The sequence below is a fragment of the Pseudarthrobacter sp. S6 genome (genome assembly GCF_050156575.1).
GTDB lineage: Bacteria > Actinomycetota > Actinomycetes > Actinomycetales > Micrococcaceae > Arthrobacter.
Window position 1 is genome coordinate 3,639,309 of sequence record NZ_CP189581.1, and the last position, 111,788, is coordinate 3,751,096.

Here is a 111,788-nt window from a genome sequence, read left to right on the forward strand (position 1 = left end):
CCGGGGTGGCGGGCCTGACTCTCGGCGGTGGCATCGGCTGGGTCATGCGCAAGTATGGACTCACGATCGACCAACTGCTGTCTGTAGACGTGGTCACCGCAGACGGCGAACTGGTCAAGGCAAGCGAGAACGAGAACGCCGACCTCTTCTGGGGCGTACGGGGTGGCGGCGGGAACTTCGGCATTGTCACCGACTTCGAATTCCGGCTTGTCCCTGTTGGGCCGTACGTTATGGCCGGGCCGGTCTTTTGGCCGATGGAGGGCGCACCGGAGGTGCTGCGGTTTTACCGCGACTGGATCGCAGACTGCCCAGACGAGCTAATGACGATCGCCGTGCAGCGCAGGGCACCGGCGCTGCCGATCGTGCCGCCCGAGCTGGTGGGCAAGCTCGTCCTTGGGGTTACCGCCTGCTACGCGGGCCCGGTTGAGGAAGGCGAACAGGTCCTGCGGCCGCTCAAGGAATTCGGTTCGCCCGTGCTCGACTTTTGCCGGCCAAAGCCGTTTCTGGAGCATCAGAGGACGTTTGATCCGTCCTTCCCGCACGGCTGGCATTACTACGTCAGGTCCTGTGACGTCGCGGCCCTCAGCGACGACGTCATCGACATCGTGGCCGAGCAAGGCACCCACATCACCTCGCCGGTCACCAGCGTCGCCCTGTGGCAGATGGGCGGCGCAGTGGGGCGGATCGATGATGAAGCCACGGCCTTCAACGGCCGCCAGGCCGGGTTCACGTTCAACATCAACGGCAACAGCAAGACCGCCGATGGCTTTGACGCCGAGCGGCAATGGGCACGTGACTACTGGTCTGCCCTCGCACCCCACCACACCAGCGTCTACGTCAACTTCCTGATGGAAGAGGGCGAGGAACGGGTCAGGCAGGCCTACGGTGCCGCCAAGTACGACCGACTCAAAGCACTCAAGCGGAAGTACGACCCAACCAACTTCTTCAGCCTCAACCAGAACATCAGGCCCGACTGATGCCCTTGCTATTGGATCGGAGAACGTCACGCTCGAAGCCCTGCTGTGCAACTTGGACCTGCGCCACGATTGGCACATCCAATCTTCGGACGGCGGGGCCGGGACGGCAACGGGGCAGCGAGGCTGTGCGTGGGATAGGTCGCCTCGCCCGGGCCGGTTTTCCGGGGCCGCCCGGCCGCGCAAAACACACTGGACTAGCACGCGGCTATGCTGTGCACGGCACCAATTTCCGGGGTGGCCGCACCTACACCCGGGCGGCCGGCGAGTACGTCTGGCGGCCGGACCACGGCAGTATCGTCCGGACCGGTGAACCGGCCTGGACGTTAGCCGCCGTCGGGCCTTCCGCGGGCGAACGTCTGGACCCATTCGGCGGCGGGTGAGTCCGCCGTGCACGGGAGCATTGCACCCTGGCTCGCGTGGTCTGGCGGGTTCACGGCGGGAACGTTCGACGGCGGGACTCGCCCAAGCGGCGCGGCCACGCTCGTGTTCGTGGCCGCGGCGGATTCAACGGACCCGTGGTTCGTCCGCGTGGACGGATACGCCGGTGTTGGCCAGTCGCTGGCCTGGGATGCGCCTGTTATTGCCGAACCCGGCGTCCCCGTTCGCCGCAGCGTGACCGTATTCATCGCCGATGGGATTTTGGGTACCGAAGGCATCGAGACATTGATCAAGACACAAGGGGACAACTCATGAGCCAGACATCAACCGCTGCTACGCCGCCGTCTCAGCTAACCGCAGCCGCGTCCCCTGGGCCGCCGCGCGATGGCCGTGGTGTGCGCCCGGCTGGACCTCATCTTCGGCGAGATCAAAGCGGCCTACGTCCGCCACGGTTTCGGCGCGGAGCAGTGGGAGCAGCACCATCAAGGCGGACCGGCGGGCTATGCCGGACGGGACCCGCGCGTCACCGCGGCAACCACGGACGCCGTGGTGCTCAACCAGCCGTTCACCTGGAACCCGGCGGGACCCGGCGTGAAGATCGAGGACACGGTCCAGCTCACCGAGTCCTGGATAAAGTTCCTGACCGTTGATGACCGTTGATGACCGCTGATGACCGCTGGCCCGCTGCCACCGTCAATGGCTTCCAGCGGCCGGTGACGCTGCAGCTGTAGGGTCCAGCTGTTAGAGAGCACGGAGAAACCGAGACGGACGTTCCGGAATTTCTCCATGCCAGGTGATCGGGCTGGGGGTCTTGTGGATACTGGCTGTCGTGAGCGAGACTCATTGAGCACATGATGAACTGATCGTTTGGATTGCAGGACAAAACCAGCGGGAAGTGGACGCAAGGGCGCGTCCGCGTCTGCTCCGTGGCAACGACGCCGCAGGGGCGGATCCCGCAGACCGGGAGGATTGCTATGGCCGGAATGTTCGAACTGTTCGTTGACGCGGAGTCGTATTTCAGGTTCCGTCTGACTGCGCCGGATGGCACCGTGATGGCAGTGTCCAAGGCTTTTGACAACAAGACCGCAGCTGTTGCCGGTATCGCCGCCGTGCGTGAGTACGCCGGCATGGGGCTGATTGCCGATGTTTCCCCGATGGAAAGGCGGGCCACGCGGCCGGAGGCACGTGATGTTACTGTTCAGGCTCGTGAAGTCCGGCGCATTCCGGCTGCTGACCTTCACTCGCGTTCCAGGGAAATGCATCGGGCCACCGGCGAACCTCGATGGGCCGGCGCAGTTTGACGCTCTCGACTCCGACAACCCGGGGCAGGCCTCCGCGAAGATCGGATCCATTCGTTCCCCCAACTACCGATCCCGGCTCGTAATGTCGTCTCGACCGGTTTTTCCGGAGAGCGGTCTGCGGGCGCGGGGAACGCTGCGAGAGGCCCAACGTTGACGTCGCTTTAGTCGCTGGCGCCTCCGTGGACTTGATCACGCACCGTCCTGGCCTGTGGATCGCAGGTTTTGGTGTCCCGATAGGGGAACCCTCAACGGGCGCCGGTGCGACACCGAGCGATCACAAAACCCGCCACACAGCGTTCAAATCCACAGTTTTAAGGTGGCGTGCCGGGGTCGGATCAGAAACGGTCTTTTTGCACGAAGGTCCCGCCGGCGATATTGAGTGCCAGACATGATCCGGGCATGACTGAATTAGATCTCCTCGTGAAGGCCACCGCTGAGGATCTCGGCGATCCTTACGATTGGAGTGCCCCGGTGGAGTTTCGCGAGTCTCTTGCGCTTTGCGCCCTAAACTCGGCCTATCCCCTCCGCTGTCAGTTTCAGAAGTCACCTGCACGAAATGTAAGAAGTCGTCTGCACCACTTCTGGTTTTTGGGCTCCGTGTGGGACCTTGCGCTGCCAGGGACCCGGCCGGTGTTAGAGATCCGTCAGGCCAACGCCTTCGTCGTCGAGGCAGGGTGAGCGTTTGCCGGCAGGGGTTCCTGTTGAGCGGAGGCAGCTGCATTGAGGTCCTTTAGCCACGGGCAGAGACAGCCACACGAAGCGCTGCATCTTGCTGTATGTCCCAAAATGCAGAACTGCGCGGTCCAGTTTCGGTGCGAGATCATGGCTGACACTTATCGCCAGTGATGTTCCTGCTCCCCGGCTGTCGTTTCCCGAGGGTTTCGTGGATCGGTGGCTGAGTTCACACCAGAGCGGTTTGCGCGGCGGGGTCCGCGAGAAATACAGGCCCTGCTTCCGGCATCCGCCGTCGCCCTGATAGCAATGCAACGTCCCTCCGAACACTGCCGCCATTTCCATGGCCGGGGCCGTGAGAAAAAAATGGCCGTGTCCGGGTATGTCGGCCATGGTCAAGCCAGGTTGTGGGCCCGAAGTCCCAGCTTCTGCAAGGGCTGCGTAATCCACGGGCTTGGGTTGTCGAGGGTTAGCGGGCAATGGTAAGGACCGTTCCGACGTTGCGGATGTTTGCGCGGACGGTGTCCTCGACGGCCCTGTTAATGGCTGCGAGCTCGGCAACGGTCCGGGCAGGATCCATGGGTGCGGTGACTTCAATGTTGAGGCGGTGGCCGCTCCACCGCAACCGGACGGTGGAGGCGGCAGGGGCTACCGGTGCGATGGCGGCTTCTGTGCGTTCCAGTAGGTCCGGGTCCACGCCGTCAAGGAGCCGGCGGCCGATGTCCCGGGCAGTCCCCCACAGAAGGACGAAAATAGTGACCGAGATCAGGATGCCGATAATAGGGTCCGCCAGCGGGAAACCAAGCCAGACGCCGATGACGCCGGCGACGACGGCCAGGGACGTGAAACCGTCGGTCCTGGCGTGAACGCCGTCCGCCACCAGTGCTGCGGACCCGATCTCTTTACCCACCCGGATCCGGTAGATCGCCACGATCTCGTTGCCGGCGAAACCGATGAGGCCGGCCGCTAGAACCCAACCGAGGTTACTCAGCGGCTGCGGCTGGAACAGGCGGATGACCGATTCCACACCAGCCACCACCGCGGAAAGCGCCACCATGGCGACAATGAACAGTCCGGCCAGATCCTCGACCCGGCCGAAACCATACGTGTAGGTCCGTGTTGCCGCCCGGCGGCTCAGGACGAACGCCACCCACAACGGAACGGCAGTCAGGGCATCGGAGAAGTTATGGATAGTGTCCGCCAGCAGGGCCACCGAGCCGCTGAACAGGAAAACGACCAGCTGCAGCAAAGAGGTGACCGCCAGGACGACCAGGGAAATCTTTAGCGCCCGGATTCCCTTGACCGAGGACTCCATCGCCTCATCCACCGAGTCAGCGGCATCATGGCTGTGAGGAACGAATAGCCCGTAGAGGAAGCCCTTCAGCCCTCTGGGGTGCTCATGATCATGCCCGTGCCCGGCCCGGTGATTATGCTCGTCGGCGCTGTGGTCAGGCCCGGCGGTGTCGTGGTCAGGGGTGTGGCTGCCGGCCTGTTTCATGGGTTTCTGGTCTCCGCAGTCGAGTGGTGGTGGCGCGGCGTGCCGCCCAGGGAATGCTCCGCCTGGAAGATTGCATCGGTGACCAACTGACGGGCATGTTCGTTCTCGAGCCGGTAAAACACCCTGGTGCCCTCCTGCCGCGTAGAAACCATTCGGGCCAACCGCATCTTCGCTAGATGCTGCGACACCGCAGACTGCGGTTTTCCCACCGCCTCTGCGAGGTCATTGACCGACATTTCGCCCTCGCGCAGCGCCAGAATCAATCGCACCCGCGTCGCGTCCGCGAGCATTGCAAAAATCTCCACCGCCAGCTCGACGTATCCGCTGTCACCATTCCGCCCACAGGCTTTATCTGCATCCATGCGAATATTATCGCATACGCATCTTCAGGGCTTATCCTCGTCGTACAACGCGGACTGTGGCTTCAGTCCGGACTGAGTTGGTATAGGTGGTACCCACCGTAGGACAGCCCTGGCGCTCCAACAGGATGAGTGGTCTCCCTGCCCTGTCATACGCGGACCGGCTTGAAAGCATGAAGAGCCACGATTTCCACTGAGGCAGTCCGGGAAGCCATCGCCAACGCGCTTCTGCCGTTGTTGGTAATGCTGTACAGCCGGAGGCGAGGCCGGCCTTGGCTTTCGGCAATGTCCGGGTTCTCCCATTGGGCTTCCAGAAGGCCCGCTTCGGTCATCCTCGAATCTTCACCTCGTCTCGTCGCGGAAGATCACGCACTAGCAGTTGCCGTAAGAGAGGAAAGAGGGGCCGGCATCAGCGAATACCGCTGTTCATCGCCTGTTGATCCCACGGCCTTGCACCGCTTTTGGCCTCCGCCATGCCCGACACCTACCGGGGTGCGCATTCTTTGGCTATTCTGTCGCAGAGGAGAATTCGTGGCGGAGATCGTGCTTGCAGGTGGAAAAGGGACGCTGAGCCTATATGTCGGCGGGGCCCTTCATCTGATCTGGGTGCCCGGTTCCATTCTTCAGGCCGAGGACGCTACGGAATCTGTGCTTGCCGTGGAGCTTCTTAGTGCTGGCCGAAAGCTGCCATTGCTGATCGAAATCATCGGCGTCAACCTGACCGTCGAAGCCTGCAACGACTACCGGGACACCCGCTTCGTTTCCTCCGTCGCCATAGTCGGGACAACGAATCTTGACCGGGTCGTTGCCGCTTGGATGCGGCGCGGTCAGCACAATCTCCAGGAGTTTTTCACATCGCGTCCGGCGGCGGTGGCCTGGCTGGAGGGGCTGTCTGCTCCCGACATCGTCCACCAAGTCCCGGCTTGATTCTTCCGGACACTTGCAGGTAGGAGGCTCTAGAGGGCCGGCCACACTGGCGGGGAACTTCCGATGCCGATCTCCTCGGGGACTTTACGGAGGGGCCCCGCGCCTGCGCATTGGTCGCACCCACAAATGGCCTCGACTCCTCACCATGCCCATTCGGGAATCCGCGGAGTGCCTGCTCAACATTACCATCGGCATCAGATAGACCCGCCGATTGACTAGTGAAGAACCGCCAGTCTGAAGTGACAGTCACGGCCTGTTGGATCGGGCCGCTGTTGAATTCCTGCAGCGTTCAAAGGGCGGTTCATTTCCCAGGATGTGGAACGCCGAAGCACGCCCCTTCGAAAAATAGCGGCACACCCCGATTTTGTAATTCTCCGCGGTATTTGGCGCATATTTAGCGGCGCTATTTGATCTCCCGGGGCTGATGGTCACAGTGGGGTCCAGAATGCTGTTCTGGCTTCGAGCACGCAGGCGGGGACGGGCTCGGTGTTGGTTTGACCGGTGCACGGCTACCTGCGGACAGTTTGGCGGTGCACGACCGCGAGAGACGGCTTTTACTTCCTCAGGCAAGTCTTCCGGATGACTTCCCGGATCACGGCTTCCACAAGCTCCGTCAGGCTTCTGCCTCCCCGACCGCCGTCGGAGCGGCCCGGGACCAGCTCCGTCAGCAGACCGGCGCCTTTTCAGCGCCGGCCGATCAAGGTGTAGACCTGCCGTCGCGACAATCCCAGCTCTTCGGCCGCGCTGTCCGCCGCCCCGTGGGTGACCGTGGCCATGGCCGTCAAAGGCGCAATGACCTCGTCCTGCTGGAGTAGGCGCTCCCACCCCTTATCCGACATGCCCAGCAGGCCCCGCTCCAGAAACTGCGGGTCATCCGATGTCATGACGGGCGCTGACGGTGCAGGCGACTTCTAGTACGACAAACGCCTGCCCTGGTGGCAATTTTCGGCGACGAAATTCCCTGCCGGTACACCTGCACCCATTCCGGGTCCGGTGTACGGCGCTTAGCGTGTAGCTTCATCGTGTACTGAACCCACCGGGGCCGCGGCAAGGAAATGGGTGAGTCCATGGCACGTCAAGATCATGGAGTATCGGGCCGAATTCCACCTGGAAGCGACCGAGTAAGAAGGGGCCGGCGATGGCTGGGGGTGGTGCTAACGGTCTCAGGCCGCACCACTCATCGCCGGCCCCCGGTAAACAGGATATGGGGACGCCCGGGGCAGGTAGAAGAGTACTGACTACCTGATTCGACCGTGTACAACTACCCGCCGAGGCGGCCGTACGTGCCGTACCATCCGTGTCCTCGTTGTTCTGGTCCCATGCCACCGCCCGTTGCCGTCGGCGCTCTTACGGGGCGCTCTCACCCCTTCACGGCGTTCTGAGCGGGCGAGATGGGCAAGCAGGCTCCAAGTAAACGCGATCCACATAACCGCCGCAGCGAGCACGATGCAGATCAGGGTCAGAGGATGCATTTAGGTCCTCCAGAGATACCTCCGTTAGGGACGGAACGTAGCCCGCCCGGCTGTTTTGGTCCCACATTCAGGAGGCCTGCTTGAATGATCGCAGGTTCGTCGTCCCTCCGGAAGTGCTCAAATCCAGAGCCCACTGCCGGGTGAGGACGGCGAAGTCCTTGACTCTGGCCTCCCGGCGGATCCTCGCGAATAACTCCACTCTCGACTCCATCACTGCCTTCCACCGTCGGAAAAACCTCTGATGGAATCAACCGTGGGGTGGGCTCAACTGAAACTGCGATTCATCAACCGGCGAGCCGCAAAAGTGGGCTCCAACCAAACTGCAGAAGTGGTTTCCAATCGAACTGCCATAATCGCTGGCGGATTAGCCGCGGCCCATGCAGGTAATTCTGTAATCACAGCACTCAGCTTCTGAGGATTCCTTCCTGTGCGGTCGGAGCTGGCAAAATGAAGGCTGAGTCTCGGTTCGGGGGAAGAGTGAACGATGTTGGAACGAAGCGTGGCCGCGCGTGGGCCCGTGCAGTCGTAGCTGTTGCCGCGGTCTCGCTGCTCACTGGATGCACCGGCGTCAGCATCGGGCAGGCAGAGAGTGGCACGCCGGCAGCAGCGCAGGCCTCGCCGGCACCGGCCACACCTTCCGGCCCTACCGCGACCGTGATCGCGGTGACGCCCGCACCCGGAGCATCACCAATTCCGTCGAAGCCCTCCGTCCCCGCTGGATCAGCCCTCAGCATGGAGGAAATGGACGACGCCCGGCTGGCCATGGATCGATTCCTGGCCACGGCGTGGGACACCATGGAGCCTAAGCGTCTGGGTGATGTGTCCATCGCGGACTGCCTGTATTTCGACAAGGACTACCGGACCAAGACCACCGCGCTCTTCACCGTGGACTGCGCCACACCCCATGAGGGTGAGGTCATGGCCATTTACCAGCACCCGGGATCGGAGTACCACGGCCAGGGCGACCTCGATGGGATCGCCGGCCCGGTCTTTTCGGAGGCCGCCGATGTCATGCGGCAGGCCGGGCAGCTCCCGACCGACGCGCGGCGCGACCTGATGCCGACGGAAGCGGACTGGGAAACCGGGGAGAGGACCAGTATCGGCCTGCTGCTTGGCAACAATAGCTTCGAACTGCTGGAGCGCGGCTACTTCGACCCCGGCCACGCCAAGGTGTACGACGTGCCGGACTACGGACCCGCAGGCCGCCAGATCCCGGCAGGCGGGGCATGAACCGCGCTATTTGAGCGGCAGATGCAGGATGCCCTGCCCGAACCGACGTTGGTGCCGGACAAAGAGCCGGTCCCGGTGAACTCGGTGGGCAACAATGGACCGTAGCTCATCGAGCCCGTCGCTGCCCGATGAGCGTGACAATGGAGAGGCCCGTCCACTCCGTCAGACGGATGGCCTGGGGCCTGGCCATCACAGCGCTCAGTGCCGGATGCATCTGGGCAGCGTCCTTTGTGGCCACCTATCGCTTTCAGGACGCGGACGGGACACGTCTTTTCCTGGTCTTCGGCATGGCCGAACCGTGGATCGCGTTCACCCTGTTCTGTTGGCCCGGCCGGCGGCCATCACCGCCCTGACCCTGCTGGTTACCCCGCTCGTGCGGCTGGTGAAGACGACGTGGGCCCGAAGGGTCCTGGGCCTACTCGTCGTCTCCGCTTCGGCCGCCGCTGGCCTGGTCTGGTTCCTCTTCCGTTCTTCTTCTTGCTCGGCGCCAGGGCTCGCGACTACGTGTTTGTGCGCGCGGCAGACGGACTAACCTACGCGGGCGCTGGGTTGCACGAATCATCATCGCTGGGGTTCTGCCCCTCATGTCGGGAGAACCCCAGTAAAGGTTCAGTTGCCGCAGGAACAGGAGAGCGGTTCCCCGGCCCCGGCAGCGTCTCAAAACGCCGACGGCTCACAGATCCCCATCTGAAGCCGTTCCGACGGGGATAAGACGCAGCTAAGCATACGTCATTGGCATTTGTGACCGCGGGATAAAATCGGCATCCGCGGGCTTGTGAGACGATTTGGACTCATACCTCGGCGGACTCTTCCCCGCCTTCCCCACCAGGAGTCCTGATGCCCGCGTTGCCTGCTATTGACCACCTCGCTCTTACCGTGACCGACGTTGAGGTCAGCGTCGCTTTCTACTCCCGGCTGTGGGATACAGAGCCCACCGGGACAATGCTCGATGGGCCGTTTATCCGACGTAAATTCGATCTCGGTGGAGGGGTGTCACTGGGACTCACAGAGCATCGCGCAGCTTCCGGCGAGGGCCGCTTCAGTGAACGCAATCCGGGCCTGGACCATGTGGGTTTTTCCGTAGCCAGCGCAGCGGAACTCCTCGAATGGGCCGCTCATCTGGATACTATCGGCGTGGTACACAGCGGGCCCATCGACGCCCCGTATGGCACGGCAGTGAACTTCAAAGACCCAGACGGCATCGCACTGGAGTTCTTCTTGCCCAAGTAAGGGCTGCTCACCTCAGACCGTACGGAAATACCCGCCAGCACACGAAACCTCACCGGCCGTCCTGGAATGCTGCGGCTCCTTTTCCAGACTCCCCTGCGGGCGTTACCAATTCTGATAATTCTCATATCCCAAGCGGTACAAGATCCAGCCCCATTTCGTGGACAAGTACCCGAACGCTGGCGGGCCCGAACACTACGCCGCTACTTCGTGAACGCCGATGGCTTCGAACTAGAGCTCGTTGCCACTTCGTAGGAACAACGTCTGCTTCAGAACGCCCGCTCAGCGTTTCGTGAACGGAACAACCCTTCCCTCGGGAACGGCAGCAGGAGGACCGTCTCGCTCCAAGGAAGTGGGACACTACTGCTTTGGAAGCTACTTCGTGAAATGGAGGAGAATCCCAATCCCTGAACAGGTATGCGTTCCTTCGAAACTGGATGCATGCGCGAGTCGCGAAAGCATTTTGGGTCACCATGCTCCCGGGCTTCGAAGCCGGTGCGCTCAGCTAGGGATATGTCGCTCGCGAAGAGTATTAGGAATCATATCGGCTATACACCGAAAAAATGTCTCTTAGCCAGGGCTGCGACGTCGGCACACGGGTGAAGTTCGATCTGTTACGGAAGAACCAGCGCACCGTCCACGCGGCGCGGGATGCCCAGCGGGTTGCTCTCACGCAGTGCCGGGTGCAGGACCGTTTCCGGAGCGTCCTGGTAGGCGACCGGTCGATGGAAGCGGCGGACCGCCGTCGCGCCCACCGAGGTGAACAGGGACGTGGTGTCCGGGTACGGGTCGCCATGCTGCTGCGCCCAGTTCACTGCGACGCCGGTTGGCCAGCCGTCGAACAGGACCCGCCCGGCAAGGCCGGACAGTTGCTCCACGAGGTCTACGATGTCCCCGACCAGTTCCGCGGCGAAGCCGGTGCCATCAGGGATGAAGACCAGGCCGGGCTTGGTGCAGAACTAGCCGGCACCCATGGTGAACGAGGCTGCAAGTCCCGCCGCGAGCTGGGCGGAACGCTCGGCCAGCGCGGCCGCGGTGATGACCACCGGGTTCAGGCTGCCCAGCTCGCCGTAGAACGGAATGGGATCGGGCCGTTAAACCGCGAGGTCAAACAGCGTCCGGCCGAGGGGATGGAGCCGGTGAAGCCCACGGCTTTGATGGCGGGATCCTGCACCAGCGCTGTGCCTACCTCACGGCCTGCCACAAGCGCGAACAGTCCGTCCGGCGCTCCGGCGGAACGCAGGGTTTCGGTGACCACTTCGGCCGTCCGCTCGGACAGCTTCAGGTGGCCCGAGTGGGCCTTGACGATCACCGCGGAGCCAACCGCCAGGGCTGACGCGGTGTCGCCGCCGGCCACGGAAAAGGCGAACGGGAAATTGGAGGCTGAGAAAACGGAAACCGGCCCGATGGGACGCAGGATACGGCGGCGGTCCGGCTTGGGCGGCGTGGCGGACGGGTCGGCGTGGTGAATCACGGCTTCAAGGTAGGAGCCTTCGGTGATCCCACGGGCGAACAGCCGCAGCTGCCCGGATGTCCGGGCTGCCTCGCCGGTCAGCCGGACCGTGCCGAGGCTGGTCTCCGAATCGGCGATCTTCGGCGCGTCGAACGAATGGAAATCGGTTTCCCAGGGCGTTGTATGCTGTCCCACGGGCGCCGATACTCACGGGACCGGGATTTACGAAAGGCAGGGCCATGGCCAGGAAATCGGCAACCGGCAGGATCGGCATTGCCGATGTTGCTGTGAAGGCAGGGGTATCACACGCCACTGTTTCCCGCGTCATGAACGGCAACTTCACCGTGGACCCGGACATCGCGGCCCGGGTGCGGGCGGCCGCCGTCGAGCTCAAATACCAGCCCAATCCCGTGGGACGCAGCCTCGCGCTGGGAAAGACGGACACCATCGGCATTGTGGTGCCGGACCTCGCCAACCCCACCTTCCAGGCGATCCTGCGCGGATTGAGCCGGGCTGCGGCGGAGGATGGCTACCGCGTCCTGATTGCCGATTCCTTCGAGGCCTACAGCGAGGAAGCCATCCTGGCCGGCGAAGCCCGCCGGCGCTGCGATGGCTTGGTGCTCTGTGCCCCGCGCATGAGCGACGCTGAGCTCGAGGAAATCGCACCATCGCTGCACCCGCTGGTCCTGATCAACCGGACCACTGCGGCTGCCGGGATTCCGAGCCTTGTGGTGGACTACGGGCAGGGAGTCCAGGACCTGGCCGAGTATCTGGTGGGCCTCGGCCATACGCGCCTGGCCTTCCTGGCCGGCCCGGCAGGCAGCGCCTCCAATGGCCTCCGGCTCGAGGGCCTCGAGGCATTCAAGGCCAGGCACCCGCAGGTGGATGTCACCATGCTCGACGGTGGCTCGGACTTCGATACCGGCCACGGGGCAGTGGACTCGGTCCTTGCCAGCGGCGCCACGGGCATCCTGGCCTTCAACGACCTCGTGGCCATGGGCCTGATGAGCGGCCTGCACGAACGCGGCGTGGACGTTCCGGGCGACATCTCCGTCACCGGCTTCGACGACATCCCGTTCGCCCGCTACACCACGCCCACCCTGACCACCGCGGCAGTCCCCATTGCCGAGCTCGGCGGCCAGGCCTGGCGTGAACTGCGGGCACTCATCCGCAAGGAAGACCACGACGCCCCGGGCGGCCGGTACCAGCCGCGCCTGGAAATCCGGGCCAGCAGTGGCCGGCCAAGGCGCGCCGTACTGCAGCCCACGGCTGACGCGCACTATTCCTCCGCCGCGGGCCCAACCCCGCCGCCCTCGCGGAAGTAGCCCTCGATGTGGGCAGCCACCAGCGTGGCCGCGTGCGCGCCGTCGTCGTTCCTGATGGCGGCCAGAATGTCGCGGTGCTCTGCCTGCAAGCGCGACGCCGTGGCATCCCAGTCCGGGAGATTGGCCGTAAACCGGGCGGTGTAGCCCTGGATGGATTCGCGCAGCGAGCCCATCATGGCGCTGACCACGGCGTTGCCGGCGGCGTCCGCGAGGGCCAGGTGGAACCGGATATCCAGCGCCAGGAAGTCATCCGCCGTCCGGGCAACGCGCTCGACGGCGTCCATCTCGCCCAGGAGCGTGGCGGCCAGTTCGAGCTCCGGAGCATCGGGCTTTGCCCGGGCGGCCGCCCAGGTCTCCAGCAGGATGCGCGTTTCCACGATGTCGGACACGGGCAGATGCTGGGTGGCGACGTGAAGCCGAAGCGCCGAGCCGAGCGCTGCCGTCGGATCCGAAATCACCACAGTCCCCGCTTCCGGGCCGGAGCCAACCCCGGCGCGGACCACCCCCAAGGCTTCCAGTATCCGGATGGCCTCTCGTACCGAGGTTCTTGACACGGCCAGCTGCTCGGCGAGTGCCCGCTCCGCAGGCAGGCGTCCGCCCACGCTCAGGGCTCCGTCGGAGAGCTGCCGTTCGATCCATGCAAGGACAAGTTGGTGCGTACGCATAAGACCATGCTAGTTGATGTGGTTGGACCACATGGTTTACAGTGTGGTTAGACCACAGCTCGAACCCTGCGCCAGGCCCACCAACGGAGGCAGCCATGACCCACACCATCCAGCCGGACAATCCCGAGGTCACGCCAGCCCCGGATGCCACGGACGTCCCGGTGTTCACCGGCAGCGCGCCGAAGCCGGCCGCGCTTAAGCGCCGGATCCCTAAGTATTCGGACCTGGCCCCGCTGATGCAGTTTAAGAAGCCCGAATTCAGTAAGGAAGCCCGGCTGAAGCGCGCCAGCACCATCTGGGATCTTCGCGACATGGCCAAGCGCCGCACGCCGCAGGCCCCGTTCGACTACACCGACGGCGCCGCCGAGGGCGAGATCACCCTTCGCCGCGCCCGCGAGGCCTTCCTGGACATCGAGTTCCGGCCCGGCATCCTGCGCAACGTCTCCAGCATCGACCTCAGCACCGACATCCTGGGCAAGCCTTCCCGGCTGCCCGTGGGCATCGCCCCCACCGGCTTCACCCGCATGATGCAGTCCGAGGGTGAGTACGCCGGATCGCAGGCTGCAGAAGCCGCCGGCATTCCATACACCCTTTCCACCATGGGCACCGCCTCCATCGAGGACGTTGCAGCCGCCGCCCCGAACGGCCGCAACTGGTTCCAGTTGTACCTGTGGACGGACCGCGACCGGTCGCTGGAGCTGATCGAGCGCGCTGCCAAGGCCGGCAACGACACCCTTATGGTCACAGTGGACACCGCCGTCGCCGGCGCCCGCCTCCGCGACGTCCGCAACGGCATGACCATTCCGCCGGCACTGACCGTCAAGACCGTCCTGGATGCGTCCTACCGCCCGGCCTGGTGGTTCAACTTCCTCACGCACGAGCCGCTGACCTTCGCCTCGCTGTCCCGATACACCGGAACCGTGGCGGATCTCATCAACTCCATGTTCGACCCCACGCTGACGTTCGAGGACCTGGACTGGCTGCGTGAAACCTGGAAGGGCAAGCTCGTGGTCAAGGGCATCCAGACCGTGGAGGACGCCCGCAAGGTGGTGGCCCACGGCGCCGACGGGGTGGTGCTCTCCAACCATGGCGGCCGCCAACTGGACCGCGCCCCCATCCCGTTCCACCTGCTGCCGGGCGTCAAGGAAGCCTTCACCAAGGACAACTCGGACGCGGCCATCATGCTGGACACGGGCATCATGAGCGGCGCGGACATCATTGCGGCCCTGGCCCTGGGCGCCGACTTCACGCTGATCGGCCGCGCCTACCTGTATGGCCTCATGGCCGGCGGCCGGGCGGGCGTGGACCGCACCCTGCAGATCCTCGAGAAGGACATGGCCCGCACCATGGCGCTGCTCGGTGTCAGCAAAATCTCCGAGCTGACCCCGGACCACGTACGCCTGCTCAGATAGTAGCCCCGCCCGTCCGCCCTGAGTTTTTGGCCAGATAATGGCACCAAAAGTCGATATTCCGGCCATTGTCTGGACAAAAACTCAGAGTAGTGGGGCTACTTTTTGCGGCCGAACTTGGGGAGGTTCGGGAGGTTGGCCAGCAGGTCCGCGGCCTTTGTGGCGGCGCGGCCCACCGTGCGGCCGATCTGCTGCGGCACGGTGTCGTCGCTGAGCGGTGCAACGGTGCCGCCCGGAATCACGACGGCGGGACTCAGCTCGGCGCCCGGACGCTCCAGGACGGCAGCGATGGCGGCACTGTCCGGCAGTGCGGTAGCCACGGTTTGCTCGGTGCCGGCTTCCGCCACAGCACGGGGTGACTTGGCGACGGCGGCTGCCGGGCCGACGTCGAACGTCTCCAGCCAGCTGACAATCCCCTCAAGCGGCTTGGGGTTCAGCGCGTAATAGCGCTTCTGGCCCTGCGCCCGCATGCTGACCAGCTGGGCCTCGCGGAGGACTTTCAGGTGCTTGGAAATGGTGGGCTGGCTCGCGGACAGTTCTTCCACCAGCTCGCCCACTGCCTTGTCCCCGGCGCGCAGGGAAACCAAAATGTCACGCCGGGTTGCTTCCGCAATGACGGCAAATACGTCGTCTGTCACCATGACTCCCACCCTAGCGACATATACGCCGTCAGGCATCAACTATTTCGCCTGTGACCGGCCATCGCGGGGTGATTAGATCAGTCGAACCAGGGATCGAGGCCGTGCAGCGGGAAAACGGCCTTGCGGGTGGCCATGACGGTGCGGTCCACGGCATCGTTGGGGTCAAAGCCCACTTCCCAGGACCGCCACCAAAGCTCCACGTCGTCCCCCATCAGGCCCGGGGCGTCCCTGCCGAACTTGTCCGAAACATAGGCGCGCCAATCCTCCGGCACCGGGGTCCGGAGCGCAACGGGACGCCCGGCGGCGATGCCGATCAGGTGGCTCCAGGACCGCGGCACAACGTCGGTAACGCTGTATCCGCCGCCGCCAGTGGCGATCCAGCGGCCCTCGCAGTGCCGGGCAGCGAGATTCCCGACGGCGGTGGCCGCCTCACGCTGGCCGTCCACACTGATGTTCAGGTGGGCCAGCGGGTCAAGGCGGTGCGAGTCGCAGCCGTGCTGGCTGACGATGACGTCCGGCTGGAACGCACCCACGAGCTGCGGCACCACCGCATGGAAAGCCCGCAGCCAGCCGGCATCCCCGGTGCCCGACGGCAGGGCAACGTTGACGGCGCTGCCCTCAGCCTGCGGACCGCCGATCTCGTCCGCGTAGCCGGTCCCGGGGAAAAGTGTGAGTCCGCTTTCATGCAGGGAGATGGTCAGGACCCGGGGATCGTCCCAGAAGATGCTTTCCGTCCCGTCGCCGTGGTGCGCATCAACGTCGATATACGCCACACGGCGGGTGCCGCCGTCGAGCAGTCTCCGGACGGCCAAGGCGGAGTCGTTATAGATGCAGAAACCGCTGGCGCGGTCGCGGGCAGCGTGGTGCATACCTCCGCCGAAGTTCACGGCGTGGAGCGCGGACCCGTCCAGGATGGCGGACGCAGCGGCCAGCGATCCACCGGCAAGCCTTGCGGCGGCGTCGTGCATACCGGCGAAGGCTGGATCGTCGTCGGTGCCCAGCCCGCGGGCTTCATCCGGCGAGGTCGGGTCGTCACTGACCCGGCGGACTGCAGCCACAAACTCAGGCGAGTGTACGGTTTCCAGTTCGGTATCGGACGCAACCTCCGGGGCCTCCACAGACACATGCGCAAAGTCCAGCAGGCCGAGGCTGCTTGCAAGCCTCGCCGTCAGGTCCAGCCGCGCGGGAGCCATCGGGTGGCCCGGGCCGAAATTGTAGGCCGTCATGGCGGAATTCCACACCACCATCGTTGGCGGCGCGGGCTGGCTGAGACCGGGCAGGAATGTCATCAATGACAGGCTACCGGAGGGCGCACCCGGCCCCGGCCCGGCCATAACGCGGGCATTAGTGGTTTACTACTGGAGGAAACAGTTTCAACCGAGGAAAAGCCCCCCATGACGCAACGCCAGTCGAGGCCCCGGAACCCGGCCAGCTGGCACCCGGCCGCACCGGGGCGCGAAGGCCTCTGGATCTTCACCCGCATACGCGACTTCGTTGACGAAATTGCCAACACGTCGCCCGCACGGCTTGCCTTGAGCGCCTTCGGGACGGTCTGCCTGATCTTCACTTTCCTCCTGTCGCTGCCCATCTCCTCCGCCACCGGCATGGCCACTCCGATCCACCAGGCACTGTTCACGGCGGTGTCCGCCGTCTGCGTGACCGGCCTGACCGTTGTTTCAACGGCGGTGCACTGGTCATTTTTCGGCCAGCTGGTCATCCTGATCGGCATCTTTGTGGGCGGATTGGGAACGCTGACGCTCGCCTCCCTGCTGGCCCTCATGGTGAGCAAGAAGCTTGGCGTCCGCGGCAAACTCATTGCCCAGGAGGCCATGAACAACGCCGGCCGGCTCGGCGAAGTGGGTACGCTGCTGCGCATCGTCATCACCACGTCCGTGGTGATCGAAGGTGTCCTGGCGCTTGCCCTAGTCCCCCGGTTCCTGACCCTCGGCGAGCCGTTCTGGCAGGCCGTGTGGCACGGTGTCTTTTACGCCATTTCTTCGTTCAACAACGCCGGATTCACCCCGCATTCAGACGGCATCGTGCCGTATGAGAGCGATCCCTGGATCCTCATCCCGCTGATGCTCGGCGTGTTCCTCGGCAGCCTGGGTTTTCCCGTTGTTATGGTCCTGCAGCAGAACGGGCTCAACTGGAAGAAGTGGAACCTGCACACCAAGCTGACCATCCAGGTATCCTTCATCCTCCTCGCCGCGGGCACCGTGCTGTGGGCGCTGATGGAGTGGGACAACGTGCGGACCATCGCCCACATGGACCTCGGCGACAAGATCACCCATTCGTTGTTTGCGTCCGTCATGACCCGCTCCGGCGGTTTTAACCTGGTGGAGCAGAACCACATGGAATCCACCACCATGCTGCTCACCGACGCCCTGATGTTCGCCGGCGGCGGTTCGGCATCGACGGCGGGCGGCATTAAGGTGACCACAATCGCCGTGATGTTCCTCGCCATCGTCGCGGAGGCCCGCGGCGACTCCGACGTCAAGGTGTACGGCAGGACCATCCCCCAGGGAACCATGCGGGTGGCCATCTCCGTCATCGTGGCCGGCGCCACACTGGTCTCCGTCTCCGCGTTCCTGCTGCTGCAGATCAGCGGCGCATCCCTGGACCGGGTGCTGTTCGAAACCATCTCCGCCTTCGCCACCGTGGGGCTGAGCACCAGCCTCAGCGCCGAGCTGCCGCCGTCGGGCGTTTATGTCCTCACTGCCCTGATGTTCGCGGGCCGTGTGGGCACCGTTACCCTTGCAGCTGGGCTGGCCCTGCGTCAGCGCAGCCAGCTGTACCACTACCCGGAAGAGAGGCCCATCATTGGCTAATTCCTCAGGCGCCCCCAACCGCCCCGCCCACAACGCGCCGGTCCTGGTGATCGGGCTGGGCCGCTTCGGTTCATCCACCGCCGAGCAGCTGGTGAAACAGGGCCGCGAGGTGCTGGCGATCGAACGCGACCCGAGCCTGGTCCAGAAATGGGCACCGCTCCTCACCCACGTGGTGGAGGCCGACGCGACCAACATTGATGCGCTGCGCCAGCTCGGCGCCCAGGAGTTCAGCTCCGCCGTTTGTGGCGTGGGAACGTCCATCGAGTCCTCGGTGCTGATCACCGTGAACCTGGTGGATCTCGGCATCGAGCATCTCTGGGTCAAGGCCATCACACCCTCGCACGGCAAGATCCTCACCAGGATCGGCGCGAACCACGTGATCTACCCCGAGGCCGACGCCGGCGTCCGCGCCGCGCACCTGGTCTCCGGCCGCATGCTGGACTTCATCGAATTCGACGACGACTTCGCCATCGTGAAAATGTATCCGCCCCGTGAAACAGTCGGTTTCACGCTGGATGAGTCAAAGGTGCGCTCCAAGTACGGTGTGACGATCGTGGGCGTGAAGTCGCCCGGTGAGGACTTCACCTACGCCCGCCCTGAAACCAAGGTGTCCGCCCGCGACATGCTGATCGTGTCCGGGCATGTGGACCTGCTGGAACGGTTCGCCGCGCGGCCGTAGTCCCCACCCGCGCCCTAACCTCGCAAGCTCGGCCAGGGAACCCTGCGGTCGTGGCCCCATCCATCCGGTGGGATTAGCCGAGCTGCCGGGTGATCTCTGCGGAGCGGTCCGCTGCGGCGCGGGCGCCGGCGGCGATGATGGACGGAATGCCGCGGTCCTCGAACGTGGCGATGGCCCGTTCGGTGGTGCCGTTGGGGCTCGTCACTCCCTTGCGCAGGGCCGAAGGATCGGCGCCCGGCTCAGCCAGCATAAACCCCGCGCCTGCGACTGTCTCCCGCGCCAGGAGCAACGACAGCTCGGGATCCAGACCCAGTTCGACGCCGGCAGCGGCCATGGCCTCGGCAAGGTAGAACGCGTAGGCGGGACCCGAGCCGCTGATGGCCGACACCGCATCCACCTGCTCCTCCGGCACCTCCACCACGGTGCCTGCGGCCCGCAGGATGTCCTTGACGGTCTGGAGCTGTTCCGGCGTGCAGTTGGTACCGGGTGAAACGGAGACGACGCCGCGGCCCAGCTTCGCAGGGGTGTTCGGCATGGTCCGTATCACCGGTTGTCCGGGAGGCAGTGCCGCTTCGAGTTGCGCCAGCGATACGGCTGCGGCGACGCTGACAACTACGGCCTTCGGGGACAGGGAGCCGCTGATTTCGCGGGCCAGGTCGATGATGCCCACCGGCTTCACACCAAGAATTACGACGGCGGATCCCTTGGCGGCGTCCTTGTTATTGTCCGGTTCCTCTTCGCCAGCGACAGCGGTAATGCCGTGGTGGCGCAACGCCAGCTCCTCGGCGCGTTCGGCACGCCTGACTGTAGCTATGACGTCGGCGGGGTTGGTTCCGGCGGCCAGAAGGCCAGAGAGGATGGCTTCGTTCATGGATCCACAGCCCAGAAAGGCGATTCGGTTACTCATGGTTCCATCATTGCAGTTCGGCTGGGCGGCTGCAGAAATGGAACGAATGGGACAACGCGGGAACCCGCCGAAACTGATTCACAGCGGACTCCCATGTTCGCTGCAGCTTGCACACAACTTCGCCGCTTAATGTAGTTATTACCTCATTGAGGGTGCGAGTGATGCGGCAAGCATGGGGATGTTTGCCCGAGGCGCCGGTGGTTTGCAGCAGGTTTTCCCCCATTTTCCTGCTGCGGACGCCGGCGCTTTCGCGTTAACGCTGTTTCAGGCGGGTGTGGACTCGATCGCCTGACGCGCCGGGGCGGGCCCCACGATATGCGGGGCCGGATCCAGCGGACCGGCAAAGACCAGCTGGTCGAGCCGGCGCAGGATCAGACCTTCACGCAGCGCCCAAGGGCAGATTCTGATCTTTTTGAACTTGAACATTTCCAGGGCGGCCTCGGCAACCAGGGCCCCGGCGAGGAGCTGATGCGCGCGGGCCTCGGACACCCCCGGCAGAAAGAGCCGGTCCTCGGCCTTCATGGCTGAAATGCGCTGCGCCCAGACGCCCAGGTCCGTCGCGTTGAGTGTGCGCTTCACGTAGGGGCCTGCAGCGCTGGGGGCGGCCCCTGCGACCCTGGCGAGCGACCTGAACGTCTTGGAGGTGCCGGCCACAACATTGGCGCGCCCCAGGCCGTCGAACTGCTTCACCGCGGGGGCCAGCGTGGCCCGGATATAACGGCGCAGCTCCTTGACACTCTTGGCGGAAGGCGGGTCTTCGGCCAGCCAGTCGCGAGTCAGGCGGCTGGCGCCCAGCGGGACGGAGGTGGCCACTTCGGGCAACTCGTCCTGGCCGAAGGCCATTTCGAAGGAGCCGCCGCCAATGTCCAGGTTCAGGATGGGCCCGGCACCCCAGCCGTACCAGCGGCGGACGGCGAAGAACGTCATAGAGGCTTCTTCGCTGCCCGTCAGTTCCTGCAGGGTGACAGTGGTTTCGTGCTTGACCCGGGCCAGCACCGCAGCGCCGTTGGTGGCTTCGCGGATGGCGGACGTACAGAAGGCCAGCAGGTCGTCCGCTTTGTGCCTGGCCGCAAACTCCCAGGCTTCAAGGACAAATTCGGTCAGCTCGTGCTGACCGGCGTCCGTGATGTTACCGTCGGCATCGAGGTACTGGACCAGGGATATGGGCCGTTTGTGCGACGCAAAAGGCACCGGACGCGCGCCAGGGTGGGCATCCACCAGGAGAAGGTGGACAGTGTTTGACCCGATATCGAGGACGCCTAGCCGCATCCTGCCATTATTCCCCCGCCCGGGCCCTCACTCACAACCTGCGCAGAAAATGTCAGTTTGCGGAGGCGTCCTCTGGTGCACCGTCCGGGAGTTCATCGGCTCGCTTGAAGTCGCGCTTGATGTTGGCGACGCCCTCCGGGTTGATCTCAAACCCGTATGCAGCGCCGGGGTTGATCACCATGCCCAATTCCTCGCCAATGTTGGCGATAATGGCCGCACCCTGGGTCCCCAGGACGTTCGGGGCAGCCTCAAGGTACTGCTCATCAACCCTGCTGGGGTGCGAGAACACCGCAAGGACGGGCTCGCCGTCGGCGTTCGCCAATACCAGCGGCTCCACCTGGGAATCCTCCCCCTCGATCCCGTCGGTGCTGATGACGTAGACCTCGCTGTTGAGGAAGGACAGGATGACATCCACCGGGCTGCCCTCGGGCTGGCCGCCCTGGGCGAGCTTCTCTTCGAGGTCGTTGAGCGGCGTGAGATCGGCTGTGCCGGGCTGTTCAGTCATGTATCTACTCGACCACGTTGGAGAGCCCGGCGCAATTCCGCCCCTATTTACTTCTTGGCTGGAGCCTTCTTCTTTACCGGAGCCTTGCGGGCCGTGGTGGTGCGTTTGACCGGCCCCTTGGCCCTCTTCTCAGCGAGGAGTTCAACCGCTTGTTCCCGGGTCAGCTCCTCCAGGGACGTGGACCGCGGGACGGTGATGTTGGTGATGCCGTCCGTGATGTACGGCCCGAAGCGGCCTTCCTTCACCACGATGTTCTTCTCGGAAACGGGGTCCGGTCCGAACTCAGCCAGCGGGGCTACCGCGGCACGGGCGCCGCGCTGCTTGGGCTGGGAGTAGATCTCGAGCGCCTGCTCCAGCGTGATGGTGAAGATTTCCTCTTCGGTGCCGATGGAGCGGGAGTCCGTGCCCTTCTTCAGGTACGGGCCGAAGCGGCCGTTCTGCACCGTGATGAGGTTGCCTTCGGCGTCCTCGCCCAGGGCGCGGGGCAAGCTCATCAGCTGCATCGCTTCATCCAGCGTGACGGAGTCCACCGTCATGGACGCAAACAGCGAACCGGTGCGCGGCTTAGCCTTGACAGGCTTTTTCGGCGGCTTCGGCTTGCCGTTTTTGTAGTACTCCACGGGCTGGTTGGCCAGCTGTTCCTCGGTCATCTCGGGGATGACTTCGGTGACGTAGGCGCCGTAGCGGCCGTTCTTCGCCACCACGGTGTGCCCGGTATGCGGGTCAGCGCCGAGGACGCGTTCTTCCGGCGCGGCCGTCTCCATCAGCTCGATGGCCTTGGCCGCGGTGAGCTCGTCCGGTGCCAGGTCCTCCGGGACGTTGGCTCGGGAGTTTTCCACGATTTCGCCGGTCTTCGGATCAACGGTGGCGGCGGAGCTTTCCAGGTACGGACCGAATTTGCCCACCCGCAACGTGATCTCGTCCGTGATGGGAATGGAGTTGATTTCCCGGGCGTCAATGTCGCCCAGGTTGTTCACGATGCTCAGCAGGCCCGGATCGGCGTCTTCACCAAAGTAGAAGTGCTTGAGCCAGGCGGACCCCACAGCCTGGCCGTTGGCGATCTTGTCCAGGTCGCCTTCCATGTCCGCCGTGAATTCGTAGTCCACGTAGTCGGTGAAGTGCTGCTCCAGCAGGCGGATCACCGAGAATGCGATCCAGCTGGGCACCAGGGCAGAGCCCTGTTTCCGGACGTAGCCCCGGTCCTGAATGGTGGAGATGGTGGAGGCGTAGGTCGACGGGCGGCCGATGCCCTTCTTTTCCAACTCGGCGGTCAGCGACGCTTCGGTGAAGCGCGGCGGCGGCGAGGTCTCGTGGCCCACAGCCAGAATGTCCGACGCCGTGAGGGCATCGTCCTTGGCCACGTTCGGCAACCGTCGGGCTTCGTCGGAGTCGTCGTCCCCGCGGCTTTCGTCCTTGCCTTCTTCGTAGGCGGCCAGGAAGCCGGGGAAGGTGATGACCGTACCGGAGGCGGAGAACTCAGCGTCCCGGCCGTCAGTAGCAACGGCACCAAGGCGGATGGTCGCCGTCGAGCCCTTGGCGTCACCCATCTGGGAGGCGACGGTGCGCTTCCAGATCAGCTCGTACAGGCGGAACTCGTCGCCGGAGAGCTGCTTGGCAACCTGCGCCGGCGTGCGGAAGGAGTCACCGGCGGGGCGGATGGCCTCGTGGGCTTCCTGCGCGTTCGCAGCCTTGCTGGTGTAGACGCGGGGCGACGCCGGGATGTACTCCGGGCCGTACAGCTCGGAGGCCTGGCGGCGGGCGGCCGTGACGGCTTCGTCGCTCAACGCCGAAGAGTCGGTTCGCATATAGGTGATGTAGCCGTTTTCGTACAGCCGCTGGGCCACCTGCATGGTGCTCTTGGAGGTGAAGCGCAGCTTGCGGCCGGCCTCCTGCTGCAGCGTGGAGGTGGTGAACGGCGCTGCAGGACGGCGGGTGTACGGCTTGGTGTCCACGGACCGGACCCGGAAGTCCGCATCCTGGAGTCCTGCGGCCAGCGAGGTAGCCAGTTCCTCGTTCAGGTGCGCCGCGTTGCGCGCGGTAAGGACGCCGTCGTCATTAAAGTCCCGGCCCGAAGCCACCTTGGCGCCGTCAACGGAGGCGAGCTTTGCCTTGAACGAAGCGGAACCGGCACCAAACTGGCCCGTGAGGTCCCAGTAGGAAGCCGAGGTGAACGCCATGCGTTCGCGTTCACGGTCCACCACCATGCGCGTGACCACAGACTGCACGCGGCCAGCGGACAGGCCGCGGGCCACCTTGCGCCACAGCACGGGAGAAATCTCGTAACCATAGAGGCGGTCCAGGACACGGCGAGTCTCCTGCGCATCCACCAGTGCCGTATCAACATCGCGCAGGTTGCCCATGGCGCGCTGGATGGCTTCCTTGGTGATTTCACCGAACGTCATCCGGTAGACGGGCACCTTGGGCTTGAGCACTTCCAGCAGGTGCCACGCGATGGCCTCGCCCTCGCGGTCCCCATCGGTTGCGAGATAAAGGGCGTCGGCATCCTTGAGGGCGGCCTTCAGTTCGGTGACCTTTTTCCGTTTGTCCGCAGACACCACGTAATAGGGTTTGAAGTCGTTTTCGATGTCGACGGCGAACTTGCCCACCGAGGTTTTCTTCAGTTCTGCGGGAAGCTCGGACGGCTGCGGCAGGTCTCGGATGTGACCAACGGAGGCCTCTACGATGAAGCCCTCGCCGAGGTACTTGGCGATGGTCTTGCTCTTGGCCGGAGACTCCACAATCACGAGTTTCTTGCCGGTTTTGGCCTTGCTTGGCACGGTGCTCCTACAGAAAAAGGTTGCTCGGGCAGATGAGCCCATACTCGCCTAGTTCACCATATTTTGGACAATCGTGCGCATTCATGTGGAAAACCCGCCGACTCATCCGGCACGTCAAGGACCCCGTTTTGGGGTGTTCCAAAGCGCGCCAAACCGCTATGCGGCAGGCTCGGAGGGAACCAGGAAACCGTCGCTGACCAGGTTCGCGACGTCCTCGAGCAGCCTGGTCCGGAACGCATCGCCGTCGAACCCGTCCTCCCCCACGAGGCTCCCGCCGAGCAGCGCCGCGAGGGCGCCGATGATCTGGCCGACGGAGAGGTCACCGTCGCAGGCGGAGACAAATCCGGCGAGTTCGGTGCTGAGCAGATTGGTCCGGCGCAGAGCGGCACCCTGGCGGAGCAGAATCACGCCCGGGTGCTCGGCGCCGGGACGCTGATGGCGTTCCTCCGTGACGTCGTCCGCCACGAGCAGATGCGCGTCCGCCAGGCTGTTGGCGGCCAGCCAGTCGGAACGCTCGACGGCGGCGCCCAAGTGGGGCCCGATGGGCTGCTCAATGGGGTACGTAATTTCCTCGAACCGGCTGATGGCGGCGGCACTGGATTCCGCCGGCGGCCGGCGCAGCCAGATCATGCCGAAGCCGATCCCCGCCACGTTCCGGGACGCGAAGTCCGCCAGGTACGCGGCATAGGCGTCCCGGTAATGCATGCGGTCGCGGGATTCTGATGCGTCCTGCAGCCATGTTTCGGCGTACTGTTCCGGGCCCACCTGCTCGCGCTGGATGAACCAGGCATCCGCATCCGGACCGATCCAGCCTTTGGGCCGCTCGTGCCACTCGGCCCCGGCGGGAATTTCCCAGTTGCCCAGCAGCTGCGCGGTGCCGCCGGGAGCCAGGGCGCCGGGCAATGCCGCCACGAGCGAGGCCACGATGTCGTCGCCCGGCAGCCCGCCGTCGCGGTAGGTGAACTGCCCGGACGCAGGTTCGCCTACCGTCCGCGGCGTGATGACGAACGGCGGGTTGGACACCACAAGCTCGAATTCCTCACCGGCCACGGGCTCCAGGAGCGACCCCAGCCGAAGGCTGACCCGGTCCGCCAGGTGTTTCGGGTCCACGTGCAGGGCCTCGGCATTCAGGAGCAGGTTGAACCGGGTGAAGGCCAGAGCCCGCTCCGAGATGTCCGTCGCGGTGACGTGCTCGGCATGGTGCAGGAGGTGGAAGGACTGGATACCGCAGCCCGTGCCCAAATCCAGGGCCTTGGCGACGTGGCGCCGGACGGTGGTCTGCACCAGCGTGGTGGATGCCTGACCGATCCCGAGTACGTGATCGTGCCGCAGCACGCCGTCCTGCTGGTGCGCGGCGAGGTCACTTGCCACCCACAACTCGGCGCCGCCGCTGCCGTCCTCATTGGAATCCCAGCCGTACGGCCGCAGATCCGCTCTTGCCTGCAGCAGATCCAGCGCCGGCTGACCGGCGCCGGGCAGATCAGAGGCGGGCACGGGCACAAGCAGCCCCAGCTCGACCAGGCCGTCGGACCGGATTCCCGGCAGGGCGGCGTCGAGCGTTTCCCGCGTTTGCGGTTCCGCCAGGAGCCAGAGACGTACGACGGCGGCGAGCGCCGACGCCGTGTTCTCACCGTTCGCAGGCCCACCTTTCGCCGCATCATTGTAGAGGGCGCTTTCGGTGGCGAGCAAAGCCGGGATGATCTGGTCCCGGTTCAGCGCGCGGTAGGCGGACTCGCCCAGGAGCCCGGCCACGCCGTCGAGCGTGTAGTCCACCCGGCGCAGGTCCGCGGCGAGCGCCGTCAGCAGTTCGGGGCGGTCGCTGCGCGGGGCATCGGGGGTGTTGCCGGCCAGGAAAAGCGTGTAATCAGTCACCGCCCAAGTCTATTGGCGGGCAGGCTTCCCCCTGACGGGCTACAGGTTCTCCGCTGCGAGCGCTGCTTCCACTCCGCCTTCTCGTCGGCGCTCATGCCGCACCACCACGCATCCCCCTTCGCGTAGGCGTCCTTGCCCCAGCGTTCCTCCACCTCGTCCTTGTACTGCGTGTGGTCGAAACTGTTGAACATGTCGTCTGCCATGATTTCGCCACCTCCTTTCACTGCTTCGAGGGTTTGTGTGACCGACGCGATCTGCCGCGCCAGCCTGTCCTGTTCCTGCTTGAGCCATGCCAGATGCCCGGTGAGGGCGTTGGCCGCGTCCGTTTCGTCGTCAAGCACCTGCCTGATTACCGGCAGGCCCAGCCCCAGGCCGCGACGCGTCCTGCTGGTGGTCCCTGCGAGCCGGGCAATGTCCTGGATGGACCAGTCCATGTGTTCCTTCTTCCCGGTCTGTTGGCGGAATAAGTCCGGGGTTGTGATCCGGCTGATGGTTCAACGATAAATATTGACGTAGCGTCTAGGTCAAGGGTCTGAATCACGGAGCACGGGTGGGGCCGGGTAAATTGGCAGCATGGTTCTGTTTCCTTCCTCCCTGCCGCGCGCCCTCTCCGCCGTGGCGGCAGCAGCTGTCCTCCTGGGCGCCTCCGGCTGCGCGCAGCAGCTTTCGGTCGAGAACGCCGACGTGCCGGCCTGGAAGGCCACCGCGATGCCATCGGCCAGCGGCATTGTTGCCGAGGACTCTGGCAGGATTCTCAACGCCCAGCCCATTGATCATGGGGAGACTGTGCCGGCAGGCAAGTACACATTGACACTTGTCTGCGAAGGCGGCGGCAAGGCCTTCCTCGCAGTGCGGTCCGGCGGCAAAGCGCTTGCCGACCTCGGAGCGGCCTGCTACGGCACGCCGGAGTCCCGCAAAATAACTCTGCCGGAATCCGGGCCGTTGGAGCTCAGTGCCTCCAGCGTTGACGCGCCGGTGATCTACGCTTACCAACTGGTAACCGCGGGGTAGTCGCCAGTCAGTCCAGCCCCTGCCCCAAGCAGCAGTCCTTAACCCCCGTGCCTGACCGGCTTTCCCGTCACCTACTCGAGGCTCTGGATTGGCGTCCGGGCCGGGCATAGAGTCGGAGTATGCCCGCAACGCAGGGGGCGCCGCCGCCCCGCAGTGCGGTACGTCGTCCGGGCGCTTGCCCGTCCCGGTCAGTCTCCGTGCGCACCCGGGTGAGGGCCGCCGTCGTACTCTGGACGGCGGGCGCCCTTGTGGCCGGAACTGCGCTCGCCGGATGTGAATACACGTACGACGAAGGGTGGCGTCCCGCCGAGGCCCCGGCGGCGCCGGAGGTGACCGAGCCGGGGCCACCCGCAGACCTGTGGCGGAACGATCCCGTCAGAGAGGCCGAAATGGAGGCCTGGCTGGTTGAGTCCCAAGTGGGGACCGGGCTGCAGGTGGCGCACAGGGAATTCGGCCTGTTGCGGGCCAAAGAAATCCGGACCGGCGCCACAGCGCCTACCGGCTGTCCCGGCTGTGAACTTTGCTGCCTGCCGGATCCAGGCCGGCCCGGCCCCTTCGGCCACGCGCGTTTCAGGCCGCGCAGCCTTCGGGGCAGCGAAGCGTCTCCGGGCTGGCGGCACACTCGGCGCAGTACAGCGTCAGAGTGCGGCAGCTCGGGTTGGAGCAGTTCTCGAACTTGCTGGTGGGAGAGGCGCAGCGGACACACGCACCGATCGTTTTAGCATCCTCGCTGAATTCCAGGTGCATGCGCTTGTCGAACACGTAAAGCGAGCCTTCCCAAAGGCCCTGGTCCTTGAACGTTTCGCCGTAGCGGACGATGCCGCCGTCGAGCTGGTACACCTGCTTGAAACCTCGGTTCACCATCAGGCTGGAGAGCACCTCGCAGCGGATGCCGCCGGTGCAGTAGGTGACCACGGGTTTGTCCTTGAGGGCGTCGTACTTGCCGGAGTCGAGCTCCTTGATGAAGTCGTGGGTAGTGGCCACGTCGGGGACGACCGCGTCCTTGAACTTGCCGATCTGGGCTTCGAAGGCGTTGCGGCCGTCGAAGAACACCACGTCCTCGCCGGCCTGTTTCGTGGCCTCTACCAGTTCGTGCAGTTCTTCGGGCTTGAGGTGGGTGCCGCCGCCCACCACGCCGTGCTCATCCACCTTGAGTTCACCGGGCGCGCCGAAGGAGACGATCTCGTCCCGGACCTTAACGCTCAGCCGCGGGAAGTCTGCCGCGCCGCCGTCGGACCATTTCACGTCGATGCCGTGGAAGCCCTTGTATTCGCGGGTGGTCTTGACGTATTGCTTGACCGCGCTTATCTCGCCGCCCACCGTGGCGTTGATGCCGTCCCTGGAAATGAGGATGCGTCCGGTCAGCCCGAGTTTTTCGCACAGGGCACGCTGCCAGAGCCGCACCGCGTCCGGATCTGCGATGGGGGTAAAGCCGTAAAAGAGCACAATTCGATTCAAAGCCACGTATTTAAGGGTACTGGGTTGCCGGGCACCGGGCCCGCGTGCGGCCGGGGCCATGGTTGGCCCGCTGCGATGGCGGCGCCGCGCCTGTTCAGGGCGCCGCCCACCGCCGCCAGCAGTGCTGCACCACAGACCAGAAGTGGCAGCGGCAAGGTGTTCCTGGACGGATCCATCGTGGCGTGCATGCGTCAGACTTGTCCGGTCACGATTGCATAAGCAAGTCGCATCGGGGCACCCTACCCCTGTTGCTTGTGTCGGGGCTGGAATACTCTCATGACATGAGTCCGGACGCCTTGGTTGAAGACATCACACGCCTTCTTGAAGTCTGGGTAGCTGGCTGGGCCGGCTGCCGCGGTTACCAGACATCAGTTGAGGGCCGCTTCCCCGCTGCACTGCGGGCCGACACCACCGGGGAGTGGGAGTACTTCGCCCATGACCCCTCCGCTGACGAGTTCACTGCCCTGGCTGCGAAGACCGTCGAGGCGCCGGCCAGGGTCCTGAACATCCTCACCAATGACGTTGCCCGCTTCACGGCGCTGGCCCAGCAGAACGGTCTGAACGTCACGTCCGCCTCGCAGGCCATGATGATTGTGGACATGTCCACCCAGGATACGGAAGATCCGTGGCTCTCCGACGATGACCTGAACCTGGTCACCTCCGAACTCGACGGCGTCCACCACGCGGTGGTCCGTTCAGGTGACACGGTGGCGGCGAGCGGCAGGGTTTTTGTGGTGGACGAGACCGCTGTATTCGACAAGATTATAGTCCAACCGACGTTCCAGCGCCGCGGCCTGGGCAGCTTCATCATGAAGGCCCTGGCCGCACAGGCCATCGGACCGGATGTGGAAAGCGGCCTGCTCCTGGCCTCCCTCGACGGACAGAAGCTGTACTCCCACCTGGGCTGGTCCACTGTTTGCCACGTGCTGATGCTCTCCACGTCCGACGAAGGCGCAGACCTTTCCGTGGGGTGATTTTTTCCCGGGTGAAAGAATGTTGGGGTGAACCCCCATGACTCCCTGATTCCAATGCTGGGCCGAGGCCCGGACCCGGAGCAGCTGCGTCATGTCCGCATCATCCCTGCCCGGCAGGCTGTCCACGAACCATGGCCGGAGTGGGCGCACCCGGATCTCGTGGCCGCCTATGGTTCCCTCGGCATCCACGAGCCGTACCGGCACCAGATCCAGGCCGCCAACCTGGCCCACGGCGGCGAGCATGTGGTCATTGCCACCGGCACCGCCTCCGGCAAGTCGCTGGCCTACCAACTGCCGGCGATTGACGCCATCCACCGCTCCGAACTGGGCGTGCTCTCCGAACCGGGAAAGATCCACGACGACGGCGCCGTGACCCTTTATCTCTCGCCCACGAAGGCGCTGGCCGCTGACCAGTTGGCAGCCATCCGTTCGTTGAAACTGCCCACCGTGCGGGCCGAGACCTACGACGGAGACACCGACCCCACGGCCCGCCGATGGATACGGGACCACGCTAATTTCATCCTCGCCAATCCTGACATGCTCCACTTCGGCATCCTGCCCAATCACGCCTGGTGGGCCAGCTTCTTCCGGCGGCTGCGATACGTGATTGTGGATGAGGCCCACAGCTACCGCGGCGTGTTCGGCTCGCATGTGGCCAACCTGATGCGCCGGCTGCGCCGCATCTGCGCGTACTACGGCGCAGGGGCTGCCCATCCCGGTCCGGTGTTCATCGCCGCCTCTGCCACGGCATCGGAGCCGGGCACATCGTTCGGACGCCTAATCGGGGCGCCGGTCCAGGCCGTTGCCGAGGACTGCTCACCGCACGGCTCCACCACGGTAGCTTTCTGGGAACCCGCATTGACCGAGCTCAAGGGCGAGAACGGCGCCAACGAACGACGCACCGCCGTTGCCGAAACGGCGGACTTGCTGGCGAACCTGGTCTCGTCCCGGATCCGGACCATTGCCTTCATTAAGTCCCGCCGCGGTGCGGAAACGATCGCTTCGATCACCAAGCGCCTTCTGGACGAAGTGGATCCCAGCTTGCCGCAACGCGTGGCCGCCTACCGCTCCGGGTACCTTCCAGAAGAACGCCGGGCCCTGGAAAAGGCCCTCCGCTCCGGTGAACTGCTGGGTGTCTCAAGCACGTCCGCCCTCGAACTGGGAATCGACATTTCCGGGCTGGATGCCGTCCTGGTGGCGGGCTGGCCAGGCACCCGGGCGTCGCTGTTCCAACAGATCGGCCGCGCAGGGCGCGCGGGCCAGGATGCCATCGCCGCGTTTGTGGCCAGCGATGATCCGCTCGACACCTACCTGGTGAACCATCCGGAGGCGATTTTCGACGTGTCGGTAGAGGCCACCGTCTTTGACCCGTCCAATCCGTACGTGCTGGGGCCTCATCTCTGCGCCGCTGCCGCGGAGCTTCCGCTGGGCATGGCTGAACTGGGCCTGTTCGGCAGCACAGCAGAGAAGCTGCTGGGCCAGCTTGTGGCGCAGGGGTATCTGCGGCGCCGGCCGGCGGGCTGGTTCTGGACGCACTCCCAGAGCGCTGCGGCCATGGTGAACCTCCGTGCCGACGGCGGCGGGCCGGTGAGTATCGTCGACGCCGACACCGGCTCCCTGCTCGGGACGATGGACTCGCCCCAGACGCACTACCAGGCGCACACGGGGGCCATCTACGTACACCAGGGCGAAAGCTATGTGGTGGAGGAACTGAACGAAGACGACCATTGCGTGGTGGTCCGGCGCACCAACCCCGACTACTACACAACGGCCCGGGACGTGACCCAGATCGAAGTGCTCGACACACTCCGGACTGAGCACTGGGGCGATGTTGCCGTGCACTTCGGCGATGTGAAGGTGACAACGCAGGTGGTTTCCTTTCAGCGCAAGGCCCTGATTTCAAATGAAATCCTGGGTGAGGAGCCGCTGGAGCTGGGCGCCCGGGACCTGTTCACGAAGGCGGTCTGGTTTGTGGTGGAGAACCGTACGCTGACGGGCGCCGGGCTCATCGAGGCGCAGTTCCCGGGGGCCCTGCACGCCGCCGAGCACGCAGCGATCGGCCTCCTGCCTCTGGTGGCTTCCAGCGACCGCTGGGACATCGGCGGGGTGTCCACCGCCATCCACGCTGACACAGGCGTGCCCACCATCTTTGTGTATGACGGACACCCCGGCGGTGCCGGCTTTGCCGAACGCGGCTTCGATAAGGCAAAGGTGTGGCTTTCGGCGACCCGCGACGCCATTAAGGCGTGTGAGTGCGATTCGGGCTGCCCCTCCTGCGTCCAGTCCCCCAAATGCGGGAACAAGAACAATCCGCTGGACAAGGCTGCCGCCGTCACGCTCATCGATGTCCTCCTCAAGGACGCCCGTGAAATGCCTCCCCGCGGTGCCGAAGTCCCTGCCAGCACGGAGCCGTTCAGCACCACATCCGCTCAGGGCGGCGGCCCGGCCCGCGCCTGACCGGTGGCGGCGCCAACCAGAGTCCCTGCATTCAGCTCCGTTTGCACCACGACGGTCTGACCGGCCCCTTCCGTGCAGCTGACGAGTGCTGCAGCATTGCGGGCCGCCACCTCTGCGGCCACCGTGCAGGGGTCGCCGGACGTGATCCCGCGCAGGGCATCGGCCGCGGCAAGGGCGGCGAGGTCCGCCGCCGCCGCTGCCCTGCTGGCCATCACCGCGGACTGCGCGAACAACAGCAGCAGGGCCATCGCCATGATGACAACCAAAGCCAGTCCCGCGGCCAGGACTGTTCCCGAACCGCGGTCCGGGTTGTCCCCGGGCTGCCTCTTCACGACGGCTCCACTTCGGGGGCCCGGATGTGTTCGGTCCGTTCGTCCGCAGACTGTGCCAGCCTGAAAAGGTATCCGTTCATCGTGGCCGGCATTGGCAGTACCAGCGGCTGAAGATCGCCGCTGGCGGCGGGCGTTTCGCCCCGCGTGGTGGCCGTGGCTGTGAGCGTCCAGGGCACTGTTGCCCCCAGGGGTCCGCCCACACCGTCAGCCACCGTGACGCTGAGCCATTCGCCGTCAGCCGCAACGGACGCCGTTGCCGACGTCCCCGCCAACGTCCTGACGATCCCCTGCACCGCGGAAGGGTCCTCACCGCGGGCCAGCGCCCGGGCGCCGGCCCGCGCCGCTTCCTCGAGCCTGAGCTGGGTGACGCCTGCGGAGGCTCCGGCCAAAAGCAGGGCGAGGAGCAACAGTACCGCCGGCAGCGCTACCGCGAACTCCGCCGTTACGGCGCCGCGGGCATTCCCCGGCCCACGGCGGCTGCTCCGGTCATTAGGACGTTGCAGCGCTGCCGGCGACAGAATCACGGCAAGGCCAGCGCCGTGCGGATGAGGTTCAACAGGAATCCGCGTACTTCGTCGCTACGGAGAATGAAGACGAGGAGTCCGGCGAAGCCCACAGCGGCCAGGGTGGCGATGGCGTATTCGGCCGTTGCCATTCCGGCTTCTGAAGCTGAAAGCCTGCCGCGGCGCTCCGACCGCTCGCTGGCACCAGGGTAAAGCTCCACAACGTTGCCAGCGGGCTCCGTGGATTCCTGTCGTTGGCAGGTGCACGCTCCCAATCCCGCATCGGAGCGGGTTCCCGGGTCCCGTGGTGCGGTGCCCGCAGGTGCGGCGCTGGACTCCGGTGCAGGTGCTGCGGAAAGGCTGTTTTCGATGATGGTCATAGTGACATTTCCCTTCTGTGCTCCGGCCGAGTTGCCGGCTGCTTCGACTCTTCCCGGCTGCGGAAGTCTCGGTAAGGGCCAACAACCCGTAAGTGGATAAGCGCGGCTTTGAGCGGATTGTGGAGGACAGGACGGGGTGTGGAGGAATGGACCGTAGCTCAAATCCCGCGCTCAGGACCCGGACGGCACCAGTGCCAGCAGGACCGGAACAACGCCCAGGCAGATGAACGCCGGGAGCGAGCACAGGCCCAGCGGAATGACCAGCTTCACGCCGAGGGAGGCCGCCCGTTTCTCCGCGGCACGGAATCTTTCCCGGCGCAGCCGCGCGGCCTGCGCGTAAAGGATCGCCGACGACGGCGCTCCGGTCAGGGCGGCGAATCCCAATGCGTCACGCAGTTCCAGGATTTCGGGAAGCCGGACTTCGGAACTGCGCCAGGCTGTCTCCCAGTCGGCCCCGATGGCGAGCGCTGACACCACGGGACGCAGCGCCTTGCCGTAGTCCGTCGAGGCCGAGGCAGCGACGAGTTCCAGGGACCGCCCGATGCCTGACCCCGCGTCCAGCATCGCCGCCACGAGCTCAAGCATCATGGCCGAGTCACGCAATCCGTGCAGACGTCCACGTTGTGTGAAGGCTTCATCGGCCCCCGGCGACCCTGCACCCACTTCACCTCGGAGCCCGACCAGCCGCTTCCGGACCCGGCTTGGCTGCGAAAGGGCCAGGCAAGCGGCCGCAGCCAGAACAACTGCCACAGCGAGCCCCGGCACAAGAACCTCCGTCATGGCACACCGGCCCCGGCAGCAGCACCGACCAGGCGGGCAGACCAGATTCTTCCGGCGATGGTGAGGCCCACTCCCGCTGCCAGCGCCGCCAGTCCCAGCGGGGTCCCGATCAGGATGGCCAACGGGTCCACGCCCAACGCTATTCCCAGGCCCAGCCCCATCAGCGGGAGCCACGTCAGGAGACCCACCGTGGCTTTCGGTCCGGCGAGGGCCGTCTGCCGTGCGGCCTCGGCATCGTCTTCCACTTCGAGTTGCGCGGCAAACCGCGCCAGCACATCAGCCAGCGGACAGCCACTGGCTTCGGCGATATCAAAGCAGGCGGCCAGCTCGCACCAGATCCGTAACTCCCTGCCGTCGGCGCGCGAATACTCCGCCTGAGCGGTTTTCCTGATCGCTTCAGACACGGGTGCGCCCCGGAACGCTGCTGCCCGGACGGCGCCAAGCATCACCAGGGAACCTGGGCTGAGGCTCGGACCGCTGCGACTGGACGCTGGCCCGCGTGATGGTTCCGCCCTTCCTGCCGGGTCCTGCGATGCGCGTAAACCTGCGTTCGTCGTTGCTGAACCTGGCTCCGGACGGCCACCGTGGACCAGCCACAGTTCATCCCAGAGCCGTGCCGGAGTGCGGCCGCCCTTGAGCAGCGCAGCAAGCTGCTGCACCACAAGGGTCAAGGACAGGTCATTGCTTTTCGGTCGTGCGCGGAGGACGTTGCGCCACGTGCCGCCCGTTTTGCTGCCACCGGCCCCGGAGTGAACCCGCGAGGCGAGGCCTGGTCCTGCACTCGTCAAGGCCCGCCGGAAACGGCCGGTGGCACCTCCGGGCGGGCTGAAGAGGAGCACGACCGCCAGCCCCAGGACCACGGCCAACAGAAGTGTCATGCCGCGACACCCGCCGCGGGAGACAGTCCCAACCTCGAGCTCAGCGTCTTCCAGGCAGGACCGGTGCCGAGCTGACCACGCGTGGTCTCCAACGCCGGAACCACGGTAAGCCCGCCAGGACAGTCCTGCACCACACCCACGCAGGCAACATGCCGCCCGCGGCTGGACCGCTCCACGTGGACCACGACGTCCAAGGCACTGGCTGCCTGCAGCCGGACGGCGTCCTGGCCCATGCCGGCCAGTGCGCCCAAAGCTGTCAGGCGGGCCGGGACGGCGGTGGCAGTGTTGGCGTGGATGGTTCCTCCCCCGCCGGTGTGGCCGGTGTTCATGGCGGTCAGGAGCTCCCGGACCTCGGCACCGCGGCATTCGCCCACCACTAGCCGGTCCGGCCGCATCCGCAGTGCCTGCCGGACGAGTTCGCCCAGGTCCACTTCGCCGCCGCCTTCGAGGTTTCCGTGCCTGGACTCGAGCGAAACAATGTGCGGATGGACGGGGTTCAGTTCGGACGCGTCCTCGATCAGAACCAGCCGTTCTGCCGGGGAGCACAGCCCCAGCAGGGTGGAAAGCAGAGTGGTCTTCCCGGAACCCGTGGCCCCGCTGATCAGGAAACTCAGCCGCTGTTCAACCACGCCTTCAAGGACGTCCCGGACCACGCCGCCGAACATGCCGCCGGCACGGAGTTCGTCCATGGAGAAGACCTGCTCCCGCCGGATGCGGACACTCAGCAGAGTGCCGGCTGTCGAAATCGGCGGCAGGACGGCGTGGACGCGGTAGCCACCGTCGAGCCTGACATCGACACACGGGGACCCGTCATCCAGCCGCCGTCCGCCGGCGGCCACCAGCCGTGATGCCAAGGCCCGCACCTGCGCCTCACCGGAAAAGGAAACCCTGGCCGGTTCGAGGCCCTGACCCCGGTCGATCCAGACCGAGTCCGGGGCGTTGACGAAGATGTCGGTGACGTGGACGTCCCGCGTCAGTTCCTGGAGTGGGCCAAGCCCGTTCAGCTCGGCGCTGATCCGTTCCACAGCCGCGAGGGAGCCGCCAGTCCCCAGCAGCCGCCCGGTGGCCTGGACGGCGGCGGCGACCCGGGACGGCGTTACAGGTCCGGCATCGGCCATGACTGATTCACGGACGGTTTCCAACAGTGACGAATCCAAAAATCGCGGATCGAGGACCCGGGCCTGCCGACGGCGTGCCCCCGTCCGGTGCTCCTGGGGCGACGGCGGCGGGACTGGCTGCCGCTCGCTCACGGCAGGTCTCCGCTGGGGATGTCGCCGTCCAACAGATCGAGCACTGAGGCGGCGAAATGCCTGACGGGCCGCCGTTTGCCCACGTCCAGGAGCCGTCCGTTTTCCCCGGCCGCCGTAACGCCACGCAGCTCCGGAACCCGGCCGTGGACCGGCAGTCCGACGGCGTCCGCAATCAGTCCGCCGTCCAGTGCGGCGCCGGCCTTTCCCCGAACCAGGAGGGCCGCCTCGACCGGAGGAAGTTCGTGCAGCAGCCGGGCCGTGGCCACCGCGGCCTTCAGCTGCGCCGGCACAACCACCAGTATGCGGTCACAGTCCCAGGCGAACATCCGCACGGTTTCGGCGCTCCGTCCGATGTCCACCACCACCAGCTCATAGCCCCGCCGGGCCGCATCCAGGACGCCGCCTGTGGTGGCGGCATCCACCGGCGTCTGGCGGTCGCGGCTGCCTGGCCAGGACAGGAAAGAAAACCCGCCGGCGACCGGCAGTGAATCGGCCAGCTGCTCGGGATCTATGCTTCCGCTCGCGTCGGACAGATCAGGCCAGCGCAGCCCCGGCGTCGCCTCAGCCGCCAGCGCCAGTTCCAGGCCGCCGCCCCACGGGTCTCCGTCAACGAGCAATACACGCACACCCAGCCCGGCCGCCGCCTGGGCGACCCAGATTGCCGCGGTGGTGGCCCCGGCACCGCCGCAGCCCCCTGTTATCCCGAGGACGAGTCCTCCCGCTTCGGGCGACCGAGACCGGCTCAGGTACTCGGCCAGCCAGGCCGAGGCATCCGGCAGTACCGCCACCCGCTCCGCTCCGAGGGCTGTAGCCAGGTGCCAGAGGCTGTCCCCCTCCCCGTTCAGGCCCACCAACACGGCAGGGGCACGTCGCCGCGGCGGCAGCTCACGGACATCGCTCCCGACCAACACGGCGGCCGCGGCGTCCCAGTATTTGGCGGCGTCAGCCACTTCCGTCACCACCCGCAACTGGCCGCCGGCGGCAGCCACGATCCGTTCCACTTCGCCCTGCAGGAAGTCGTAGCTGGTGACGAGGAGCACCTCGGCACCAGCGGGGTCCGGTAGCCAGGCTCCCGCGGCCCGTCCCGAGGTAGGCGCACGGGACGTGGAAGCACCTGACCTGGAATCACGGGACTGGGAACCAACGGAGTCAGATCCGGGGGAAGGTGAGGGCCGGGCGCGGGACAGCTGGGTGGAAGACCGCTCGGAAGGGGGTGGAGATTGCTGGTGCCTGCTCATGCAGCCACTCTCCACCGCACTCAGGTGAAGGTAACAGGGGCATGCCGCCGTATGTGGACAACTCCCCCGAACACCCGGACCGGACCTGGCAGACCGGCCTGCCTCGCCTTGCGGACCAGTGCCGCTTCGGTGCGGCCAACTTCCTTCTGGCGCTCCGCCACGGCGTACAGAGCCCCCGCCACAGGGCAGAATTAGGCCTATGTATCTGCTGCTCGCCGCCCACGCCCACGGCGCAGCCCTCCAACAAGTCACCCAGGCGGGCGATCCGCACCCAGACCGCCCCGAGCCGCGCCTGATCAGCGCAAGCGAGCTGGCCGGCGTTGTACGCCAACTGGAGAACCGTCCCCGCGAGACCCCGCCCCGCTGGATCTGGAAGCGGACCCAGGACTGGTACCCCGCGCTGCTGGCGGCAGGCGTGGAGCTGGAGCGCTGCTATGACCTAGGTTTGTGCGGCAATATCCTGGCGTACTCACAGTTCACGGCCCACACGGAGTACGCCCGGAACGCCGACAAGGAACCCCTCGACGATCCCCAGGCGCTGCCCCGCGCCCTGCAGCCGCCGCCCCCGCCAGCGGACCAAGGGGCCCTCTTTGACGACGTCCGCCACCGTGCCCCACGGCAAGGACTGGCGGAGCTCCGCGCGGAATACGCCGCGCAACAAGCAGCCCTGGCCGATGCGGCTCCGGACGAAAACAAGCGGAAGCGGCTCCAGCTGCTGCTGGCTGCCGAATCCGCTGGCGCCATGATCGCCGCCGAGATGCAGCACACCGGTGTTCCCTGGCGGGAGGACCTGCACGAGCAGATCCTCGCCGATTACCTCGGGCCGCGCCCTCCGTCCGGTCACCGCCCCGCGAAGCTGGAGGCCCTGAGTACCGAGCTTCGGGGACTGCTCAACTCGCCCGGACTGAACCCGGACTCGCCGCAGGAGCTGATGCGCGCCCTGCACCGCAACGGCATCGAGGTGAAAAGCACCCGGCAGTGGGAGCTGATGGAGTCCAGCCACCCTGCCATTGAACCGCTTCTCGCCTACAAGAAACTGTCCCGCCTGCACACTGCCAACGGCTGGGCCTGGCTGGACGCGTGGGTGGCCAACGGCCGTTTCCAGCCCGAGTATGTGGTGGGCGGCGTCGTGTCCGGGCGTTGGGCGTCACGGGGCGGCGGGGCCTTGCAGATCCCGCGCCAGATCCGTGGCGCGGTCCATGCGAATCCCGGCCACAAACTCATCGTCGCGGACGCCTCCCAACTGGAACCCCGGGTGCTGGTGGCGCTGGCGCAGGACTCCAAAATGGCTGGAGCGGCGCGCGACAAGGACCTGTACGCAGGCATCGCCGCCCAGGGTTTCGGCGGCGACCGCGCCAATGCGAAAATCGCCCTCCTGGGCGCCATCTATGGCGCCACCACCGGCGAATCCGGGCGCTTGATGCCACAGCTGGCACGGACCTACCCGCGCGCCGTTGGCTTTGTGGAGCAGGCGGCGCGGGACGGCGCGGCCGGCGGCACCGTGACCACCAGGCTTGGCCGGAGCAGCCCGCCGCCGTCGGAAGGGTGGTTCCGGAGCCAGCAGTCGGCCACGGCCGAGGAGCAGCGCCGCGCGGAATCGATTGCCCGTTCCCGCGGCCGCTTCACGCGCAACTTTGTGGTGCAGGGATCCGCCGCTGACTGGGCGGCGTGCTGGCTGGCGGAATTACGACGGCGGCTGCGGGCCCTGCGTGCCGACGGTTCCGTTCAGGCGGAACTGGTGTTTTTCCTGCATGACGAGGTGATGGTCCACGCCCCCGAGGCCGGCGTCCAGGCCTGCATCCGGGCCATCGAGGAAGCTGCCGCCGCCGCGAAGGAACTGCTGTTCGGCCCCATCCCGGTGGAATTCCCCGTCAGCATGGCCGTGGTGGACTCATACGACAACGCAAAGTAGCAATTGGCCCCACTAAGTGGCCCAAAAAACCTACCCGCGAGTAGCTGGTCGGAACCTCTGTGACCATGATTACATCAGAAGAGCGACTGAAACAGACGCTCCAGCTATTCATGCAAAGACGCATATCAGGGGAGGTCCGGCCTATGGCGGGCAGGTTTGAAATACATCGGGTAAGTGACGAGTGCTATCGGCTCAGGCTCACCGACTCAAACGGCAACATCGTGGCAGTTTCGCCCGACTTCAAGCATCTCGGGGCCCTGAAGGACGGCATCAAGGCCTTGCGTGAAAACGCGGCCACGGGCATTGTTGTTGATCTTCGGCAGCAACCAGTCACCACCAGCTAAGCCCGGTGCTAGAAAACCACCTCGTGCAGCATGGTCCGGTCCCACGGCACCGCCCAGCCCAGCTGCTCAAAAAGGCCATCCAGAATGATCCCGGTGAAGCCCCAGACCAGCACACCGCTGACCGCGAACGCGGGGCTGCTGAACGTCCTGCCATCGCGGCTGGCCGTGGCTGTCACCCGGTTGGCCGGGTCCAGCAGGTCCCGGACGGGGATCCGGAAAACCTGGGCGGATTCGGCGTAGTCAACCACCTGCACCGGCGACGGCGCCGCCCACCAGCCGAGCACCGGCGTCACCAGGAAGTTACTGCGGGCCAGCCCAAGCTCCTGCAACGTTCCCAGAACCTCCACCCCTGCGGTGTCCAGCCCGGTCTCCTCTTCGGCTTCGCGCAGGGCAGCGGCTACGGGGGTTTCGTCGGCGTCAATGGTGCCACCGGGAAAGGCAACCTGGCCGGGATGGGAATCCAGGGTGTGCGCGCGTTCCAGCAGCAGGACATCAAGATCCGCCGCGGCCAGGGGTCTGCCAGAGGCGGCCGGAACGTCGTCCAGTACACCGAAAAGCATCAGGACTGCCGCCTTGCGGGCTAGGGCTTCATCCACGGTCAGGGCCGCCCAGGCAGTGTTCGGAGCGGTGACGTCGCCGCTGTCCGATCTGAGCACCAGGTCGATCAGGTCCTGGCGTGCGCTCATGGGAGCCGCCTCTGTGATTCCATCCGGATTTCAGCGGCGCGGTGTGTTTCGGCCAGCAACCGGTTCAGGAGAAGTTCGTTCCCGGGCGCCAGTTCGTATTTAAGGAGCTTGGCAGCCTTGGCAGGGTCAGTCTCGCCCAACCCGTAGCTGGGGCACCAGTTCGCTACCGGACATGCGCCGCAGGCAGGCTTCCGTGAGTGGCACACCCGCCGCCCGTGGAACACCACACGGTGCGAGAGCATGGTCCAGTCCTTGGGCTCAAACAGTCCAGCAACGTCGAATTCGATTTGCACCGGGTCTTCGGAGGTGGTCCAGCCGAAGCGCCGTGCGAGCCGGCCGAAGTGCGTGTCCACTGTGATCCCGGGGATACCGAAAGCATTGCCCAGCACCACGTTGGCGGTTTTGCGCCCCACTCCCGGCAGCGTCACGAGGTCCTCCAGCCGGCCGGGGACCACGCCGTCGTACTCGTCCACCAGGCGCGTGCTCAGCGCCATCACGTTCTTCGTTTTGGCCCGGAAGAAGCCGGTGGGCTGCAGGATCGCTTCGAGCTCGTTGGGATCGGCCTCGGACAAAGCCCGGGCGTCCGGGTAGCGCGCAAACAGGATCCTGGTGACCTGGTTGACCAGCACATCGGTGGTCTGGGCCGACAGGACCGTGGCCACCACCAGTTCGAATGGGTTCCGGAAATCCAGCTCAGCATGGGCATACGGGTACTTCTCCGCCAATGCCTTGTTGATCCGTCGCGCCCGGCGCTTCAACGCCAGCAAAGACTCCGGGGCTGCTGCAGCCGGGCCGGATCCGGGTCTACGGGAGGGGGCCACAGGCCTGGTTAGCCGCGCTCGATGTTGCTGAGGTCGCGCAGCACGCCCACGCGGCCGTCGGTGTGCTGGACCAGGAATTCGTGGCCGCGGTCTTCCAGGGCCAGTACCCAGCCACCCGGTTCGATCACAAAGGCGGGGGCGCCGGTCTGGGCGTCCACCGCTGTACGGTGCTGCGCCACGGCAAACCAGAATGCCTCCTGCGCAGGCTCTTCGTACGATTCTTCCGGCCTGGAAGCCGGATCCACGGTGGCGCCGATGGGCTCCACGCTGCGCACCTGCTGATGCACGGCCGTCGCCGCAGGTTCCGCGGCAGCTTGGCGAGCCGGGGCAGGGTCACCCGCGCCGGCGTCGTGAAACGCCGTTTCAGGGGCAGCAGCGGCGGACGCGGCCGCAGCAGCAGTCGGCGCAGATTCAACTGGAGCCGCAGCCGCCGTCGGGGTGTCACCCGCAGTGGTCTCCTCAACGGCGGGCGTCACTGAAGCGTTCGTCGCTGTTGGGGAAGGCACGACGTCGGCGGCCTGGGTTGCGGGGCCGGGGTGGCCGGCGGCGGTCCACTTCTGAACCTCCGGAGCGGAGGAGACTGCTGCTGACGCAGCCGGGGAGGAGAAGGCCCCAGCCGAAGCGGCAGGGGTGGCGGAAGCCGCGGAAGCTGCCGGGACGGGCGAGCCCTCAGGCTTGGGTTCCTTGGGCGTGTGCGGCCTGGGCAACGGCACAGCCGACTCGCGGGCCATCACATGGGCCGGTGATTCGTCGCGCCCCAGAAAGTCGCCGGCGAAGTGAGGGATATACCGACTCAGCACGGTCCCCGCGAACAGCACCACCGAACCGACCAAGCCCACCAACAGGCTGGGAACATAGGCCGCGGCCGCAGACACGAAGAAGAACGCCAGCGCAAAGGCAGCCACCACAGACGCGAACTGGTCAACGGACAGCGAGCCGATGCGGACTCTTGTCGCGGGAGCGAGCCGGCGTCCAACAAAGAGTGCCGAGACAATCAGCGGCAACACAATGCCGAGGCCCAGGAAGAACAGGCTGCCTGCATTCCAGAGATTAAACCGGCCGAAGAAAATAGGCAGCAGCGAGGCCACCAGCAGAATGACGGTCGCGGCGAAAACGGCCAGGTCCCGGAGCGTGAATGGACCCAGCACGGCCTGGTTGGTGGTGCCCGGCTTGGCGCTGGCCGGCTTCTGTGCGCCCTTCGCTGAGCCCTCCTCCGGGGTGGTCCCAGCCTGTGCCCCGGTTGCGCGGCCAAATTTCTGGCCGAAGCGTTGCTGGTTCATTCTGTACTCCTTAGCGTGGCGGCACCGGGACGGTTATGTCCCAAAACTGTGCCATCCGAAACGGCGGCAACGGCCAGGCCCGGCAGTGCAGCACCGGATCCGACAACTCCGTGGAAACTCACAATTCAATCTCAGCCTAGTCAACCGCATGGCCGATCACTAGCCGATCCGCAGCGGTGGGCCGCCGGTTCGCAGGGTCCGCTAACCATTCAACGCTAAATAAACGCCGTTCGCGGGCGCCTCTGTGACAGCGAACACATGGTTGCCCCGGCGCGTATTACGCTTGATTCCGGAACAGCTCTTTGCGGAATGTCCGTGATCGGCCGCTGCCCGATGCCGCGCAAGCGACGGAGCACGGCCGGGCGACGGCAGCCGCTTAAAGACCGATGAATGATGAGGTTCACCATGTCTCAGGACACTCCCGGCTCCACGGCCACCGCCCCCGCGGCTTCCGTGAGGGCAGACCAGCAGGGCGACGCCTTTGAAAACCTGCTGCACGAAAACCGCACTTTCGCCCCCAGCCCCGAGTTCGCTGCCGACGCCGTTGTCACCGCCGCTGATTACGCAGAGGCCGACGCCGGCCGCCCGGCTTTCTGGGCGAAGCAGGCCCGCGAGCTGCTCACCTGGAGCAAAGACTTCGACGAGGCATTGGACTGGTCCAACCCGCCGTTCGCCAAATGGTTCGTGGGCGGCGAGGTCAACGCCGCGTACAACGCGCTTGACCGCCATGTGGAGAACGGCCTCGGCGACCGGGTGGCCATCTATTTCGAGGGCGAACCCGGGGATACCCGCACCTACACGTACGCCCAGCTCACCGAAGAGGTCAAGAAGGCCGCGAACGCCTTCGAGTCCCTCGGCGTTGGCAAGGGTGACCGGGTTGCTGTCTACCTGCCCATGATCCCGGAGGCCGTCATCACGCTGCTGGCCTGCGCCCGCATCGGCGCCGTGCACTCCGTGGTGTTCGGCGGGTTCTCCGCAGACGCCCTGCGCTCCCGGATCGAGGACGCCGAGGCCAAGCTGGTTGTCACCGCGGACGGTACCTACCGCCGCGGCAAGCCCAGCGCGCTCAAGACCGCCGTGGACGAGGCCCTCGCTGTCGACGGGCACACGGTCCAGAACGTTGTGGTGGTCAAGCGCAACGGCCAGAACGTGGACTGGCACGAAAGCCGGGACCACTGGTGGGCGGACACCGTGGAACTGGCCTCCCCGGAGCACAAGGCCGTAGGCCACGACTCCGAGCACCCGCTGTTCATCCTGTACACCTCCGGCACCACGGGCAAGCCCAAGGGCATCCTGCACACCACCGGCGGCTACCTCACCCAGGGCGCCTACACCCATAAGGCTGTCTTCGACCTGCACCCAGAAACGGATGTGTACTGGTGCACGGCCGACGTCGGCTGGGTCACCGGCCACTCGTACGTCGCCTACGCGCCGCTCATCAACGGCGCCACCCAGGTGATGTACGAAGGCACCCCTGATTCCCCGCACCAGGGACGCTGGTGGGAGATCATCGAGAAGTACAAGGTCTCCATCCTGTACACCGCCCCCACGGCCATCCGTACGTTTATGAAGTGGGGCCGGGAGATCCCGGACAAGTACGACCTGTCCTCGATCCGGGTCCTCGGGTCCGTGGGCGAATCCATCAACCCCGAAGCCTGGATGTGGTACCGGGACGTCATCGGCGGCAACAAAGCACCGATCGTTGACACCTGGTGGCAGACCGAAACCGGCGCCCAGATGATCGCCCCGCTGCCCGGCGTCACCGCCACCAAGCCCGGCTCAGCCCAGGTCCCGCTGCCCGGCATCGCCGTGGACGTCGTCGATGAGCAGGGCGAATCCGTGCCGGACGGCCACGGCGGCTTCCTGGTGATCCGCGAACCCTGGCCGGCCATGCTCCGCGGCATCTGGGGCGACCCCGAACGGTTTAAGGAAACCTACTGGTCCCGCTTCGAAGGCATGTACTTCGCCGGCGACGGCGCCAAGAAGGACGAGGACGGCGACATCTGGCTCCTGGGCCGCGTGGATGACGTTATGAACATCTCCGGGCACCGGCTCTCCACCACCGAGATCGAATCCGCCCTGGTGTCCCACCCCTCCGTGGCCGAGGCCGCCGTTGTGGGCGCCGCGGACGAAACCACCGGCCAGGCCGTCGTCGCGTTTGTCATCCTGCGCGGCGACGCCGTGGACACCGGCGACGCCATCGTTCAGGAACTCCGCAACCACGTGGGCAAGGAAATCGGGCCCATCGCCAAACCCAAAACCATCCTCGTGGTACCGGAACTGCCCAAAACCCGCTCCGGCAAGATCGTCCGCCGCCTCCTCAAGGACATCGCTGAGGGCCGCGAATCCGGTGACGCAACCACATTGGCGGACACCACAGTGATGCAGCAGATCGCGCAGTCGCTCCGGAAATAACGCTTCGCAGCCAAGAAAGCCCGACGACGGCGCTTCTCACCTGGGCCCACACCGTCCGGGTTCCCTGACCGAGCTTGCGAGGTTAGGGGGACGGTGGGGAGGGCGGCGCCGTCGCCGTATGCTGGGAGCAGCCCTGTCGCCGGAATTAAGGATTGCTTTCACATGCTCCCTGCTGCACGACACCAGGCCATTGTGGATGCCGTCCAGCGCGAGCGTGTGGTGCGGGTTTCGGACCTCGCCCAGCAGTTGGGCGTTTCTCTGATGACCGTCCGCCGGGATATCGAGCTTCTGGAGGCAGGCGGCAAGCTGGAGCGTATCCACGGCGGCGCCAAGCTCCCCGGCGATGTCAGCACGCATGAGCCAGGCTTCGAACTTAAGTCCACCCAGCTGACCGCCGAGAAGCGGGCCATCGCACTGGAGGCTGCCGGCCTGGTGTATGAGGGCATGGCCGTTGGTCTGAGCGCCGGCACAACCACCTGGGCCCTCGCCAAGGAGCTGGTGAACGGTCCGCGGATCACGGTGGTCACCAATTCCGTGCGCATCGCTGACCTCTTCCACCACGCTGCCTCCGGCGGCGCTGCCCGCTTCCCATCAACCGTGATCCTGATCGGCGGCGAGCGGACGCCGTCGGACGCTTTGGTGGGTCCCATCGCGACGGCCGCGTTGAAGCAGCTGCACCTGGACGTGCTGTTCATGGGTGTGCACGGTATGGACGCCGACGCCGGCTTCACCACGCCCAACCTGTTGGAGGCGGAGACTGACCGGGCGTTCGTCGCCGCCACCCGGAAAACCGTAGTCCTGGCCGATCACACCAAGTGGGGGCTGCTGGGCATCAGCACCATCGCCCCCTTGGACGCGGCCGATGAGGTCATCAGCGACGCCGGACTGGGCCCAGAAGCCCACCGCATCCTCGGCCAGCGCGTGGGCAAAGTCCGGATCGCGGGGCAGCGAACCAAAAGCCCTTAATTCAGGGGCAGCCGCAGGACTGGCGGACGTGGAGCTTCGTGGGGAACATCTGCTGCTGCGGTGCGGCCTTGCGACGCGCAGCCAGGATGCCTTCGACGGCGGCCGCGGCCATCTCCCGGACCGGCTGATCCACGGTGGTCAGCGCCGGCCACGTGTACTCCGCCTCGGCGGAGCCGTCGAAGGAGGTCACCGCGATCTCTCCGGGGACTGCGACACCTGCCTCATGGAGCGCGCGGAGGATACCGACCGCCTGCATGTCCGAGCTCGCGAAAATCGCCGTGGGCCGATTCGAAGCGGCCAGGAGCCGTTTGCCCGCTTCGTAGCCACCGGACCGGGTGAAGGGGCTGCGTGCGATCGGCCCCTCAGGGAGGCCAGCCTCCGCAAGCGCCTTCAGCCAACCGAGTTCGCGCCCGTCAACGTCATTCCCCACGTTGGTGCCCATGGCCAGGCCGACGTTGGTATGACCGTGCCCCAGGAGGTGCTCCACGGCGATCTGTGCCCCGGCCAGGAGGTCCACACCGATGCTGTTGACGCCCGCCACCTCACGGTCCTGGTTGAGCAGGACCCACGGAATATCGGCCTTCTCGAGGTCTTCCAGGTCCGGTTGAAACAGGACGCTGGCGAGTAATACGCCGTCCACCTGCCGCGCTGCCAGGTTCCTGACGTTCCGGCGTTCCTTGGAAATGTTGCCGTCGGAGTTGGTCAGCAGCAGCGCGTAGCCCCGCTCGGCCGCCGCGTCCTCCACAGCATGCGCGAGGAGCGAGAAGAAAGGGTTCGAGTTGTCGGGCACGATCAGCCCAAGTGTCTCGCTGGATCCCAACTTGAGGGCTCTGGCCGCCGCGTTGGGGCGGTAATCCAGGACGCGGATGGCGTCCTGGACCTTCGCCTCCGTGGCCGGAGCCACCTTCTTGGGCCCGCCATTCACTACATAACTGACGACGGCGGTGCTGACGCCCGCGTACCGGGCAACGTCCTTGCGGGTCACCGGGCCACGCGGGGCCTGCACTGTGGGAGTCGTCATGGTGTACATGCTAGCTATCAGATCCCCGGGGCGTCGCCGAAGTCGCGGATGGGCAGCCGTTCCCCGCCGCGGAGGGCCGACTCGTGCGCCACGATGCCGGGCAGCGTGAACCGGGAGGCAACCCAGGCGTTGACCGGCGGCTGCGTGCCGGTGTTGACCGCTGTCACGAAGTCATCCACCAGGAAGTGGTGGCTTCCATCGTGCCCGTTCGGTGCACCGCGGAACTCCGCCGGCAGCCGATCAGCGTCGTGGACAGGCGAGAGTCCGGAGACGAAGGCGTCCCTCAGTTCCGGCGCAACGTTGGCCAGCGACGGGTCGTCGAGGGACATGCTAGGCCGGGTTTCAAATTGCTCGGAAATGTCCTGGACGTTTTCCTTGTCCTGCCAGACGGAGACTTTTGCGAGCTGTTCGAAGCTGGCCTCCGTCCCGAAGAACCGGAACCGGGATTCCCTGATATGTGAGGGATATCCCACGCGGCGCATCTCGTTGGTGCGCATAACGCCGCCGTCATTGAGTTCAAAGAGGGCGGTGGCGTTGGAGAAGTCGTTGCCGAACATGCTGACTTCCTTGTCGAAGACACCATCGTTGCGGTCATCCTTGACTCCGACGCAGCTGACGCTGACCGCGTGGGCCGGGACGGCGCCGAGCACGCCGCCCACCGCGTGCGTCGGGTACAGCATCGGCGGGTAGCTGGCGGTCTCCTTCCAGCGGTCACCGCCGCTGTACTGGTAGGCATCGTAGAAGCCCAGGTCCATGTCGTGGACGTAGTCGCCTTCGCTGTAGAAGATCCGCCCGAATCGGCCGGCGGCGTGCTGTTGGCGCGCATAGACGGTGGCCGGGTTGTAATAGCTGGTCTCTCCCATCATGTAGACCTTTCCGGTCTCGCGCACGGCATCGATGATGCGGGCGATCTCTTCCTCGGAAATGGCCATGGGGACGGCTGAGTAGACGTGCTTTCCGGCGCGGAGTGCCTGCTCCACCAACGGTCCGTGTGTCCAGCGCTGGGTGAAGATGGCCACGGCGTCGACGTCGGAGGCAAGGAGGTCTTCAAAGCTCTCCTCCGACCCCGCCAAGTGGTAGCGGTCCACTGCCTCGGCCGCACGTTCGGGAAGATCATCCACCGCAAAGACGGCACTGACGCCGGGGTGGAGATTGAAGAGGTGCGCGAACTGGCCGCCGAACTGGCCAACTCCTACTACGCCGATTGAAAACGTCATTGTTTGCCTTCCCTGGATGCTGTGACGGAAGACCGGGCAAGCGCTGTCCGTCAGGATCCCCAGTGTTTCAGTTGAATCTACTCGAGTCAATAGCCTCGCGACTGGCTAAATTACTTCAAATAAAGAAGAAAATCCAATACTTGCCAGCTTTAATCTACTCGTGTAGATTTTTTATCAGTTGTTACCCACATCACAGTCAGGAAGGGGTCGAAGATGACCACCCTTACCAAGCAGCAGCGAGACCCGGCAGGCCGGGCGGCACGGTCCAAGACAGGAAATACCGGGAGTACCCGGAAGAAGAGCCGCACGCACCGGATGGGCGATCTGAGGATCGCGATGGTGTTTATCTTCCCGGCGATGATCGGGTTCTTGGCATTTTTCCTGATCCCCACGATCCGGGGTGTTTACCTCAGCTTTACCGAGTACAGCATCCTGGGTGATCCCACCTGGATCGGGATCAAGAACTACACCGCGATTTTCGCCGACGAACTGTTCTGGAACGCTATGAGCGTGACCCTGCAGTACGTGGCGCTGAACATCGGCTTCCAGACAGTCATTGCCCTGGGCCTGGCGCTGCTGATGCACCGCGTCGCGAAGTCCACGTTCATCCGGGGGGCGCTGCTGCTGCCGTTCCTGGTGGCCAACGTGATTGTCGCCCTCCTCTGGTTCTGGATGCTCGACTACCAGCTGGGCATCGTCAACGAAATCATCAGCTGGCTGGGCGGGCCCCGGATCGCGTTCTTCGGCAGCGAACAGTGGGCCATTCCCACCATCGCGTTCGTCAACGTCTGGCGCCACATGGGCTACACCGCCCTGCTGATCTTCGCCGGACTGCAGTCAATCCCCAGCCACGTCTACGAGGTCGCCTCCCTCGACGGGGCGTCGCCGACCCGGACGTTCTGGTCCATCACCATGCCGCTGCTGCGCCCGGTGCTGGTACTCGTCCTTGTGGTCACCGTCATCGGTTCCTTCCAGGTCTTCGACACCGTGGCCGTCACCACCGCTGGCGGCCCCATCAACGCCTCCCGCGTCATCCAGATGTACATCTACCAAAAAGCATTCACCGAGTCCGACTTCGGGTACGCCTCCGCACTCTCTGTCATTCTCTTCGTCATCCTCGCCCTGGTCGCCTTCGTTCAAATGAAGTTCCTCAAGGGCAACGAATCGGACCTGGACTAAGGACCCCCGCCATGACCACTTCGACTCCGTCCCGCCACGACCCGGCCGCCCGCACCCGCACCCGCACCCGCACCCGCACCGCCCTCATCATCAAGCCCCGCAAGCCGTTCAACTGGCGACGCGCCGGGGCCTGGACCCTGGTAGCCATCGCGCTGGTCGTCACCATCGCCCCGTTCCTGTGGATGCTCCGCACCGCCCTCTCCAGCAACCATTCCCTCGCCGCGAACGCCGGCAACCTCCTGCCGGCCGACTTCAGCTGGGGCGCCTTCAAACGCGTCCTGGGCTTGCAAACCCCCGAGGAAGCAATCGCCGAAGGCGGCTCCGGAGCTGCCATCAACTTCTGGTGGTATCTGCGCAGCTCCATCATCGTCTCCACCCTTGTCACCGCCGGACAGGTGTTCTTCAGCTCCATGGCCGCCTACGCCTTCTCACGGCTGCGCTGGCCCGGCCGGGAAAAAGTCTTCGCACTGTTCCTGGCCACCATGATGGTCCCGCCGATCTTCACCGCGCTGCCCAATTTCCTGATGATCAAGAACCTCGGACTCCTGAACACCTACGCCGGCATCATCCTGCCGTTCCTGTTCATGACCCCGTTCGCGATCTTCTTCCTGCGCCAGTTCTTCATGAGCATGTCGCGGGAAGTGGAGGAAGCCGCCATGCTCGACGGCGCCAGCAAGTTCCGCATCTTCTTCAAGATCGTGTTGCCCAACGCCGGCGCCCCCATGGCCACCCTGGCGCTGCTGACCTTCATCGGCACCTGGAACGAATACTTCTGGCCACTGCTCGTAGGCCAGGACGAATCCGTCCGGGTCCTCACCGTCGGACTGGGCGTCTTCAAATCCCAGTCCCCGCAGGGCGCCCCCGACTGGTCCGGCCTGATGGCCGCCACCCTCATCGCCGCCCTGCCCGTCCTGATCCTCTTCATCGCCTTCGGCAAGAGGGTAGTGAACTCCATCGGCTTCTCCGGCATCAAATAACCCCTCGCTTCACTCCTCCCCCGTAACACCCTCGAAAGGTCCACCATGAAGAAAACCCTTGGCATCGCCGCTGCTGCTGCTGCCATCGCCCTGTCCCTCTCCGCCTGCGGCGCACCCGCTCCGACCTCCACCGAGGCCAAAGGCGAAATCAACTACTGGCTCTGGGACGCCAACCAGCTCCCTGCCTACCAGCAGTGCGCCGATGACTTCACCAAGGCCAATCCGGACATCAAGGTCAAGGTCACCCAGCGCGGCTGGGACGATTACTGGACCACCCTGACCAACGGCTTCGTCGCCGGAACGGCGCCGGACGTCTTCACCGACCACCTGGCCAAATACCCCGAGTTCGCCGCCAAGAAGCAGCTCCTCGCCCTGGACGACGCCGTCAAGAACGACAAGCTCGACCTGGACATCTACAACAAGGGCCTGACCGATTTGTGGGTTACCGAAGACGGCAAACGCTACGGTCTGCCCAAGGACTGGGACACCGTCGCGATGTTCTACAACAAGAAGCTCGTCACTGATGCGGGCTACACGGAAGAGCAGCTCAAGGGCCTCGACTGGAACCCGAAGGACGGCGGCAGTTACGAGAAGGCCATCGCGCACTTGAGCGTGGACAAGAACGGTGTCCGCGGCGACGAGTCCGGCTTCGACAAGAACAACGTCGCGGTCTATGGTTTGGGCCTGGAAAACTCCGGCGCCGGCACCGGCCAGACCCAGTGGAGCTTCCTCAGCGCCACCATGGGCTGGACCCACAATGACAAGAACCCGTGGGGCAAGGACTTCAACTACAACGACCCCAAGTTCCAGGAAACCATCGCCTGGTGGGCCGGACTCGTTGACAAGGGCTACATGCCCAAGCTCGAAACCACCGTGGGTGCCAGCGTGACTGATAACTTCGGGGCCGGCAAGGCCGCCATCAACACCAACGGCTCCTGGATGATCGGGCAGTACACCAGCTACAAGGGAGTGGAAACAGGCATCGCCCCCACACCCAAGGGACCGGACGGCAAGCGCGCGTCCATGTTCAACGGCCTGGCCGACTCCATCTGGGCCGGAACCAAGAGCCCGGCAGCCTCCATCAAATGGGTCGAATACCTCGCCTCGGCAAAATGCCAGGACGTCGTGGCGGCTAAAGCAGTCGTTTTTCCCGCCATCACTTCCTCCTCCGAGCTCGCCGCCAAGGCGTTCGAGGCCAAGGGTATTGACGTCACCGCCTTCACCACCCATGTCACGGACGACACCACGTTCCTCCTCCCGATCGCGGACAAAGCGGCCAAGGTCGAGGGCATCATGAAGCCGGCCATGGACGCAGTCCTCTCCGGCAAGAAGCCGGTCAGCTCCCTCAGCGACGCCAACGAACAGGTCAACGCCCTCTTCAAGTAGGCCAGAAGCTTGACCGGCTGTGCGCCGCGGGCATTGCGTTCCGCGGCGCACAGCCTGGCTTTTTTTATCACTCCCACCCTTTAGAAGGACAGCATTCAATGGACCCCCTCCACCTCCGTTCCGCCGGCACCAGCCTGGTGGTCAGTTTCGACAGCGGGGAGGCCGAGGTCATCCACTGGGGCGCGGATCTTGGCAGCACCCTGCCGGACCTCGCCATCCTCGGCGAACCGATCCCCCACTCCGCCATCGACGCCAACGTGCCCGCCGGCCTCCTGCCGCAGGCATCCTCCAGCTGGCGCGGCCGTCCCGCCCTCCGCGGCCACCGCACCGCCGACGGCGTCTCCGGCCTCGACTTCTCGGCCCGCCTCCGCGTCGTGACAACGAGCGCCGAGGGCAATTCCGCCGTCATCGTCCAGGCCGATTCCGACGCCGGCCTCACTGTCTCGTCCGCATTGACACTGCACGACGGCGGCCTGCTGGAGCTGCGGCACACCCTCACCAACGACGGCGCCACGCCCTACCAGCTCGACGAGCTGGCCACCGTCCTCCCGGCGGCGCCCGACGCCGTCGAACTCTTGGACCTGACCGGGCGCTGGTGCCGGGAACGCCACCCGCAGCGCCGCCCCATCCAGCAGGGCACCTGGGTCCGCACCGGCCGGCACGGCCGCACCGGACACGACTTCTCGCTGCTCTTCGCCGCCGGCACCGCCGGGTTCGGCAACCGCCACGGTAAGGTTTGGGCCACGCACCTGGCCTGGAGCGGCAACCACGAACAGTTCGCGGACAGCATTGGCGATGGCCGCACCATGATCGGCGGCTCCGAACTCCTGGGCCCGGCCGAGGTCATCCTCGCACCCGGCGCCAGCTACACCACACCGGCGCTCTTCGCCGCATACTCGGACCGCGGCCTGGACGGCATCAGCGAGGCGTTCTACAGCTGGTTTCGGTCCCGCCCCCACCACGTGCTCCCAGCAGCCGCCGCCGGCACTTCGACTCCCGGCAAGCCCCGCCCGGTGGTGCTCAACACCTGGGAAGCGGTCTACTTCGACCACAACCTCTCCACCCTGATCGAGCTGGCCGACTCCGCCGCCGAACTGGGCGTGGAACGGTTTGTGCTCGACGACGGCTGGTTCCGCGGCCGCCGCGACGACCACGCCGGCCTGGGCGACTGGTACGTCGACGAATCGCTCTGGCCCGACGGCCTCACGCCCCTGATCGACGCCGTGACCTCACGCGGGATGGAATTCGGGCTCTGGGTGGAACCGGAAATGGTCAACCTGAACTCCGACATTGTCCGCGCGCACCCAGAATGGATCGTTGGTCCGTCCGTCCAGAGCTACAAGGACGGCGGCCGCCTGCCCCTTGAATGGCGGAACCAGCATGTGATCGACCTCGTGAACCCGGAAGGGTGGCAGTACATTTTCGACCGCGTCGACACCCTGCTGCGCGAGAACAACATCAGCTACCTCAAATGGGACCAGAACCGGGACCAGCTCGAACACGGCCACGCCGGCCGCTCTTCGGTCCACGAACAGACCCTCGCCGCCTACCGCCTCTTCGACGAACTCAAAAAGGCCCACCCCGGCGTCGAAATTGAAAGCTGCTCCTCCGGCGGCGCCCGCGTGGACCTGGGCATCCTGGAACGCACCGACCGGATCTGGGCCTCGGACTGCAACGACGCGCTCGAACGGCAGACCATCCAGCGCTGGACCGGACTGGTGATCCCGCCGGAGCTCGTGGGCGGCCACGTCGGACCCACCACCTCGCACACCACAGCCCGCACGCACGATCTGTCCTTCCGCGCCATCACGGCACTGTTCGGCCACTTCGGCATGGAGTGGGATGTCCGCAGCGTCCAGGGCGCCGAGCGCGAGGAACTCAAACGCTTCATCAGCCTCTACAAGGAACACCGCGCCCTGATCCATAGCGGGCACATGGTCCGCGCTGACCTCGCTGATGACTCGCTCATGCTCCACGGCGTAGTTGCCGACAGCGGTGCAGACATGGGTAAAGGTTCGACGGCGGCACTGTTCGCCCTGGTCAGCACACGCACCGCCTTCGCGGAACAACCCGGACGGATCACCATCCCCGGGCTGTACCCGGACCGGGACTACCAGGCAGAAGCCATCTTCCCGGCCCCGGCCGATGCCGACTACGCCCACACCTTCACCCAGGTCCAGCCCCCCGCCTGGCTAGCAGACGGCGCAGTGGCCAGCGGCCGGTTCCTCGCCCAAGTGGGCCTGCCCATGCCCGCACTCAACCCGGAACACGCCCTCGTCCTGAGGTTCACGGCCCTGTAACCGCCAGATGGCCTCCTGCGCAAGCACTGATCGTAAGAATGCGCGGCAGGCCATCCCAGGCGCTAGATTTGCATCCATGACTGAAGCCACCACCGCTGCCGGACGCGGCACCATCCTTGTGATCAACGGCCCCAACCTCAATCTGTTGGGCACCCGTGAGCCGGAGAAGTACGGTACCTCCACCCTCGCGGACGTGGAGCAACTGGCAGCCAGCACGGCGCAGGCCCACGGTTTCAACGTGGAATGCGTCCAGTCCAACCATGAGGGTGTGCTTCTGGACGTCATCCACGCAGCCCGTGGCACCGCCGTCGGGATTGTGCTTAACGCCGGCGCCTTCACCCACACGTCCGTGGCCCTGCGCGACGCCCTGGCGGCAGTGCAGCTGCCCGCAGTCGAGGTCCACATCACCAACGTGCACCAGCGTGAGGACTTCAGGCACCACTCGTTCCTGTCCCCGGTCTGCGCCGCGGTGATCGTGGGCGCCGGGGTCTTCGGCTACAAGCTGGCCATCGACTACCTCGCCGAAACGCTGTAGCTGGGCGCCGGCTGGCTCAGTCCGCCATGGCTATTTCTGGATGCACTGCCCGGAGGAGACGGGTGCGCTGAGGCTTGCGGCCTGGGACGCGACCGGGAACAGGTCATCTATGGTGATGGCGAATCCCATTTCGGTGCCTGAGGTTGCCTTGGCGAAAATGACGCCGGCCACCAGTCCCTCCATGGTCAGCAGCGGCCCGCCCGAGTTACCAGGCTGGACATCGCCGGCCAGGCGATAGATCGCCGAGGGGGCAGGGTTTTCGCCGTAGATATCAGGGACCAGAACTGACGTAATGTCCTGAACCGTGGCGGGTTTGGACTGGAACGGACCGCCGTGCGGATACCCCGCGAAGGCGGCCGGGCTGCCGTTCGGAAGGTCGGACGTCAATGTGAGCGGCTCCGAAGGCAACCCGTCCACGGCCAGGACGGCGAGGTCGTGCCGGGTGTCGAAGTACACCACCCGGCCGGGCATCGCGCCGCCGTCGGGAATTTCAACCACCGGCTGCGACACGCCCGCCACAACATGGGCGTTGGTCACAACCCGGCCCGGGGAAACCACAAAACCGGTGCCGGTCTGGTTCTGCCCGCATTGGTAGGCGGTTCCGGCAATTTTCAGGACTGACCGCGCGGCCAGGTTCAGCGCCGGCGTATCGGTACTGGCATTGGGCACCGCCACTGGCTGCCCCTGGTCCAGACCTTCCAGCAGCGTGGGAATTCCGTTGCCGATCACAGTGGACCGCAGCTGCGCCATGGTGGTCTTCAACGGAACAGGCGTCAGCCCGTCGATGTACCGGATGACTTTGGACTCGGCCAGTTGCTGCGACACTAACGGAACGCCCAGGGCGCTGATGCTGAAGGCGAGCATGGACATCACCAGGGCCGAAACCACGACGTTGACGGCCCCGCCCACCAGCCGGTCCACCGCGCGCAGCGGCTTGATCCGCACGGCGCCGCGGATTGTGCGCCCGATCATGGTCCCGAGGCCGTGGCCCAGGGCCATGAGTACGACGGCGGCGGCCACGATCGCGGTCAGCCTCCAGCCGGAGTCATCCACGAAGCCGCTGACCAGTGGAACGGCAAAGAATGCGGCCACAGCGCCCGCGGCGAAGCCTGCGATACCGCCGAGCGTGACCAGGAAGCCGTTGCGCAGGCCATAGATCAGGTAAGACAGCAGGGCAAGGATCAGCGCCAGGTCCAGAACGGTCAAACCAAACACTGACGCTCCTCTAATACGGTTGAGCCCCAATTCTAGTGGGGCAAGCTGACATTGTTCTGCGGGCGCCAGTCGCCCGCCCCTGCGGGCCGGGTTCGCCCCACGTTCGGTCGTAAAAATCACACCCCCGGCGGGGCCGGACACCGGATCGTGCCCGCATTAGTCACTGTCAGCGGCGTTTCCGCTGCCAAGTACGTCACAGAAGCTTGAAAATTCTGAAACAATGGCAAAAGCGCCACAGCCGACACTTTTTATTCAGGAGATTTCATGGACATCGAGGTACTGCGCCGAGCACCCTTATTTGCCACGCTCGACGACGAAGCATTCCGCCTGCTGACGGACGAGCTGACCGAGGTGGACCTCTCCCGCGGTGCCTCGGTATTCCGCGAGGGCGACCAGGGCGACCAGCTCTACTTCATCGTCTCCGGCAAGGTGAAGCTGGGCCGCACGTCCCCCGATGGCAGGGAGTCCCTGCTCGCCATCCTGGGCCCGGGTGAATTGTTCGGCGAAATGGCACTCTTTGACCCCAGCCCGCGCACGGCCACGGCGACGGCAGTCTCCGAAACCCGCCTCGCGGGCCTGAAGAACGAAAGCCTCAACGCCCTGCTGCGGACGCGCCCCGAGGTTTCGGCGCAGCTGCTGCAGGCTCTGGCCCGCCGCCTGCGCCGCACCAACGATTCGCTCTCGGACCTGGTGTTCTCCGACGTCCCCGGCCGCGTGGCCAAGGCCCTGCTGGATCTGGCCGATCGCTTCGGCCGCCCCGCAACGGACGGCGTCCTGGTAGCCCACGAGCTCACGCAGGAAGAACTGGCCCAGCTGGTAGGCGCCTCCCGCGAGACTGTCAACAAGGCTCTGGCAGAGTTCGTCCAGCGCGGCTGGCTCCGCCTCGAAGCCCGCGCCGTAGTGATCCTGGACATGCAGCGCCTGCGCCAGCGCTCCCGCTAAACGTTCAAAAGTTCCGCATGAAGAAGGCCGGCCCGAAGAATCGGAGCCGGCCTTCTGCGTTGGTGCCGAAAGCGGATCGGAAATGGGGATCCGGCAGCGTGCGCCAGAGCGACGAAGGAGCAGCACGCAGAGGATTTCCGTTTTCGGTCCGCGGAGCTAGCGCTCGCGCTGCGGGTCCCCGGCTACGGTTTGGGCGGCCTCGACTTCGAGCATCAGCGTGCCCTCTTCGTCGACGAGCCGCGCCTGATACACGTGGGGTTTGCGCTTGTAGCTGAGGTAGGCGATGCAGCCGTTCGCAGCGGCCATCTTCTCGAGCATGATCTCCGAGCCCGGCACCAGGAGCTGGCCAAGCGTGAGGCCCACGGTGTTCTCCTGGCCTGCTTCATCGCCCAGTGCGTTGGTGCTGCGCGCGGCGATGGCCTGTGTGGCGCACACCCAGCGGCCCCAGACGCCTTTGCTCTGCAGCAGGCTGGGCTGCTGGTTCATGGGGACTGTGGCGGCGAAATAGCGGGTGTCGAAGCGGCGGTGCGCGAAGTCGGGGCTGCGCCAGTTGACAAGCGGCTTCAGGAGGTCGGTCCGCAGCGAGAGTCCCCGCTTGGCGAGCACCTCCGTGAAGGTCTTCTCCTGGTCGGCGACCGCCACGCGTGCACGCATCCAGTCGTGGGTTGAGGTGCCTTCAACCGTGGTGGACATGTCCGGCCCGGCGAGCAGCACGCCGGTTTCCTCAAACAGTTCTCGGATGGCGCCCACCACGTGGCGGCGCGCCAGCCCGACGTCGTTCGTCCCCATCTGCTCGGCCCAATGCTGGGGTGAGGGGCCCAGCCAGCCGACGGCGTCGTCGTCGGACGCCTCCAGGGAACCTCCGGGGAAGGCTAGGACGCCTAACGGCGAGGAGCCGGGCCGGTAACCCAGCCACGTCTCCAGGCCGGTGGGCGAGTCACGCAGCAGCACCACAGAGGATGCGTAGCGGGCGGCGCGCGGGGTCCGCTCGCCGTGTTCGAGCCAGCTTTGGGCGGCCCCTTCAAGATCCGGAGGAAGGGCAAACAAGCGTCGGGCGAGGTGCGGCAATTGAGTGAACCGGGTCCTTAGCTGAATTCAGCGATCAGTTCGACCTCTACGGGAGAGTCGAGCGGAAGGACCGACACGCCGACGGCGGAGCGGGCGTGCCTGCCTGCGTCACCGAAGACCTGGCCGAGGAGCTCGGACGCACCGTTGATGACGCCGGGCTGTCCGGTGAAGGCCGGATCAGAGGACACGAAGCCCACCACCTTGACGATGCGGGTGATGCGGTCCAGATCGCCGATGACGCTCTTAATGGCCGCCAGCGCGTTGATGGCGCAGACGGCGGCGTAGGCCTTGGCGTCCTCAGGGGACACGGTGGGCTCATCAGAGTGGCCTTCCGTGCCGGTGGAGACTTTGCCGGTTGCCTCGAGTTTGCCATTAATAAACGGCAGCTGGCCGGAGGTGTAAACATGGCTGCCGGTGATGACGGCCGGGACGTAGGCTGCTACGGGCGCGGCCACCTCGGGGAGGGTCAGTCCCAACTCGGCGAGGCGCTGCTCGACGGCGGAAACCGGCGCTGATTCAGACGCGTTTTCCGGCGTGGGTAAAGGGCCGGACGTGGTCTCTGCGGGGGTGCTCATGGCTACTGCTTCTCCCTCTTCAGGTAGGCAACCAGGCCGTTGCCGTCCGGTCCGGTGATTACCTGGACGAGCTCCCAGCCGTCCTCTCCCCACTGATCCAGGATCTGCTTGGTGGCGTGAATAATGAGCGGAATCGTGGCGTACTCCCATTTGGTCATGAAAGAAAGACTAGTCGTTGCCGGTAAAGTGGAAAACATGGTGACTCGTAAGAACCCCATTTTCGACACGGCCACTACCCTCGGAAAGATCTTTGGCTTCCTTGGTGTGAGCGCAATTTGTGGTGTCCTGGTGGCGGGCCTGCTTGTCCCGGCCGCCGCTGTTTCTGGCAGCGCGGCAAGCGGCTCCATCGAGTTCTTCGATACCCTCCCGGCAGAGCTGCAGGTGGACCCGCCCAGCCAGTCCACCCGGATCCTCGCCTCGGACGGCAGCCTGATCGCGAACCTGTATGAGGAAAACCGGACCAAGGTTGCCCTCGACCAGATCTCGCCGTTCATGAAAAAAGCCATCATCGCTGTCGAGGACAGCCGGTTCTACGAGCATGGCGGTGTGGACACCACCGGCATCCTCCGCGCCATGGTCAGCACAGCCCGTGGCAACAAACAGGGTGCCTCCACCATCACCCAGCAGTACGTGAACAACGTGCTCAACGCCAACCTCGCCGCCGAGGGAAACACCGCGGACATCAAGCTCAACGGTGTTAACAAGGGCGTCGGAGATAAGCTTCGCGAAATGAAGCTCGCGATCGCCCTGGAGAAGGAATTCTCCAAGGAGCAGATCCTCGAGGGTTACCTCAACATCGTCTTCTTCAACCGCGACGCCTACGGCATCGAGGCCGCGTCCAAATTCTTCTTCAGCACCACGGCTAAGGATCTGACCCTCCCGCAGGCAGCACTCCTTGCAGGCCTCGTGAACAGCCCGTCGGCCTTCGACCCGATCACCAACCCGGAGAACGCCAAGGAGCGTCGCGACCTGGTGCTTGGCCTGATGCTGAACCAGGAAAAGATCACCCAGGCCGATCACGACGCCGCCGTGGCCACCCCGGTTGAGCCGAAGGTCACGCCGGCGCGCCAAGGCTGCGCCTACGCCTCCACGGCACCCTATTTCTGCGACTATGTGCTTCACCTGCTGCTGAACAACCCGGCCTACGGTGCGACCCCCGAGGAGCGCGTCAATAGCATCTTCCGTGGCGGCCTGACCATCACCACCACGCTGGACGTCAACGCGCAGAAGGTTGCCCAAGCTGAGTCAGACGCGGCTGCCGGCGCCAACCCGGACAACTGGGGCGCGTCCATAGTCTCTGTACAGCCCAACACCGGCAAGATCCTGAACATGGCGCAGAACACCTCATTCCTGCCAACGGAGGGGAAGTTCAACCAGACGCAGAACTTCAACGTGGACAAACGGGACAAGGACGGCAACGACCTCAACGGCCTGGGCGGATTCCAGCCCGGCTCCACCATGAAGCCCTTCACGTTCGCCGAATGGCTGAACGAGGGCAAGTCCATGAACACCAACGTCAACGCCGCCACCCGCACGTACCCGCAGAACTTCCCCTGGAAGAACACCTGCCCGGAACCCACAGTGGGCTGGTACGACGCCAGGATTCCCGGCAGCTTCGACCTGCAGAACTCCGACGACGGCTACTACCGGAACATGACCGTCCTGTACGGCCTGCAGAACTCGATCAACACGGCCACCTTCGCCTCCGCGGCGCAGGTTGACCTCTGCGGCATCCAGAAGATCGTGGATGCGGTCGGAATCCACGGTGGCCTGCCGGTGGGTGACAACTTCCATCCGCCGGTCAAGATGACCACTTTGGCCAACCTGATCGGCTCAACGCAGACGGCCCCGCTCACGATGGCCTCCGCGTTTGCCACATTCGCCAACGACGGCAAGTACTGCGAGCCCATCGCCATCACCTCTGTCTCGGACCAGACCGGCGCGCAGCTCCCGGCCCAGGCCACGAGCTGCCGCGATGCCGTCAAACCGGAGGTCGCCCGGGGCGTGGCATATGCCATGCAGAAGGTACTTGATGAGGGTTCAGGATCGCTCATCAAGCCGCGGCTCTCCACCAAAACCAACTTCCCGGTGGCGGCCAAGACCGGCACCAACGACACCAACGGCTCCACCTGGGTGGTCGGTTACACCACCGGTGTGGCCACCGCAGCGTGGTTCGGTGACCCGCTGGGTGACCAGCTCCGGCCCGGCCGGAACCTGACGGTCAACGGACAGTTCTACAAGGCGATCGACGGTTACATGATCGCCGGGCCCATGTTCTCCAAGTACATGGCCCAGGTCGCTCCAGCGTACGGCACCAATGCGTTCACGGCGCCGCCCACCAACATGGTGAACGGAACGCCTGTTCGGACCACTCCGTCACCTCAGGCCACCGCGCCCGCCCCGGCCCCGGAGCCGTCTGCCCCGCCGACACCGAACCCCGCACCGGGCAACAGCGACAAGAGCAAGGGCTAGCCACTCATGGCAGTCAGCCCAACGTTGGCCAGCCGCGTCCGGAACATCGGGCGCGGCTTTGCCGTCACCGCCGGCGCGGGAACTGCAGCGGGCCTCGCAGCCTTCGGATACGGGCTGTGGGAGAAAAACCAGTTTGTCCTGCGCGAGGAGACGCTGCCCATCCTGCCCGCAGGCCACGAGCCCTTCCGCGTCCTGCATCTGAGCGACATCCACTTCGTCCCGGGCCAGGACACCAAGGCACGCTGGCTGGAGTCGCTGGCGTCGCTGGAGCCGGACCTGGTGGTCAACACCGGGGACAACCTCAGCCACGTCAAAGCCGTGGAACCGCTGCTCAAGGCGCTGCGGCCGCTCCTGGAATTTCCCGGCGTTTTCGTCCCCGGCTCCAATGACTACTACGGCCCGAGCTTCAAAAACCCCGCCTCCTACCTGCTGGGCCCATCCAAAGCCAAGCCCAAAGCCATCGAGCTGGACTGGCCGCGGCTGCGGTCCGGCTTCGGCATGGGCGGCTGGGTGGATCTCACCAACAGGCACCAATCCGTGGTGTTGAAAAGGATCCGGTTCGACTTTTCCGGCGTGGACGATCCGCACCTGGGCCGGGAACGCTACGCGGGCTGGCCCCGCGGCACCCGGGACCAAGACCAGAACGCTCACCTTCGGGTTGCGGTCATCCATGCCCCCTACCAGCGGGTCCTGGACCATTTCACGCGGGACGGCGCTGACCTGCTGCTGGCGGGCCACACCCATGGCGGGCAGCTCTGCGTTCCCGGCTACGGCGCCCTGACAGCCAACTGCGACCTCCCCACGTGGCGGGCGAAGGGACTCAACAACTGGGAAAGCAACGGACGCACGACGCCGGTCAACGTCTCCGGCGGCATCGGCACCTCCCGGTTCGCTCCCATCCGCATCGCCTGCAAACCCGAGGCTGTCCTGCTGACGCTGACCTCCGCCGAATAACCCCGTTGCTCTATCACTTCGAGTCGCTAACGGGCTCGAATGGCAACCGGAAGTGATAGAGCAACCGGGGGCGGGCGTGTGAATGGTCTCACGCCATGGCATAGGGTAGTTGCTAAGGGAAACTACATTCGATTTAGAGCTTGAGAAGCGGGCATGGCCAAGCAGACCTCATTTTTCAGATCCATCAGCCGCCTTTATCCTCACGTGAGGCCGATCATCCCCCGGCTGGTGATGGGCCTCCTCTGCGCACTCCTGGCCAGCGTCGTGGCGCTCACCATCCCGCAGGTGCTGCGGGTCCTCGTCAATGAGTCCCTCACACCCGGTGGCGCGTCGGACGCCGTCTGGACTGCCGCCGTCGTCATCCTTGTCCTGGGTATCGCGGAAGCGGGACTCGTGGCCCTCCGCCGGCAGTTTGTGATTAACCCCGCCACCACTGTTGAAACCCGGATGCGGGTCTCGCTCTACGGGCACCTGCAGGACCTGACCGTGTCCTTCCACGACCGCTGGGGCTCCGGCCAACTGCTGTCACGCGCCATGACGGACCTGAACTTCCTGCGTCGCTGGATGGCGTTCGGTGCCATCATGCTGGTGGTCACCACGCTCACGGTGGTCATCGGCATTGTGGTCATGTTCTCCATGAGCTGGCAGCTGGCCCTGATCTTCCTGGCCGCGGCGGCGCCCATCATGGCCTACGGTTTCCGGTTCCGGACCCGCTTCAGCAAGGTGGCACGCCGGAGCCAGGACCAGGCCGGCGACCTCGCCACCACGGTGGAGGAATCCGTCCACGGCATCCGCGTCCTGAAGGCCTTCGGCCGCAGCCGCGAAGCCCTGGAGAACTTCAACGAGCAGGCCGAGGAACTCCGCCAGACCGAGATCGTGAAGGCGAAGCACCAGGCGACGTTCACCATGGTAGTCACCCTGCTGCCGGAACTCGCGCTCGGCGCCGGGCTGGTGGTGGGCGTGATGCTCTGCGCCAGTGGCCAGCTAAGCATCGGCGCGCTGGTGGCGTTCTTCGCCACCGCCGCCGTCATCGCGACGCCCGTGGAATTCTCCGGCATGCTGCTGGCCATGGCACTCACCGCCAAATCCGCCGTCGACCGCCACTTCGAGGTCATGGATTCGGTCAACACCATCACCAGTCCCCCGGAGCCGCGCACCCCCTCGCTGCTGTTGGGCGCACTCAGCTTCAACAACGCCACATTCGCGTTCGAGGACGCACCGGACAAACCCATCCTCACGAACATCAACCTGGACGTCCGGCCGGGCGAAACCATGGCACTGGTGGGCATCACGGGCAGCGGCAAGAGCGCTCTGATCCAGCTGGTCCCGCGCCTCTACGACGTCACCGATGGCTCCATCACCATTGACCGTGTGGACCTGCGCGAGTTCGACGTCGACGGGCTCCGGCGCGTGGTCGGCGTCGCGTTCGAGGACACCACGTTGTTCTCCAGTTCCGTCCGCGACAACGTGCTCCTCGGGGCACCGGACCGCAGCGAGGAAGCCCTGGACGAAGCCCTGGATGTGGCGCAGGCCCACTTCGCATACTCGCTGCCGGAGGGCGTGGACACCCTCATCGGCGAGGAGGGTCTGAGCCTCTCCGGCGGGCAGCGGCAGCGGATTGCCCTGGCACGGGCCATCGCGGCGCGGCCCCGGGTCCTGGTGCTGGACGACCCGCTGTCCGCCCTGGACGTGCACACCGAGGAGCTTGTGGAAATCCGGCTCCGCGCGGTCCTGAAGGACACCACAACGCTGATCGTCGCGCACCGCCCGTCCACCGTGGCGCTGGCCGACCGGGTGGCGCTGCTCAAGGACGGCCGGATCGCGGCCGTCGGAACCCACACCGAACTGCTGGCGCACAACCCCCACTACCGCTATGTCATCGCCAGCCTGGGCCAGGAACCCCGGGACCTGGACTCGGAGCTGTCCGAGCTTGAGGACGAGTCAAAGGACAGCATCCGATGAGCAACGCAACCTTCGGCACCGCCAACGAGGACAACACGCACCTCAGCAAGGCGGACAGCAAAACAGTACGACGGCGGTCGCTCGCCCTTTTGGCCGCACTGATCCGGCCGGTGCGGCTCAGGTTCTGGCTGACCATCGCCACGGTGGTCCTGTCCCAGGCCGCGCGCGTGGCCGGGCCGGCCCTGATCGCTTTCGGCATCGACCACGCGCTCCCGTCACTGCAGGCAGGCGACAACCTCCCGCTGGTGTTCACCGGCGTCGCCTACCTGCTCGCGGCTATCGCGACGGCGGGACTCACCGCCCTCTACGTCACCTCCACCGCGCGGCTCAGCCAGGCCATGCTGCTGGACCTGCGCGTCCGGGTCTTCCGGCACACCCAGCGCCTGAGCCTGGAATTCCACGAAAAGTACACGTCCGGCCGGATCATCGCCCGGCAGACCTCGGACCTGGAGGCGCTGCGGGAACTCCTCGATTCCGGTGTCAGCTCCCTCGCCTCGGGCCTGCTGTTTATGGTCTTCACGGCGGTCACGGTATTTGCGCTGGACTGGCGCAGTGGGCTGATCGTGCTGGCCGCGGGCGTCCCCATGTACTTCCTGTCTCGCTGGTACCAGAAGCACTCCCAGATCGTGTTCCGTGAGTCCCGGGTAGTTTCCGCCCGGCTCATTGTGCACTTTGTGGAAACCATGACCGGGATTCGGGCGGTGAAGGCCTTCCGCAAGGAGACCGAGAACGCCCGGAAGTACGGCCAGTTGTCCGAGGACTACCGGCTGGTTACCGTGCGCTCCATCAACCTCAACGGCATCTTCCAGCCCGGCCTGGTGCTGATCGGCAACGTCTGCGTGGCCGTGGTGCTCCTGTTCGGCGGGTTCCGCGTCCTTGGCGGGGACCTCGCCGTGGGCGTGCTGCTGGCGTTGATGCTTTCCACCAAGCGCTTTTTCCAGCCAGTGGACCAGATGGCCATGTTCTACAACTCGTTCCAGAGTGCCCAGGCGGCCCTGGAGAAGGTCTCCGGCCTGCTGGAAGAGGTTCCCACGGTCCGGCCGCCCAAGAACCCCGTGGCGCTCCGCGATGCCCGGGGCACCATCGACTTCAAGGGTGTGGAGTTCGGCTACGGCGACGGCCCGGTCATCATTCCCACCATGGACCTGCACATCCCCGCCGGCCAGACCGTGGCCCTGGTGGGGCAGACCGGTGCTGGAAAATCAACGTTGGCCAAGCTGATCGCCCGCTTCTACGACGTCTCCTGCGGTTCCCTGACCCTGGACGGCGTGGACCTGCGCAGCCTGACCACCACGGACCTGCGCCGGAACATCGTGATGGTCACCCAGGAGGCGTTCCTGTTCAGCGGGTCCGTGGCGGACAACATTGCCCTGGGCCGGCCGGAGGCAACCCGGGCGGAAATCGAGGACGCTGCCCGGGCCGTGGGCGCCCATGACTTCATTACCGATCTCCCCGAAGGCTATGACACGGATGTCAATAAGCGCGGCGGCCGGGTGTCCTCCGGTCAACGGCAGTTGATCAGCTTCGCCCGGGCGTTCCTTGCCCGGCCGGCGGTGCTGATCCTGGACGAGGCCACCTCGTCCCTGGACATCCCCTCCGAGCGGCTCGTCCAGAGCGGCTTGGCTCGCCTTCTGCGGGCAACGTCCGACGCCGGCACTACGTTGGGTGCGCCGGGTTCGTCTAGTGCGGTCCCCGCAGCTGCGGGCTCTGCGGTTGCTGGATCCGCTGCTGCCGGCGGTGGCCGGACAGCACTGATCATCGCGCACCGCCTCTCCACCGTTGAAACAGCCGACCGTGTCCTGGTGGTCCACGACGGCCGCGTGGTCGAGGATGGGACGCCTGCAGACCTCATCGGTGCCGGCGGACGCTTCGCAGACCTCCACGGCGCTTGGAAGGACTCCCTGGTCTGACCCGCGCGGTCGGGCTTTTCCAGCGTCGGGATGTCCCAGCGGCCGCCGATTTCGCATCCGGGCCTGGCGTCGGCTATCCTTGTAAAGTTGCTTTTGCAGCGGATCGGGATGTGGCGCAGCTTGGTAGCGCGCGTCGTTCGGGACGACGAGGTCGCAGGTTCAAATCCTGTCATCCCGACCAATAGAAAGAGGGTCTCCCCAAAGGGAGGCCCTCTTTTGCATCTCCCGGCTGTCACGTACCGGACAGCGAGCGGTCAAGTGCCATGACAAAGAAATAGCCCCGGGGCATGATGACCATGCCCCGGGGCCGCGCCTCCTGAGAGGATTTCTTACATCGGGTCGGGCCAGTTGCCCACGTACGTAGTGTAGGTCGTGCCGGTCTTGTCCTTAACGGGCTTGGACATGGGATCGGGCCAGTTGCCAACGGCTACGGATACGCCGGTGGTGTCGGCGATGGAACCTGCCGACAGGACAGCCGGGGCCGCCGCAGAAAATGCCAAGGCCGCAGCGAGTACGCCAGCGGCCGCAATCTTCTTCAACATATAAGTTCCTCAATACGAGTCGGATTCGTTACAAAGTCAGCACTGTCCTTGTTGACATACATTGTAAAATGTTTTCCACAGGGACTGTCAAGCATTGCGTACAAAGTCTGTCCAGAATTAGGAGGATACCCGTGGGCAACGGATTCGGGGAGAAGCTCCGAGCGGAGCGTCTCGAACGTGGGCTGACACAGGCTGAACTGGGCAAGGACCTGTATTCCCCCAGTTATATCTCCCTCCTCGAAACCGGCCGCCGTGAGCCGACGGCCGAAGTGATCGAAGAACTCGCCCGCAGGCTGGAGCTTGCGCCCAAGGCGCTGGAAGCCTGGAGCCAGCCCATCACCGTCAGCGACGCCGAGTACGTCCTGGCCGGCCTCTACGCGCGCCAGGCCTGGGACCTCAGGGACTACCCGCTAGCGGCCAACCACGCAGCCAACGCAGCCCAGATAGCCCTGGAGGGCAGGAATACCAGCGCGTGGTGGAATATGACCTATATGCAGGCCGAGTGCCTGATTAAACAGGGCAATTGGCAGGAATGCCAAAAGATCATGCAGCACCTCTTGGAGCACCCGATGGCCACCGAATCTGCCGGTCTGGCCGTTCGTGCCCGCCAGATGCTCGCCGCTATCTGCCAGGGACAGGGCCAGCTGAGCACCGCCGTGGAGCATGCACTGGCGGCCGTCCAACTTTGTGGCCAACTGCCCACCGGTTCCACCCTGATCATCGGCGCATACCGTGCGCTGATCGGTGCACTGGCGGAGAGCGGCCGCCTGGACGAGGCCTGGAAGTACTGCCAGGCCATGAATGACGAGATGGACGAGCACTCAATGTCCCAGCTCGCCGGTGAGGTTGCCTGGGTGATCGGCAACGTGGCGTTTATGCGGCACGATTATCCGGAGGGCATCAAGTACCACGAGCGCGCGGCCCGGATGCTCTCGCCCGCCAATGACATCGATCTCTGGGCCCGTTTCAACAAGGCTTCTGCCGCCGTCCGGCTGTCCTCCGGAATCGTTGAACCGGAAACACTTTCCAGCATCGAGCGCGCCGAGCTGGCCCTGTCCATTGTGGGCGGCAACAAGAGCGACCAGCTGGAAGTTGCGTTTATCCGCGCCCGCTGGCTGTATCTCACCGGCGACATCGTGGCTGCCATCAACAAGCTCCGGGAGATCCACGCGGAATCCGGCGAGCTGGCCAAGCACACGGCAGGGGAAGTTTCACTCCTGCTGGGCAAGTCGCTGAAAGCTGCCGGCGAGTCCGACGAAGCCCTGGTCTACCTCGAAGAAGCGCAGAAGGCCTTCAGTGCCGCGGGAGCCTCGGACCGCGTCCAACAGTCACTGGATGCGGTCCTCGAAATCAGGCTCGCCCAGCAGAGAGCCGTAGCAGCAGCGAAAGCCGTCAAAGCAAGCTAGGACGGGGCCCGGCGCGAAGCCGGGCCGGGTAAGAGTGTTCTAGGAGAACGTCCTGCCCGTGATCTTTTCGTAGGCCTCGATGTAGCGGCTGCGAGTGCGGGCCACAACGTCTGCCGGCAGGGCGGGCGGTGCCACGTCGGAGTTCTTGTCCCAGCCTGATTCGGCCGACGTCAGCCAGTCGCGCACATACTGCTTGTCGTAAGAGGGCTGCGCCTTCCCCGGCTCGTACGTGGCCGCATCCCAGAAACGCGAGGAATCCGGTGTCAGGACCTCGTCGCCCAGGGTGATGGTCCCCGACACGGCGTCGTAGCCGAACTCCACCTTGGTGTCGGCCAGGATGATGCCGCGTTGGCGGGCGATCTTCTCGGCGCCGGTGTAAATTTTCAGGGTCAGCTCGCTGAGGCGTGCGGCGATGTCGTCCCCCACCATGGCCACAACATCGTTGTAGGAGATGTTTTCGTCGTGCGCGCCCACCTCGGCCTTCGCGGACGGTGTGAAGATGGCCTGTTCCAGCCGGGATCCGTCCACCAGGCCCGGCGGCAGCGGAATCTCGCAGACCGTCCCTTTGGCCTTGTACTCCAGCAGTCCGGTGCCGGTGAGGTAGCCGCGGGCGATACATTCCACCGGGAACATGTCCAGCTTCCGGCAGATCATCGCGCGGCCTTCCACGGCCGCCGGGACGCCGTCTTCCGCCGTGGATGCCAGCACGTGGTGGACCACGTCAAGCTGGTCGAACCACCACAGGCTCAACTGCGTGAGGATGCGGCCCTTGTCCGGGATTTCGCTGGCCAGCACGTGGTCGTAGGCGCTGATGCGGTCGCTTGCCACCACCAGGACGCAGTCCTGGCCCACCTGCTGGCGGATGGCTTCGTCCGCCGGTTCGTAGAGGTCGCGGACCTTGCCGGAGTATACGTGCGTCCAGCCCGGAAGGTCCAGGGTTTCGGTGCTGAAGCCGCGCGGCTTCTGTGGTTCCTGGGCGGAGTTCTCAGTCATGCTTATACCTTCGCCTTCGTAACGGGGAGCGCTCCGGTGGCGTTGGGCGCAACCTTTATCTCGCCGCGTGCAGCCTTGCGGCCGATGTCCGTCCGGAACTGGGAGCCCTCCAGCTGAACCAGCTCCACGCCGTCGTACGCCCGTTCCCGGGCCTCCACCAGGTCGCTGCCGAGGGCAACGACGGCGAGCACCCGGCCGCCGGCCGAGATCACCTTGCCGTCGTCGTCGAGCGCGGTGCCCGCGTGGATCACGTGCACACCGTCGAGCTCATCGACCTTCTTGAGTCCGCGGATACGGTCACCGGTGCGCGGGGAGTCCGGGTAGTTTTCGGACGCGACGACGACGGCGACGGCCGTTTCCTTGGACCAGCGCAACTCTTCCGCCTTGTCCAGTTCGCCCTTGGCGGCTGCCATCAGCAGCGCACCGAGGGGGGTTTTGAGCCGGGCCAGCACGGCCTGCGTCTCGGGGTCGCCGAAGCGAACGTTGAATTCAATGACACGGGTGCCGCGCGTGGTCAGCGCCAGGCCAACAAACAGCACACCCACGAACGGCGTGCCGCGGTTCGCCATCTCATTGACCGTGGGCTGGGCCACCCGGTCGATCACCTCCTGGACCAGTCCGGCGGGGGCCCATTCCAGCGGGGTGTAAGCGCCCATGCCGCCGGTATTGGGGCCTTCATCGTTGTCGAAGATGCGCTTAAAGTCCTGGGCCGGGGACAGGGCGACTGTGTTGCGGCCGTCGCACAGGACAAAGACAGAGACCTCGGGGCCGTCAAGAAATTCCTCGATCACCACGGTGCCGGCGGCGTCGAAACAGGTCTGCGCATGGGCCAGGGCTTCGTCGCGGTTGTTGGTCACCACGACGCCCTTGCCGGCTGCGAGACCGTCGTCCTTGACCACGTAGGGTGCGCCGAAGGTATCCAGGGCCGAGGCCGCTTCCCCGGCGTCGGTAGCCACCAACGCCATGGCTGTGGGCACTCCGGCTTCGGCCATGACCTCCTTGGCGAATGCTTTGGAGGCTTCCAGCTGGGCCGCGGCCTTGCTGGGGCCAAAGACCGGAATGCCGGCGTCGCGGACGGCGTCGGATACCCCAGCCGCCAGGGGTGCCTCGGGGCCCACCACCACCAGGTCCACGCCGAGCTTGGTGGCAAGCGCCGCAACGGCGTCGGGATCATTCCCGTCAACGTTGTGGGTGGGGACCAGCTTGCTGATGCCGGCGTTGCCGGGAGCTGCATGGACCTCGGATACGTTGGGGTCAGCGAGCAGGGAGCGGACAATGGCGTGTTCGCGGCCTCCAGGGCCAATGACGAGTACCTTCACAGTCTCCAAGGGTACTTTGTGCACCCTGCCCTTTCCTAAGGGGGTGTTCCTAAGCTGTGGCCCCGCCCGGCAATCCGCGGGGCCCGGCGCAACGAATGAAAGGCATGAAGAAACTTGTGAAGTGGCTCAAGGGTCCCGCCGCCATGGCCGCGCTGGCAGGCGTTGCGGCTGCCGCCGTCGTACTTTCCGTTGCGGAACTGATCGGAGCGTTCTTTACGGCCCGGGCAACCCCGGTGATCGCGCTGGGGTCCACTTTCATCGACTTCACACCACCATGGATGAAGGATTTTGCCATTGCCACGTTCGGCACGAACGACAAGGCAGCGCTTTTCGCGGGGATGGGCCTGACCATATTCCTGTTGGCATGCGTGCTGGGTGTTGTTGCCTACCGCAAATGGGCGCTGGGTGTTGCCGGTGTACTGCTGTTGGGCGCCGTGATCGTGGCCAGCGTGGTGACGCGGGCCAGCGTGAAGCCGCTGGACGCCATCCCCACCGTGCTGGGCACGGTAGCCGGACTGATAGTGCTGCGGTTGCTGATCGCCCCCCTCTGGCGCCTGAAGTCCTGGCCTGAGGCACCTGCCGACACGGGCGCCGAGGAGCCTGACCGTCCTGCCACCAGCCGCCGCCGTTTCTTCGCCGCAGCAGGAATCACCGTGGTCGGCGCCAGCATCGCGGCCACAGGCGGACGCCTGCTCAGTGCCGCCCGCAGCAACATCTCCAAAGCCCGCGAGGCCCTGCAGCTGCCCACCCCGGCAAAGGCCGCCGCGGCTGTGCCCGCGGGAGTCCAGTCCCCCGCTGCCGGCGTGACACCCTGGGTCACACCCAACGGGGACTTCTACCGGATCGACACCGCACTCAGTGTCCCCGAAATCAACGCCGATGACTGGGAGCTGCGCGTGCATGGGCTAGTGGAGCAAGAGGTCCGCCTCACGTTCCAGGACCTGCTCGACGCCGACCTTATCGAATCACACGTGACACTCACCTGCGTTTCCAACCCGGTGGGTGGAAACCTCGCCGGGAACGCACGCTGGCTCGGCCTTCCCATCCGCGAGGTCCTCAAACGGGCCCGGCCCAAGGACGGCGCGGACATGGTGCTGTCCACGTCAATCGATGGCTTCAGCGCCTCCACGCCGCTGGAGGTTCTGCAGGATGACCGCGACGCCATGTTGGCAATCGGCATGAACGGTGAGCCGCTGCCGCTGGAGCACGGCTATCCGGTGCGCATGGTGGTGCCCGGACTCTACGGATTTGTCTCCGCCACGAAGTGGGTGGTGGACCTGGAAGTGACACGGTTCGCGGACAGCAAGGCCTACTGGACCCAGCGCGGCTGGTCCGAGCGCGGCCCCATCAAGACCATGGCCCGGGTGGAAGTCCCGAAGTCCTTCGCCAAGGTGCCAGCCGGCCGCGTGGCGATTGGCGGCACGGCCTGGGCGCAGACCCGCGGCATCACCAAGGTGGAAGTCCAGATCGACAATGACCCTTGGGCCGAGGCCGTCCTGTCCACCGAAGCATCCCTCATCACGTGGCGCCAGTGGTCCTTCGACTGGGAAGCCACACCCGGACCGCACTACATCAAGGTCCGTGCCACCGACGGAACGGGCGAGGTCCAGACCGATCAGCGCGCCGATCCAGTACCCGACGGCGCCTCCGGCTGGCAGTCCGTCATGGTGACCGTGGAATAGCCCGGCATTCAACGAATCCGCCCCTAGACTGACAATATGCCGCACAACCCGCATGCCACGTTCACCGTGGACTCCGCCGTAGAACTCGCTGTTGTTGAACGAAGCGGTTTTGTGGAGTCCCGGCACATCGGCTCCGCCGTCGTACTGTCCGCCGACGGGTCCGTCGTCACCGAACTCGGCGACATCCTGACTCCCCTGTACGCACGGTCCGCGCTCAAACCGCTGCAGGCCCTGGCGTCCATGCAGTCCGGCGTCCCCCTGCGCGGCGCGCAGGTGGCGCTGGCCTGCGGCAGCCACACGGGCTCCCTGGACCATATGGATGTAGTGGAGGGCATGCTCAAGGCCGCCGGCGTCCGGGAGGACCAACTCCAGTGCCCCGCCGCCTGGCCCCAGGACGAGACGGCCCGCAACTGGATGGCTCTTTCCGAGCGGGGCAAGTCCAAGCTAGCCTTTAACTGCTCCGGAAAGCACGCCGCCTTCCTGTGGGCCTGCACGGAAAACGGCTGGGACACCCACAGCTACCTCGAGCCGAACCATCCCCTGCAGCAACGGGTCCGCAGCGTGATCGAGGAATACAGCGGCGAGCGCATCGCCCATCTGGGCATTGACGGGTGCGGCGCCCCTGTTGCCGCTATTTCGCTGACCGGGCTGGCCCGCGCATTCTCGATGCTGGCCAAGGCGCCTGGCGACAAGAACTCCAACGCCCGGGCCGCCACCATCGCCACGTCCATGCTCGACTACCCTTGGGCCGTCCAGGGCCGCGGCCAGGCCAACACCATCGTGATGGACGAACTCGGCATCATTGCCAAGATCGGCGCAGAGGGCGTCCTGGCCATGGCCACACCCCAGGGCGTGTCCGTGGCTATCAAGATGCTGGACGGGAATCTGCGCGCCACGTCGCTGGTGGGCCTGACACTTCTTGCCGCGGTTGGCGCCGTGGACGTCCCCGGAGTCTCCAGCGTTCTCGAAAAAGTGGTTGCCCCGGTGATGGGCGGCAGCCACGAGGTGGGCAAGATCCGGCTGGGTCCGGCCGTGTCAGCTCTTCTGGACTGACATGGCCGTAGCACGTCGTCGGATCGGCATTGAAGAAGGTACTGCGGCACTGGCCGCGTGGCAGGAAGCCGCCGCATCGCCGTCGGACGTTCCACTCCCCCGCAACGTCACTGCCACGGCTGTGCGATACACGCTGGAGGAGGTGACCGCGAGGGCGCCGGGGAATTCGGTGGAGGTGAGGGTGCCGCCGTTCGGAGTCACCCAGTGCGTCGAGGGGCCGAGGCACACCCGCGGAACCCCGCCCAACGTGATCGAGTGCGACGCCGCCACCTGGCTGGGCATGGTGACCGGCCGGTTGAGCTGGGCGGACGCTGTCGCGGCCAGCAGGGTGTCCGCCTCCGGTCTGCGCGCGGACCTCTCAGCGCTGCTACCCCTTTAACCCTCGAGTTTTTGTTATTGGCCGATCCAGCCGATTTTGAGCGGGTTATCTGCCCAAAAACTCGGGGGGGAAGGTCAGTCAGTCAGTCCGACATCGTCAGCAGCCTGCCAAGGGCGCTTGCCTGCAGGTTGTCCAGGATGTCCCGGGGCCCGGCATAGACCTCGGCCGCACCGGCCGCCCGCAACTCGGCGGCGCTGGTCCCCCCGCAGGTGACGCCGATGGCGGGGATACCCAACGCTGCGGCGGCTTGCATGTCCCAGACCGCGTCACCCACGTAGACAGCGTCGGCCGCGGCCACACCAACAGCTTGCAGCGCTGCCACCAGGATGTCCGGCGCCGGCTTGCTTGCCTTCGCATCGTCGGCGCTGGTGGCGGCATGGATGAACGAGTCCGCACCGAGGGTCCTGCGGTTGGCCGCCAGATCCTGAGTTCGGGCCGATGATGCCAGGGCGACGGCGAGTCCCCCGGCGTGGCACTGGGCCAGCAACTCCTTGGCGCCGTCCAATGGACGCAGCGACGGCCAGCTCTGTGCGAACACCGCCGCATGGCTGGCCAGGATGTCGTCATCTGCCTCCCGGTCCCGGCCAGCAGGAAGGAGGGTGTCCACCAGTCGCGCTCCGCCCATCCCTACACAGCGGTGAATGGCGGCCATGGGGACATCATGCTGGTGCTGGCGGAAGGCCTGCCACCACGCAAGCGTGTGGATATACGCAGAGTCCACCAAGGTCCCGTCCACGTCAAAAAGGACACCCCGCTCTCTGCCGCGGACCAGGGCATGGCTCTGGGTGATCATCACCCAGCCACAGCGCGAGCGGCCCCGGACAGCTTCCTGCCGCGGGCAGCGCTATCCTTCGACGCCGACGCGGCGCCAATCCGGACCCGGATGACTGCTCCGGCACCGTTGCCGCTGCGGTCCCTGATCAGGCCGGTGCCGGCAATCTCGCGGGCCATCCCAATGCCGGCCACCGCGGCATTCTTGGTGGGAAAGGTCACGGAGATTGCCATCAGGTTCCCGGAACCGTCCAACATCCGTACCCTGTAGCCGCCGTCGGGCGCATCCACCAGCTCAAAATGTCCGGCCATTACAACCACCCCTCGTTCAGTCACGGCGCTGTGCCTTTTGGGAGCGTTCCGCGATTCTAGTAAGTATACTTACCTTCCTTCCGGAGGTGAAGACCTGGCCGGGCGTCAACCCGTCATTGCCCCGGTTTTTCGGCCTCCGGTGGAATAGGTGCGTCACTGCGGCGAACTGTACCCTGATGCAGCTCAAGGGCGCTTGTCACAAGCGCGAAGTGGCTGAAGGCCTGGGGCGTATTGCCCAACTGCCGGCCTGCCCGGACACCCCATTCCTCACTGAGAAGACCCACATCGTTGCGCAGTTCCAGGAGGCGTTCGAAGAGTGCGGTGGACTCCTCGGTGCGTCCCGCACCCAGCAGAGCTTCCACCAACCAGAACGAGCACGCCAGGAACACTCCCTCGCCTCCTGGGAGGCCGTCGTCGCTGTCGGCGGACCGGTAGCGCATCACGAAACCGTCCTCGGTCAGCTCCCGCTGGATGGCGTCAATGGTCCCCAGAACGCGGGCATCATCCGGTGGCAGGAAGCCCACCCGGGGGATCAGTAGGAGGCTGGCGTCAAGTTCGGGCCTCCCGTATGACTGCACGAAGGTGTTGCGGGCAGGATCGAAACCGTTGGCCATGACGTCCCCGTGAATGGTGTCGCGAAGGGCCTCCCAGCGTTCCACGGGGCCGGGCAGACCGAAATCACGGACGCCCTTGACCATCCGGTCCGCGGCCACCCAGGCCATCACCTTCGAATGCGTGAAATGACGCCGCGGCCCGCGCATCTCCCAGAGTCCGTTGTCCGGCTGGTCCCAGATGGTCTCCAGATGCTGCATCAGGGCGACCTGAACGTCCCACGATTCATCCGCATATTTCAGCAGCGAGGTCCTGGTCAGCGCAAGGCAATCGAGCACCTCCCCCCAGACGTCCAGCTGAAGCTGCTCCGCGGCGCCGTTCCCGGTCCGAACCGGTTTCGAATTCTCGTACCCGGCAAGCCATGGCAGTTCCATCTCCGGAAGCCTGCGTTCTCCGTGGATCCCATACATGATCTGCAGGTCGGCCGGATCGCCTGCCACAGCGCGGAGCAGCCAGTCGCGCCAGGCGGCGGCCTCGGCGGTGTAGCCGGCGGCCAGCAGGGCCTGCAGTGTCATGGCGGCGTCCCGCAGCCAGCAGTAGCGGTAGTCCCAGTTGCGGGGGCCGCCGAGCTGTTCCGGCAGGGACGTGGTGACGGCGGCCACGATGCCTCCGGTGGGGGCGTAAGTCAGCGCTTTCAGTGTCACCAGCGACCGGACCACGGCATCCCGGTACTTGCCCTGCACTGTGCATTGGGACGCCCAGCCGCGCCAGAAGGCGAGCGTGGTGCCCAGCACCACCTCGGCATCCACCGTGTGCGGGCGGGAAAGGTGGCTGGGCGCCCACGTCAGGACAAATGGAACGCGCTCCCCCGCCTCGACCGTGAAGTCGCTGACGGAGTGCATATTCTCGCCGACAAGGGGGGCCTCGGTGACAAAGTAGACGGAGTCGGGCCCGGCGACAGCATGCAGGCCATGCTTGTCGCGGCGCACCCAGGGGATGATGTGCCCGTAATCGAACCTCAGCGCCAGTTCGCCATGCATTCTCACGCTTCCGCTTACGCCCTCCACGATCCGCACGATGTCCGCCACCGAGTCACGCGGCGGCATGAAGTCGATGACGCGGACAGTCCCCTCCGGGGTGTCCCATTCCGTTTCCAGGACCAGGGTCCCCTCCCGGTAACTTCGCCTGGTGCACGTGCCGCCACCAGCGGGTGCGAGCAGCCAGCGACCTGCCTCCGGGGTGTCCAGAAGGGCGTTGAAACATGCCGGGGAGTCGAAGCGCGGCAGGCACAGCCAGTCGATGGAGCCCTCAGTGCTGACGAGGGCGCCGGTGTGGAGATCGCCAACAACTGCGTAGTCTTCGATGCGCGCCATTCCCATACACTGCCACACGGACTGCTGACAGGGCTGGGTGGGCACTCCGCGTTCCTGATTAAGGGATGACGTCACGCACGACGGCGGGACCTCCGGACGTGCCGGCGCGCGGCTGCGCTGTGGCAGAGTGGAGGCATGGACAGGGCTCCTCAGAATTCACCGCAGAACACTCCGCATCCCGCACCACTGTCCGGTACCCGGATTCTCCGCCTGGCACACCGGATTTCCGACGTCGTCAGCGGCGTCCGCATCCAGCTGGCCAAGCGCTGGAATTTCACGTCACAGACCATTGCGTACCAGGGCTACGGTTCAACCGGCTGGGTACGCGTGCTTGGCCGCGTCCTGTTGACCAAGAATCCTCCCCCCGGCAGCTGGGCCGAGCACGCAGCCCGCAACGGCAATCAAAACGTCCGCGGCTGGCGGGCCTTCACCAGCGTTCCGATGCAGTTCGTCGAGGTCGAAATCACCATCGACGGCGTCACCACCCGGGTCCGGGCAGACCGGGGCGGGCTCATCGACACCGTAGTGGACGTGCAGCTCCCGCCAGGCTGGCACACCGCCGTCCTGCGGGCTGACGGGACCGAGCCCGTGGAGACGCTGATCCAGGTGATCGAAGCGGATGCGAAGTTCGGCATCGTGTCCGACATTGACGACACCGTGATGGTCACCGCCCTGCCGAGGCCGTTCCTAGCCCTGTGGAACACGTTTGTCCTCAGCGAACGGGCCCGAATGGCGACTCCGGGAATGGCGGTCCTGCTGGAACGGCTCACCATTGAACACCCGGACGCGCCGGTCATCTATCTGTCCACGGGTCCGTGGAACGCCGCCCCCACACTGGCGAGGTTCCTGAGTCGGAACATGTATCCCTCGGGGGCCCTCCTCCTCACCGACTGGGGCCTGACCCAGGACCGCTGGTTCCGCAGCGGGCGGGAGCACAAGCACCGCAACCTGGAGCGCCTCGCCAAGGAATTCCCAGACATGCGGTGGCTCCTGATCGGCGACAACGGCCAGCACGACGAGCAGATCTATTCAGGCTTCGCGCAGGAAAACGCCGACAAGGTGGCCGCCATCGCCATCCGGCAGCTCTCCGTCAGCGAGTCCGTCTTCGCCGGCGGGCACTCCGAGGACGGCGACCACACCACCTCGGTGGTGCCTTGGATCTATTCGCCCGACGGCGCCGGTATGGCCAAACAGCTCAAGCTCCTGGACCTCCTCTAGATTCCGGGGATCCGCAACACTTTCAGGCGGATAGGCGACACGAATGAGCGACACCGACGGCGATGCACGGCGACGGGAACTTGGGGATAATTCGAGCCCGGTTGAAGAGGAGGTTGAGGAATTCTTCGACCGCACGGTTGAGGAAGGCGCGCAGCGGCTGAACTGTTCACGGAAGGCTTCCTGGTGCCCATTGCCGCAGTCGTCGCACGCGAGGCAAGCTACGCGCAGCTCGGGAAGCTCTGGGGCGGCACACTCATTGCCAACCTGGTGGGCGGTTGGCTTTTCATGGCATTGATCATGACAGCGTTCCCGCAGTGGAGCGGGACCATCACGAAGGAAGCCACCTACTTTCTCGGCGCCGGCTTTAGCTGGAAAACCGTGTGTCTTGCCGTGTTGGCGGGGAGCACCATCACGATCTTCGGTGCCATCCACGCGGGTGCCGACATCGACTACCTACAATGGCTCGGCTGGTTCCAATGTAGTGGTCTTTAACGTGCTTGGCGGGATCCTGCTGGTGACCGCGCTACGGCTGGTGAGCGCCAGTAAGCTACAGAAGAAACGGCGCGATGACTCCCCCGAAGACCCGGAAGACGCGCACCACGGCGGCTAGGTTCTAGGGGTGGCACCCGAGGTGGCCACGCCGTCGTCGGGCGCTTCCGTTGCGTCAGGTTCCATGGCCTGCGCGACGGCGGCACCCGCCGCCGCGGCAAGGTTACGCTCCTCGATGAGCTCCTGAAGCCAGAAGTAGGACGCCTTCGGCGTGCGCTCCAGGGTCTCGAAATCAACATGCAGCAGGCCGAACGGCTGTTTGTAGCCTGCCGACCATTCAAAATTGTCCATGAGTGACCACACGTAGTAGCCGCGGAGGTCTATGCCCTCCGCTTCGCCGCCGGGAGCCGTGGCCTTCAGCGCTGACTCGATGTGGTCCGACAGGTATTTCAGCCGCCGCTCGTCCGGAATGAAGGTGGTGTTGGTGGACTTGTCGCGGACGATGATGTCCTCGAAACTGGCCCCGCCCTCGGTGATGATCACCGGCGGAAGATGCGGGTACCGTTCCGCCATTTCCTTCAGTGCCACCCCCATGTACTCGGGCTTCACCGGCCAGCCGTAAGCGGTGATGTCTGCTTCGGGCCAGGCCTCCACGTGGAACGGCGTGGAGCCGTTGCCGGCTGAACTCAGGTCGCTGCCCATGGCCTCCGCCATGGTGGCCGGCACCGCCCCGTCGCCGGGACCGACGGCTACCTTGGTGGGCATGTAGTAGTTGAGTCCATAGAAATCCAGCGGCTGCGAGATAATCTCCATGTCCTCGTCCGGATGGTCGAAGGAGCCGAAGAACTTCGCGGCGCGGATGATATCCGGATATTGGCCCGTGAGAACTGGGTCCGCGTACAACCGGTTCTGTGCAATGTCCATCAGGCCAGCGCTGATCCGGTCCAGGGGGTTGATGGAGTTCGGGACCATGGGCGAGTACACGTTGGTCATCCCGATCTCGCCCGGGACCCCCGCCGCCCGCAATGCCTGCAGCGCGAGCCCATGGCCCAGAAGCTGGTGGTGCACGGTGGGCAACGCCTTGAGCATAAGGGCTTCGCCCGGCGAGTGCAGGCCCATGGTGTAGCCGTTGGTGCTGACTGTGGCGGGCTCGTTGATGGTGACCCAACGGGCAACACGGTCACCGTACGCAGCAGCGGCAATCGAGGCGAACTCCCCGAGTCGATGGGCGGTATCGCGATTCATCCAGCCGCCGGCGTCGTCCAATGCCAGCGGAGTGTCCCAGTGATAGAGGGTGACCATGGGCGAAATACCGTTGGCCAGGAGCTCGTCCAGGAGCCGGTCGTAGAAGTCCAGCCCGGCAGGATTCACCGGGCCGCTGCCGTTGGGCTGGATCCGCGGCCAGGACAGCGAGAACCGGTACGAGTCGACGCCCAGCTGCTTCATGAGGGCAACATCGCCGGGCATGCGGTGATAGTGGTCGCAGGCCACAGCCGGGCTGTGGTCATCCACGATGGTGCCTTCCTTGGCCGAAAACACGTCCCAGCCCGCCGGGCCCCTCCCATCCTCGGTGAGCGCGCCCTCGATCTGGAAGGCTGCGGTTGCCACTCCCAGCGTGAAGTCCGCCGGGATGATGGCGGCCAGGTCCTTGGCGGAAATGTGCATGGAGTCAGCCCTTATGAAAGAGAAAGCGTGGAACGGGTACGTCCCAGAATGACATACGGCCGGGCTGCTGACGAGCGTCCCTGCTAGGGTCTGTGCATGGTGGAAAACATCCCGCCGCACCGGTTTGTGGACGCGGACATCCTGATGGCGGAGTTCGCCGATCAGGATCCGGACAGCAGGCTGGTGGGAATCGGCGGCGCCCAGCGGCAACACCAGACACTCAGCGATATGCTGCAGCAGTCGCAGCTGTTTCCCCAGTTTCCGCTCGCCCAGCCCGACTACACCAACCTTGCCGTAGGACCTGATACGCAGCGCCAGGCGGTGGCCATGGGGCTCTGGCTCTTCAGCTTCGAAGGACACAAGCTGGCGGTCTTCCAGCGCGACGCTGACCCGCGGACCGGGCGTCAAACGGCCACCTTGGAAGTGCTGGCCACCGGGCCGGGAACAGCAAACAGGTTCCTGGCCGAGTTCCGTCTCCTGATGGACAACAACAGCGTCCTCAAGGGCCAAGTCATCTCAATGGTGATATCCGATTATGGGCCGAGCACGGCCGGGGTGACGTTCCACCACCGCCCCAGCCTCCCGGCGTCGGACGTCATCATGCCCGACGGCCTGCTGCAGAACGTCGCGGACCACACCGTGGGCATCGCCACGCACCGGTCATCCCTCAAGCAGCACGGCCAGCACCTCAAACGCGGCATCCTGCTGTACGGCCGGCCCGGGACCGGCAAAACGCACACCGTGCGGCACCTGCTGAGCCAGAGTCAAGGCTCGACGGCGATCCTCCTCTCGGGCGGTTCGCTCGCCAGGATCTCCGAGGCAGCCAGCATGGCCCGGGCCGGGTGGACCTCGCGGTGGAGATCCCGCTGCCGGCCCATGCCGAGCGGATCCGTCTGCTGGAACTCTACGGCCGCCTGGTGGCATTCAGCCCCGCGGCGCTGGATGCCGCGGCGGAACGGACGGCGGGAACCACCGCCTCCTTCGCCCTGGAACTGATCCGTCGGGCCGTGGTGGCCGCGGCGCTGGACGACGCGCCGGTGTCCGATTCACACCTTGCTGCAGCCGTGGAGGACCTGATGGCCGACGCCGAAACCCTCACCCGCAGCCTGCTGGGCAGCGGCACGGACGCGGCCGGCTCATTGTGAGCCGAACAGGAACTCCTTGGCGTGCGCCACGGCCTTCCGGAAGGCATCATTCCGGAGCGTGACGAGCTGCTCCGCGTCGCCGTCTGCCGGCTCCAGATAGCCGGTGTATCCGGGCCGCAGCACCCAGACGTCGCCGGCGGGTGGAAGATAGAACACCCCATACGACCGCTGCTGCTCGTCCTCTTTGGTCCATACGGGAACCACTGCCAGGGCCGCGCCGGTGGCAGGGTTGATCCATTGGGCCCGGGGCACCGGTTCTTCGTGGGCTTCGGGGTCCAGGAACGGCGCAGAGCCCTTGCCCCAGCGCCGTTCGAAGCGTTCGTGGAAGGCAGGAATCAGGTGGGAGTCGTAGCGGCGCCAGTCGCTCATTGTTTTTGTCCGCCTCCTCGCGGTGATGGCTGTCGTCTTAGCTTAGGTTTTATGCCCACGGCCCGCTTTCCCAACGCACCGGCGTGATCCTGATGATGTTGCCGGCCGGGACGTACCGGTTGCTGACGTCCCGGATCGGGATGACGTTAGTGGTGCCATCCGGCGCGCTTTTTCTGTTGCGGCTCCGGCCGTAGGCCGCGCGCCGCGCCGGGTCTCCAAGCACAGCGTACGCCTGCATGATCCGCAGCAGCTCTCCATCATCGACGTCGCACTCACCCGCTGGCCTGCCGTCGATGTCGGGGTGGTGGCTGCGCATCAGCGCACGGTAGGCACGGGAAATCTCCTGCTGGCTGGCATCGGGTTTCACCCTCAGGGCGGCGTAGTAGTCCGGCTGGCTGGTCATTGCGGTACTTTCCGGGGAATCTTACGGCGACGGCGCCGGGGCACCGGCCGCAACCGGCGCCCCGGCAGTCCGGGCCTACTTGCCGATCTCGTGCAGGGACCCCTGCTTGTTTTCGATCTCGATCCTGCGCGGCTTGGCCTGCTCCGACACCGGGATGCGCAGCGTTAGGACGCCTTGGTCGTAGCTGGCCGTGATGTTGTCCGCATCAAGGGTGTCACCTAGGATCAGCTGGCGACTGAACACCCCGCGCGGCCGCTCTGAAGCCACCAGTTCCACATTGGGCTGCGTGGGATCCTGGCGCTCCGCCCGGACAGTCAGTACGTTGCGTTCAACGTTGAGGTCCACCGAATCGGTCTTGACGCCCGGGAGGTCGAACGCCACCACGAACACGCCGTCTTCCTGCCAGGCGTCCATAGGCATGGCCGCCGGCCGGGCGGCGGTTCCGAAGACCTGCTGGGCGAGCCGGTCCAGCTCACGGAACGGGTCCGTACGCATCAACATCATTTCTCACTCCTTCAGTTTGAGATGTTGAATTCAGTTCATCTACCCACCATCGGTTATCTGTGTTGGTGGATATAGATTTTTTATAGCACTCGTGCGAGACTGATGCAACATCATGGGAGGGAATTTTGGATTGGACGCGGTCGGTGGAACACCAGGACGGAAACCGGGTCCTCGGGCCGGGCAGGCACTGTATGCCATCTCTGTGGCGGCAAAGCTGGCAGGGACCGGGCAGCAGAACATCAGACTCTACGAGACCAAAGGCCTGATCCTGCCGGAGCGAACGGCCGGGGGCACGCGTCAGTACAGTGATGCGGATGTAGCACTGCTCCTGCACATCGGAGAACTCCTGGATCAGGGGCTCAATCTTGCCGGCATCGCCAAAGTATTGGCGCTCGAGGTAGCGAACGCCGAACTACGCCTCGCCCTCAGCCGGGTCAGGCCACGACAGGAGGCGTAGCGGCTACGGTCCCAGCGTCGCTCAGGCTCTGCTCCCACCAGCCGGTAGGACTCCGCCAGCAGTTCGCCGAGTTCCTCGGTGCCGATACGGGCCAGCCGGACCAGCAACAGCTGCTGCGCTCGGTGACACTTGGCAGTGCCAGGCACATGCTCCGCACATCATCCTCGGTTGCCATCGCGGCTAATCTCCCGGTGTGTCCGCTTTGGAGAGCTCGCCCGTGATCCGTTCGCCGGGGATTCGGGCGGTCCGCCACGTATCCAGGGCGATGACGGCACCGAGGATCAGGAACGAGAGCGTAATCGAGGCAAGCGCGTCGCTGAACCAGTGGTAGCCGAGGTACAGGCGGCTCACAGCGGCGAGAACTATGCCGATGCCCGCACCAACGAAGCCGAAGACTGCCGACGTCGGGTTTTCCCGCCGCGAGAAGACGAGGAACGTGGTCACCAGCAGGAAGTCGCAGGCACCCAGGACGTGGCCGGACGGGAACGAGAAGGTGTGGTCGGCGCCGAACAGCATCAGGTCCACGGGCGGCCGCGAGCGCTGGACGATCGCCAGGATGATCTGCGATATCACGACGCCGGCGAGCATGGCGGCGGCGAGCATAATGGGCCGCCAGGCGTGCTTGGCCGCGAACCCCCAGACCACCGTCACCACCAGCACGATGACGGGCAGGGCAACGGGGCCGAAGACAACGGCGAGGAAGATCATCACGGCCGTGAGGGTCTCGGACCGGAGCGAGACCAGCCAGTTGCGGATGGATTCGTCGGGACCCCACGGGCCGGTGTTGCTCTGCAGGACGCCCACGAGCGTAATGACGAACAGCAGGGCCCCCACGGCCATAAGGACCACCGCGGAGCGGTACAGAGCCGTGCGTGCGGCCGGTTCCATAAAGCGTTCCTCCACCACGAACTTGTCATGGAAGGTTCGCCAAAGACTGTTCTTACGTGTCTGCTCTGCCATTGCGTTTCCGTCCGTTCGCCGTTGAGCCGTTGAGGAGTCCTACGGTGAAGATTATCCCTTCTGCCCGGTGTTGGGCCCACTCAGCCCTGCCGTTCGCCGTGGCGCCGGGCACGTCAGCCTGCCGGGGTAGCCTGACTCAGTGGGTGTGATGTATGAGTTGATCAACAGGCAGGGCGTGGATACACTCACCGGAATCCTGGCCGTGGCCGCTCCGGGAACGGATTGGCCGCACGTTGCCGCCGCCGCGGCGCGCACCTTCCGCAGTGCCCTTTCCGGCGCCGGTTTCTCGGGGTGGAGCGCGAGCATGTCCGGCGGCTGGCCAGCGAGGGGACACGGCCGTACCTCCCCTGGGCGGTGCGGGTACCCGCCGTCGTCCTTCAGCCGGAGGCGTCCCTCCCGATTCTGGACGCCCGGTGCCGGGACCCTCGGAGTACGTGCGGCGCTCGGTGGCGAACCACCTCAACGATGTGGCGCGGCACGCGCCAGCCCTGGTAGTGGCGACGGCGGCTCGCTTGCTATCCGCGCCGGACACCAACACCGCATGGGTGGTCAGGCATGGCCCGCGGACCTTGATCAAGAAGGCCCACCCCGGTGCGCTCGCGCTGCAGGGGTTCGCGCCGGCGTCGGTGGCTGTCTCGGGTCCCCGGCTGGACCGGAACTCGGTGGCCATGCCGGGTGAACTGGCTTGCGGTGCTCACCCTCGCCGCCGGTGAGACCCGCACATCGGCGTCGTCGAAGAAACGGGCAAGGACGTCTCCACCCTGAAGAAGGGGGACTTCGTCATCGCCCCGTTCGCCTGGTCCGACGGGACCTGCGTTTTCTGCTGTGAAGGCCTACAGACCTCCTGCCGCCACGGCGGGTTCTGGGCCTCCGGCGGGATCGGCGGCGCCCAGGCCGAGGCCGTCCGCGTGCCTTTCGCCGATGGCACCCTGGTCAAGGCCCCGGTGGGCGAGAACAGTGAGCTGCTGCCGTCCCTGCTGACCCTTTCCGACGTCTACGGCACCGGCTACCACGCCGCCATCAAGGCAGGCGTCAACGCCCGGACCACTGTCACGGTCATCGGTGACGGCGCCGTCGGGCTGATGGCGGTGCTGTCCGCCAAGCAGCTCGGCGCCGAACAGATCATTCTGATGGGCCGGCATAAGGCCCGCACTGACCTGGGCCTCGAATACGGCGCCACTGACGTGGTCGCCGAACGTGGTGATGCCGGCATCGAGAGGGTGCGCGAGCTCAGCGGCGGCGACGGAACCCACACCGTTCTTGAGTGTGTGGGGCACCGCCCGGCGTACGACCAGGCCCTCGGCGTGATCCGCCCGGGCGGCGTCATCAGCCGCGTGGGCGTGCCCCAGTACGAGGACGCCCCGATCGGTTTCGGCTCCATGTTCGGCCCGAACATCACGCTCACCGGCGGCCCTGCCCCGGTCCGCGCCTACATCGAGACACTCCTGCCCGGCGTCCTTGACGGCACCGTCAACCCGGGCAAGGTGTTCGACCGAACCATCAGCCTGAACGAAGTCCCCGACGGCTACCGCGCAATGGATTCCCGCGAGGCCCTGAAGGTCCTGGTCCGTCCGTAGGTGCCGTGTAAACATTCAGCACCAGACCCGGCTCACTGGGCAGCTCCATGGACTGGTAGTTCAGGTCGAGGTCACCCACTACCGGGTGAGTCAAGGTAAGTAAAGCGTGTGGTGTTCACAGGCCGGTGCGCGCTTTGGAAAACGGGCGAGTAAAGGGCACGCCCCATCCGGTTGGCAGCCAGGATGCCGTGGCGGCCGCTGCGAACCCACGCAGGCGCGTCAGCCATCGCGTCGAGCACCTGCTGGACCTCGGGCCGGACCGTACTGGAAGGTTTACTGCGGCTCCTGCGGACTGGACCGGCGGCGCGGGCGAGGTCAAAAAGATGCTCCCGCTCGGCTTCGTCCAGCTTCAGCATGCGCGCGAGAGCATCCAGAACGCTTTCCGATGCCCCGGCGAGGTTGCCGCGCTCCAGCCGCACGTAGTAGTCCACGGAAACACCGGCCAGCATCGCCACTTCCTCACGCGGCAGGCCAGCGACCCGCCGATTCCCGCCGTACGCAGGCAACCCAGCCTGCTCCGGCGAAATCCGCGCCCGCCGGGAACTTAGAAACTCCTTTATGTCCGCGCGCACATCTCCCATACCCCTACGGTAAGCGCCTGCGGTCGCGGGCGGCAGGCACTGCCAGTCCCTGCCTGCTCCGCGCCCCGGCCAAGACCCGGCTGCTACCGCTGGGTGGTTCCGCTGGCAGTGGCGCCCAGCATGGCGAGCTCGGCCCGGCTGGGGAGGCCCTCCCAGTCGCCGGCAGTGCTGACGGCGAAGGCTCCCAGAACGGAGCCGCGTTGCAGGCGGCCGGCAACGTCCTCGCCGTCGAGCAGGGCAGAGAGGTAGCCGGCGGTGAACGCATCCCCCGCGCCCACGGTATCGATGCTGGTCACTGGTATGGCGGGAGCCTCGAACCGTCCGGAGGCGGTGTGGACGCCGGCGCCGGCGGCACCCCGCTTGACCACCACTTCCCCGACCCCCTGCTCCAGCAACGAGGCAGCGCGGACTGTTTCGGCATCGTCGTTCGCCGAAGAATCGGAGCCGCTCAAGGCGGCGGAGGCAACCAGGTCCAGTTCGTCGTCGGACGCTATCAGGATGCTGGCGTGCCGTGCGATGGGTCCCAGCACGGCGCGGGCTTCGTTCCGGGTCCAGAGCCGGCCGCGGTAGTTGACGTCGAGAGAGACCACCACGCCGTCGGCTACGGCGCGCTCGGCGGCGTATTCAAACGCCTTGCGGGCTTCCGGACTGAGTGCGGCGGTGATGCCTGTCAGGTGCAGGACGCGCGGGCCTGCCGCGAGGGCACTGTCCACGTCGTTCCGGCTGATGGTGGAACCGGCCGAACCGGCGCGGTAGTAGAAGGCCCGGGTGACGTCCGCGGTCCGCTGTTCGAGGAACATCACGCCCGTGCTGCGGGACGGATCCACCCGGCACTTGGTCCCGATGCCCTCGGAGCGCAGTTGCCGCAGGATGTATTCGCCGTGCGGATCGGCGCCAACTGCGCCGGCCCAGGTGACACTGTGGCCCAGCCGGGCTACCCCTACAGCAACGTTCGATTCGGCGCCGGCCACGTGCATGGCCAGGCTGCCGCCGGCGGACAACGGCCCCGCGGACCGCAGCGACACCATGGATTCGCCGAACGTCAGAAGGTCGACGGCGGCACTCACCGCACGCCCGCTGCGGCGTTCGGTGCGGCGGTCGCTGCGGCAGCCCGGCGGGCAAAGGAGTCCGCCAGGTCCACAAACGCCCGGGCACGCCCGCGCATCAGGGCGAGGTCGCCGCCGGAGCCGGCGTCGCCAAACAGCGGCCCGCCGAGCCCGACGGCGATCGCGCCGGCTTTCCAGTACCCCGCGGCCTCCTCCAGGCCTACTCCGCCCACCGCGATGAACGGGATACCGGGGAAGGGATCGCGCAGCGCCTTGAGGTAACCCGGGCCACCGATGGAGGCGGGAAACAGCTTGATGGCCGTGGCCCCACGGTTCATCGCTTCGTAGGCCTCACTGGGCGTCAAGGCCCCGGCCAGGACAGGGATCCCCTGCCGCGCCGATTCTGCGATCGAGTCGGCCAGCGACGGTGTGACCATAAACTGGCCGCCCGCCGCGGAGACGTTGTCCACGTCCTGCACGGTCAGGACGGTTCCGCCGCCGACGTAGCAGCCGGCCGGTGCGGCAGCGCGGACTTCGCGGATGGCCTCCAGCGCGCCCGGTGTGGTCAGTGCGATTTCGACGAAGCGGAACCCTTCCGCCATGGCGGCGAGGGCGGCCTGGGCCGCGGCCGGCCCGTCCGTGCCGCGCACGATTCCCACGAGCCTTGACTCCCGGATTCCGGCCAGCAGGCCTGTTGCAGTGATGCCAAGGCTGTCAGAAACGTCAGTGCTGTCTGTCATGTTGTTTACCATTCTGCGAATGCTCCGTCCGAGTGGCGCCAGACCGGCCCGCGCCAGGCGTGGCCGCGCTTGTCCGCGGCGCGGACCACGGCCTCGTCGATTTCAATGCCGAGGCCGGGACCGGTCAGGCGTTCGATATGGCCGTCCACGAACTTCAGCGGGGACTTGTCCACCACGTAGTCCAGGACTTCGGCCCCCTTGTTGTAGTGGATTCCGATGCTTTGTTCCTGGATCAGGAAGTTGGGCGTCGCGAAGCCCACCTGCAGGCACGCTGCCAGGGCCAGCGGCCCCAGCGGGCAGTGCGGGGCCAGCTGCACGTCGTAGATTTCGGCGAGCGAGGCAATCTTGCGGACCTCGGTGATGCCGCCGGCGTGCGACAGGTCCGGCTGGGCCACGGCGATCCCGGCCTGCAGGGCCGGCAGGAACTCCTGCCGGCTGTAGAGCCGCTCACCGGTGGAAACCGGCGTCGTGGTCGACGAGGTGAATTCGCGTAGCAGGTGCGTGTTTTCCGGGACCACGGGTTCCTCGAGGAAGAACGGCCGGTACGGTTCCAGCAGCGGCGCCACCCGGCGGGCGTTGGCCAGGCTGAAGCGGCCATGGAAGTCCACCGCAACATCGCGGTGGTCCCCCAGCACCTCGCGGGCCGCGGCAACACGGCGGACGACGCCGTCGATCTCGGCCACCGAGGCGACGGGGCTCATCCGGCCGCTGGCATTCATCTTGACGGCGGTCAGGCCCACTTCCAGCTGGGCGCTGATCTGGTCCGCCACCTCGTTGGGCTCGTCCCCGCCCACCCAGCCGTACATCCGGATCCTGTCGCGGACGTGGCCGCCCAGGAGCTGGTGCACGGGGGTGTTGAAGTGCTTGCCCGCGATATCCCACAGTGCCTGATCCAGCCCGGAGACGGCACTGGCCAGGATGGGTCCGCCTCGGTAGAAGGAGCCCCTGGTCATAACCTGCCAGTGGTCCTCGATCCGGAGGGCGTCGTTGCCGATCAGCAGCTCCGAGAGCTGCTCGACGGCGGTGCGGACCGTTTCGCTGCGACCCTCGCAGGTTGCCTCGCCCCAGCCGACAATCCCGCTCCCGGTCTCGATGCGGACAAAGAGCCAACGCGGCGCGACGAGGAAAGTTTCAATTCTGCTGATGAGTGTCATGCCGGACCTAGCCCTTGGTCGCTCCGGCGGTCATGCCGGAGACGATGTACTTCTGCGTGAAGAGCGCAATGATCATGATGGGGATGGTCACCACTGTGGCGGCCGCCATCAGCCCGCCCCAGTCGATGCTGGCGTAGGAGACGAAGTCGAAGATGGCCACAGGCAGCGTCTTGGTCTTGGACCCGGAGAGCACCAGGGCGAACATGAAGTTGTTCCACGAGAAGATGAAGGACAGGATGCCGGCAGTGGCCATGCCTGCCACGGACAGCGGCAGCGTGATGCGCTGGAACGCGCCGATGGGGGTCAGCCCGTCCACCTGGGCTGATTCCTCCAGTTCCAGTGGAAGCGAATCGAAGTAGCTCATCATGATGTAGACGATCAGCGGCAGGGCAACGAACATGTGGCTGAGGATCAGCACCTCGAACCCGCCAACCATTTTCAGGTTGGAGAACACGTAGTACCAGGGCACCAACAGCGAAACACCCGGGATGACGCGGGCCATGAGCACCACCAGCGCCGAGCGATGCATGGTGAACCGGCTCATGGTGTACGCGGCCGGGACGCCCAGCACCAGGGACAGGACCGTGGAAACAAAGGCCACCCAGAAGCTGTTGAAGATGAAGACGAAGTAGTTGTTGCGCTGCAGCACGTTTGCGTAATTCTCGAACGTGGGGCTGAAGATGAACGATTTGGCGGTGTCGTAGATGTCCACGTTGGTCTTCAGCGAGGCCAGCAGCATCCAGAACAGCGGCGCGACCAGGAACAGCACCACGGCGATGAGGGCGGCAACACGGAAAACCTTGTAGGCACGGGTTCCGAGGGGCTTCTTTGTGCGCCGGACCGGCAGGGGCTGCCCGGACGCGGAGCGGGTCCTGGTTTCGGTGTTTTCGGTGTTTGATGTGTTTTTGTTGTTCTTGTTCACTACGGTCATTTGCTTGCCGCTTTCTTGCGCATGGTCAGCAGCCACATGGAGCCGATGATGATCATGAAGAAGAGGATCAGCACCGCGGAGGACAGCCCGTACTGGTTGTAGTCGAAGCTCAGCCCGTAGGCGTAGACGTTGAGGGTCTCCACCTCGTGGAAGGACCCGCCACCCTTGCCCTTGGTGGCGTACAGGATGTCGAAGGTCTTCAGTGCGTCGATGCCCCGGAGCAGGATGGCCACGATCACGGTGGGCATCATGAGCGGCAGGGTGATGAACAAGAATCGCTGGAACGCGTTGGCGCCGTCCATGCGGGCTGCTTCGTCGGGCTCCTCGGAGAGGGAGGTCAGGCCGGCGAGCAGGATCAGCACCACCATGGGGGTCCACTGCCACACGTCCATGAAGATGGTGGTGCCGAGCGCGGTGTCCTGGCCGGAGAGCCAGGGCTGGGCTGGGATGCCCACAGCGGCCAGCAGTTGGTTCGCAAACCCGATGTTGGGGTCGAAGATCAGCCTCCACATCATGCCGACGGCTACCGGGGTGGCCACGAGCGGCAGCAGGATCGCCACCCGGACCCACTTTTCGCCGCGGAAGGGACGCCAGAGCAGCAGGGCGATGCCCATGCCGAGCGCAACTTCACAGACCAGGGCAACGCCGGTGAAGGTGAGTGTGCGGCCTACCGCAGGCCAGAAACGTTCGACGTCGGACAGGACCGTCATGTAGTTTTCCAGGCCGATGAACTCGGTGGCTGCCCGGACGGAGCCCTGCGAGTCGGTGAGGCTCAGGTACAAGGTCCAAGCCAGCGGGAAGATGATCAGGACGCCGACGAAGGCCATCGCCGGGGCTGCAAAGAGCCATTTGCGGTGCCGGTTGGCCCAGTCAGAGAATTTGTCGCGGCCACTGGGGGCACGCCCTGCGTTCCGGGCTGGGCTGCGGGGAGAAGTCATTACAGACATGGTTCACCTAAGGAGTTGGAGGGTGAAGAGTGGCCCGGGCAGGACGGCAGCGTCGCTGCCGTCCCGCCAGGGCTGTTGGGTGCGCCGGGCTTCATTGGCTGAGCCCCGGTGCACCGCGTGCGTTACTTCTTTTCGCCGTCCAGGAATTTCTGGAAGGCCTCATGGGCCGAGTCCGCTGCGGCAGAGGCGTCGGCGCCGGTGATGCTGGCAACGATCGGCTGGCCCACGATTTCGCGGGCCTTGCCTACGGTGACTACCTCGGGCCGGTCGTGGCCCACACCGTTTTTAGCGCTGGTGGCAATGGCTTCGGCCAGGTCCTTCGGGTACGTGGAGGTTCCCGCGGAGTCAGCCCAGACGGAGGCGCGGGGTCCGGGGACGCCGGCCTTCTGTGCGGCCAGGGTGCGTTCCTTGCTCGTGGCCCACTGGATGAACTTCCAGGCGTTGTTCTGGTTGCCAGAAGCCTGGTTCACGGCCAGGCCCCATGACGGGATGTTGTACGGCCTGGAGCCGGCGGGACCGGCGGGCAGTGCGGCGAACCCGACCGTATCGGCCACCTTGGACTTGGCAGGATCGGTGGCGTTCTTGTAGAGGGAGTCGGCCTCGGTGTAGAACGCGGCCTTGCCCTGTGTGAAGATGGCCATCGCCTCGGGCCAGCTCATGTCCGTGCTGACGTTGGCGGGGCCGTAGTTCTTGATCAGGCCGCCATAGTAGGCGTAGGCCTTTTTGGCAGCAGCCGAGTTGACGGTGGACTTACCGCTGGAATCGGTGAAGTCGCCACCGAAGCTGTAGAGGAAGCTGGAGAACTGAGTTACGGCGGCGGACTTTCCGGTGCGGGCCACAAAGCCGGCGGTGTCCGGGTTGGCTTCCTTGATGGCCTTGGCGGCCGCTTCAAGCTCCTCCATGGTCTTGGGAACCTCAAGGCCGGCAGCCTTGAGCAGGTCCTTGCGGTAGTAAAGGACTTCGCGCTCGGTGATGATGGGGACGCCAACGACTTTGCCGTCAGCCGTGGTGGCCTTGACCGGGCCCTCCTGGTAGTCCTTCCAGTCCGAGCTGGAATCCGAGGAGACCTTGCTGGTCAGGTCCGCGAGGTAGCCGTTCTTCGCGAATGCCTTGCCCTCCTGGAGCGGGCGGTACATCATCACGTCGATCTCATCGCTGCCTGCGTTGAGCTTGACGTTGTACTGGTCCGAGAGCTGGTCTTCGCCGAGCTGGGTCAGTTCCACCTTGAGCCCGGAGGACTTCTCAAATTCCGGGATGGCGGCCTTGATGCCTTCGGTCCACACGTGGTTTGCGAGAGTTACCCGGACTACGCCCGATTCCTTGGCGTCGCTGCTGCCGCTGCCGCCGCAGGCAGTGAGCCCCATTGAAAGTGCCGCGGCAACTGCCGCGTACTTCATTACTGAACGTCGCTTCATGACGACTCCCTTGCTTCGAGGCTGACGTCACTGTCCAGCCATCTACAAATGCATCTTTACATCTGCTCTGGAAGAGAGCATAGGTAAATAAGGCAGACTTAAACAACCCTTTTCGGAGACCAGTATGATTTATCTATGAAAACCCCAAAGGCGGAGTCCCCTACTGACCGGCATACTGCGTTGGTCCAGAGTCTGGGACTCGCCATTGCCGAGGGGTCCCTCGCGCCGAATTCAGTAGTGCGGCTGGACGAGCTGGAGGCGCAGCACAAGGCGTCCCGCTCCGTGGTCCGGGAGGCCGCCCGGGTTCTGTCATCCAAGGGCATGCTGGCATCCCGCAGGCGGTTCGGCACCGTGGTGCAGCCCGAGGAAGCCTGGAACCTTTACGATCCCCAAGTGATCCGCTGGCGCCTTGCCTCGTCCCGGCGGCTGGAGCAGCTGCAGGCCCTCAACGAACTCCGCGGCGCGATCGAACCGCAGGCCGCCCGGCTCGCAGCCGAACGGGCGTCCTGGGATGCCGGCAGCGATCTGGTCTCCTTGGCAGCGCGGCTGTGGGCGGCCGGCCAGCGCGGCGACAGCAACGATTTCCTCCGGCTGGACGTGGAATTCCATGCAGCCATCCTCAAGGCATCAGGCAACACCATGTTTGCCCAGTTCCAGACGCTTGTGGCAGAGATCCTCACCGGCCGGACGGAGCACGGGCTGATGCCGCACCTGCCGCATCACGAAGCGCTGCAGCTGCACGTTGACGTGGCCAGCGCCATCCAGCGGGGTGAGGCCGCCGCCGCGCATGCAGCCATGAGCAGGATCGTGGAACAGTTCGCCGAAGAAGTGGGCCATATCTGGTCCGAGCACCACCAGGGCGAGGCGCAGGGCCCGCCCCCGCAGCACGCAACCCCGAAGCGCACAACCCTCAACCACACAACAGAGGCCGACGGCGCCCCCCAATTGCCGCCGTCGGCCTCCCCTTCCCTCGCGGACAGCTAGATCGAACCCGTGGTGAACTGCCATGTCCGGGTGGCCAGCTGATTGCCTGCGAGGTCGCGGATGGACGCCCCGCCACCGGTGACTGTCACCGTGTATTTCGTTTTGGCCGTCAGGGCGTTCTGCGGGTCCAGAATCCATTGGTTGCTGGTTCCGTTGCGGTAGACGGCGGCCGGGACCATGGCCCCTGTGGCGGCATTCTTCACCGTGAATGTGGCTGTGCTGACACCTTGGACCGGCTCGCTGAAGGTCACCGAAAGGTAGTTGTTCCGCCTGACCAGGATGGAGTTGCTGCCCGGCGTGAAACCCGTGACCGTGGGCGCCGGGCCGGTGGTGAACGTCCAGCTCGTGGTGGCCAACGGCGTGCCAGCGGTGTCCCGGATGGCGGTGGTGCCGCCCACCAGCGTGGCCGTGTAGGTGACATCCGCGGCCAGGTTCGAGGACGGATCAAGGGTGGCCGTTGTGGTTGTGGCGTTATAGCTCACCGTTGCGGGGATGGCCGTGCCGGCGGCGTTCCGGAGCACAAAGGTTCCTGCACCGACCCCTTGGACCGTCTTGTTGAAGGTGGCCGTCACGTTGCTGGCCACGGGCACCGCCGTCGACTGTGCTGCGGGTGATTTTGCCGTGACAGTAGGGGCGGGAAGCACCGGGGCGGGCGCAGGTGCGGGTGCCACAGCGGCCCCAACATACAGCAGGCGGTTAGGCGTGCCGGCTCCGGCGCCCGTGATAGTGCCGGCAGTGGCGTTCGAGGTCAATGCCGAAGCGACCTGGGCGGGCGTGAGCGCCGGGTCCTGGGACAGCAACACGGCCGCCGCGCCGGCCGCATGGGGTGCCGCCATGGACGTGCCGGACATTGAGGCGGTTGCCGTAGTGGAAGTGTACGACGCTGAGACAATGCCGACACCGGGTGCATACAGGTCCACGCAGGAACCGAAGTTGGAGAAGGAAGCCTGGCGGTCAGCGGAATCGCTGGCTGCCACCGTGACCGCAGCCGGGAGCCGCGCCGGCGAGCCCGCGCAGGCGTCCACGGCGGAGTTTCCGGCGGCAACAACTGCAGTGACGCCGTCGGTAATGACCCCCTGGAGTGCGGAATCCACGGCCGCACTGGCCGCCCCGCCCAGGCTCATGTTCACCACGGCGGGCGTTCCTGCCGAGTGGTTGGCCGCGATCCAGTCCAGGCCAGCCACGACGTCGGAGTTGAAGCCGGATCCTGTGCAGTCAAGGACCCTGACGGGGACGATCGTCGCCGCCTTGGCCACGCCGTAGGTGGTTCCGGCCACCGTCCCGGCCACATGGGTGCCGTGGCCGTTGCAGTCGCCGGTGCCGCGGCCATCGGCCACGGCCGTCCAGCCTGTTGCCACCCGGCCGGCAAACTCCGTGTGGGCGGCGAGCACGCCCGTGTCCACCACATATGCGCTGACTCCGGCGCCGGCTGAGGTCCAGGAGTAGGAACCCGAGAGCGGCAATGCCCGCTGGTCCACCCGGTCCAACCCCCATGGCGCGGGCTGCTGCGTCGCAGAAACGGTGATGGGCGCATCAACTTCCACTGAAGCGACGCGCGCCGAGCGGGCTAACGCCGCGGCTTGCGCCGGCGTCGCGGTAACCACGGCGCCTCGCAGGGCGTGCGAAAAGGAGCGCCCGACGCCGATGCCCTCCGTTTTCAGGCGTGCCACCTCCGCGGGGACGTCCGTTTCCGCGGCGTAGCGGACCAGGTAGCGGACGCTTGCGGCGGTGCCGGCGGGGGCAGGGGCCGGCTCAACGGCCCCTGCGGGAAGGCCCGAGGCAGACAGTGCTACGGCAGAAATCAGCAGGGCGGCAGCGGGCAGCACAAAACGGCGGGTGAGCATGGTGGGGTCCTAGCGTGGCGGTCTGGATTGATGCTGGCGGCAACAAATCGCCGCTTATCACCAGATTAGGAGCCCGGCACACACCGATGCGGCGAACTGGGCCGATCCTGCGCCAACCCTTCGGCGCCTGCGGATTTCTTGAGGAACCGTCTTCCTCAGCGGCGTAATTCATAGTCTTCGCCGCTTCAGTCCTCCGTGGGCGTGGTCCTGTTGGAATGGTAGGTCCGCCACGTATGTTCAGGCTCGAAGCCCAGCAGCCGCCGGGCCTTGTCGATCGACAGCATGGTCTCGTGTTCGCCCAACTCCTTGGTCACCGTCACGTTGGGAAACACCTCCGCGGCAAGGCTGGCGCTGGAACGCGTCATCACGGTGTCCGCGTTCGCGACGATGAAAGCCTCGAATCCGGGCTGGCCGTTTTCCAGCGCACGCGCCACAGCTTGCGCGCCGTCGCGCCCGTCAATGTAGCCCCAGAGGTTCCACTTGCGCAGCGCGGCGTCGGCATCGAATGACGGAAACCGTTCATAGTCCTCAGGATCCATCACATTCGAGAACCGCAGGCCCGTGATACTCAGCTCCGGATCCCAGCGCGTCAACTGGATCGCCATCTGCTCCTCGAGGTGCTTCACGAGTGAGTACGTGCTTTCGGGCCGGGCCGGGTACTCCTCATCCACCGGGATGTAGGGCGGATCGACGTCGAACGGCAGTCCCAGCACCGTTTCGCTGGAGGCGTAAACCACCTTCTTGATCCCGGCCCGCCGGGCTGCCTGGAAGACGTTGTAGGTGGAGAGCATGTTGTTCTCGAATGTGGCTGCATCCGGAATAATGCCGGGCGCCGGAACGGCACCGAGATGGACGACCGCGTCAAACCCGGAGTGCCGGTCGTCGAGACCCAGGACCACGTCAAGGACCTGGCCGTAGTTGCGCAGGTCCACGAGTGCCAACCCGTGGTGCCGCTCCCCGGCACGGTCCAGGTTCAGCACATGGTGGCCGTCGTCGGTCAGCCTGCGGACCACATGCCGCCCCAATTTTCCGCTTCCGCCGGTCACTGCAATTCTCATGGGGACACCCGGGCGGCCAGGAATTTTTCGACGGCGGCAATGGCACGAGTGGTGATGTCGCCGGGGTCACCACTGCCGTCCACCGAAACCACCATTCCCCGGCCGGCGTAGACCGCCACGACCTCGTGGGTTTCGCGATTGTAGAGGTCCAGCCGGTGCCGGAACACCTCGATGGTGTCGTCCTTCCGGCCCTGCTCCTTGGCCCGCTGCAGCATCCGTTGCTCGAGTTCGGAATCCGGTGCGCGGAGTTCCACCACGGCGTCGAGGCGGTGGCCCTGGGAAGCCAGTATGTTGTCCAGCTCCATGACCTGGGGAGCTGTCCGGGGGTATCCGTCCAGCAGGAAACCGGGTTGCAGATCGGCGTCGAGAAGCCGGTCCTTGACCAGGGCGTTGGTGAGCTGGTCCGGGACAAAAGCACCGTCGTCGAGATATTTGGCGGCCTCCACACCCAGCTGCGTCTCCTGGCTGACATTGGTTCGGAAAATCTCGCCCGTGGATACCGTCGGGATGCTGAAGTGCCTGGCGATGTGCTCCGCCTGCGTGCCTTTGCCCGAGCCGGGCGGCCCGATGATGAGCATTCTGGTCATGTTCTTGTCCCTCCGCGGCGTCCTTGCCGGCTGGTCCTGGGTCCATCGTCGGCAGCGCCAACGTGAGCTTCATTCTGCCCACAAGTCGCAGCACAACGCCAGCCTCCGGGAAGGGATCCGGAGGCTGGCGTTGGTTTGCGGGGGTTAGTTTCTGAGGTGCGCTTCGCTCCGCCGTGGGGACGGAAAATTTGGCCGTGTCAGGTCTGTTCCCAGGGATATCTGGTGCTGGCAGACGCTCAGGGGACAGACTTGATGTGTGTGTTTCGGTCGACCCCGATTCGTCTATGGTGCCGGTGAGCCTGTGGGTTAGTTTGGTGGTGGAGGGCACAGCTTTGTTGTCCGCGGGACCGTGGACTGTTGCCTTGGAGCAGTGCGCCACGAGGCGCTGTTTGTTACGTATGGAGGTGGGAGACCTTCGTCGCTTCGCCGTCGTAGCGGTGGAGTGAAGCTGGAGGCAGCCGTTCTCGGGGATCACCGAGAACCGGTGGGAGCAGCCTCGACAAAGTCGGGCCGGTTCAGTACTGCCGGATGGGCCGGGCCCGGTGAGCGAGACGGGAAGGTATACGAGAGGAACCGGTGTCGTTACGCCTCTTCAGGCAACGCCAGCTCCAATCCGGTGGATGTGGGCTGGTATGCGGTGCACGCCCGCCCCTCATTTCGGGCGGGGGACTCCTGGTCCGGCTTGCTCTTCGCGGCTGGGAGGCCACGGTGAATGTCTACGGCGTAGCCGTGGCGATGCCGCAGGGGTAGAGCCGGGTGCCTAACCCGTTAATCGGACGACAGTGAACGTGGGAACCATCTGTAACCGTTCCATTACCCACTCCCGGCCAGGGAGATGGAGGGATGGATAGGCCTGATGCCGGCCGAAGGTTAGGGGTGGGGCGGAGCCGCCGTAGTACTCCGAGCCGGGGAAAGCCCGCGCACATGGGGAAGGGCGGCAGCGTGTCAGTTAACGAGAGGTTGCAATGTTCGAAGAAGCGCCGGTGAATACCGGCGCCGTGCAGTGGCCGGATGCTGATTCGGCTTTCTGGGCGGTACGAAGCATGCAGATTAAGTTGCATCGTTGGGCGAAAGAGGATTTCTATCGCCAGTTTGGTGACCTGTTTAACCTTGTCTATGATCCGGCGTTTCTGGTGCACGCGTGGGAACGGGTGTCCTCCAACGCCGGGGCACGGACTCCGGGGTGGACCAGGCCACGGTGGCTTGGGTCGAGTCCCGGATTGGGGTGGAGGCCTTCCTGGGCCACGTTCGTGCCTTGCTGAAGTCAGGCGAGTTCGAGCCGGTCGAAGTGCGGCAGGTGCTGATACCGAAGGCGAGCGGGAAACTGCGCAAGCTGGGTATCCCCACCGTCGTGGATCGGGTGGTCCAGGCGAGCCTGAAGGCGGTGTTGGAACCCATTTTCGAGGCGGATTTCAAACCGTGCTCGTATGGGTTTCGACCTAACCGCAGGGCCCAGGACGCAATTGCCGAGATCCATTTTCTGGCCAGTCACTCGCATGAGTGGGTGCTGGAAGCCGATATCCAGGCGTGTTTCGATGAAATCGGGCACACGCCGTTGATGGAACGGGATGGCATCGGATCAAGGACAAGCGGGTCCTGGCGCTGGTCAAAGCGTTCTTGAAGGCCGGGGTCATGACGACCTCCGGGCAGCGGGAGGAAACGCTGAGCGGCACCCCACAAGGCGGGATACTCTCCCCGCTGCTGGCTAACATCGCGTTATCGACGTTGGACGAGCACTTTGATGAGCAACGGCGAGAACAGATGGGAACCGACCAGCAGCGGGCCAAACGCAAGCGGAATGGCCTCGGCAACTGGAAGATCGTCCGCTATGCGGACGACTTCGTGGTGATGGTGTCTGGAGAACGCAGGCACGCTGAGGAGTTGCGGGAGGATGTGGCCGAGGTGCTAGCCCCGATGGGGTTGCGGCTGTCTCCGGAGAAGACCCGTGTGGTCCACATTGACGAGGGTTTCGACTTCCTCGGTTTCCATATCCATCGCCGACGGAAACGAGGAACACAGAGACGCTGCGTCTACACCACACCTTCGAAGAAGGCCGTCCAGTCGGCCAAGGACAAGGTGCGTTACAAGACGCGTAGGTCAACCCTGCACATGAGTCTGGGAGAGTTGATTATCAGTCTCAACCGGATGTTGCGGGGATGGGCGAACTACTTCCGGCACGGTGTGTCCTCGCGGGTATTCCAGCAACTCGATAGCCACGCTTGGTGGCGGATCGTTAGCTGGATACGCACGAAATATAAGGGCAAGAGCCGGGTCAGCATGAAGGAGGTGCGCCGCCGTTTCTGTGACCAGGGATGGCGGATCGCCCATGAGGGGGTCGTGTTCACCGGCGCATCCAGCGTCGCAGTGACCCGCTACCGCTACCGCGGCAGCACCATCGCGACCCCCTGGACAACCAAACCGGCAGCCGCCAGCAGCGGCTGACCAACGGTCACGACACGTGGAGAGCCCGGTGCGTTGAGAGGCGCACGCCGGGTTCGGCGGGCGGGCCGCAGAAACCCACCGGGAGCAATCCCGGCAGGGCGCTGCGGTCCGACCCAACCGAATGTCAGATTTGTTGTTTTATCCGCCTTCCCCGGAACGCATGCACTTTGATTCCTGCCGGAATGATTGGGAAGGGTGATCCGAGATGGAAGTGATGCACCCGCGGTGTGCGGGTATTGATATTTCGAAGAAGGATGCGAAGGTCTGTATCCGTGTCCAGGGGCGGGGGGCCAGGGCAACCGCGTCGACGGTCACCACGTGGGGTGCGATGACCGGACAGATCCTGGACCTGAAGGAACACCTGCTGAAGGAGCGGGTGAGCCTGGTGGTGATGGAAGCGACCAGTGATTACTGGCGTCCCTTCTACTACCTGCTTGAGGACGAGGGCCTGAACGTCATCCTGGTCAACGCCCGTGATGCCAGAAACGTCCCGGGCCGCAAAACCGATGTCTCCGACGCTGCCTGGCTCGCGGATCTGGGCGCCCACGGGCTGGTCCGTGCCTCGTTCGTGCCCCCGCCGCCGATCCGTGAACTGCGCGACCTGACCCGGGCCAGGACCGTCATCACCCGGGAACGGACCCGGGAGATCCAGCGGCTGGAGAAGCTCCTCGAGGACGCCTGCATCAAGCTCTCCTCGGTAGCTTCGGACATCACCGGGGTCTCGGGACGGCTGATGCTGCAGGCACTGATCGAGGGGCAAGAGGACCCGGCGGTCCTGGCAGACCTTGCCCAGCGCAGGATGCGGTCAAAGATCCCGGAGCTCACCGACGCGCTCACCGGCAGGTTTGGCAGCCACCACCGCTACATGGCGAAACTTTATCTGCACCGGATCGACGCCCACACCGCCGATATCGAGGACCTGGGCGCAAGGATCGAGGAGGCGATCGCGCCCTTTCGTTTCGCCCGGGAACTCCTGATCAGCATCCCGGGATTCAGCACCACCGTCGCGGAGATCTTCATCGCCGAAACCGGCGCCGACATGACCGTGTTCCCCACCGCGGGACACCTGGCCTCCTGGGCCGGCACCTCTCCGGGATCCAACGAATCCGCCGGACGGGTCAAGTCCACCAAGACACGCCCCGGCAACCGCTACCTCAAAGGAGCCCTCGGTATCGCCGCGCTCTCGGCAGCACGCTCGAAGAACACCTACTTCTCCGCGAAATACTCCCGCCTCGCCGCCCGGCGCGGGCCATCCAAAGCACTCGTCGCGGTCGAACACGCCATGCTCACCGCCGCCTGGCACATGCTCACCACCGGGGAACTCTACAAAGACCCCGGAGCCGACTACTTCAGGCTGCAAGCACCTGCCAAGACCAAGGCCCGCGCGATCGGACAGCTCGAATCCCTGGGCTACCAAGTGACCCTCGCGCCCCTGCAACCCACCGGATAATCCTGCCTCAAAACGCCGACCGCCAGATCATTCAGTCAACGGGACAACGTCACCGCAATTTTCATGTCAGAAGTTGGATGCCGCGCCCAGTAGTGGCGAGAGCGAGATCGGATTTCCGTTGGTGTCTTTGGGCCCGTCTACGGCTGTGAACATAGACTGCACATTCCCAGACACCACCGCCCTGGAAGCACCGTTATCCGGCCCGAGCGTGATCGTCAAGGTACTCGATGTGGCGGTGCTGCTCCACGCTATCGCGGTTGCGTTGCTTCCTCCTCCGGCAAATACGAGATCAGTGCTTCCGGTGGAGAACACCCCGCCTAATACCGCGGTCCCCAGTGTAAAAGTCGGGCAAACCGTCGAAGGGACGATGACCTTGAGGTTCTTGTTCGAGTCGATCCTGACCTGAATTCCGGAGTTTTTCAGAAGCGCCTGGCTTGTACTGGTCCACTCGCTGCAGATCGAGGACGGATTCATGGGTTTGGAGAAAGTGATGATGATCTGGTCGTCCTGATCTGCCCGACCGGTAACGTTCTTCTGAGCCAGCGGGCCTGTTTGAAGCTTGATGCTGGCCGTAGGCGCAACCGTGTCCTTCGTCGATGTCGCCGTACCGGGCGCGCTGGCGCCGCCGGCTGCATTGGTGGCCACCGCCGTATAGGTGATAGTGCCGTCCTTGAACGCTGAGAGATTAAAGTCCGTGCTTTGGACGGAGCCGTTTGCAGTCAGCGTTTGGGTGGCCGTCTGTTGCTGCGTCCCGGCAGGCGGGGCGTCGGTAACTGTAATTGTTACCGAAGATCCAGACTCGGCGGTAACGCTGACTGTGACACCTGCAGCCTTCGCGATGTTGACAATGGGGGCAACACTTAGCGTTGGTGCCGCTGGCGGAGTGGCGGCCGCGATGGTTACTCCTGTGCTGCGTGCACTTTCCTGGCCCGCCCAGGATCCGAGGACCGGGGTGACGGTGTAATACCAGGTACCGCTCGGCAATGCCGCTTCACTGCAGGTCCGCGTTGTGATGGTTCCCGAGCAGCCTCCCCCGGCTGCAACTTTGGTGCCCCCTGTCGCTGACGAATACCGGGCAACGATGTAGCTGGAGACCTGTTTGCCCGCCGCCGTCGCGCCTTGCGCCCAACTGACGGTGGCGGCACCTGCCGAAGCGGACGCCGTCGGAGCCACCACGGCGAGGATGGAATCAGCTTTGGCCCTGCCGTCATTGCTGCTGAGGGTCTGCCAGTAGGCGCTGGCAGCCGGGCCGCCCCACGAGATGACGAGGGCAGCCGCGACGATCCCGGCCACGCGGACCTGCCGGCGCGGCGGCGGGGTCTGAATGGGGCGGCTCATTTCCGTGCCTCCAAAGTGACGGGCAAACTGAACGTGGCGCCCTGGCAGCCTGACAGCGATGCAGTGGACATGGTGGCGGCGCCCGGCAGTGTGATCAGCACCGACGAGTTCGCGGGAATAGTGATTATTGGGGCCAACGGAGCGGCAGGTTCAACGAACGTCACTCCGGTGCCGGGTGTGGTGCAGCCGGGGTGGCTGGTGTCCGCCGTCGCGGCCCCATTGCCGCGGATGGCATAGACACGCACCGCGTGGCCGTTGGGGTTGAGCGCCCGGACTGCAACATCGGCGGTGCCGCCCGGGACGAGGGTGGTCTGCGGGGTGTCTCCCGCAACAAGGGCTTCTACGGTCACGGTTGCCATGGTGCCGTTGGTGGCGGCTCCCGATCCGGCACCCACTGTGACCCAGTAGGCATAGGCTCCGCCCACACCGGTGACTAGGCAGAGTGTGACGGTTGCTGCCGCAGTCTTGGCAGCCAGCCGTCGGGAAGTCTTCTTGTGCTTCGGTGTCATGTCAGCTTCCCTGCCCTGAGCCGGAGTAGGCGAACTGGAGCGTGGCGCCCTTACAGCCGTCCTGGTTCAGCGTGGTATCCAGCATGGAGATTCGGGGCCACTTCTGCCAATCAACGCCGAGCAACTCAAGGGTCCGTGCGCCGGGCGGAACGCTAAGCGGATACGGGCCCGAGTAGTTGATTACCACGTAGTCCGCGGCGGTGCAGGGAAGCCCCGCAGCCACTGCAGCGGGCGTCCGGTTGATGGCTGTAATAGCGACCGAAAGGCTGCTCAGTGCCAGCGTCTTGTTGTTGGGATTGGCAATCGAAAGGTTCAGCGGAAGCGTTAGTCCGGGCGTGAGTTGGGTGCCGAGATTCCCCGAAATACTGAACGTCTTGTTGGATGATTGAACAATGAGTTGGACCACGACGGCGTCAGCCTGGCTTGCGCCGGCGGCCGTGCCGATGGTCAGGTCCGCTTTGCCATCCGGAGTGGTGGCCGACGTCGCCACCGTCAGCATGACGGTGGCCGTTTTGCCCGAAGCGAGCGTCACCGACGCCGGCGCGAAGGCCGCCGTCGTACTGGCCGGCAGGCCCGCAACGGTGGGGGTGACGCTGCCGCTGAACCCGTTGGTGGAGGTCAGGGACACCGAATAGGTGACCGCGTCGCCCCGGTCAACCGTCCGGCTGGCGGGATTCACCTGAATGGTGACGCTTTTGGTTTTGTTGCTTTGGCTCCCGCCCTGGCTGGCCGCGAAGATGGTGCCCGCCGAAACGAGCATCACCACAAGACCCACCAGCAGCACCTTCGCTGCGGTGGTGGTTCTTCGCATGACTGTGCGGAAGTACCCAGAATCATTCTGCACGTTCAGCCCTTCTGGCCTGTTCTGCATTGAGTGGGAGGAGGTGGAATTCGCCAGCGGGGAGGTCCTGCTCCTCCCCGCCGGCGAAGACTGTTAGACGCTGCCGACGGTGATGGTGACAACGGCGCCCTTGCAGGCCTCCTGGTCGACCGTTGCACTGTCATTGAACGTCAGGGTTCCGGCGCCCACAGAGATTCCGCTTGCGCCGGCGGCGACCGTGGTGCTGCTGGTCACGGCAGTGACTCCGAACCACGATGCCAGGCAGTTTGCCGGATCGCTCGTGGACACCGTGGCCGTCAAGGCACCCACCTTGGTGCTGCTGGTTGTTCCATTGTCAGCCGTGTATGCCACCGGGACGCTATTTCCCGGCGCAAGTCCGCCTGCGAATGTCGCGTGCAGGGTCACGGTGCCGCCGCCTGTCGAGTTGGTCGCGGTACCCGCACCTGAGCCCGTGGTGGTCCAGTAGGCGTAGGCAGCGCCGCCGCTGCCTGCCACCAGTGCCAATGCACCGGCTGCTGCGAGGACCCGATTCTTCTTCGTCATTTTGCGCATGAGTGAGACTCCTTGTTGGCTGGGGGTAAAAACAGATGCTGAGACGCGCAGCCATTGGGAGCCACTAAGGCACCTTGGTTCCGGCTGATCGATGACGCCCATACTTCCCGGCCTCGGTGGTCCCAACAACACGTAGGAGTACTGGACTTTTGCGGACCTCCCCCGAAACGACCTCTTGGATCCAGGGCCGGGTACTCAGTTTTCGCCGACGAGGCGGGACGTCTCAAGCCCGGACGCCCCGCAGCCGGATCCGCGTGCGGTACCGCCCGCACGGCAACCGGTAGTACCTAAGTCCTCCGCGGCCTGGCCCGCCATGTGGCGCTCCCCAAGGCTCTGACCTGTATATACTTCTGGTTATCGGTTTAGCAGCAGGCCGTTGGACAGTTCGTCGATCCAGCGACCGTCGCCACCCTTTTTGCTTCCACGGCAGGGGTTGTGCGGGGAGTTGCCGGATCGTCTTGACCTGAGCGAATGGCACTAAGAACCGTGGCCAGCGAGTCAACAGCAAACACAGCTACATCAATTACCGAGCACCTGCACGAAGAACTCCTCAACAGCTCCGACGTAGAGGAGTTCCTGGATGAGCTCGCCCGGGTATCGGCCCGAAACCTTTCCGAACCCGGCGATGAAGTGCTGTGCGGCATCACCCTTCTGCGCCAGCGCAAGGCGGCCACCATTGCCAGCAGCGGCGCCGCTGCCCGCGCTGTCAGCCAGATCGAATACCAGTCCGAGCAAAGTCCGGGCATGGCCTCCTCGCTGGAGCAGGTGACAGTCCATGTTCCTGACGTGAAGAACGAGGCGCGCTGGCCCGAATACTGCGAAGCCGTCCTGGATCAAGGCATCCGTTCGGTCCTGGCAATCCCGTTCCGGCTGGAGGGGGAAACCAAAGCCACGCTCCTCCTCTACTCCCACCGGACCTCCCGCTTTGAAGGCCGCGTCCTGAAGGCTGCGGAGGACTTCGTCCGCCAGACGTCTCTGGCCCTGCGGCTTGCGGTGCGCTTCGCGCATTACAGCGAGACGGCGGCGCATCTGCGTGCCACCCTCGAATCGCGCACCGTGATCGACATGGCGGTGGGCATCATCATGGCCCAGAACCGGTGCAGCCAGCAGGAGGCATTTGACCTGCTCAAAGCGGCGTCCAGCACGCGCAATTCCAAGCTGCATATCGTCGCGGCGGCCGTGGTGAATGCACTTGGCCAAGGGCCGGCCCAGACGCACTACGACGGCTGAGTTCCGCCCCGCAACCGGCGGCCCGAGGCGTTACCGCTGAGACGACCTGAGGACGGTTGCGGAATACGTCACTTTGACGGTTTACCAGGTCACCAGCACGTACACTGGTGGAAATGCGGCTGAGGGGCTTTCATGGAAACAAAACGCATCTGTCTTGTCATCGAGGACAACGATGACATCCGCGGTCTGATCACGGTGGTCATGACCCGCGCAGGCTTTTCCGTACGTTCGGTCGCCAACGGCGCCGAAGGAATTGCCGCAGCCGCTGAACCATCGGTCGCTCTGATCACCCTTGACCTTGGCCTGCCGGACATGGACGGGCACGTCGTAGCCCGGGCAATCCGGGCCTTAAGCACCGCTCCCATGCTGTTCCTCACCGCGCGGTCCGAGGAAGACGACATACTGGCCGGAATGGCCTCCGGCGCTGCCGCCTACCTAACCAAGCCGTTCCACCCCACAGAACTGAAGGAGCTCGCGCTGCGGCTCTGCCCGGCAAAAGCCCCCGCCCGCCCGGAAACCACGCCACAACGGCAGCTTTAGGCGGCACTTTCTCGCCAGCCCACCCGTTCACAGGCGCAGCACATATCCGGCAAATCGAAGCGATAGCTTCGTTGCCTACAAATGAGGCATGACTCCTCTCAAGAACAAACCACGCAACGGCAACCGGGTCACGTGAAAATCTCGGACGTCTCCGCATACCAGGCCAGTCAAACAGGCACCAACGAAAGCACGACGGCGGACACCACCACTGATTCCACCGCCGTCACCACAGACACGTCCTACGTTTCGGAGAGCTCGAACATCCACATCTCCACGGTGAGCACCGGCAGCGGCGACAGCACTATCACCTACTACGTTGCCGACGTCGTGCTTAACGATGCCACCACGCTCCAGTCGGCCTTCGCCAACAACGGCGACTTACTACGGCTTACGTGACACCGGCATTGTGATCCGCAACGGAGTGGTGTTCCGCGATGACGGCGCCCGCCAAGGCCTTGCCTTCTAACGCGACAGCACGGTCAAGGTCTACGACGAAACCGCCACAACCGCCGAACAGCTCCTCGCCGACGGCGTCTGGAACACCCTTTCCTTCGGCCCGTCCCTGCTGGACGACGGCGGGGTTGCCGAGGGCATTGAGGACGTCGAAGTGGACACCAACTTCGGCAACCACTCCATCGGCCTGGGGCGCAGCACGGGAGGCTGAGAATAAGTCTCTGGATCTGGGGCGCGGCCACCACCCCGGGACGTTACGCGGGCAGTCGAGGTCTTATCCTGTGGTGCCCGTCTTATCGGCGTAGAAGGTGGCTTGGTCGCGCACCTGGTCCACGTAGGAGTCGGACTGGTTGTAGGAGTAGATGGCCTCACTCCATCCGTTCGTGGCGGTGAGGTCGCGGCCGTGGGCGCATAAGTAACCGGCCGCGCTGAGGGCGGCATCGTCGATGTTGAAAGGATCCGCTTCGCCGTCACCGTTCCCGTCCCGTCCCGCTAGCTCCCAGGTGGAGGGGATGAACTGCATGGGTCCGACGGCGCGGTCCCAGCGAGCGTCGCCATCCAGGACGCCGGCGTCGGTATCAGCAATGACGGCAAATCCGTTGCCGTCCAGGCTCGGGCCGACAATTGGCCCGCTTGCCTGCCCTGCGGCATCCAGGTTTCCGCCGCCGTACGCTCCGTGGTGGGATTCGACGAATCCGACTGCCGCCACCGTATTCCATCCGATCCCGCACCCCGGAGCGGAAAGATTGGCCGCGCTGGCCGCACCCACGTAAGCCCGAAGCGCACGGGCAGGTATGCCGGTTTGCGCTGCAGCCTGGATGATCCACTCGGCGTCCGCGTTCCGGGTGACATTGACGGCAGTGGTAAGGCCGGTGGAGGACGTTTCGAATTTCGCCTCCGACCGTGGCGGAGGAGCAAGAGCCCCGCGGGAGTCCGCACCGGACTGCCCGAGCGCCCAGAATGCCACCGCGGTGATGACGCAGATCGCGAACACGCAGAAAACCGCAAGGCGTTTAAGTCGGAGCACGGGTTTGATCCTATCGATCGAAACCCGCCAGCAGGAACGGCGGCTGCATGACACCCGGGAAACAGCGCCCGGCAAACAGCAGCCGGGCGCCCAGCCGGCACTCATGTTCCGGTCAGGTTCCGTCACAGCACCTGCGCAGTTTGGCCGCGGATTGTAGAGAACAGCCCACCAACAGATTCCGGAGAATCCCGATGACTTCCCTCATTTTCATTGCCGCAGACCTCGCGGCCATCAGCATCCTCACCGTCGTCCTCTACCTCCGCCGCCACCGCCGCCGCGACCTGGTGGTCTCGTACCTGGGCATGAACGTGGGCGTGCTGGGCGTGATCGCGGGCCTCGGCACAGATGGGCACCGTGACGGCCGGCGAGTCCACCGCAGCCCAGGGCCCAGGCGGCGGAGGCGGCTTCGGCGCCCGCCCCCGGGCCCCTGCCAAAAGGCCCTTTACCAACAAAAAGGTAACAGTCGTCTTGGGTCCTGTGAGCATTCCGGATATCGGCGCATACTTGAACGCACAAGCGGCCACGGCCATGGGAGGACACCATGAAGTTTCTCGGAGCACTGATTGTCATCTGGCTGATCATCGGAGGAATCGCCGCCTGGCAGCGCGGCTACTTCGGCGGGGTTCCGGGGTCCTGCGCCCAAGCGGGATCGGTGGCCGTGACCATCGTCGCCGGGCCGTTGAACTATATGGGCGTCAACCCGCAAATCGCGTGCGAACTGCCCCAACCATCCCAGTAGCCACATTCTTGGTGCCGCGGCCGGCGGTCCCTAGAGTAGGGAATGCCGGGCGTCTGCTTTTGCTTGCGCCCGAAATTGATCCCGAAGCTTCGAAAGGACCGCCGAGATGGCATTCGTCACCGTTGGAACCGAGAACAGCACCGATACCGAGCTCTACTACGAAGACCACGGAAGCGGCCAGCCCGTTGTCCTGATCCATGGCTACCCGCTGGACGGATCCTCCTGGGAAAAGCAGACCACCGCCCTTTTGGCGGCGGGATACCGCGTGATCACGTACGACCGCCGCGGCTTCGGCAAGTCCACCAAAGCCACCAGCGGCTACGACTATGACACGTTCGCCGCCGACCTCAATACGCTCCTGAACCGGCTGGAACTCAACAACGCCGTGCTGGTGGGATTCTCCATGGGCACAGGTGAAGTTGCCCGCTACCTGAGCACGTACGGTTCGGCCCGGGTGGCCCGCGCAGCATTCCTTGGATCGCTGGAGCCGTTCCTCCTCAAAACAGACGACAACCCGGACGGCGTTCCCCAGGAAGTCTTCGACGGACTCACCGAAGCGGTGACATCGGACCGGTATGCGTTCTTCACGGAATTCTTCAAAAACTTCTACAACACCGATACGTTCCTGGGCACCCCGCGGCTCAGCCAGGAAGTCCTGGACGCCAGCTGGAGAATCGCCGCCGATGCAGGCGCCACCGCATCAGTGGCCGCGCAGCCCCCGTGGCTGACCGACTTCCGCGGGGACATCCCCCGGATTGATGTCCCCGCGCTGATTGTCCACGGCACGGCGGACAACATCCTGCCCATCGATGCCACCGGCCGCCGGTTTGCCAAGGCCCTTCCCAGCGCCCAGTATGTGGAGATCGACGGCGCCCCGCACGGCCTGCTGTGGACGCACGCCGCGGAAGTCAACGAAGCCCTGCTCGCCTTCCTGAAAAAGCAGGCCGAATAACAAAAGAGTGGAGGGGCCAGGCGATTCGCCTGGCCCCTCCACTCTTTTAAAGGCTTAGTCAGCTCAAGCCTTGGCAGCCTTGCCCGGCAGCGCCAGCTTGAAGACCTTCGCCCAGGACGATCCCACCTGCTTCAGCAGCGGACCCGTGGTGTATTTCAGGCCGTAGCGCTGGCAGATCTCGCGTACCCGCGGAGCGACCTCGGCGTACCGGTTGGACGGCAGGTCCGGGAAAAGGTGGTGCTCGATCTGGTGCGACAGGTTGCCTGTCATCAGGTGCATGAACTTGGAACCGGAGATGTTGGCGGAGCCGATCATCTGCCGGACGTACCAGTCACCGCGGGTTTCGCCTTCCACCATTTCCTCTGTAAAGGTGTCAGTGCCTTCCGGGAAGTGACCGCAGAAGATCACGGCGTGCGCCCAGACGTTGCGGACGGCGTTGGCGGTCAGGGTGCCGTAGAGCGCCTGCTTGCCGGAACCGGTGAGCATGGCAACGGCAGGAGTGGCGGCGTAGTCCTTGGTGAACTGGGTGACCACCTTGCGGCCCAGGGCCTTGAGGTCCTTGACGAGCGCTTCCTTGGACTTCTTTCCTGCCTGGTACTCAGCAAGCTCGAGGTCGTAGATGGCGATGCCCCATTCGAACAGCGGGGAAAGGATGGCGTTGTACAGCGGGTTGCCCAGGTTGTGGGGCTGCCACGGCTGGTCCTCGTCCATGCGCAGAAGGTTGTACCCGACGTCGTTGTCCTTGCCAACCACGTTGGTCCAGCGGTGGTGGAGGTCATTGTGCGTGTGCTGCCAGGCCCGTGAGGGTGTGACGAAGTCCCACTCCCATGTGGTGGAGTGGATGTCCGGGTCCCGCATCCAGTCCCACTGCCCGTGCAGGATATTGTGGCCGAGTTCCATGTTTTCCAGGATCTTGGCGAAACTCAGCAGCGTGGTGCCGGTGACCCAGGCTGCCTTGTTCTTGCTGACCAGCAAAGCCGCGCGGCCGGAGATCTCCAGCCCGCGCTGGATCTTGATCATGCGCCGGATGTAGGCGGCGTCGGAGGCGCCGCGCTTGGCCAGGATTTCGTCGCGGATCGCGTCGAGTTCGCGGCCCAGCTCAGCTACCTGTTCATCCGACAGGTGCGCTGCGGCAGGAGGACGGACCAGCGGGCTGCCGGACTCGGCCAGCGCGCCGGGGCGCGTCTTTGCCGCTCCGGTGGGGGCGGTCTTGCCTTCGGAAACTTTCTTACTTTCTGAAACTACTGACATGCGGTATTGCTCCTCAGAGTTCGAGGTTGACGGGTCCGGCGGCTGCCGAGACACACGTTTGGATCAGTTGGCCGGGTTCGCCGTGGACCTCGTTGGTGCGAAGGTCACGGACCTGTCCGGCCAGGAGCGGGGTCAGGCAACTGTGGCAGATTCCCATTCGGCAGCCGCTGGGCATGAGCACCCCGGCGTCCTCGCCGACGTCGAGCAGCGGAGTATCGCCGTCGGCGTCAACTTCCCGGTCCGACGCCTCAAAGGTGACCAGGCCGCCGTCGTGCCCCACACCCCCGGCGAAGGTGGTGTTGAACCGTTCAATCATCAGGTTGCCGGGATCGCCGGCGATGGCAACATCGGAACCGGGGGCGCCGGCGGTGAGGGATGCCTGCTTCCACAGGGCCTCGGCGTCGTCCAGGAAACTGTCCGGACCGCACGCGTACGCGGCCCGTTCCTTCCAGTCCGGGCAGATCTCATCGAGCTCGGCCGTGTTGGTCAGGTCCATCCGGCCCTGTTCGCCGGTGTACCAGTGGGCCAGCCGGAAGTTGGGGAACTGGTCAGCCAGTTCGGCGAGTTCCTCGCGGAAGAGGCTGTCGCCGGGCGTGCGGGCCGAGTGCACCAGCACGACGTCGGCATCCGGGCGGCGCGGAACAAGGGTGCGGATCATGGACATCACCGGGGTGATACCGCTGCCGGCGGTGACCATCAGGAGCGGCCTGGGGTGCTCGGGCAGGACGAAGTCGCCCTGCGGGGGTGCCAGGAAAAGGACGTCACCAGGTTTGGTGGTCCGGACCAGGGTTCCGGAAACTGCTCCGACGTCGGTGACGGTGATAGCGGGGTCCTTGCCTGCGGGGGCGCTCAGCGAATAGGAGCGCCAGTGGCGGACACCGTCGAGCTCAACGCCGATTCGCGCCCACTGGCCGGCCAGGTGCGAATGCCAGCCGCGGCCGGGACGAAAGAAAATGGTGGCCGACTGCGCCGTTTCCTGGACCACACGGGTCACCACGCCACGCAGCTGGCGCGCTGAGAAGACAGGGTTGAAGAGCGCCAGAATATCTTCCGGTGCCAATGGCGTGGTCAGCACGGAAGCCGCCTGTGCCAGCTGACGTAGCCGGATCATGCCGTAAAACCTAAAGCGGCGCGAGCCATATCTCTCTCTCCTGACCGTTCCGCAGTCACGCAGTAAAATGAGGCGCTTAGCCCCCTATGCCCCCTACAAGCCTAACGGCTGTGGCTTATGGATGGTTCCTTGAGCAATATTACTAAGGACACTGACTAGTTTCCTCTGCAGGTCACGCGAATGGCCGGACCGACGGCGGTGGACGGTTGTCAGCGGCTGTCCCGGTCCTCGAATTCCTCATCGAGGTCATGGTGCCTGAACTCCGTCTCCGGATTTGGTTCGCCCTCAGCCACGTACTCATAGTCCAATTGACGCTGCACCTGGCTGTCCAGAACCTGTAGCTCCCGGTCCGGAACGGTGGAAAGATCTTCCGGGAACTCGTCTTCCGGCGTCAGGTGTAGTTTTTCGGACATGGTGAGCCTCTCTAGGCCGTGAGGGATAACCGGGCCTCAATGGCCCGCACCTTCTCAGGATATTACGTTCCGGGCGGATCGCCCAGCGGAATCAGCCCCGGATCAGGAACGGGCCGGGGTCCAGCCGACGGCGGGCGCAATGTGCCGGGCGATGTTGCCCAGCAATTTGGCATTGAAGTCAACGCCCAACTGGTTGGGCACCGTCACCAGCAGTGTGTCCGCGGCCTGGACCGCGGCGTCGGCCGCCAGCTGTTCGGCCAGGAGATTAGGGGCACCGGCATAGGTCTTGCCAAAGCATGCCGTGAGGCCGTCGATGACGCCCACCTGGTCCCGACTGTCCCGCAGCGCGCTGCCCGCAAAATACCTGTTGTCCTCATCGTCAACGATCGGCAGGATGCTCCGGCTGACGGAGACACGCGGTTGGTGGCTGTGTCCTGCCGCGGCCCAGGCGTCCCAGAAGAGTTGGATTTGCTCCGCCTGCAACTGGTCGAAGGGGACACCGGTCTCCTCGGTGAGCAGTGTGGAGCTCATCAGGTTCATGCCCAGGCCGGCCGCCCACACGGCGGTGCTGCGGCTTCCCGCGCCCCACCAGATCCGCTCCGCGAGGCCCGGCGACTGCGGCTGGACCGGCAACAGGCCGGTGGCACCGCCGGCGTAGCGCGGGTCCGCCTCGGCCACGCCTGCGCCAGTGATGGCGTTCCGGAACCGGGCAGTG

Annotated in this window: 105 protein-coding genes, 1 tRNA gene and 6 pseudogenes (2 of these 112 cut by a window edge); 51 read left to right on the top strand and 61 right to left on the bottom strand. The window is 65.2% G+C overall.

Annotated elements, in window-relative coordinates; all coding sequences use genetic code 11:
- From ACQCS0_RS17455 to ACQCS0_RS17470, 4 genes and pseudogenes are all read left to right on the top strand, one after another.
- Positions 1–977, top strand: the 3' portion of a protein-coding gene (locus tag ACQCS0_RS17455) for an FAD-binding oxidoreductase (protein WP_426939930.1). The gene continues 418 nt to the left of window position 1, outside the view; only the last 977 of its 1,395 coding nucleotides appear in the window; its start codon lies beyond the left edge, outside the window; the stop codon is at positions 975–977.
- A 387-nt stretch (positions 978–1,364) separates the two neighbouring features.
- Positions 1,365–1,670 (top strand): DUF6807 family protein, encoded by a 306-nt coding sequence (locus ACQCS0_RS17460; RefSeq protein WP_426939931.1) that lies wholly within the window; start codon positions 1,365–1,367, stop codon positions 1,668–1,670.
- Between the two features lie 51 nt (positions 1,671–1,721).
- Positions 1,722–2,086: pseudogene (locus tag ACQCS0_RS17465) on the top strand (M24 family metallopeptidase); the annotation flags it as partial.
- Between the two features lie 243 nt (positions 2,087–2,329).
- The gene (locus tag ACQCS0_RS17470; protein ID WP_426939932.1) at positions 2,330–2,656 is read left to right on the top strand and encodes a YegP family protein; all 327 of its coding nucleotides are present in this window, start codon (positions 2,330–2,332) and stop codon (positions 2,654–2,656) included.
- 1,141 nt (positions 2,657–3,797) lie between these two features.
- On the opposite strand, the gene ACQCS0_RS17475 is transcribed toward ACQCS0_RS17470, so the two are convergent.
- The 3 genes from ACQCS0_RS17475 to ACQCS0_RS17485 all read right to left on the bottom strand — a co-directional run bounded on the left by ACQCS0_RS17475 (position 3,798) and on the right by ACQCS0_RS17485 (position 5,517).
- Positions 3,798–4,826, bottom strand: a complete 1,029-nt coding sequence (locus ACQCS0_RS17475; RefSeq protein WP_426939933.1) for a cation diffusion facilitator family transporter — start codon at positions 4,824–4,826, stop codon at positions 3,798–3,800.
- Positions 4,823–5,188, bottom strand: coding sequence for a metalloregulator ArsR/SmtB family transcription factor (locus ACQCS0_RS17480; RefSeq protein WP_354155192.1), 366 nt, complete (start codon positions 5,186–5,188; stop codon positions 4,823–4,825). The genes ACQCS0_RS17475 and ACQCS0_RS17480 overlap by 4 nt, the downstream gene beginning before the upstream one ends.
- 146 nt (positions 5,189–5,334) lie before the next feature.
- A complete protein-coding gene (locus ACQCS0_RS17485; protein ID WP_354222410.1) occupies positions 5,335–5,517 on the bottom strand; it encodes a hypothetical protein in 183 nt (60 codons plus the stop codon).
- Positions 5,518–5,716: 199 nt separating this feature from the next.
- Here ACQCS0_RS17485 and ACQCS0_RS17490 point away from each other — a divergent pair, with 199 nt between their 5' ends.
- Complete coding sequence (locus ACQCS0_RS17490) at positions 5,717–6,112, top strand: hypothetical protein (RefSeq protein WP_354155191.1); 396 nt, start codon at positions 5,717–5,719, stop codon at positions 6,110–6,112.
- A 683-nt stretch (positions 6,113–6,795) separates the two neighbouring features.
- Here the strand turns inward: ACQCS0_RS17490 and ACQCS0_RS17495 are convergent.
- On the bottom strand, positions 6,796–6,996 hold the full coding sequence (locus ACQCS0_RS17495) for a hypothetical protein (RefSeq protein ID WP_426939934.1): 201 nt from the start codon (positions 6,994–6,996) through the stop codon (positions 6,796–6,798).
- A 1,065-nt stretch (positions 6,997–8,061) separates the two neighbouring features.
- Here ACQCS0_RS17495 and ACQCS0_RS17500 point away from each other — a divergent pair.
- Positions 8,062–8,814, top strand: coding sequence for a hypothetical protein (locus tag ACQCS0_RS17500; protein ID WP_426939935.1), 753 nt, complete (start codon positions 8,062–8,064; stop codon positions 8,812–8,814).
- A gap of 837 nt (positions 8,815–9,651) precedes the next feature.
- The gene (locus ACQCS0_RS17505; protein WP_354154608.1) at positions 9,652–10,044 is read left to right on the top strand and encodes a VOC family protein; all 393 of its coding nucleotides are present in this window, start codon (positions 9,652–9,654) and stop codon (positions 10,042–10,044) included.
- A 611-nt stretch (positions 10,045–10,655) separates the two neighbouring features.
- Here the strand turns inward: ACQCS0_RS17505 and ACQCS0_RS17510 are convergent.
- Positions 10,656–11,632: pseudogene (locus ACQCS0_RS17510) on the bottom strand (aldehyde dehydrogenase family protein); the annotation flags it as partial.
- Positions 11,633–11,733: 101 nt separating this feature from the next.
- Here ACQCS0_RS17510 and ACQCS0_RS17515 point away from each other — a divergent pair.
- Positions 11,734–12,819, top strand: a complete 1,086-nt coding sequence (locus ACQCS0_RS17515; protein WP_354154607.1) for a LacI family DNA-binding transcriptional regulator — start codon at positions 11,734–11,736, stop codon at positions 12,817–12,819.
- Here ACQCS0_RS17515 and ACQCS0_RS17520 read toward each other — a convergent pair.
- Positions 12,774–13,484, bottom strand: a complete 711-nt coding sequence (locus ACQCS0_RS17520; RefSeq protein WP_354154606.1) for an FCD domain-containing protein — start codon at positions 13,482–13,484, stop codon at positions 12,774–12,776. The two genes, ACQCS0_RS17515 and ACQCS0_RS17520, sit on opposite strands and share 46 nt — an antisense overlap.
- A gap of 95 nt (positions 13,485–13,579) precedes the next feature.
- Here ACQCS0_RS17520 and ACQCS0_RS17525 point away from each other — a divergent pair, with 95 nt between their 5' ends.
- The gene (locus ACQCS0_RS17525; RefSeq protein WP_426939936.1) at positions 13,580–14,896 is read left to right on the top strand and encodes an alpha-hydroxy acid oxidase; all 1,317 of its coding nucleotides are present in this window, start codon (positions 13,580–13,582) and stop codon (positions 14,894–14,896) included.
- A gap of 95 nt (positions 14,897–14,991) precedes the next feature.
- Here the strand turns inward: ACQCS0_RS17525 and ACQCS0_RS17530 are convergent, their stop codons facing one another.
- Both ACQCS0_RS17530 and ACQCS0_RS17535 read right to left on the bottom strand, forming a co-directional pair.
- Positions 14,992–15,534 (bottom strand): metalloregulator ArsR/SmtB family transcription factor, encoded by a 543-nt coding sequence (locus ACQCS0_RS17530; protein ID WP_354154604.1) that lies wholly within the window; start codon positions 15,532–15,534, stop codon positions 14,992–14,994.
- Between the two features lie 77 nt (positions 15,535–15,611).
- Complete coding sequence (locus ACQCS0_RS17535) at positions 15,612–16,823, bottom strand: acetoin utilization protein AcuC (protein ID WP_354154603.1); 1,212 nt, start codon at positions 16,821–16,823, stop codon at positions 15,612–15,614.
- A 105-nt stretch (positions 16,824–16,928) separates the two neighbouring features.
- Between ACQCS0_RS17535 and ACQCS0_RS17540 the strand changes: the two genes are divergently transcribed.
- A complete protein-coding gene (locus ACQCS0_RS17540) occupies positions 16,929–18,362 on the top strand; it encodes a potassium transporter TrkG (RefSeq protein WP_354222418.1) in 1,434 nt (477 codons plus the stop codon).
- Positions 18,355–19,041 carry a TrkA family potassium uptake protein gene (locus ACQCS0_RS17545; RefSeq protein ID WP_354154601.1) on the top strand — a complete coding sequence of 229 codons (687 nt, stop codon included), beginning with the start codon at positions 18,355–18,357 and terminating at the stop codon, positions 19,039–19,041. The genes ACQCS0_RS17540 and ACQCS0_RS17545 overlap by 8 nt, the downstream gene beginning before the upstream one ends.
- Before the next feature lie 73 nt (positions 19,042–19,114).
- Here ACQCS0_RS17545 and proC read toward each other — a convergent pair whose 3' ends face one another.
- The 6 genes and pseudogenes from proC to ACQCS0_RS17575 all read right to left on the bottom strand — a co-directional run.
- Positions 19,115–19,948, bottom strand: coding sequence for a pyrroline-5-carboxylate reductase (proC, locus tag ACQCS0_RS17550; protein ID WP_354154600.1), 834 nt, complete (start codon positions 19,946–19,948; stop codon positions 19,115–19,117).
- Positions 19,949–20,212: 264 nt separating this feature from the next.
- Positions 20,213–21,217 (bottom strand): Ppx/GppA phosphatase family protein, encoded by a 1,005-nt coding sequence (locus ACQCS0_RS17555; RefSeq protein WP_426938866.1) that lies wholly within the window; start codon positions 21,215–21,217, stop codon positions 20,213–20,215.
- Between the two features lie 52 nt (positions 21,218–21,269).
- On the bottom strand, positions 21,270–21,722 hold the full coding sequence (locus tag ACQCS0_RS17560) for an SseB family protein (protein WP_282330144.1): 453 nt from the start codon (positions 21,720–21,722) through the stop codon (positions 21,270–21,272).
- Between the two features lie 47 nt (positions 21,723–21,769).
- Positions 21,770–24,499 (bottom strand): type I DNA topoisomerase, encoded by a 2,730-nt coding sequence (gene topA, locus ACQCS0_RS17565; protein WP_354154598.1) that lies wholly within the window; start codon positions 24,497–24,499, stop codon positions 21,770–21,772.
- 156 nt (positions 24,500–24,655) lie between these two features.
- Positions 24,656–26,371 carry a DUF7059 domain-containing protein gene (locus ACQCS0_RS17570; protein WP_354154597.1) on the bottom strand — a complete coding sequence of 572 codons (1,716 nt, stop codon included), beginning with the start codon at positions 26,369–26,371 and terminating at the stop codon, positions 24,656–24,658.
- Between the two features lie 50 nt (positions 26,372–26,421).
- A pseudogene (locus tag ACQCS0_RS17575) lies at positions 26,422–26,805 on the bottom strand (MerR family transcriptional regulator); the annotation flags it as partial.
- 139 nt (positions 26,806–26,944) lie between these two features.
- Between ACQCS0_RS17575 and ACQCS0_RS17580 the strand changes: the two are divergent.
- Entirely contained in the window at positions 26,945–27,382 is a 438-nt protein-coding gene (locus tag ACQCS0_RS17580) for a hypothetical protein (RefSeq protein WP_354154596.1), read from the top strand.
- 570 nt (positions 27,383–27,952) lie between these two features.
- Here ACQCS0_RS17580 and ACQCS0_RS17585 read toward each other — a convergent pair.
- Entirely contained in the window at positions 27,953–28,846 is an 894-nt protein-coding gene (locus tag ACQCS0_RS17585; RefSeq protein WP_354154595.1) for a rhodanese-related sulfurtransferase, read from the bottom strand.
- A 275-nt stretch (positions 28,847–29,121) separates the two neighbouring features.
- On the opposite strand from ACQCS0_RS17585, the gene ACQCS0_RS17590 reads away from it, so the two are divergent.
- Positions 29,122–29,814: a GNAT family N-acetyltransferase gene (locus tag ACQCS0_RS17590; protein WP_354154594.1), complete on the top strand. Its 693-nt coding sequence runs from the start codon at positions 29,122–29,124 to the stop codon at positions 29,812–29,814.
- Positions 29,815–29,841: 27 nt separating this feature from the next.
- Positions 29,842–32,271, top strand: a complete 2,430-nt coding sequence (locus ACQCS0_RS17595; RefSeq protein ID WP_354154593.1) for a DEAD/DEAH box helicase — start codon at positions 29,842–29,844, stop codon at positions 32,269–32,271.
- Here ACQCS0_RS17595 and ACQCS0_RS17600 read toward each other — a convergent pair.
- The 7 genes from ACQCS0_RS17600 to ssd form a co-directional block, all read right to left on the bottom strand.
- Positions 32,244–32,603, bottom strand: a complete 360-nt coding sequence (locus tag ACQCS0_RS17600; RefSeq protein ID WP_354154592.1) for an Rv3654c family TadE-like protein — start codon at positions 32,601–32,603, stop codon at positions 32,244–32,246. The genes ACQCS0_RS17595 and ACQCS0_RS17600 overlap by 28 nt on opposite strands.
- On the bottom strand, positions 32,600–33,127 hold the full coding sequence (locus ACQCS0_RS17605) for a TadE family type IV pilus minor pilin (RefSeq protein ID WP_354154591.1): 528 nt from the start codon (positions 33,125–33,127) through the stop codon (positions 32,600–32,602). Before ACQCS0_RS17605 ends, ACQCS0_RS17600 begins: the two co-directional genes overlap by 4 nt.
- The gene (locus ACQCS0_RS17610) at positions 33,124–33,486 is read right to left on the bottom strand and encodes a DUF4244 domain-containing protein (RefSeq protein WP_354154590.1); all 363 of its coding nucleotides are present in this window, start codon (positions 33,484–33,486) and stop codon (positions 33,124–33,126) included. Before ACQCS0_RS17610 ends, ACQCS0_RS17605 begins: the two co-directional genes overlap by 4 nt.
- 171 nt (positions 33,487–33,657) lie before the next feature.
- A complete protein-coding gene (locus ACQCS0_RS17615; protein ID WP_354154589.1) occupies positions 33,658–34,266 on the bottom strand; it encodes a type II secretion system F family protein in 609 nt (202 codons plus the stop codon).
- Complete coding sequence (locus ACQCS0_RS17620) at positions 34,263–35,144, bottom strand: hypothetical protein (protein WP_354222421.1); 882 nt, start codon at positions 35,142–35,144, stop codon at positions 34,263–34,265. The genes ACQCS0_RS17615 and ACQCS0_RS17620 overlap by 4 nt, the downstream gene beginning before the upstream one ends.
- A complete protein-coding gene (locus ACQCS0_RS17625) occupies positions 35,141–36,394 on the bottom strand; it encodes a TadA family conjugal transfer-associated ATPase (RefSeq protein ID WP_426938867.1) in 1,254 nt (417 codons plus the stop codon). Before ACQCS0_RS17625 ends, ACQCS0_RS17620 begins: the two co-directional genes overlap by 4 nt.
- A complete protein-coding gene (gene ssd / locus ACQCS0_RS17630; protein WP_354154587.1) occupies positions 36,391–37,632 on the bottom strand; it encodes a septum site-determining protein Ssd in 1,242 nt (413 codons plus the stop codon). Before ssd ends, ACQCS0_RS17625 begins: the two co-directional genes overlap by 4 nt.
- 199 nt (positions 37,633–37,831) lie before the next feature.
- Here ssd and ACQCS0_RS17635 point away from each other — a divergent pair, with 199 nt between their 5' ends.
- Positions 37,832–39,544, top strand: coding sequence for a bifunctional 3'-5' exonuclease/DNA polymerase (locus tag ACQCS0_RS17635; RefSeq protein ID WP_354222423.1), 1,713 nt, complete (start codon positions 37,832–37,834; stop codon positions 39,542–39,544).
- A 143-nt stretch (positions 39,545–39,687) separates the two neighbouring features.
- On the top strand, positions 39,688–39,888 hold the full coding sequence (locus tag ACQCS0_RS17640; RefSeq protein ID WP_354160309.1) for a DUF1508 domain-containing protein: 201 nt from the start codon (positions 39,688–39,690) through the stop codon (positions 39,886–39,888).
- Between the two features lie 8 nt (positions 39,889–39,896).
- Here the strand turns inward: ACQCS0_RS17640 and ACQCS0_RS17645 are convergent, their stop codons facing one another.
- The 3 genes from ACQCS0_RS17645 to ACQCS0_RS17655 are packed head-to-tail and all read right to left on the bottom strand — an operon-like array spanning position 39,897 to position 42,675.
- Positions 39,897–40,574, bottom strand: a complete 678-nt coding sequence (locus ACQCS0_RS17645; RefSeq protein WP_354154585.1) for a CoA pyrophosphatase — start codon at positions 40,572–40,574, stop codon at positions 39,897–39,899.
- Positions 40,571–41,395: an endonuclease III gene (gene nth, locus ACQCS0_RS17650; protein WP_426938868.1), complete on the bottom strand. Its 825-nt coding sequence runs from the start codon at positions 41,393–41,395 to the stop codon at positions 40,571–40,573. The genes ACQCS0_RS17645 and nth overlap by 4 nt, the downstream gene beginning before the upstream one ends.
- A gap of 8 nt (positions 41,396–41,403) precedes the next feature.
- Entirely contained in the window at positions 41,404–42,675 is a 1,272-nt protein-coding gene (locus tag ACQCS0_RS17655) for a hypothetical protein (RefSeq protein WP_426938869.1), read from the bottom strand.
- 405 nt (positions 42,676–43,080) lie between these two features.
- On the opposite strand from ACQCS0_RS17655, the gene acs reads away from it, so the two are divergent.
- Both acs and ACQCS0_RS17665 read left to right on the top strand, forming a co-directional pair.
- Positions 43,081–45,090: an acetate--CoA ligase gene (gene acs / locus ACQCS0_RS17660; protein ID WP_426938870.1), complete on the top strand. Its 2,010-nt coding sequence runs from the start codon at positions 43,081–43,083 to the stop codon at positions 45,088–45,090.
- Between the two features lie 162 nt (positions 45,091–45,252).
- Complete coding sequence (locus ACQCS0_RS17665; protein ID WP_354154581.1) at positions 45,253–46,056, top strand: DeoR/GlpR family DNA-binding transcription regulator; 804 nt, start codon at positions 45,253–45,255, stop codon at positions 46,054–46,056.
- Between the two features lies 1 nt (position 46,057).
- Here the strand turns inward: ACQCS0_RS17665 and ACQCS0_RS17670 are convergent, their stop codons facing one another.
- Both ACQCS0_RS17670 and ACQCS0_RS17675 read right to left on the bottom strand, forming a co-directional pair.
- Complete coding sequence (locus tag ACQCS0_RS17670) at positions 46,058–47,077, bottom strand: LacI family DNA-binding transcriptional regulator (protein ID WP_354154580.1); 1,020 nt, start codon at positions 47,075–47,077, stop codon at positions 46,058–46,060.
- Positions 47,078–47,094: 17 nt separating this feature from the next.
- Positions 47,095–48,294, bottom strand: a complete 1,200-nt coding sequence (locus tag ACQCS0_RS17675) for a Gfo/Idh/MocA family oxidoreductase (protein WP_354154579.1) — start codon at positions 48,292–48,294, stop codon at positions 47,095–47,097.
- Positions 48,295–48,507: 213 nt separating this feature from the next.
- On the opposite strand from ACQCS0_RS17675, the gene ACQCS0_RS17680 reads away from it, so the two are divergent.
- From ACQCS0_RS17680 to aroQ, 5 genes are all read left to right on the top strand, one after another.
- Positions 48,508–49,473: a sugar ABC transporter permease gene (locus tag ACQCS0_RS17680; RefSeq protein WP_354154578.1), complete on the top strand. Its 966-nt coding sequence runs from the start codon at positions 48,508–48,510 to the stop codon at positions 49,471–49,473.
- Between the two features lie 11 nt (positions 49,474–49,484).
- A complete protein-coding gene (locus tag ACQCS0_RS17685; protein WP_354154577.1) occupies positions 49,485–50,450 on the top strand; it encodes a carbohydrate ABC transporter permease in 966 nt (321 codons plus the stop codon).
- A gap of 45 nt (positions 50,451–50,495) precedes the next feature.
- Positions 50,496–51,836: a sugar ABC transporter substrate-binding protein gene (locus ACQCS0_RS17690; protein ID WP_354154576.1), complete on the top strand. Its 1,341-nt coding sequence runs from the start codon at positions 50,496–50,498 to the stop codon at positions 51,834–51,836.
- 98 nt (positions 51,837–51,934) lie between these two features.
- Positions 51,935–54,136, top strand: coding sequence for an alpha-galactosidase (locus ACQCS0_RS17695; protein ID WP_354154575.1), 2,202 nt, complete (start codon positions 51,935–51,937; stop codon positions 54,134–54,136).
- 76 nt (positions 54,137–54,212) lie between these two features.
- Positions 54,213–54,671 carry a type II 3-dehydroquinate dehydratase gene (gene aroQ / locus ACQCS0_RS17700; RefSeq protein WP_354154574.1) on the top strand — a complete coding sequence of 153 codons (459 nt, stop codon included), beginning with the start codon at positions 54,213–54,215 and terminating at the stop codon, positions 54,669–54,671.
- Between the two features lie 30 nt (positions 54,672–54,701).
- On the opposite strand, the gene ACQCS0_RS17705 is transcribed toward aroQ, so the two are convergent.
- Positions 54,702–55,886, bottom strand: coding sequence for a MarP family serine protease (locus ACQCS0_RS17705; RefSeq protein WP_354154573.1), 1,185 nt, complete (start codon positions 55,884–55,886; stop codon positions 54,702–54,704).
- 264 nt (positions 55,887–56,150) lie between these two features.
- Here ACQCS0_RS17705 and ACQCS0_RS17710 point away from each other — a divergent pair, with 264 nt between their 5' ends.
- Positions 56,151–56,828: a Crp/Fnr family transcriptional regulator gene (locus ACQCS0_RS17710; RefSeq protein WP_011693220.1), complete on the top strand. Its 678-nt coding sequence runs from the start codon at positions 56,151–56,153 to the stop codon at positions 56,826–56,828.
- A gap of 156 nt (positions 56,829–56,984) precedes the next feature.
- Here ACQCS0_RS17710 and ACQCS0_RS17715 read toward each other — a convergent pair whose 3' ends face one another.
- Genes ACQCS0_RS17715 through ACQCS0_RS17725 form a run of 3 tightly spaced genes read right to left on the bottom strand, consistent with a single transcriptional unit; the run spans position 56,985 to position 58,629 of the window.
- Positions 56,985–57,896: an NUDIX hydrolase gene (locus ACQCS0_RS17715; protein WP_354154571.1), complete on the bottom strand. Its 912-nt coding sequence runs from the start codon at positions 57,894–57,896 to the stop codon at positions 56,985–56,987.
- A 17-nt stretch (positions 57,897–57,913) separates the two neighbouring features.
- Positions 57,914–58,471 carry a RidA family protein gene (locus ACQCS0_RS17720; protein ID WP_354154570.1) on the bottom strand — a complete coding sequence of 186 codons (558 nt, stop codon included), beginning with the start codon at positions 58,469–58,471 and terminating at the stop codon, positions 57,914–57,916.
- A gap of 2 nt (positions 58,472–58,473) precedes the next feature.
- Positions 58,474–58,629: a DUF4177 domain-containing protein gene (locus ACQCS0_RS17725; RefSeq protein ID WP_099093395.1), complete on the bottom strand. Its 156-nt coding sequence runs from the start codon at positions 58,627–58,629 to the stop codon at positions 58,474–58,476.
- A 37-nt stretch (positions 58,630–58,666) separates the two neighbouring features.
- Here ACQCS0_RS17725 and ACQCS0_RS17730 point away from each other — a divergent pair, with 37 nt between their 5' ends.
- The 5 genes from ACQCS0_RS17730 to ACQCS0_RS17750 all read left to right on the top strand — a co-directional run bounded on the left by ACQCS0_RS17730 (position 58,667) and on the right by ACQCS0_RS17750 (position 65,950).
- The gene (locus ACQCS0_RS17730; protein WP_354154569.1) at positions 58,667–60,943 is read left to right on the top strand and encodes a transglycosylase domain-containing protein; all 2,277 of its coding nucleotides are present in this window, start codon (positions 58,667–58,669) and stop codon (positions 60,941–60,943) included.
- Between the two features lie 6 nt (positions 60,944–60,949).
- On the top strand, positions 60,950–61,897 hold the full coding sequence (locus tag ACQCS0_RS17735) for a metallophosphoesterase (protein ID WP_354154568.1): 948 nt from the start codon (positions 60,950–60,952) through the stop codon (positions 61,895–61,897).
- A gap of 153 nt (positions 61,898–62,050) precedes the next feature.
- Positions 62,051–63,859: an ABC transporter ATP-binding protein gene (locus tag ACQCS0_RS17740; protein ID WP_354154567.1), complete on the top strand. Its 1,809-nt coding sequence runs from the start codon at positions 62,051–62,053 to the stop codon at positions 63,857–63,859.
- A complete protein-coding gene (locus ACQCS0_RS17745; protein ID WP_354222430.1) occupies positions 63,856–65,769 on the top strand; it encodes an ABC transporter ATP-binding protein in 1,914 nt (637 codons plus the stop codon). The genes ACQCS0_RS17740 and ACQCS0_RS17745 overlap by 4 nt, the downstream gene beginning before the upstream one ends.
- Before the next feature lie 104 nt (positions 65,770–65,873).
- A tRNA-Pro gene (locus ACQCS0_RS17750) sits at positions 65,874–65,950 on the top strand.
- Positions 65,951–66,098: 148 nt separating this feature from the next.
- Here the strand turns inward: ACQCS0_RS17750 and ACQCS0_RS17755 are convergent.
- A complete protein-coding gene (locus tag ACQCS0_RS17755; protein ID WP_141141605.1) occupies positions 66,099–66,311 on the bottom strand; it encodes a hypothetical protein in 213 nt (70 codons plus the stop codon).
- A 131-nt stretch (positions 66,312–66,442) separates the two neighbouring features.
- On the opposite strand from ACQCS0_RS17755, the gene ACQCS0_RS17760 reads away from it, so the two are divergent.
- Positions 66,443–67,717, top strand: a complete 1,275-nt coding sequence (locus ACQCS0_RS17760) for a helix-turn-helix domain-containing protein (protein WP_426938872.1) — start codon at positions 66,443–66,445, stop codon at positions 67,715–67,717.
- A gap of 39 nt (positions 67,718–67,756) precedes the next feature.
- On the opposite strand, the gene ACQCS0_RS17765 is transcribed toward ACQCS0_RS17760, so the two are convergent.
- Together ACQCS0_RS17765 and purD are read right to left on the bottom strand one after the other, a co-directional pair.
- A complete protein-coding gene (locus ACQCS0_RS17765; RefSeq protein WP_354222434.1) occupies positions 67,757–68,710 on the bottom strand; it encodes a phosphoribosylaminoimidazolesuccinocarboxamide synthase in 954 nt (317 codons plus the stop codon).
- Between the two features lie 2 nt (positions 68,711–68,712).
- A complete protein-coding gene (purD, locus tag ACQCS0_RS17770) occupies positions 68,713–70,029 on the bottom strand; it encodes a phosphoribosylamine--glycine ligase (protein ID WP_354154619.1) in 1,317 nt (438 codons plus the stop codon).
- 104 nt (positions 70,030–70,133) lie between these two features.
- Between purD and ACQCS0_RS17775 the strand changes: the two genes are divergently transcribed.
- From ACQCS0_RS17775 to ACQCS0_RS17785, 3 genes are read left to right on the top strand one after another with little or no spacing between them, the layout of a single operon-like run.
- Positions 70,134–71,711: a molybdopterin-dependent oxidoreductase gene (locus tag ACQCS0_RS17775; protein ID WP_354154563.1), complete on the top strand. Its 1,578-nt coding sequence runs from the start codon at positions 70,134–70,136 to the stop codon at positions 71,709–71,711.
- 36 nt (positions 71,712–71,747) lie between these two features.
- Entirely contained in the window at positions 71,748–72,764 is a 1,017-nt protein-coding gene (locus ACQCS0_RS17780) for an asparaginase (RefSeq protein ID WP_354154562.1), read from the top strand.
- A 1-nt stretch (position 72,765) separates the two neighbouring features.
- A complete protein-coding gene (locus ACQCS0_RS17785; RefSeq protein ID WP_354160353.1) occupies positions 72,766–73,143 on the top strand; it encodes a sterol carrier family protein in 378 nt (125 codons plus the stop codon).
- 82 nt (positions 73,144–73,225) lie between these two features.
- Here the strand turns inward: ACQCS0_RS17785 and ACQCS0_RS17790 are convergent, their stop codons facing one another.
- The 3 genes from ACQCS0_RS17790 to ACQCS0_RS17800 form a co-directional block, all read right to left on the bottom strand.
- Positions 73,226–73,936: an HAD family hydrolase gene (locus ACQCS0_RS17790; protein WP_354154560.1), complete on the bottom strand. Its 711-nt coding sequence runs from the start codon at positions 73,934–73,936 to the stop codon at positions 73,226–73,228.
- Positions 73,936–74,226, bottom strand: coding sequence for a hypothetical protein (locus ACQCS0_RS17795; RefSeq protein ID WP_354222554.1), 291 nt, complete (start codon positions 74,224–74,226; stop codon positions 73,936–73,938). The genes ACQCS0_RS17790 and ACQCS0_RS17795 overlap by 1 nt, the downstream gene beginning before the upstream one ends.
- A 113-nt stretch (positions 74,227–74,339) precedes the next feature.
- Positions 74,340–76,151, bottom strand: coding sequence for a glycoside hydrolase family 15 protein (locus ACQCS0_RS17800; protein ID WP_354222436.1), 1,812 nt, complete (start codon positions 76,149–76,151; stop codon positions 74,340–74,342).
- 135 nt (positions 76,152–76,286) lie between these two features.
- Between ACQCS0_RS17800 and ACQCS0_RS17805 the strand changes: the two genes are divergently transcribed.
- The 3 genes from ACQCS0_RS17805 (at position 76,287) to ACQCS0_RS17815 (ending at position 77,979) form a co-directional block, all read left to right on the top strand.
- Positions 76,287–77,369 carry a phosphatase domain-containing protein gene (locus tag ACQCS0_RS17805; RefSeq protein WP_354222438.1) on the top strand — a complete coding sequence of 361 codons (1,083 nt, stop codon included), beginning with the start codon at positions 76,287–76,289 and terminating at the stop codon, positions 77,367–77,369.
- Positions 77,370–77,552: 183 nt separating this feature from the next.
- On the top strand, positions 77,553–77,861 hold the full coding sequence (locus ACQCS0_RS17810; RefSeq protein WP_354222440.1) for a hypothetical protein: 309 nt from the start codon (positions 77,553–77,555) through the stop codon (positions 77,859–77,861).
- A complete protein-coding gene (locus tag ACQCS0_RS17815; RefSeq protein WP_426938873.1) occupies positions 77,851–77,979 on the top strand; it encodes a hypothetical protein in 129 nt (42 codons plus the stop codon). Before ACQCS0_RS17810 ends, ACQCS0_RS17815 begins: the two co-directional genes overlap by 11 nt.
- Here ACQCS0_RS17815 and ACQCS0_RS17820 read toward each other — a convergent pair.
- Positions 77,976–79,523, bottom strand: a complete 1,548-nt coding sequence (locus tag ACQCS0_RS17820) for a GH1 family beta-glucosidase (protein WP_354222443.1) — start codon at positions 79,521–79,523, stop codon at positions 77,976–77,978. The two genes, ACQCS0_RS17815 and ACQCS0_RS17820, sit on opposite strands and share 4 nt — an antisense overlap.
- 96 nt (positions 79,524–79,619) lie before the next feature.
- Between ACQCS0_RS17820 and ACQCS0_RS17825 the strand changes: the two genes are divergently transcribed.
- Positions 79,620–80,519, top strand: a complete 900-nt coding sequence (locus ACQCS0_RS17825; RefSeq protein WP_426938874.1) for a hypothetical protein — start codon at positions 79,620–79,622, stop codon at positions 80,517–80,519.
- Positions 80,441–80,668 carry a hypothetical protein gene (locus tag ACQCS0_RS17830; protein ID WP_354222447.1) on the top strand — a complete coding sequence of 76 codons (228 nt, stop codon included), beginning with the start codon at positions 80,441–80,443 and terminating at the stop codon, positions 80,666–80,668. Before ACQCS0_RS17825 ends, ACQCS0_RS17830 begins: the two co-directional genes overlap by 79 nt.
- On the opposite strand, the gene ACQCS0_RS17835 is transcribed toward ACQCS0_RS17830, so the two are convergent.
- From ACQCS0_RS17835 to ACQCS0_RS17845, 3 genes are all read right to left on the bottom strand, one after another.
- Positions 80,660–81,037: a hypothetical protein gene (locus ACQCS0_RS17835; RefSeq protein ID WP_354154552.1), complete on the bottom strand. Its 378-nt coding sequence runs from the start codon at positions 81,035–81,037 to the stop codon at positions 80,660–80,662. The genes ACQCS0_RS17830 and ACQCS0_RS17835 overlap by 9 nt on opposite strands.
- A gap of 49 nt (positions 81,038–81,086) precedes the next feature.
- The gene (locus tag ACQCS0_RS17840) at positions 81,087–81,440 is read right to left on the bottom strand and encodes a DnaJ domain-containing protein (protein ID WP_354154551.1); all 354 of its coding nucleotides are present in this window, start codon (positions 81,438–81,440) and stop codon (positions 81,087–81,089) included.
- A 75-nt stretch (positions 81,441–81,515) separates the two neighbouring features.
- Positions 81,516–81,941, bottom strand: a complete 426-nt coding sequence (locus tag ACQCS0_RS17845) for an Hsp20/alpha crystallin family protein (RefSeq protein ID WP_282330233.1) — start codon at positions 81,939–81,941, stop codon at positions 81,516–81,518.
- A gap of 205 nt (positions 81,942–82,146) precedes the next feature.
- On the opposite strand from ACQCS0_RS17845, the gene ACQCS0_RS17850 reads away from it, so the two are divergent.
- Complete coding sequence (locus ACQCS0_RS17850) at positions 82,147–82,401, top strand: MerR family transcriptional regulator (RefSeq protein WP_354154550.1); 255 nt, start codon at positions 82,147–82,149, stop codon at positions 82,399–82,401.
- Between the two features lie 180 nt (positions 82,402–82,581).
- On the opposite strand, the gene ACQCS0_RS17855 is transcribed toward ACQCS0_RS17850, so the two are convergent.
- Positions 82,582–83,361, bottom strand: a complete 780-nt coding sequence (locus ACQCS0_RS17855) for a phosphatase PAP2 family protein (RefSeq protein WP_354222451.1) — start codon at positions 83,359–83,361, stop codon at positions 82,582–82,584.
- A gap of 413 nt (positions 83,362–83,774) precedes the next feature.
- Here ACQCS0_RS17855 and ACQCS0_RS17860 point away from each other — a divergent pair, with 413 nt between their 5' ends.
- On the top strand, positions 83,775–84,074 hold the full coding sequence (locus tag ACQCS0_RS17860; RefSeq protein WP_426938875.1) for a hypothetical protein: 300 nt from the start codon (positions 83,775–83,777) through the stop codon (positions 84,072–84,074).
- 9 nt (positions 84,075–84,083) lie between these two features.
- Positions 84,084–84,938, top strand: a pseudogene (locus ACQCS0_RS17865) (zinc-binding dehydrogenase); the annotation flags it as partial.
- A 71-nt stretch (positions 84,939–85,009) separates the two neighbouring features.
- Here ACQCS0_RS17865 and ACQCS0_RS17870 read toward each other — a convergent pair.
- The 7 genes from ACQCS0_RS17870 to ACQCS0_RS17900 form a co-directional block, all read right to left on the bottom strand.
- On the bottom strand, positions 85,010–85,519 hold the full coding sequence (locus ACQCS0_RS17870) for a helix-turn-helix domain-containing protein (RefSeq protein ID WP_426939937.1): 510 nt from the start codon (positions 85,517–85,519) through the stop codon (positions 85,010–85,012).
- An 83-nt stretch (positions 85,520–85,602) separates the two neighbouring features.
- On the bottom strand, positions 85,603–86,586 hold the full coding sequence (locus tag ACQCS0_RS17875; protein ID WP_354154547.1) for a sugar kinase: 984 nt from the start codon (positions 86,584–86,586) through the stop codon (positions 85,603–85,605).
- Positions 86,583–87,305, bottom strand: coding sequence for a bifunctional 4-hydroxy-2-oxoglutarate aldolase/2-dehydro-3-deoxy-phosphogluconate aldolase (locus ACQCS0_RS17880; protein WP_354154546.1), 723 nt, complete (start codon positions 87,303–87,305; stop codon positions 86,583–86,585). Before ACQCS0_RS17880 ends, ACQCS0_RS17875 begins: the two co-directional genes overlap by 4 nt.
- A 5-nt stretch (positions 87,306–87,310) precedes the next feature.
- A complete protein-coding gene (gene dgoD / locus ACQCS0_RS17885; protein ID WP_354154545.1) occupies positions 87,311–88,459 on the bottom strand; it encodes a galactonate dehydratase in 1,149 nt (382 codons plus the stop codon).
- 7 nt (positions 88,460–88,466) lie between these two features.
- Positions 88,467–89,390 carry a carbohydrate ABC transporter permease gene (locus ACQCS0_RS17890; RefSeq protein ID WP_354154544.1) on the bottom strand — a complete coding sequence of 308 codons (924 nt, stop codon included), beginning with the start codon at positions 89,388–89,390 and terminating at the stop codon, positions 88,467–88,469.
- Entirely contained in the window at positions 89,387–90,328 is a 942-nt protein-coding gene (locus ACQCS0_RS17895; protein ID WP_354154543.1) for a sugar ABC transporter permease, read from the bottom strand. The genes ACQCS0_RS17890 and ACQCS0_RS17895 overlap by 4 nt, the downstream gene beginning before the upstream one ends.
- A 131-nt stretch (positions 90,329–90,459) precedes the next feature.
- Complete coding sequence (locus ACQCS0_RS17900; protein ID WP_354154542.1) at positions 90,460–91,752, bottom strand: sugar ABC transporter substrate-binding protein; 1,293 nt, start codon at positions 91,750–91,752, stop codon at positions 90,460–90,462.
- Positions 91,753–91,887: 135 nt separating this feature from the next.
- Here ACQCS0_RS17900 and ACQCS0_RS17905 point away from each other — a divergent pair, with 135 nt between their 5' ends.
- Complete coding sequence (locus tag ACQCS0_RS17905; protein WP_354154541.1) at positions 91,888–92,736, top strand: FCD domain-containing protein; 849 nt, start codon at positions 91,888–91,890, stop codon at positions 92,734–92,736.
- Here ACQCS0_RS17905 and ACQCS0_RS17910 read toward each other — a convergent pair.
- The 3 genes from ACQCS0_RS17910 to ACQCS0_RS17920 form a co-directional block, all read right to left on the bottom strand.
- Positions 92,733–94,580 (bottom strand): S8 family serine peptidase, encoded by a 1,848-nt coding sequence (locus ACQCS0_RS17910; RefSeq protein ID WP_354222455.1) that lies wholly within the window; start codon positions 94,578–94,580, stop codon positions 92,733–92,735. The two genes, ACQCS0_RS17905 and ACQCS0_RS17910, sit on opposite strands and share 4 nt — an antisense overlap.
- A gap of 185 nt (positions 94,581–94,765) precedes the next feature.
- Positions 94,766–95,638 (bottom strand): NAD(P)-dependent oxidoreductase, encoded by an 873-nt coding sequence (locus ACQCS0_RS17915; RefSeq protein WP_354222457.1) that lies wholly within the window; start codon positions 95,636–95,638, stop codon positions 94,766–94,768.
- Positions 95,635–96,225, bottom strand: a complete 591-nt coding sequence (locus ACQCS0_RS17920; RefSeq protein ID WP_354222459.1) for an adenylate kinase — start codon at positions 96,223–96,225, stop codon at positions 95,635–95,637. Before ACQCS0_RS17920 ends, ACQCS0_RS17915 begins: the two co-directional genes overlap by 4 nt.
- 1,183 nt (positions 96,226–97,408) lie before the next feature.
- Between ACQCS0_RS17920 and ACQCS0_RS17925 the strand changes: the two genes are divergently transcribed.
- The 3 genes from ACQCS0_RS17925 to ACQCS0_RS17935 all read left to right on the top strand — a co-directional run bounded on the left by ACQCS0_RS17925 (position 97,409) and on the right by ACQCS0_RS17935 (position 100,117).
- Positions 97,409–97,846 carry a reverse transcriptase domain-containing protein gene (locus tag ACQCS0_RS17925; RefSeq protein ID WP_426939938.1) on the top strand — a complete coding sequence of 146 codons (438 nt, stop codon included), beginning with the start codon at positions 97,409–97,411 and terminating at the stop codon, positions 97,844–97,846.
- 11 nt (positions 97,847–97,857) lie between these two features.
- Complete coding sequence (locus ACQCS0_RS17930) at positions 97,858–98,667, top strand: group II intron maturase-specific domain-containing protein (protein WP_426939939.1); 810 nt, start codon at positions 97,858–97,860, stop codon at positions 98,665–98,667.
- Between the two features lie 205 nt (positions 98,668–98,872).
- On the top strand, positions 98,873–100,117 hold the full coding sequence (locus ACQCS0_RS17935; protein ID WP_426938668.1) for an IS110 family transposase: 1,245 nt from the start codon (positions 98,873–98,875) through the stop codon (positions 100,115–100,117).
- A gap of 66 nt (positions 100,118–100,183) precedes the next feature.
- On the opposite strand, the gene ACQCS0_RS17940 is transcribed toward ACQCS0_RS17935, so the two are convergent.
- From ACQCS0_RS17940 to ACQCS0_RS17955, 4 genes are all read right to left on the bottom strand, one after another.
- On the bottom strand, positions 100,184–101,455 hold the full coding sequence (locus ACQCS0_RS17940; RefSeq protein WP_426938879.1) for a hypothetical protein: 1,272 nt from the start codon (positions 101,453–101,455) through the stop codon (positions 100,184–100,186).
- Positions 101,452–101,964 carry a hypothetical protein gene (locus ACQCS0_RS17945; RefSeq protein ID WP_354222463.1) on the bottom strand — a complete coding sequence of 171 codons (513 nt, stop codon included), beginning with the start codon at positions 101,962–101,964 and terminating at the stop codon, positions 101,452–101,454. The genes ACQCS0_RS17940 and ACQCS0_RS17945 overlap by 4 nt, the downstream gene beginning before the upstream one ends.
- A gap of 1 nt (position 101,965) precedes the next feature.
- On the bottom strand, positions 101,966–102,808 hold the full coding sequence (locus ACQCS0_RS17950; protein WP_354222465.1) for a hypothetical protein: 843 nt from the start codon (positions 102,806–102,808) through the stop codon (positions 101,966–101,968).
- A 90-nt stretch (positions 102,809–102,898) separates the two neighbouring features.
- Positions 102,899–103,357 carry a hypothetical protein gene (locus ACQCS0_RS17955; RefSeq protein WP_354222467.1) on the bottom strand — a complete coding sequence of 153 codons (459 nt, stop codon included), beginning with the start codon at positions 103,355–103,357 and terminating at the stop codon, positions 102,899–102,901.
- A 486-nt stretch (positions 103,358–103,843) separates the two neighbouring features.
- Here ACQCS0_RS17955 and ACQCS0_RS17960 point away from each other — a divergent pair, with 486 nt between their 5' ends.
- The 3 genes and pseudogenes from ACQCS0_RS17960 to ACQCS0_RS17970 form a co-directional block, all read left to right on the top strand.
- Positions 103,844–104,587: an ANTAR domain-containing protein gene (locus tag ACQCS0_RS17960; RefSeq protein WP_426939580.1), complete on the top strand. Its 744-nt coding sequence runs from the start codon at positions 103,844–103,846 to the stop codon at positions 104,585–104,587.
- A gap of 132 nt (positions 104,588–104,719) precedes the next feature.
- Complete coding sequence (locus ACQCS0_RS17965) at positions 104,720–105,127, top strand: response regulator (RefSeq protein WP_354154533.1); 408 nt, start codon at positions 104,720–104,722, stop codon at positions 105,125–105,127.
- Positions 105,128–105,256: 129 nt separating this feature from the next.
- Positions 105,257–105,764 (top strand): annotated as a pseudogene (locus ACQCS0_RS17970) (phosphodiester glycosidase family protein); the annotation flags it as partial.
- A 90-nt stretch (positions 105,765–105,854) separates the two neighbouring features.
- On the opposite strand, the gene ACQCS0_RS17975 reads toward ACQCS0_RS17970, so the two are convergent.
- Positions 105,855–106,607, bottom strand: a complete 753-nt coding sequence (locus ACQCS0_RS17975) for a lytic transglycosylase domain-containing protein (RefSeq protein WP_354222468.1) — start codon at positions 106,605–106,607, stop codon at positions 105,855–105,857.
- A 191-nt stretch (positions 106,608–106,798) separates the two neighbouring features.
- On the opposite strand from ACQCS0_RS17975, the gene ACQCS0_RS17980 reads away from it, so the two are divergent.
- The 3 genes from ACQCS0_RS17980 (at position 106,799) to ACQCS0_RS17990 (ending at position 108,298) form a co-directional block, all read left to right on the top strand.
- Entirely contained in the window at positions 106,799–107,152 is a 354-nt protein-coding gene (locus ACQCS0_RS17980) for a DUF4956 domain-containing protein (RefSeq protein WP_426938880.1), read from the top strand.
- Positions 107,149–107,346, top strand: coding sequence for a hypothetical protein (locus ACQCS0_RS17985; RefSeq protein WP_354222470.1), 198 nt, complete (start codon positions 107,149–107,151; stop codon positions 107,344–107,346). Before ACQCS0_RS17980 ends, ACQCS0_RS17985 begins: the two co-directional genes overlap by 4 nt.
- A 106-nt stretch (positions 107,347–107,452) precedes the next feature.
- The gene (locus tag ACQCS0_RS17990; protein ID WP_354222472.1) at positions 107,453–108,298 is read left to right on the top strand and encodes an alpha/beta hydrolase; all 846 of its coding nucleotides are present in this window, start codon (positions 107,453–107,455) and stop codon (positions 108,296–108,298) included.
- 63 nt (positions 108,299–108,361) lie between these two features.
- Here ACQCS0_RS17990 and ACQCS0_RS17995 read toward each other — a convergent pair whose 3' ends face one another.
- From ACQCS0_RS17995 to ACQCS0_RS18010, 4 genes and pseudogenes are all read right to left on the bottom strand, one after another.
- A complete protein-coding gene (locus tag ACQCS0_RS17995) occupies positions 108,362–109,549 on the bottom strand; it encodes an acyl-CoA desaturase (protein WP_354222474.1) in 1,188 nt (395 codons plus the stop codon).
- 13 nt (positions 109,550–109,562) lie between these two features.
- Positions 109,563–110,660 (bottom strand): ferredoxin reductase, encoded by a 1,098-nt coding sequence (locus ACQCS0_RS18000; RefSeq protein WP_282330210.1) that lies wholly within the window; start codon positions 110,658–110,660, stop codon positions 109,563–109,565.
- Between the two features lie 209 nt (positions 110,661–110,869).
- A complete protein-coding gene (locus tag ACQCS0_RS18005) occupies positions 110,870–111,073 on the bottom strand; it encodes a hypothetical protein (RefSeq protein WP_141141640.1) in 204 nt (67 codons plus the stop codon).
- A 102-nt stretch (positions 111,074–111,175) separates the two neighbouring features.
- Positions 111,176–111,788, bottom strand: a pseudogene (locus ACQCS0_RS18010) (LLM class flavin-dependent oxidoreductase) (it continues 234 nt past the right edge of the window).

Excerpts from the sequence above, each read along its gene's own strand:
- ACQCS0_RS17890 (WP_354154544.1), bottom strand. The coding sequence starts at position 89,390 with ATGACCGTAGTGAACAAGAACAACAAAAACACATCAAACACCGAAAAC.
- ACQCS0_RS17820 (WP_354222443.1), bottom strand. The coding sequence starts at position 79,523 with ATGCACATTTCCGCCAAGGACCTGGCCGCCATCATCCCGGCGGACTTC.
- ACQCS0_RS17945 (WP_354222463.1), bottom strand. The coding sequence starts at position 101,964 with ATGACACCGAAGCACAAGAAGACTTCCCGACGGCTGGCTGCCAAGACT.
- acs (WP_426938870.1), top strand. The coding sequence starts at position 43,081 with ATGTCTCAGGACACTCCCGGCTCCACGGCCACCGCCCCCGCGGCTTCC.
- ACQCS0_RS17755 (WP_141141605.1), bottom strand. The coding sequence starts at position 66,311 with ATGTTGAAGAAGATTGCGGCCGCTGGCGTACTCGCTGCGGCCTTGGCA.
- ACQCS0_RS17930 (WP_426939939.1), top strand. The coding sequence starts at position 97,858 with ATGACGACCTCCGGGCAGCGGGAGGAAACGCTGAGCGGCACCCCACAA.
- ACQCS0_RS17615 (WP_354154589.1), bottom strand. The coding sequence starts at position 34,266 with ATGACGGAGGTTCTTGTGCCGGGGCTCGCTGTGGCAGTTGTTCTGGCT.
- ACQCS0_RS17900 (WP_354154542.1), bottom strand. The coding sequence starts at position 91,752 with ATGAAGCGACGTTCAGTAATGAAGTACGCGGCAGTTGCCGCGGCACTT.
- ACQCS0_RS17990 (WP_354222472.1), top strand. The coding sequence starts at position 107,453 with ATGGCATTCGTCACCGTTGGAACCGAGAACAGCACCGATACCGAGCTC.
- aroQ (WP_354154574.1), top strand. The coding sequence starts at position 54,213 with ATGACTGAAGCCACCACCGCTGCCGGACGCGGCACCATCCTTGTGATC.
- ACQCS0_RS17620 (WP_354222421.1), bottom strand. The coding sequence starts at position 35,144 with ATGACACTTCTGTTGGCCGTGGTCCTGGGGCTGGCGGTCGTGCTCCTC.
- ACQCS0_RS17635 (WP_354222423.1), top strand. The coding sequence starts at position 37,832 with ATGTATCTGCTGCTCGCCGCCCACGCCCACGGCGCAGCCCTCCAACAA.
- ACQCS0_RS17800 (WP_354222436.1), bottom strand. The coding sequence starts at position 76,151 with ATGGCGCGCATCGAAGACTACGCAGTTGTTGGCGATCTCCACACCGGC.
- ACQCS0_RS17835 (WP_354154552.1), bottom strand. The coding sequence starts at position 81,037 with ATGAGCGACTGGCGCCGCTACGACTCCCACCTGATTCCTGCCTTCCAC.
- ACQCS0_RS17940 (WP_426938879.1), bottom strand. The coding sequence starts at position 101,455 with ATGAGCCGCCCCATTCAGACCCCGCCGCCGCGCCGGCAGGTCCGCGTG.
- ACQCS0_RS17470 (WP_426939932.1), top strand. The coding sequence starts at position 2,330 with ATGGCCGGAATGTTCGAACTGTTCGTTGACGCGGAGTCGTATTTCAGG.
- ACQCS0_RS17935 (WP_426938668.1), top strand. The coding sequence starts at position 98,873 with ATGGAAGTGATGCACCCGCGGTGTGCGGGTATTGATATTTCGAAGAAG.
- ACQCS0_RS17720 (WP_354154570.1), bottom strand. The coding sequence starts at position 58,471 with ATGAGCACCCCCGCAGAGACCACGTCCGGCCCTTTACCCACGCCGGAA.
- ACQCS0_RS17980 (WP_426938880.1), top strand. The coding sequence starts at position 106,799 with ATGACTTCCCTCATTTTCATTGCCGCAGACCTCGCGGCCATCAGCATC.
- ACQCS0_RS17665 (WP_354154581.1), top strand. The coding sequence starts at position 45,253 with ATGCTCCCTGCTGCACGACACCAGGCCATTGTGGATGCCGTCCAGCGC.
- ACQCS0_RS17840 (WP_354154551.1), bottom strand. The coding sequence starts at position 81,440 with ATGACCAGCCAGCCGGACTACTACGCCGCCCTGAGGGTGAAACCCGAT.
- ACQCS0_RS17895 (WP_354154543.1), bottom strand. The coding sequence starts at position 90,328 with ATGACTTCTCCCCGCAGCCCAGCCCGGAACGCAGGGCGTGCCCCCAGT.
- ACQCS0_RS17845 (WP_282330233.1), bottom strand. The coding sequence starts at position 81,941 with ATGTTGATGCGTACGGACCCGTTCCGTGAGCTGGACCGGCTCGCCCAG.
- ACQCS0_RS17795 (WP_354222554.1), bottom strand. The coding sequence starts at position 74,226 with ATGGCCGGACATTTTGAGCTGGTGGATGCGCCCGACGGCGGCTACAGG.
- ACQCS0_RS17520 (WP_354154606.1), bottom strand. The coding sequence starts at position 13,484 with ATGCGTACGCACCAACTTGTCCTTGCATGGATCGAACGGCAGCTCTCC.
- ACQCS0_RS17540 (WP_354222418.1), top strand. The coding sequence starts at position 16,929 with ATGACGCAACGCCAGTCGAGGCCCCGGAACCCGGCCAGCTGGCACCCG.
- ACQCS0_RS17805 (WP_354222438.1), top strand. The coding sequence starts at position 76,287 with ATGGACAGGGCTCCTCAGAATTCACCGCAGAACACTCCGCATCCCGCA.
- ACQCS0_RS17675 (WP_354154579.1), bottom strand. The coding sequence starts at position 48,294 with ATGACGTTTTCAATCGGCGTAGTAGGAGTTGGCCAGTTCGGCGGCCAG.
- ACQCS0_RS17780 (WP_354154562.1), top strand. The coding sequence starts at position 71,748 with ATGCCGCACAACCCGCATGCCACGTTCACCGTGGACTCCGCCGTAGAA.
- ACQCS0_RS17905 (WP_354154541.1), top strand. The coding sequence starts at position 91,888 with ATGAAAACCCCAAAGGCGGAGTCCCCTACTGACCGGCATACTGCGTTG.
- ACQCS0_RS17790 (WP_354154560.1), bottom strand. The coding sequence starts at position 73,936 with ATGATCACCCAGAGCCATGCCCTGGTCCGCGGCAGAGAGCGGGGTGTC.
- ACQCS0_RS17995 (WP_354222474.1), bottom strand. The coding sequence starts at position 109,549 with ATGTCAGTAGTTTCAGAAAGTAAGAAAGTTTCCGAAGGCAAGACCGCC.
- ACQCS0_RS17475 (WP_426939933.1), bottom strand. The coding sequence starts at position 4,826 with ATGAAACAGGCCGGCAGCCACACCCCTGACCACGACACCGCCGGGCCT.
- ACQCS0_RS17480 (WP_354155192.1), bottom strand. The coding sequence starts at position 5,188 with ATGGATGCAGATAAAGCCTGTGGGCGGAATGGTGACAGCGGATACGTC.
- ACQCS0_RS17745 (WP_354222430.1), top strand. The coding sequence starts at position 63,856 with ATGAGCAACGCAACCTTCGGCACCGCCAACGAGGACAACACGCACCTC.
- ACQCS0_RS17485 (WP_354222410.1), bottom strand. The coding sequence starts at position 5,517 with ATGACCGAAGCGGGCCTTCTGGAAGCCCAATGGGAGAACCCGGACATT.
- ACQCS0_RS17955 (WP_354222467.1), bottom strand. The coding sequence starts at position 103,357 with ATGCGCAAAATGACGAAGAAGAATCGGGTCCTCGCAGCAGCCGGTGCA.
- ACQCS0_RS17685 (WP_354154577.1), top strand. The coding sequence starts at position 49,485 with ATGACCACTTCGACTCCGTCCCGCCACGACCCGGCCGCCCGCACCCGC.
- ACQCS0_RS17735 (WP_354154568.1), top strand. The coding sequence starts at position 60,950 with ATGGCAGTCAGCCCAACGTTGGCCAGCCGCGTCCGGAACATCGGGCGC.
- ACQCS0_RS17690 (WP_354154576.1), top strand. The coding sequence starts at position 50,496 with ATGAAGAAAACCCTTGGCATCGCCGCTGCTGCTGCTGCCATCGCCCTG.
- ACQCS0_RS17680 (WP_354154578.1), top strand. The coding sequence starts at position 48,508 with ATGACCACCCTTACCAAGCAGCAGCGAGACCCGGCAGGCCGGGCGGCA.
- ACQCS0_RS17560 (WP_282330144.1), bottom strand. The coding sequence starts at position 21,722 with ATGACTGAACAGCCCGGCACAGCCGATCTCACGCCGCTCAACGACCTC.
- ACQCS0_RS18005 (WP_141141640.1), bottom strand. The coding sequence starts at position 111,073 with ATGTCCGAAAAACTACACCTGACGCCGGAAGACGAGTTCCCGGAAGAT.
- ACQCS0_RS17855 (WP_354222451.1), bottom strand. The coding sequence starts at position 83,361 with ATGGCAGAGCAGACACGTAAGAACAGTCTTTGGCGAACCTTCCATGAC.
- ACQCS0_RS17880 (WP_354154546.1), bottom strand. The coding sequence starts at position 87,305 with ATGACAGACAGCACTGACGTTTCTGACAGCCTTGGCATCACTGCAACA.
- ACQCS0_RS17775 (WP_354154563.1), top strand. The coding sequence starts at position 70,134 with ATGAAGAAACTTGTGAAGTGGCTCAAGGGTCCCGCCGCCATGGCCGCG.
- ACQCS0_RS17965 (WP_354154533.1), top strand. The coding sequence starts at position 104,720 with ATGGAAACAAAACGCATCTGTCTTGTCATCGAGGACAACGATGACATC.
- ACQCS0_RS17765 (WP_354222434.1), bottom strand. The coding sequence starts at position 68,710 with ATGACTGAGAACTCCGCCCAGGAACCACAGAAGCCGCGCGGCTTCAGC.
- ACQCS0_RS17555 (WP_426938866.1), bottom strand. The coding sequence starts at position 21,217 with ATGCGGCTAGGCGTCCTCGATATCGGGTCAAACACTGTCCACCTTCTC.
- ACQCS0_RS17515 (WP_354154607.1), top strand. The coding sequence starts at position 11,734 with ATGGCCAGGAAATCGGCAACCGGCAGGATCGGCATTGCCGATGTTGCT.
- ACQCS0_RS18000 (WP_282330210.1), bottom strand. The coding sequence starts at position 110,660 with ATGATCCGGCTACGTCAGCTGGCACAGGCGGCTTCCGTGCTGACCACG.
- ACQCS0_RS17655 (WP_426938869.1), bottom strand. The coding sequence starts at position 42,675 with ATGAACCAGCAACGCTTCGGCCAGAAATTTGGCCGCGCAACCGGGGCA.
- ACQCS0_RS17915 (WP_354222457.1), bottom strand. The coding sequence starts at position 95,638 with ATGAGAATTGCAGTGACCGGCGGAAGCGGAAAATTGGGGCGGCATGTG.
- ACQCS0_RS17695 (WP_354154575.1), top strand. The coding sequence starts at position 51,935 with ATGGACCCCCTCCACCTCCGTTCCGCCGGCACCAGCCTGGTGGTCAGT.
- ACQCS0_RS17825 (WP_426938874.1), top strand. The coding sequence starts at position 79,620 with ATGGTGGAAAACATCCCGCCGCACCGGTTTGTGGACGCGGACATCCTG.
- ACQCS0_RS17740 (WP_354154567.1), top strand. The coding sequence starts at position 62,051 with ATGGCCAAGCAGACCTCATTTTTCAGATCCATCAGCCGCCTTTATCCT.
- proC (WP_354154600.1), bottom strand. The coding sequence starts at position 19,948 with ATGAGTAACCGAATCGCCTTTCTGGGCTGTGGATCCATGAACGAAGCC.
- ACQCS0_RS17920 (WP_354222459.1), bottom strand. The coding sequence starts at position 96,225 with ATGACCAGAATGCTCATCATCGGGCCGCCCGGCTCGGGCAAAGGCACG.
- ACQCS0_RS17505 (WP_354154608.1), top strand. The coding sequence starts at position 9,652 with ATGCCCGCGTTGCCTGCTATTGACCACCTCGCTCTTACCGTGACCGAC.
- ACQCS0_RS17525 (WP_426939936.1), top strand. The coding sequence starts at position 13,580 with ATGACCCACACCATCCAGCCGGACAATCCCGAGGTCACGCCAGCCCCG.
- ACQCS0_RS17870 (WP_426939937.1), bottom strand. The coding sequence starts at position 85,519 with ATGGGAGATGTGCGCGCGGACATAAAGGAGTTTCTAAGTTCCCGGCGG.
- ACQCS0_RS17710 (WP_011693220.1), top strand. The coding sequence starts at position 56,151 with ATGGACATCGAGGTACTGCGCCGAGCACCCTTATTTGCCACGCTCGAC.
- ACQCS0_RS17495 (WP_426939934.1), bottom strand. The coding sequence starts at position 6,996 with ATGACATCGGATGACCCGCAGTTTCTGGAGCGGGGCCTGCTGGGCATG.
- ACQCS0_RS17610 (WP_354154590.1), bottom strand. The coding sequence starts at position 33,486 with ATGACCATCATCGAAAACAGCCTTTCCGCAGCACCTGCACCGGAGTCC.
- ACQCS0_RS17530 (WP_354154604.1), bottom strand. The coding sequence starts at position 15,534 with ATGGTGACAGACGACGTATTTGCCGTCATTGCGGAAGCAACCCGGCGT.
- ssd (WP_354154587.1), bottom strand. The coding sequence starts at position 37,632 with ATGAGCAGGCACCAGCAATCTCCACCCCCTTCCGAGCGGTCTTCCACC.
- ACQCS0_RS17785 (WP_354160353.1), top strand. The coding sequence starts at position 72,766 with ATGGCCGTAGCACGTCGTCGGATCGGCATTGAAGAAGGTACTGCGGCA.
- ACQCS0_RS17725 (WP_099093395.1), bottom strand. The coding sequence starts at position 58,629 with ATGACCAAATGGGAGTACGCCACGATTCCGCTCATTATTCACGCCACC.
- dgoD (WP_354154545.1), bottom strand. The coding sequence starts at position 88,459 with ATGACACTCATCAGCAGAATTGAAACTTTCCTCGTCGCGCCGCGTTGG.
- ACQCS0_RS17985 (WP_354222470.1), top strand. The coding sequence starts at position 107,149 with ATGAAGTTTCTCGGAGCACTGATTGTCATCTGGCTGATCATCGGAGGA.
- ACQCS0_RS17535 (WP_354154603.1), bottom strand. The coding sequence starts at position 16,823 with ATGACATTCCTGCCCGGTCTCAGCCAGCCCGCGCCGCCAACGATGGTG.
- ACQCS0_RS17645 (WP_354154585.1), bottom strand. The coding sequence starts at position 40,574 with ATGAGCGCACGCCAGGACCTGATCGACCTGGTGCTCAGATCGGACAGC.
- ACQCS0_RS17640 (WP_354160309.1), top strand. The coding sequence starts at position 39,688 with ATGGCGGGCAGGTTTGAAATACATCGGGTAAGTGACGAGTGCTATCGG.
- ACQCS0_RS17670 (WP_354154580.1), bottom strand. The coding sequence starts at position 47,077 with ATGACGACTCCCACAGTGCAGGCCCCGCGTGGCCCGGTGACCCGCAAG.
- ACQCS0_RS17590 (WP_354154594.1), top strand. The coding sequence starts at position 29,122 with ATGAGTCCGGACGCCTTGGTTGAAGACATCACACGCCTTCTTGAAGTC.
- ACQCS0_RS17580 (WP_354154596.1), top strand. The coding sequence starts at position 26,945 with ATGGTTCTGTTTCCTTCCTCCCTGCCGCGCGCCCTCTCCGCCGTGGCG.
- ACQCS0_RS17910 (WP_354222455.1), bottom strand. The coding sequence starts at position 94,580 with ATGCTCACCCGCCGTTTTGTGCTGCCCGCTGCCGCCCTGCTGATTTCT.
- ACQCS0_RS17730 (WP_354154569.1), top strand. The coding sequence starts at position 58,667 with ATGGTGACTCGTAAGAACCCCATTTTCGACACGGCCACTACCCTCGGA.